This window comes from Bacillus sp. BSL6, from assembly GCF_052928345.1.
In genome coordinates this window covers 403,700-519,042 of sequence record NZ_JAVGCW010000003.1, presented here as the reverse complement: position 1 = coordinate 519,042, position 115,343 = coordinate 403,700, and the positions used below count along the sequence as shown (strand labels likewise).

Here is a 115,343-nt window from a genome sequence, read left to right as displayed (position 1 = left end):
TAGACAGTCTCCTAAAAACAATATCTTTTCTTCTTTTATATACATAACAACTGAATCATGTGCATGATCCCCGCCCACATGTTTTAACACGCAGGTCACTTCACCAAGGTCCAATTCAAGTTGATTCTCGAATGTTAAAGTTGGAGGGATAATTTTAATATTTCTCGCTTTTTCATTAAACTCTTTTTTGATACAATCCGCACAAAACTCAATTTCAATACCTTTTTTTACACGTGCATCCAATGCTTCATCTGTCCATTCATAAGAAACAAGTGTACTCATCTCTTTTTTCGTTTCAGAATGTGCAATGGACAATGCATCTTGTAGTACAGACAATCCAAAAATATGATCCCAATGCCAATGCGTTAATGCTACGAAATCAGGATGTGATACATTTTGTTCCTTTAACATTTCTAAAAACAATTGTGCATGTTCCTCTGAATTTCCTGCATCAATCATTAACGTTTTTTCTTTTCCAGCAACCATTCCCAATATAGGTCTATCTGTTTCAGAAACTGGTGTCATATACCAAAATGAGTTTCCTATTTTTTTAATTTGCTGCATAACAAATCCCTCCATTTAAAAACACTCTCTTCAATTATTATCTTTTAAAATTTTTTTCATCTAACATATTAAATACTTTACACTCATACTTTTAAACCATTCTATTATTTCTTCCGGCAAACAACTACCATTGAATAGCAATCTTCCCCTAACTCATTTCCTTCCCAATCATTATATATATGTAATAATTCAAAACCATTCGCTACTAATAATCTTTCTAACTCCTGCGGGTACGTATAACGAAGATCTATCGTTGTTTTTATTTCCTCTACTAGAGTATCCCCCTCATAAAACCTTCTTGTTGTTATGTAGTGCTGTATTTGCTGAATTGAATCGTATGTCATTTCAGTATATAAATCACATTTTCTTCCCTTTTCATCACTAATAGTTGTCCAATATTCTTCTGTAGAGGGCTGTATTAATTCTTCTTTTGAAGGAAAGCGTGTATCGAATATAAATATACCATTGTCAGCTAATACGTGATGAATAGATGTTAATAACTGATCTTGATCTGTATTCGTAAGGAAATGCTGGAATCCGTGCCCCACCATAAATGCTAACGGAATTGTTTCATTCATGCTTAATTGTAAACAGTTTTGTTGTAACCATTTTACCTTCTTACAATCCGTAGTTTTTGTCTTTGCTTCAGCAAGCATGCCTTCATGTATATCTACACCAATCATTTGATATCCATTTTCTATAAATGGAATTGTAACCCTTCCTGTACCACAGGCAAGATCTAGAATCCATTCATTTTGTATATTTAGTTTTTGTGCCCATGATAGTAAAAACGGAAAATCTGATAAACTTTTATTTTCTATATCATATCGTTTTGGATTTTCATATTCAGATAAACTCCACTTCGTTTGCAAAATTATTCCTCATTTCATATTTACACTTAAATTTAATATATAAATTATAACGAATTGTTAGTTTTTTCTCTATAATCAAACACAATTACTTGGACTAATCTAACTTTCCTTTTCGTAAGCTAAAAATAAGGTGGAAGAATCGGAGTGTGATACTATGGAACGATTATGGATTCCAATAATTGTTACGTTTTTTTCATTTGGTGGATTACTATTAGGCGGTGCTGTTGGCATTGCTACACGCCAACTAATTGAAGAAAAGATGCACCGTTTATACGCATTATGTGGAGGGATTTTGCTTGGGCTTTTATCCCTTGAAATTATTCCTGAAACATTTTTAAGCTATGAAATAATTGGTCCTATACTTGGTATAGCTATCGGCATTTTAGTTATGAGCTTATTAGATAACTATTGTCATCATCCAATGATACATAAAAAAGATCAACAAGCTTGGCAAACTTTCCTTTTCCTCTCTTTCGCTATATTTATTCATAATTTACCAAGTGGCTTTGCTTTAGGTACAGCTTTTATTAATTATGCAGACTCTGCCATTCCCTTTTTAATGGCAATCGTCATTCACCATATTCCAGAAGGATTAGCTTTAATTATCCCCTTTCTCTTTACAAAGCATAAATATATTTCCTTTTTATTAACAACTTTATTACTTTCTCTTATTCTCGGTACTGGTACAGTTTTTGGTATTTTGATGGAAGGAAAAGCTCTTCACCTGCAAGGACTCATTATGGGAAGTGCTATCGGTTCACTTGGCTATGTTACAATTCATGAAATGCTTTGGAAGGCAAAGAAACAGCTATCTTTCTTTTCATTTCTAACGTGGGCAACAGGTGGATTTTTACTAATAACAGTATTTACACTATTCACTAGTCATCATTAAAACTAAAAATATTATCAATTGTATATTTTTCCTTTTTCTCCAAAACATAATAGTATCTACCTAATTATAAGGAGGAAAAATTATGTTTGGGAAAACAGCCGGTGAAGCACTAGTTGACCTATTAATTGACTGGGGCGTAGAACACATTTACGGAATGCCTGGAGATTCTATCAATTCTATAATTGAAGCTTTAAGAAAAAAACAAGATAAAATCAAATTTATTCAAGTACGCCATGAAGAAGCTGGCGCACTAGCAGCAGCTGCCTATGCGAAATTAACAGGAAAACTTGGCGTTTGTATGGCAATTGCAGGACCTGGAGCTATTCATTTATTAAATGGTTTATATGATGCGAAACTCGATAAAGCCCCTGTTCTAGCAATTTCAGGTCAAGTAGAAACCGATTTACTCGGAACGGATTTTTTCCAAGAAGTAAATTTAGAAAGAATGTTTGATGATGTCGCAGTTTATAACCAGCGTATTATGTCAGCAGAGCAACTACCTGCCGTAGTGAATCAAGCAATTCGAATGGCTTATACGAAAAAAGGTGTATCCGTTCTTACAATTCCAGATGATGTCCCGAAATTCGAAGTAAAAAATGGTGCTCGTATTACAAATACTTCTTTTACTTTGCCTGAGTTGTTTCCACAAAAAGAAGATTTAGATGCAGCAAAACTCGCAATAAATGCAGCGACAAAACCTGTTATTTTAGCTGGTAAAGGAGCAAAACATGCGAGAGAATCTTTACTTGCATTTGCAGAACATATTGGTGCTCCAATCGTACTTACATTACCAGCTAAAGGCGTTATTCCGGATGAACACCCTCTTTGTATTGGTGGATTAGGATTAATCGGAACGAAACCTTCTTATGAAGCAATGAAGCATGCAGATACTTTAATTATGGTTGGTACTTCTTATCCTTTCACCGGTTTCTTACCTGAAAAAGCAAAAACAATTCATATCGATACTGATCCTGCCCAAATCGGGAAACGTTATGCGACAGATATTGGTTTAGCTGGTGATGCTGATAAAACATTACGATGGTTAATTGAAAATGTTGAAGAACACACAGACCATTCCTTCTTAGAACATCACCAAGACATGATGAAAAAGTGGGAAGAAAAATTACACGATCAAGAAGAAGACTCTTCCATTCCAATTAAACCACAACGCGTTATGCATGCTCTGCAGCAAGTAGCACATGATAACGCAATTCTATCAGTCGATGTCGGAAATGTAACAGTATGGACCGCAAGGCACTTCCGTATGACAAACCAGCAATTTGTCATTTCTAGCTGGCTCGCAACACTTGGTTGCGGTTTACCTGGTGCTCTTGCTGGAAAAATTGCATTCCCGGATAAACAAGTATTTGCAGTTTGTGGTGATGGCGGATTTGGAATGACGATGAATGACTTCGTAACAGCTGTAAAATATAAATTACCAATCGTTGTCGTCGTATTAAACAATAATAAAATTGCGATGATTAAATTCGAGCAAGAAGTGATGGGTAATATCGAATTCGAAACAGACTTAACGAACCCTGATTTTGCAAAATATGCAGAGGCTTGTGGAGGTATTGGATACCGTGTTGAGAATTTAGATGAACGACTTCCCGCTTTCGAAAATGCAGTAAAACAAAATAAACCGTGTATTATTGACGTAGTTGTAGATGCTAACGAAGCACCAATGCCAGCAAAAATCACATTTGGTCAAGCCGCTGGTTATACGAAGCATATGATAAAAGAATTATTTGAAGAAGGTAAGATTGATTTACCACCACTATAAACAGAAAAAGATAGCTGAAAACAAGTTGCTTTCAGCTATCTTTTTATTTTTGTCTCTCTCTATAAAAAGAAAAGTCATTCGTAGTTAGTTGTACTTGTTTCTCTGCTTGCACTTCTCTACCTTTCCGCTCTGGCCTTCTCGTATTTCCTAACTTAATCGCATCTTGCATACTATTACTAACTAGATTTCCTGCGAGAATTGTCATACTATAAAAAGCAATCGGTATAAGTACAATCCATGTATGTGTAGTTAAATGGCGGAAGTTTTGACCAATTAGGCCAGTCCATTCTTTTGTTACACTATCTGGATCCATTCCACTGAAGGTTATTGTTCCGCCAAAAAATAATTGTAACAAACCAAGATGTAAAAGAAGTAATAACGTACTTACAAATTGTTGTGCTACTAATAAAAGAAATGGTGGTAACATATGAGGCCATATATGGCGCTTCAACCTCTGCCACTTACTACCGCCGAGCACAGTGGCTGCCAACATAAATTCTTCTTTCTTAATACGTTTTACTTCTTGCGCTACATACAACATCACTGTTGGTACAGCGAGACATACAAGAACTATAATTTGAAATGCCACACGCAAATATAACGGCACAACTTCTGCTCCACTATCAAACGTTAATACTTCATTTAACATAAAATAAGAAATCATAACCATCGGTACAATACTAAAAGGATCAAAAAAGGATGAAATAACTGGAAAAGAACGTTTACCATACATACCAAGAAATAAACCAATTCCCCCTCCAACTATAACTCGTAAAATCGCTATAATTATACTTGCACCAACTGTCCATTTTGCACCTTCTATTATTAATTGAACAAGGTCACGACCTTTCACATCACTTCCAAACCAAAATTTACTTGATGGTGCAAATGGAGCTGCCTCTAGTTCCCCTTTTTCGTTATACATCATCGTGAGTTCACGAATATTCCCATCAAAAAACAACGTATATCCAATACTAACAATCATTAGTACACTCAAAAAAGTAATACCTATCCAAAATCTCACATCTCTTTTTACAACTTGCCACATGTTACACACGCTCCTTTATAACATTTTGTAAGAACGTATGTAATAAACGAAATAGTATAAAAAGCGGTACGTATAATATTACTAGACTCACCGTAAATATTTCTAATTTTGAATTTTCTTTCACAAAAACAAACATACCATATGTATTAAATATCCATTCAATAATATATAAATTGGAAAGCATAAATAAAATATTTGTTTTCGCGTAATAAATTGTCGTTAATAAAACATTTCTTGAAATATGATGTGTCAAAATATACCGTAAGCTTAACCCTTTACTCTTGGCAAACAAACTATAATCTTTCTCTAATTCTTCTTTAAACCGTAATAACAACAGTTTAATAAACAATAATGTTGTTGGTATTGTAAGACATATAATTGGTAACAAACGTATCCTTTCTTCCCCTAATCCAGCCAGTTTGATCGGCATAAATCCTGTTTTTTGAAACATAATTACGACAAGAAGTTGCGATAATAAAATAAGTAATATATCTGGTATACTCTCAAGCGTAAGAAAAATCCCGTTCCACATTTTCTGTTTCATATGAGAACGCTGTAATACCCAAACGACAAGTATATACGCTATAAGCAACGAGAATAAAAAAGCTGAAAGAAATACAATCATCGTTTCAATATAATGAATCCATATTTGCGGAAATAATTTTCTTGAGTCCCGAAATCCATATGTAATTTCACCCGGTTGAAGTAACTTTCCTCCAAGAAATACAATCGTGTTCCAAAAACCGATTAAATCAATTTGCAACCCCTTAAATAAACGCGGTAGTGCACCTAGGCAGAGTATACATAAGATTGCAGCTACTAGTTGTAAACAAGTAATCCCACACCACTTAACCATTCGCATCAACATAACAATTTCCCCTTACCATACGATAGAATATTCAGAAATAAAAAACTAAATATATCACATCTCTTTAGCTACTGCATGTACTTGCTTTTGCCCACTTGGTAGAATAGCTTGATATAAACATGTAACAAACAATAATAAACCAAATAAAATAATATACAATGTATCTGCAAGAATCCATTTTGGGAATAACATCGCTATCGCACCGAGAGATAAAAGCTGGAATCCTGTCGTTAATGGACTAAGCAAGCTTTGTACACGCCCCATGAATGACTCTTCTACAATTTCATACATCCAGCCCGATATTGCAACATTAATAAACGGTAAAAAGAAAGTCGCTAAAGCGATACATACATAAAAAGACCATACGTAATTTACAAAGTAACACATACCAAAGAAGACTCCTGAGCCTGCCATACCAAAAACTATAATAGATTTTGGTGCATATTTCTTACCTATACTCGTTGCTACTATGCTTCCAATTAGTAATGAAATACCCCCAACTACACCACCCACCATTGCTAAACTTTCATACGTTGCTGGTGCCAATTTGTATTTTAATATGTAGGTAGTAGATACGCTTAAAATACCATTTAATAAACCAAATACGATAAATCCTAAAAGTAATTTTTTTAAAGTTTCATTTTGGTATATATACTTGATCCCTTCTTTAAACTCTGTTATTAACATCTTCAAATTAACTTCTTTCCATTTTGTTTTACCATTTGGTAAACGAACTTTTTCTGGAATGGAGATTGTTTGAATCAAAATACCACTCATAATAAAAGTGAGCGTATTTACTAAAATGCTCCCGTAAATCCCAAAAGTCCAGTACACCATCGTTGCAATTCCTACACCAAACAAAGCATACAAACTATTTACCATTTGATTCATACCCGCTGCTGCACCGTATTGGTCTGATTCAACTACTCCCTGTATCATCGATTGTTCTGCTGGAGAGAAAAATTGTATACACGCATTTTCCAAAAATAAAAATATAAAGACAAGTATAATCATCCCGTAATAAAGCGAAATTAGGATTCCAATATTACAGAGCGAGCAACATATGTTACTTACTGTACATATACGTTGTCTATCAAATCGATCCACTACTGTTCCTACCAATAGAAAAAAGATTAATGCAGGTAATGCAATCATAATTTGTGTCATCGTTGCGTAAACTGGTTGTTTTCCGTATTGATCTAGCAAATAAAACATTAAAGAAATTCCAGCAATCATAGAACCGAGTCGCTCTAAAATATTTGCTAGAAAAAAGCGTGCATACACTTTGTTGCGAAATAACTGTAGCATTTCTTTCATCCTTCGTATCCTTTCTCTCGACAAAATAGTATTATTTCAGTCATTTCTTGGAAGTTACATTATATTTTTCGACCATTATCCAATCTTTTCCTTCTATATAAAGAACAATAAAAAAAACTCTTGTTATCTATACAAGAGTCTTTTTTATTTAACTTCGCTTCATGTAATGATATATCTCGCTAACTTTTTAATTCTCTATAGTTTGGATACACTTTATTTATTTTACAAATGTATCGGACATCCACTCATAAAACTTTTCCTTCTCTTCAAATTGCGGATAATGCGCGGATTTTTCAAAAGTAATAAATTCTTTTTTCTCTGCTTCAATCGTATCAAAATATGCTTTTGCCGCATGAAATGAAGTATTATAGTCATATTTCCCCATAAGGAAATAAAACGGTAACTTCAGTTTCTTCACCTTAGTAGGTAGTAGAAAAACTTAATCACATGTATTACAAATATAGAAAAAAGCCCTTGTTTTCAAACAAGGACTCTTTTCATAAACTATTTAGCTACTTCTTCTTTCGGCATTACCATTCCTTTATACAATTGAACTGTTATCCAGTAATAGATGAAATAAATGACTAAGAAAATCCCAATTGGCACCCACACTTTTACAAACGGGTCAACTAATATGAAGCTAAATAAGTTTAGCCCTACTAACACGTGGGAAATTCCAATAATTGCTGGGAAGATAAATAAATATGAAATTTCTTTATATATACTTTTCGTTAACATACTACGTCTCACACCAATTTTTCGTAACATTTCATAACGTCGTACGTCACGAGAAGCACCTGTTAATATTTTGAACATTAGTGAACTTGCCATCATTGCTAAAAATGCAATTCCGAGGAAAAATCCCATAAACATCGTTCCACTCATGAAGCTGTTCATAAATTGATAAATTGTCATTTTCGTAAATAAGTCTACTTTTGTACCTGTTGTTTTTTCAATTTGTTCTTTTTGTCTCTTATCTATTTCGATCAACAACGGTTTATACTTTTTCATATCATCTACTTTTGCTAATATTACAGTGTGTTCTGTTCCTTGAATTCCTTTATAATGTGCTTCATCTGCAATTCTTACAGGTTTTCCGTTAAATTGATTATGTGTAATTTGTATTTCTCTTACAATTGCATCTTCCCAATCTCTCGGCATACGAGGGAATTTTGCTAATTCAGGAGCCTCTAAAGCAGAATATACAGGTTCCGTTAAAGGTTCAGTCACACGTTTACGAACAGGCTCTTTTAAAGTTTTTGTATCAAAGTGGTCTGAAACAAGTGGCGGTTTCGCAGTTAAATCGTTACGTAAGTAATAAACCGCTTCTCCATCTACTTTATACTTGTACTTGCTTTCTTCCACAATTTCCATTTCTTTTAATGCAGCTGTATCTTCTTCATTTGGATCATGAATTACGACATCATACACACGTGAGAAGTCTGTCATAATACCTACATTTTTTTGGAACGCCATACCTGCTGTCATCGCACCTGCTCCTAATGCAATTAACATTGCTACAGTACCTAATACTCTCGATAAACTATTTACTCGAAAGCGTAGCTGTGCATATGTAAAACTATTTAAGCCCGTTTCATTTCGCTTTTTATTCCCTTTAATTTTCATCACAAAAAATGGGAGCAATGAACTAAAGATAAAATATGTTCCAAGCGTTGTAACGATTGTCGCTATTATAAAACCAAATTCAGCATATATTTTTACGTTAATCATAAAATAGTACCCTGTACTTACTAGTAATACACCAAGTACAGTCATTATAATAATGCGAGTTTTACTTTTCTTCACTTCATCTAGTGTTTCATCTTCACGTATTAATTCTAATTCTGTTTTACGTAATAAACGGATGCTATTCATTAAACCAGTAATAAAAAATAGTACTAAAAAGAAAATAGCTGTAACTATGATTGCTGGTGTATATACAGATGAATAACTACCCTTTGCTGAAATTTCCATACCATTCATTAAAAAGTTTCCTGCTACACTTGCTAGTAACATCCCTACTAAAATCCCGATAATAATACTAACAATACCCATACCGAATGTTTCAATAAATAATAATTGTGCTACTTTTTTCTTTTTCGCACCAAGCATCATGTACATACCGAGTTCTTTTCTTCTTAATGTGAGTAAGAAAGAATTGGCATATATAATATAAAATACAGTAATGAAAGATAATAGTATTGCACCTACCCAAAATACGAGTCTAATACTACTAATGAGACTATTATCTTTCGTAAATTCACTATTCATCGCCATCGTTTGGAACATGTAGAAAATACTAATGCTAATAACGAGACCGATAAGTAAAACCATATAATCTTTTAACATCTTTTTCATACTATGACGTGATAATTTGAATAACATAGTCTCGCCCCCTACTTAGACTCAGCAGCTGAGCCCATATGAGCGAGCACACCTAAAATGTCTTGATAGAAACTTTCTCGCGTTCCTTGACGCTTTAATTCTTTATATAAAAGACCATCTTGAATAAATAAAATACGTTCACAATAACTGGCACTAAATGCATCGTGTGTCACCATCAAAATACTTACATTGTGATTTTCATGTAAATCTTGCATCGCTTCTAATAAGCTTTTTGCATTTTTACTATCAAGCGCTCCTGTCGGTTCATCTGCTAATACGATTGCTGGATTATGTACTAAAGCTCGTGCTGCCGCTGTTCTTTGCTTTTGCCCACCAGAAACAGCAGTTGGATATTTTGTTAAAATTTCAGTAATCCCTAATTTCTTCGCAACTTCGTCCACCTTTCCAGTAATTTCACTTGAAGGTACGCCTTGCAGAGAAAGTGGTAAAGCGATATTTTCATAAATTGATAAGTTTTCAAGTAAGTTAAAATCTTGAAAGATGAATCCTAATTTTTGAGATCGAAAATCTGACAATGCATTCCCCTTCATAGAAGTAATATTTGTACCAGCTATTGTCACACTTCCACCTGTCGCTTGATCCAATGTACTAATCACATTAAGTAAAGTCGTTTTTCCAGACCCAGAAGGACCCATAATCCCGACGAATTCCCCTTCTTTAATATTTAATGATACGCCCCTTAATGCTTTTGACTGATTCTCATTTCTTTTCCCATACGTTTTTTCTACACTTTCTACAGTAACTACATTTGTTGACATCTCTTTCACTCCATCCCTTTTGTATAAATTTAATTTCTCACACATTTCTTATCTTTTTCTCATGTAAATTCTTAAGAATTTTTTAATTCTTCAAACTAAAAAGGTTATACAGATAACATGAACCTATTTCCTACTTCATATTCTCATCTTTCTACAACTCGTTCCTTCGATTTCGCTTACATTTACCTTACATTTTTGTAAGGGAAAAAAGAAAACACACCATTATGAATTGGTGTGTTTTCTCTTTAAACTCTATTTCCGATTATTTATTTCCTCTTTCATACTTTCCACAAATCCATTTAGTTCAACAACTTCTGATTTTTCTTCCCCATATTTACGTACATTTACAGCTCCGTTCTCCATTTCCTTATCCCCAATAACAAGTACATAAGGAATTTTTTGCATTTGTGCTTCTCTAATTTTATATCCTAATTTTTCATCTCGTACATCTCGTTCGACACGAACACCAGCTTGTGCTAATTTATCCGCAACCTCATCTGCGTATTGTACATGGACTGCATTCGAAACTGGAATGACCTTCACTTGAACTGGCGCTACCCATGCCGGGAATGCGCCTCCAAAGTGCTCAATTAATATCGCTAAGAAACGATCTAAAGATCCTAATACTGCCCTGTGAATGACAACTGGTCTTTTCTTTTCATTCTTCTCATCTATATAATTTAAATCAAACTTCTCTGGCATTTGGAAATCTAGCTGGATTGTCCCACACTGATGACTTCTATTTAAAGCATCTTTAATATGGAAGTCAATTTTCGGCCCGTAAAATGCACCGTCACCTTCATTTAGTCTATATTTATAATTTAATGATTGTAATACGTTTTCTAATGACGCTTCTGCTTGCTCCCATAACTTATCATCACCCATTGAATCTTCTGGACGAGTAGAAAGTTCTACTTCATATTCAAATCCAAAAGTTTTATATACATAATCGATTTGCGCCATTACAGATTTGATTTCATCTTCAATTTGTTCTGGAGTTACAAATAAATGTGCATCATCTTGGCAAAAAGTACGAACTCTTAATAATCCATTTAATGCACCGCTAAATTCATGTCGATGCACTTGACCGAACTCACACATACGGATTGGCAATTCGCGATAAGAGTGTAATTTATTTTTGAACATTAACATATGCCCTGGGCAGTTCATCGGTTTTAATGCAAAACTTTTATTATCCACTTCTGAGAAATACATATTATCTTTATAATGTCCCCAGTGCCCTGATCTTTCCCATACTTCTTGGTTCATCATGAATGGAGTGCGTACTTCTTGATAATTATATTCTTTTTGAATTTCTCTTAAAAAAGCTTCTAATTCATTACGAATAATTTGGCCTTTCGGTAAATAAAACGGCATTCCCGGAGCCTCTTCAGAAAACATAAATAACTCCAGTTCATTGCCTAACTTACGATGGTTTCTTTTGGCTGCTTCTTCAACGAAATGTAAATACTCTTCTAATTCTTTCTGGGAAGAGAATGCAACACCATATATACGCTGAAGCACTTGATTATTACTATCTCCTCGCCAATATGCACCGGAAACGTGAGTTAATTGAAATGCTTTCAAATAACCTGTAGATGGTAAATGTGGCCCTCTACATAAATCTACAAATTCACCTTGCTTATATAGTGTTACACTTTCCTCATCAGGAATTGCTTCTAAAAGTTCTAATTTCAAACGATCATTCATTTCTTGAAATAGTTTTGCTGCTTCTTCTCGAGAAACCTCAACTCGTTCTATTTTTAAATTTTCTTTTATAATATTTTTCATTTCTATTTCGATTTTTTGTAAGTCTTCTACGTTTACACTACTTGGCAGATCCATATCATAATAAAATCCATTTTCAATAACAGGCCCTACACCAAGGTTTACATTACCATAAATTCTTTTTATAGCTTGCGCTAAAATATGTGCCGCAGAGTGCCTTGCAATTTCTACACCTTCATCTGAATCTAAAGTAATGATTTCTACTTCCGCATTTTCCTCAATATTACGGCGCAAATCATATAACCCATCATTTACTTTCCCCGCGACTGCTTTCTTTTTTAAACTATTGCTAATGGATCCCGCAATTTCTTCTAAAGTAATTCCTTTTACAAATTCTTTCACACTACCATCTGAAAATTTAATTTCAATCATTTGTTCTTTCATTTTTCATCTCTCCATTTCATAATAAAAAGCACACTCATCCCTAAAATAGGGACGGGCGTGCTTTTACCCGTGGTTCCACCCAGATTCCCATCATAAAAAACATAATGGCTTCATTTACGGTAACGTCGTTTACACGGCACTAGATACTTCATTTCCCCAGTGCAGCTCTAAGGTGGTAAGTTATTTTTCTGCGTTAGGAAGTTCTCAGCTTTCCTTCCTTCTCTGTATAACCGGGGAAAATAACTCGTGTCCTTTTCTTCGCTTATTATGAAATTGAATGCAAAAAAGCATATTCATCCCTAAAATAGGGACGAATATGCTTATATCCGTGGTTCCACCCAGATTCCCATCACAAAAAACATAATGGCTTCTTTTGCGATAACGTCGCTTACACGGCACTAGATACTTCGTTTCCCTAGTGCAGCTCTAAGGTGGTAAGTTATTTTTCTGCGTTAGGAAGTTCTCAGCTTTCCTTCCTTCTCTGTATAACCGGGGAAAATAACTCGTGTCCTTTTCTTTGCTTTTTTTAAATACATCCATTAATTGTTATTTACTATATCTTATTCATTTTATTTTTGCAAGTGTTTGGAAAAGATTTTTTATTTAATAAAAAAAGAAACCAAAAAATGTTTTTGGTTTCTCCTTCTCAATTTTACCACTCTTGTGGTTCGTAATTTAAGTCTGCAAATAGACGTCGTTTCTCTTTCTTCGTTAAATCTCTCCACTGTCCAACAGGTAAATTATTCAATTCAATATTCATAATTCTCGTACGTTTTAACGTGTATACTTGATAACCTAAAGCTTCACACATACGACGAATTTGGCGATTCAACCCTTGTGTTAAAATAATTTTGAACTCATATTTTGATAACTGTGTGATCTCACAAGGAAGTGTTTTTGTACCTAGAATTTTAACACCCGCTGCCATTTTTTCTAAGAAATCAGGTGTAATTGGCTTATCTACTGAAACGATATATTCTTTCTCATGTTTGTTTTCAGCACGTAAAATTTCATTAACAATATCACCATCATTCGTTAACAAAATTAAACCATCTGAGTCTTTATCAAGACGTCCAATATGGCTAATTCGTAAAGGGTGATTCACTAAATCGATAATATTACCTTTTACTGATTTTTCACTTGTACATGTAATACCTACTGGTTTATTTAAAGCGATATATACGTGATCTCGAGCAATGCGAAGTTGCTCTCCATTTACGCGTACATCATCACCTGGATTCACTTGGTCACCAATTTTTGCAACCTTACCGTTAATAATTACTCTTCTCTCATTAATTAATTTATCTGCTCCACGTCGAGACGCTTTTCCAGCTTCACTAATAAATTTATTGATACGCAAATTAGGCACATCCTTTTCTAAAAAAATTTCAAGCTCACACTGCTTCTACCGTACAATACAAAAGGGTAAGCCTCCTATTATAACTTAAATATATTAACATGAAAGGGCATATAACGTCTTCTATTAATTACTTATTTATAAGAAAATATCTTTATTATACATTCATTTATGCACTTTTTCCGTGCTTAATATACAAGCCATTCTTCCTTACATACAGCTTGTTTTCCTCTTATATCTTCTATATCTTCATGAATATTAGCTAGTTTATACAACTCGGGGAAATTTTCTTCTACATAATGCTGATGCGCTTTTTCATCTTTCCAATAAGTTAACACGATGTAACGGTTTTCATTTTTTAAAGACTTCCCAACTACTCCACCTAGCATGCCTTTTATATTTTCCATTCCTTTATTCCAAATTGTTTCTTGTTTATGTAAAAATTGCTTTTCTTTTTCTTCCTTTACATCACATACAGCCGCCCTTACGAAGGATCCTTCTGTGACAACGTCTTTCAAAGACGCTTCTGCTATATCATACAATGTTTGAAATAATTCGATTTCACATGAAAGAAACGTATCCTCTTAATTACTATTTACATAAATGGTATCGTGAGCACCATTCATAAATGATTGATATGTATTTCTATCTTCCCATAAAGTAAATACACATGCCTCATTTTCATTCCATCCACCAAATTGTCCATAAAAACCATCTAGGTGCTGTATATCACGCCATTTTTCTTGTGCCATTGAAAATAACTCTTTTTTCTCTTCTTCTACTTTACAATAGATTGTTTTTAGTAGCATTTTTAATTTCCCCTTTAGCATATAATTTATCTTCTTCTCACAATAATTAGTTCACATAATATTTTTATAATCACCCTAATACTCTTTATAGATATATAAAACTAATCATATTTAGCACTACATCTATCAAAACATCTATCGAATTTAATTTCAAATAATTCAGAATGCAAAAAAAGATGTAACTCTTAATGAATTACATTTTTAGCTAATCTCCCTTATTCATCTTTTTCTCAAATAAATAATACGTAATTTCTCCCGGATAATATAATACAGTTACCTTCCGCTCCCCTTTTTTAAAGCTAACAGTATGCCCGTTTTCACCTAAGTTCTCCCATCCACTTACCTTTGTAATAGGCATTACACTTATATATTTATAATCCTCTTCCTTATCATCGTTAATATGTATTGCTGACATTGGTACTGGAAAATCTTTAATTTTAGATTCTTTATTCATAAATATGAATGCAATTAAACCAACTAATAACATCGCCATTGAAATATTTGAAACTAGTTTTCTTCTATTCATTTCCACTAAAAATCCTCTTTTCTTACATATTACTTTCATCATTTTACTAACTTTAATTATTTACGTATATAAAATATATATATTATATACTTTCTAACCTATTTTCTCTACTTTAAACAACATTATTGTTATATATTATAATTATAAATTTTTAAATTTTGGAGGCGTTACATATTGCAAAAATTACTTTTTACTAAATGGACAGTTGTTATTTCTATTTTCATCATTTTCGGTACAATTTTCTACGTTACTAATGTTAAAAATAACAAAGAAAAAGCACCTGTAGAAACAACGGATACAAAAACTTTCAAAACGAAATTACAGCCTAAAATTAATGAATTGACTACTAATTATAATGATATCATCGAAAAAGATTGGTTGCCTGCCTGGGAAGAGATTAACACGAACGGTGATTCAGTAGACAGAGATAAACTATTAGTTACAATGAATGCTGTTTCAAAACAATATGAAAACATTATGAATGAAATAGACATTTTGAAAATTAAAGAAGATATATCAGAAGTACAAATACAAGAACAACTTCTTTATTTCACAACTGAATTTAAGGCTGCTTCTAAATTTATGAAAAACGCGGCAGATTTAATTATAGACGGAGCCACTAACTCTACTCCAAACAGTGCAACAATTGAAAATACGAAACATGCTTTAGGGCTTGCAGATCAACATATTGTCATCGCTTTATCTACTTTAACTGAAGTTGAAGAGAAATTAGGACTTTCGAAAAAATAGAATTCTTTACTATTTTAAAATAAAAAATGATTGCATTTCATTAATTGTATATCTATAATGTTTTTATTGATTCTATACACATTCAATGCGTATAGGTTATTAATTTTATAATTCGGATGAACCATTCAGGAGAAGGTCTATTGATCTACCGACGGGGCAAAAAGTTGTTAACCGACTTTGAAACTCTCAGGTCTTGTTTACAAGTAGAACTGCATGGGGACGAATCTCTGGAGAGACTCCCTCCCGCTTTAAATAGCGCGGAGGAAAACGAGCACCGAAGGAGCAAATCCGCTACTATAGCGGATAATCTCTCAGGTAAAAGGACAGAGACAAGCGAAAGAAAATGCCGATTTGTATCGGTTTATTTTTCTATCCCTTGTTTCTCCAGAGACCATTTCATTTACTTGAAGTGGTTTTTATTTTTTCTAAAAAAGGAGAATAAAGATGGAGACAGTAAGTAAAGTATTAGAACAAATCAATCACTATGTGTGGGGATTACCAACGTTGTTGTTACTCGTTGGTACTGGTATTATTCTCACAGTGCGTTTAAAAGGTTTACAGTTTAGTAAACTATTATACGCTCACAAACTAGCTTTTAAAAAATCAGAAGATACATCTTCCTCTGGAGATATTAGCCACTTCCAAGCACTTATGACAGCTATGGCGGCAACGATCGGTATGGGAAATATAGCTGGTGTTGCAACTGCTGTGACGATTGGTGGACCCGGTGCCATCTTTTGGATGTGGATTACTGCTTTGTTCGGTATGGCAACAAAGTATGCCGAAGCAATTCTTGCGGTGAAATACCGTGTTAGTAATGAAAATGGCGAATATTCAGGTGGACCCATGTACTATTTAGAACGTGGTTTAGGTAAGAAATGGCTTGCAGTTTTATTCGCTATATTCGGTACAACTGCTTCTTTCGGTATCGGGAATATGGTGCAATCTAATTCAGTGGCAGAGGCAATGCGAATTAATTTCTCTTTCCCTCCTGCTTTAACTGGTATAGTAATGTCATTTTTAATCGCTATCGTTATTTTAGGCGGTGTAAAAAAAATCGGGAAAGTAACAGGATATGTTGTTCCTATTAAAGCTTTCTTTTATATCATTGCTGGTCTTATTATCATTTTCTATCACTACGATCAAATTCCTGAAGCATTTTCACTTATTTTTTCTGGTGCGTTTAATGGTACTGCAGCTGCTGGTGGTTTTATCGGTGCAACAGTTGCATCAGCTATTCAAATTGGAATGGCGCGCGGCGTATTTGCGAACGAAGCTGGTTTAGGGAGTGCCCCTATTGCCGCGGCGGCTGCAAAAACTGATTCCCCTGCAAAGCAAGCTTTAGTTTCAATGACTGGTACTTTTCTAGATACGTTTATTGTATGTACAATTACAGGGCTAGTATTAATTACTACAGGTGCATGGAAGTCTGGTAAAACTGGGGTTGAAGCTACAACACTTGCGTTTCAATCTGTATTCGGTACTGCTGGTAGTATGATTCTTGGTATCGCAATTATTTTATTCGCCTACTCTACTATTTTAGGCTGGTCGTATTACGGTGAGAAATGCGTGGCTTATTTATTTGGAGAAAGTGCTGTTAAATATTATAAAGCAATCTTTATTGTCATGATTGCTATTGGTGCGAATTTAAAATTAGGCATCGTATGGACATTTGCGGATATTGCAAATGGACTTATGGCGATTCCAAACTTAATTGGTCTTATTGGGTTAAGTGGTATTGTTGTTGCTGAAACGAATCACTTTTTACAAGCAGAGAAATTGAAAGAAAATAATAAAAAACAGGCAAGTTAATCTATGAAAAAAGGAATGACTCATACATGATGAGCATTCCTTTTTTCATCCCCTCTTTTACTTTATTACTATCATTAAAAATATATTTATATCAATGTTTACTCCTTTTTATTCCTCCAAAAGTTTTTCACATAAATGTCATAAATCGTATGGTCTAACTATATAGTTGAAAAGGAATGCGACATTAAAGTGTCGCTGAAAAACTCATCCAAGAAAAGGGAGGAAAAATCTTTTGAAAAACAAAATCATTGTTTTCCTATCTGTTTTGTCATTTATTATTGGTGGTTTCTTCTTTAACACGAATACTTCAAGCGCTGAAACATCATCTACTGATTACGTTCCTAACCAATTAATCGTTAAGTTCAAGCAAAATGCATCTTTAAGTAATGTGCAATCTTTTCATAAATCTGTCGGAGCTAATGTCTTATCTAAAGATGATAAGTTAGGTTTTGAAGTCGTTCAATTTTCAAAAGGTACTGTAAAAGAAAAAATAAAGAGTTATAAAAATAATCCAGATGTGGAATATGCAGAACCGAATTATTACGTTCACGCCTTTTGGACTCCAAACGACCCATATTTTAAAAATCAATATGGATTACAAAAAATTCAAGCTCCACAAGCTTGGGATAGCCAACGAAGTGATCCTGGTGTAAAAGTAGCCATTATTGATACAGGAGTTCAAGGCTCACACCCTGATTTGGCTTCGAAAGTAATTTACGGGCATGATTATGTTGATAACGACAATACATCTGATGATGGGAATGGTCATGGTACACATTGCGCTGGAATTACTGGAGCACTTACGAATAACAGCGTCGGAATTGCTGGTGTTGCCCCACAAACTTCCATTTATGCTGTTCGCGTATTAGATAATCAAGGAAGTGGTACTCTCGATGCTGTAGCGCAAGGTATTCGAGAAGCTGCTGATTCGGGTGCAAAAGTAATTAGTTTAAGTTTAGGAGCTCCAAATGGTGGTACTGCATTACAACAAGCCGTTCAATATGCATGGAATAAAGGCTCTGTTATAATTGCAGCTGCTGGAAATGCTGGAAATACAAAAGCTAATTACCCTGCTTATTACAGCGAAGTGATTGCAGTTGCTTCTACAGATCAATCAGATAAGAAATCTTCATTTTCTACTTATGGTAGCTGGGTTGATGTTGCAGCACCAGGTTCAAATATATATTCCACATATAAAGGAAGCACGTATCAATCATTAAGTGGTACATCTATGGCAACACCTCATGTCGCAGGAGTTGCTGCTCTTTTAGCAAATCAAGGATATAGCAATACACAAATCCGCCAAATTATTGAGTCAACTTCTGATAAAATTACTGGTACAGGTACGTACTGGAAAAACGGTAGAGTCAATGCATATAAAGCTGTACAATATGCGAAGCAATTACAAGAAAATAAAGCTTCTTAAGAAATAAAGTAAAACTTTAATCAGTTGATCTACCATTCATGCGGAATAAAATAGAAGGAGAGACTTCTACAATGAAAGCCTCTCCTTCTTATAAATAATATTACTCTTCCTGCTTTTTAACCATATGTAAATACAATACAAAATCCATCATTGTCGACGAATGACCAAGTTGACGGATCATCGCTGTTATATTTCCTCTATGATATGTACCATGATTTACAACATGTTGTACTAACTCTAAAATTGAAGTTTCTAATTTTCCTACATATGGATTCTCGATAACAAATACAGCATTCACATCTTGTATTGTACTTAAAAAGTCTTTATATTGATTTGCCATGTTTTCAAACATTTTTTCTAATTCATGTAACGATTTGTTTTCCATTTGTTTTCGTAAATCTTCTCGGCCTTGTATTGCTTCATCCATACTTTTACCATGCAATATGTGTAACCACACTTGATCTGTAATATAAATATGGGCAAACGTATCCTTGATTGATGGAAATACACTCTGCATCTGTTCAGTAAAAATCGTCTCATAGTTTGGTAATTCTTTTAGTCGATTGAATAATCGTAGATTAGCCCAAGCATGGTAATCCACTTGTTTTAACATGTACTCTTTCAATCGAAATCGCCTCCTTATTGTATGAAACGAATAGTTTGTTTCTTTATTTCTGATTCTCTATCAGCTTTTGCAATTCCTTTTTCTTCAATTTCTTGTTTATTTATAGTTTTATATTTTACATACGTATGAAATTCCGTTTGAAATGGAAACGGTGTAATCCGAATTGTTTCCTTGTCCACCCATTCAGCTTGTATAGGTTTCTCCTCCTTACTATTAAACATTTCTGTTCCTTCAAAACCATCTTTAAACAAATCAATTTCCTCTTCCTTTTCTACACCCGGTTTATTCATACAGACATATAAAGAAAGTTCATCGCAAAACTTTAATAATCTATAATGTTTATCGAACATCGCAAATTGTTCTTTTGTTAGCGTCGTCAATATTCTTTTTTGTCGTTCCAATTCCCCTGTATAAAATGACATCATCTCTTCATCTTCCTCATTTAATGGAAATGATAAAAAATGCTTACTACAAAGTAATGCTCCGTATGGATTGGAATCTTCAATTTCATTCAAACCAATCGTATAAAAGACAAAACGTAATGAACTTGGACAATCCATAAATGTATATGGAATATTTTTAGCATCATTTAAAATTGGTACTTTATCAAGTTCTATCCATCCTCTATCATGCTCATATATTGCATCGATTGTCTCTTTTAAATATGTGTCATCTTCAAAAAAATCTTCTTTTATATGCTTTGCAATCTCTCCAGCTAAAAAACCATGATCATGTTGACGAATTAATGTACTTTCTTTCTCATCCTTTTCACGAAAAATCATCCGTATACTCCCCCTCATCCTCATATTATAGCGTTTTGTATGCATCATTTCTTAATTAATCCCTAATTATTAGCAGGGATTCAGTTTCCTGCAACGAAATTAACATAACTATATAGCATTCTTTCTAACAATATAAATAGCTTTATCTTTACTATCTATTATACTAAATCATTCATTCCAAAAAATTTTTTTATGAGGTGAAAACATGAACAAAACAGAATTAATTAAAAATGTCGCACAATCAGCTGATATTTCTCAAAAGGATGCTTCTGCAGCTGTACAATCTGTATTTGACACAATTGCTACTGCATTACAGTCTGGCGATAAAGTTCAATTAATCGGCTTTGGAACTTTTGAAGTGCGTGAAAGATCTGCTCGTACAGGACGTAATCCACAAACCGGCGAAGAAATTCAAATCGCTGCTGGTAAAGTTCCTGCATTTAAAGCAGGTAAAGAGTTAAAAGAAGCTGTGAAATAAACAAGAAACCAGCCATTTTATAGGCTGGTTTCTTGTTTTAATTTAGTAATTGCTTTATATTTTCTGCATGATACACCTCGCAAATATAAAATATGCATCTGCAGTTACTTACAATTTGATATTTTCTTGTTGGATACACATGCGCCGAAACAGAGCATCCATCAAATAATTCAATAATATTCCCAGAAGGCTGATATCCTTCATATAATACGTTCCTTCTTACTTCCATCTTTTCTATAAGTTTTTCAACTGGAATGTTTCCACTCTCTAGCTCCCTCTTTATTGTATTTGGTAAAAACGAGGTATCCGCAAAAATGAGATTTTCAGATAATACTTTCCCTTTATAACTAATATTGGATACACGGTAAAGAAATGTTCCGTTTTTATCAAAGAAACTCTTTGCTTCTTTCGGGATATACTGTCTATCCAGCACCTCTTGTTCTAGAACATCAAACTGAACTGTATCATTCAATAACTTTTCTAAAGCATGAATAGATGATGTATCTCCAGAAAATAAAATATTTTTAATTGCTTGTACATTATAAGTGGATTCATTTGTTCTATTTTCCGCTACTAGCATGAGGAACACCTCTTCTATAAAATATTTTATTAAACTTATTTATAATTTAAAAGCGCTACTGCATCCAGCTGTATGATTTCGGTAACTTCTTTACTACATATTGCAATTGAAGCTATATAATCTACACTTGGCCTTAAATCTCTCATCACTGTATTTTCTACTAACTCTTGTCTATCCTGAAAAACTAACAAGTTTGGAGGATCATTTGGAGCTGATATAGTAATATCCACTGGTGGAATCATTAGACCTTCACCTGTCGCTTTGAGCACAGCTTCCTTTCTAGTCCAATATGTTAAAAAACCTTCTATTTTTTGTTCATTAGGTAATTTCATAACTTGTGCTATTTCAATGTCGGTTAATACGCCTTCTGCCATTTTCATAACATCAACATCTGGATTCATTTGTTCAACATCAACGCCTACAGGTGCAGACTTTGTAAATGCAACTACAACCCACTCACTCGAATGTGAAACCGATAACTGCGGCATCCCCTCTGGTAATTGTGGTCTACCATGTTGTAGCTTACATACTGGGCACATTCGATTAATTGGAACTTGAACTGGCGACATAGAAAGCATTTTACCTAGAACTAATCTACTAATTACACAGCCTATTATAAAACGGGCACGATCTGCCGAATGATGATATGAATTTGCTTTTTCTCGTTCAACATCATTTAGTAAATTGTAATGCCATGATTGTAAATCCGAAATCCTTCCCCACCATATTTGACAATCATTCTCATTCAAAATTGGTATAGAATCTACAACTTTACTTTCTATCATGTAAACTCTCTCCTTCTAGATACCCAATGTAGATTAATTCCAAAATACTATTACCAAACTTATTCATTGACAATTTCTTTCTCTTTTTGTAATACAGGTAACGGTTTTTTCTTCTTTTTTGACATTACCTCTTTATCAGAAATACGTAAAGAAAATAGTAATGCTACGAGCAAAAATATTGCTGATCCAATTAATGCCGCTTGATATGGCAATAAATCTGAATGAGTATTATGTTGTACACTGTTATTTCCAAAACCGGCTAATATACTAGCTAAAACAGCAACTCCTATCGCTGAACCTAATCGATTTTGCACATTAAATATAGTAGTTGCTCTCCCCATAGAAGGCGGCGTTATATTGTTAAATGCAGAAAATTGAACCGCTCCAACTGATTGGCCTAAGAAAATACCTATGCCAAACAATAATACCCGTATTTGCCAAGGGTTCGTATCGTGATTTACAAAACTTAATAAAATAAAGATAATCGCCGTACAAATTAACCCTATAGAAATTACCTTACGAGCTCCTAATTTCTTATATGACCATGGCACAATTTGTGAAGAAATCATTAATCCAATCGCCTCTGGAAATGTCGTAAGACCTGATTCCAGTGCGGATACCCCTATTACATTTTGATACATAAGCGGAAAAACAAATAACATTCCTAGTAAACCAGCTGAAGAAAACAATGAAATAAGACTCATTTTTCTAAAGACTGGTTCTTTTAATAAGTGTAAATCTAGCATCGGTTGCTTTACTTTAAGTTCTACAATGATAAACAGTGTAATAAATACAATCCCAGCTATTCCAGTACTTATAACCTCTGTAGAAATCCATCCTCTTGATGGTCCTTGACTGAGCGCATAGATTAGCATCGCAAACCCTGGTGCTGAAAAAACAAAACCGAGGTAATCAAAGCGACCAGCTGATTTTTCAATATGCTCTTTTAAAAATAGAAGACCGAATAGTAACGCCATAATTCCAAATGGTAAATTAATATAAAATGCCCAGCGCCAAGACATTTGATCTACAAAAAAGCCACCAATAATTGGTCCTACTGCCGGTGCAACAGCAATTGGCAACACAATAAACCGAGAAATTTTCGGCCTTTCCTCTGGTGAAAATGTTCGGAATAACATCGCCATCCCAACTGGTGTTAAAAGCCCCCCACCAGCACCTTGAATAATACGAAAAATATTCAATGAAGTAATATCGTTCGCTATCCCACATAACGCAGATGCGGTTGTAAATACGAAAAGAGCAGTTAGAAATACTCTTTTCGTACCGAATCGATCTCCTAACCAACCGGAAATCGGAAGGAAAACAGCTAAGCTAACTAAATACCCAACATTAACCGTCCCCATTGCAGATGGAGGTACTTGTAGTTCTCTACTTATCGTTTGCAGTGCTACATTTACAATCGTTGCGTCCATGGCAGCCATAAACATCGCTGTTATATATACGATGCTTACAACTACTTTTGGATTTATTTTTGCTTTCATTATCGTTTTCCTACTACTATTTTTTCACCAGCTTGATTACTTTTTGGATTCAAATCTGTCCAGGTATTTTCAACATATTGTAAGCAATCGTGCCTGCTAGCTTCTTCATGTACGACATTCCACCCAATAGGTACATCAAGAAAGACAGGCCAGAGAGAATACTGGCCCTCCTCATTTATTAATACTTTATATGTGTAATTATCGTTTTCAAATGGATTCGTCATACTCTACTTACCCCTTTCTTATTCTGCAAATATTTCGCTAATACTTGTCCAATTTCCGTAAGTGGACCTGGCTGACATAGATCTTTATGTCTACAGTCAATATCATGCTGCACAATTTTCCCATCTAAATAATTTAGCCATGTATTTGGAGAAATAGGATCAAACCAGTCTGGTATAACAGTAGATCTAAAGAATAAAATATCTCCATTATAAACTTTCGGTACGTATCTCCCTAATAATCCTACCGAATTTACATATGTTTCTTTCAAGTTCAGTATAGTCTCTTCTTCAAGACTTGCTAATGCACTTCCATCTTTACGAAGGATTTCAACTGCACTTTCCATCGTAAGTGGTTTACCATCCATGTTATCTGGGTCATATCCGCCTAAAGCAAGTAATGCGATTAACGCTTCTTCTTCAGTAGGCGCTTCCGTATTCGGTAGGAAGTGACCAGGATAAGAATCTAGCATAACGAGTAATTCTACTTCTTCCCCTTCATTTTGTAGTTGCGCTGCCATTGCATGCACAACATTTCCTCCGAGCGACCAACCGAGTAAACGATATGGTCCGTGAGGCTGTACTTCACGAACGTGTTTTAAATAATCCGCTGCCATTTCCTCTAAACTTCTTGGAAGTTCTTCATTTTTAGCGATACCACGTGCTTGCACGCCGTAGATTGGATAATCTGTTCCTAAAGATTTCATAAGTCCTGCATAGCACCAACTTAATCCACCTGCTGGGTGTACACAAAATAGTGGCAATTGGTTTCCGCTTGCTCGTAACGGAAGCAACACATCGAGTGCACTTTGTCCATTTCCCACTTCAAGTCTTTCAGCAAGGCCTGCAACAGTAGGTGCTGCAAATAAAGTTCCGATATTTAATTCGATCCCAAGTGCTTCTTTAATACGGCTCATAAGCTGCACTGCAAGGAGTGAATGACCACCTAAATCAAAGAATCCGTCATCAATTCCAATTTGAGGTACACTTAGCACTTCTGTAAACAAGTCACATAACATTTCTTCTTGCGGTGTTCTTGGTCCACGACTAGAAGATGATACGATAAATTCTGGAGCTGGCAATGCCTTTCTATCTAACTTACCGTTCGGAGTTAAAGGCAACTCATTTACTACTACAAAAGCGTATGGAACCATATAATCTGGTAAACTACCACTAGCAAACTGACGCATTTCATTCGTATCAATCGCTTCATTATTTGATGCGACGATATAAGAAACTAATCGTTTATCCCCTGGTTGATCTTCCCGTACAATAACTGCTACTTGCTCAACTGTAGGGTGTTTCATTATGACCGCTTCTATTTCTCCTAATTCAATTCGGAATCCACGAATTTTTATTTGATGATCTGCACGTCCTATATAATCTAGCGTCCCATCTTGACGCCAACGTGCTAAGTCTCCAGTACGATACATTCTTGTACCTGGCTTGCCAAATGGATCTGCAATAAAACGTTCTGCAGTTAAACCTGCCCTTCCTAAATATCCACGAGCAAGCCCTGCACCTGCAACATACATTTCTCCAACTACTCCAGGTGGCACTGGTTGTAAATAATGATCTAATACGTATACTTTAAGATCAGGTATACTGCACCCAATTAAACTATTTGCTCGTAAAGAAACGGTACTCTCATCTAGCTCAATATAACTAACATGTACTGTCGTCTCAGTAATACCGTACATATTAATAAGCTTCGGTGCGTTATGAGGATGTCGACTATACCAATCTTCTAATCGACTTAGCTCAAGTGCTTCACCTCCAAAAACAACATATCGTAAAGATAATTGTTGGCCAATCTCTTCATTTTCACGATCTGCTTGCATCAATTGATAGAACGCTGATGGAGTTTGGTTTAAAACAGTTACCTTTTCTTTAACAAGAAGCTGTAAAAATTCTTTCGGCGAGCGACTTACAGTATGTGGAACTACAACTAAACGCCCTCCGTATAATAAAGGTCCCCAAATTTCCCAAACCGAGAAATCAAAAGCATATGAATGGAACATCGTCCACACATCATTTCCATCAAACTGGAACCAATGATCAGTTGCTCCTAAAAGTCTTACTACATTTTGATGAGGTATCATAACGCCTTTCGGTCTACCTGTTGAACCTGATGTATAAATAACGTAAGCAATATGTGATGGAGTTAATGGCTTCACGCGCTCCATTTCATCAATATTGTCTTCACTATGTTTCTCAATTTCTTCTATTACTTTTACATTATCAACTAAAACTTTTAGTGCCTCATTACATTCAATTTCCACTTCTGAATTCGTTAAAACACATGATGGTTTCGCATCGTGTAGCATAAACGAAATACGGTCTGCTGGGTAATCTGGATCTAACGGAAGGTATCCAGCACCAGCTTTAAGAACAGCTAATAAGCTTACAACCATGTTTAATGATCTTGGCATCGCTAAAGCAACGAGTTGATCAGGACCAATTCCTTTTGCTATTAGGAATCGAGCTATTTTATTTGCTTTTCTATTTAACTCTTCATAAGTTAATTTCTTATTTTCAAAGACGACAGCAATAGCATTTGGATTAATATGAACCTGCTTTTCAAATAATTGTGGCAATGTCATTTCTGGTGCAATTTGAAAACCACCATTCCACTTTTCTAACACTGTATTTTTCTCTGCTAAAGTTAATATTTCTAATCTGCCAATGGATTGATCTGGATTTGTCGCCGCATCATCTAATAACAAAATGAATCGTTCTATTAGTTTTTGAACCGTTTCATGTTTATATAAATCGGTACTAAACTCTAGTAATCCATGTAAACCGTTCGGAGTACCATCAACCCCGTTACTCTCACTAATTTCAAATGTTAAATCAAACTTCGCAGAGCCAACACTTTGAATTTCAAGGCTCGCTTCTATATCCGGGACATCAAAGATTGCTTCTGGCGTATTTTGGAAAGCTAACATAACTTGAAATAGCGGATGACTATTTCGAGTACGCACCGGGTTTAACACTTCAACGAGTCGTTCAAATGGAACATCTTGATTTTCATAAGCTGCAAGATTTGCCTGCTTCACTCTATTTAATAATTCTTTAAAACTTGGATCTCCTGAAGTATTTGTACGTAACACTAATGTATTTACAAATAAACCAACAATATCTGAAAGTACATCATCATTTCTTCCAGCAATCGGACTTCCAATTGGTATATCAGTGCCTGCACCTAATCTTGTAAATAGCGCACTTAGTCCTGCTTGCAATACCATAAACAAACTAACTCCGTTTTTCCGTGCGAGCTCTACTAACCTACTATGCATACCTGCATCTATATGAAAATGAATTGTTTCTCCTCTGTAACTCGTTTCCATTGGACGCTGATAATCTGTAGGTAACTCCAATTGATCTGGTAATCCCTTTAACTCTTTCTTCCAAAAATCTAATTGTGTTGAAATGAGACTTTCTTGTGTAGTTTCATCCCCTAACAATTGCTGTTGCCAAAGTGCATAATCTGCGTATTGAACCGGAAGTGTCTCCAGCTGTACTTTGTTCCCTTGACATCGCGCTTTATACGCCGCTGTAAAATCTCTCGTTAACGGTTGTAACGACCAGCCATCCCCTACAATATGATGCAATAGAATTAGTAATACATGTTCGTTTTCATTCACTGTAAATAGTTGCAAACGAACTGCTGGTTCAACATCGAGGTTAAAGCTATATCTTACCGCCTCCGCAAGTACACTTTCTAATTCATTTTTACATGTATTTGTTATAATCATTTCAAGATTTAAGTTTTCCATATGTAAAATTTCCTGGTAGGAACTACCTAATACGTTAGGGAAAATTGTTCTAAGTGTTTCATGTTTCTCGACTACATCATAAAAGGCACCTTGTAATGCTCCCTCGTTCAACTTTCCAGACAAACGAATGACTAACGGAATATTATAAGTAGGACTTGGACCTTCTAAACAATGTAAGAACCATAATCTACGCTGTGCAAATGAAAGTGGAACTTCATTTGGCCTACTTACTTTCTTAATCGCTGGTCTTGCAGTTTTTGCTCGATCCAATTGTTTCGCTAATTCAGCAACAGTTGGCGATTCAAATAGTTTTCCAATTCCTAATTCGACACTTAACGTTTCACGAATTCTTGCCATTAAACGCGATGCAAGAAGCGAATGTCCACCCATTTCAAAGAAATTATCATCAATGCTAATGCGAGAAACACCAAGTACTTCTGCAAATAAATGACATAATATTTCTTCTTTCGGATTTCTAGCAACCCTCTCATTGTTCATTTCATTAAAATCAGGAGCAGGTAATTTCTTTCTATCAACCTTTCCATTTGGCGTTAATGGTAATTCTTCTAGCAATACAAATGCTGATGGCACCATATAATTCGCTAAACTTTCTGAAACATAAGAACGAATTTCTGAAAGATGAATCGTTTCCTTCTCTCCGGCAACAATATACGCAATGATTCGTTTATCATTTGGACGATCTTCTCGTACCATAACCACTGCTTGCTTAACATTTTCATGTCGTTGTATTACCATTTCAATTTCAGCTAATTCAATTCGGAAACCACGAATTTTAATTTGATGATCTGCGCGGTTCATGTACTCTAAAACACCATCACTGCGCCATTTTACTAGATCACCTGTACGGTACATGCGCTGCCCTGGTTTTCCATAAGGATTTGCAACAAACCGTTCAGCTGTTAACTCTGGTTTTCCTAAATATCCGCTTGCAAGTCCTTCCCCTGCAATATATAATTCACCAATAACTCCAGGTGGAACTGGTTGTAACCCTGCATCCAATACATACACTTCTGTATTGCAAATTGGCTTTCCGATAGGAGGTATCCCCTTTTCACTTTCATCAATGTTCATGAAGGTAGACCAAATCGTTGTTTCAGTTGGTCCATATAAATTAGTTAATGAACAACCTAATTCTTTTAATTTATTTGCTAAATGCGCTGGAAGAGCTTCACCACCAACTAGTATGTTTAGCCCTTGTAGCTTCTCTGGATAATCAGTTACTAACGCCTGCCAAAGCGTCGGTGTAGCCTGCATAATGGTCACTCTTTCTTCCTGTAAAAGTGTCGTTAATGCAGAAGGCTCTTGAATGTCTTCCTTTTGCGCAATTGTTAAACTTGCACCACTAATAAGAGGTAAATAAATTTCTAGAGCAGAAATATCAAACGCAAATGTTGTAACTGCTAATAAATGATCATTTTCATGTAATGACAACATATCGTCCATGGCCAATAAAAAGTTACTTAAAGCTTTCATAGGAACAATTACACCTTTTGGGTTACCCGTTGAGCCTGAAGTATATATTGTATAGGCTGGGTTTAAAAGTGATACATCATTCTTACATTCTATATTCATGCGAGAATATGTATGTAATGCTAGTTTCGTTTCTTCGTCATCTAATACAATTTTTTTCATATCATTTTCTATAACTAACTTAGATGAAACAGATGAATGCGTTATGATACAAACTGGTTTTGCATCATTTACTATATAATTTATTCGCTCAGCTGGGTATTCTGGATCTATTGGTAAATACGCTGCACCAGCCTTTAAAACTGCTAGCATACTAGTTACCATTTCTATTGATCTTGGAAATACTAAAGCTACAAACTGATTTGGTCGTATTCCTTCTTCTACTAAATAATGTGCTAGTTCATTCGCTCGTTCATTTAGCTCTTTATACGTAAAGTTTACACCGTCACAAGTAATCGCTAGTTTATTTGGAGTTTTTTGCACTTGTTTTTCAAATGATATAGGTAGACTGATTAACTCATCGTCTTCCTTCGTTTCATTCCATTCCAATAAAACTTTATGATTTTCTTCAGGAAGAGTAATATTTATTTTTCCAATCGACTCGTCTTTTTGATAAGCATTTATCATTAATTCTAATAATTGCATAAATCTTTCTTTATGCAATGCTAGCTCCACACCATTATATACTTCCGGATTCGCATCAAAATGAATCATTAGCTCATTTTGATCAAAACGTTTATATACATTTATTGATAAATCATCGACAGGTCCTGCTGATAAATTATGTGTAATACCACGATTCCCACCAAAGTTAAGCCCGTAATCAAAAGGCATAACATTCACTAACGGTCCAAATAATCTTTGATTTTCACCTAATAACTTTAAGTCTCTTCTTAATTCCTCATGACGGTATTTATGATGGCGACGTACATCTTGGATTTCTTTAGAAACTTGCTGTAATAATTCTACGAGAGTTATATTTGGAGTTACAGTAAGACGAAGTGGTACTAAATTCATTACCATACTCGGTGTATGAATAGATGCAGAACCTAGACGCCCCATCATCGGTAAACCTAAAACAATATCATTTTCACCTGTTAATTTATGCATATAAATACTTGTTACAGCGACAATGAATTCCGGCCAACTTGTTAACGAAATATTGATATTTTCTAGTAAAGTTTTCGTACTAGAACTAGATAAATAAGCTGTTTCACGTAAAAATCCATTCGATGTTCTCGGTGCTCGTTCTGCCAAACTTACAACTTCTGGTTCATCCGCAAATTTTTCTAACCAAAAAGCACGATCTTCCTGAAATTGTTTAGACTCACGATACTCCATATCTTCTTGCACAACTTTTGCAAGAGAACCAAATGTCTTTTCATTCTTGTTTGTTTCTTCTATAAGTGATGTATACTCATTCGCTACCTTTTGGCTAAGAAGTGAAAATCCATAGCCATCCATCACAATGTGATGGATGCGCTGATACCAAAAGAAACGGTTATTTTCAACTTGAATAAGTGCTTCAATAAATAAAGTATCTTTTTTCAAATCGACTGGCATAGATAAATCATTTTTCATCCATGCTTTAGCAGCCTCTTCAGGATTTTCTTCTTTACGAACGTCAATAAAATGCATATGAAACTGTGATTCTTCAATAACTTGCCATGGGCCAATTTCATCCTCTTCGAAGCGAACATGAAGTGCTTCTGCTTCCATTACAACTTTACGTACAGCTAATTCAAAAATGTCTTGATGAATATTTCCGTTTATTTCTACATATTCCCCAGTATTATAAATTGGATTAAGTGGATCTAATTTTTGCGCAAACCACATACCAGACTGCGCAGATGATAACGAATGACGAACCTTTTGACTATTAGGCATTCTTCACTACCCCTTTATTATGTAGTCTATATTAAAGTACACGTTCTGTTTGCAGAGATAATAAGCGATGCCAATCAACAACCGTTGGGTTCTCTGCTAAATCCGCAAAAGTAATCTCCTTTCCTTCGCGACGCCACTTCTCTACTAAACTCATAATTCTGACCGAATCAAGTCCTCTATTTAATAAATCTTCATCAGTCCCAACACTCTCTACTGGTTCACGAAGTAATTGTGCAACTAGTTCATGTACTTCCTGTATAGTGATTCCTTCACTCTCATCATCTTCTACACTTTGTAAATCGTTTAACAGTAGGTTTGTTGATGTCGTTACTGCACATCTATTAGATGCATACTCCAATGCTTGTTTATGATGCTCTAGTGAAAAATCAGCAACTGCATCTGCTACAAAGAACGGCTCTATACCATCCATAAATGCTTCACAAGCTGTTAAAAGGCAGCCAATATGCGCATAAATACCGCAAATAATGAGTTGATCTCTTCCTTGTTCATTTAAAATTTCTAATAGATTTGTCTTTTTAAATGCACTATATCTCCATTTTGTTAAGAATATATCATCCTCATCAGGAGTAAGTTCATCGACAATTTTCTTTTTATCTGGTCCAGCAGGAATACCGTCCCCCCAAAAATCTTGTAATAACCCTCGTTGTTCTAACGTTTGTCCACCTGGTTGAGCTGTATAAACAACTGGTATACCAAGTTCCTTACATTTTTCTCTTATCACCTTAATATTTGAAATGAGTTCTACTTTCGGTGACTCTTTATCGCTATATGCATCAAGAAAATATTCTTGCATGTCATGGATTAGAAGAACCGCACGTTTCGGATCTGGTTTCCAATCCACTTTATTTTTTGGTAGTTCTGATTCAATTGGCATTTTATATACTGAAATAGATGGGATAGCCATCTAATCACTTCCTTCCGGTTTTTATTATTGTTTTACTGTAATAAGTTTTTCAGCAATGACTTTACGTAATTCTTTTTTGCTTACCTTTCCAACGCCTGTTTGCGGGAATGATTCAATAAATTCAATTCGATCTGGAATCTTATAAGCTGCTATACCACGTTCTCTTAAAAACATTTTTAATTCACTTACTGCCGGAGCTTGTCCGCGAGCTATAACAAATGCACAAGTACGTTCTCCTAAATAATCGTCAGGCATAGATACAATCGCTACATCATGTACTGCATCATGTGCTAATAGATGATTTTCAACTTCTTCCGCGGCAACTTTCTCACCACCACGATTAATTTGATCTTTATCTCTTCCTTCTACAATGATGTAACCTTGTTCATTTACTTTCACAAGATCTCCTGTGCGATAAAATCCATCCTTTGTAAACGATTGTGCATTATGCTCTTCTGCTTTATAATAACCACGAATTGTATATGGCCCTCTTGTTAATAAACTACCTACTTCGCCAGGTTTTACATCGTTGTCATTTTCATCAACAACTCGTACTTCATCGAGTGCAGACATTGGTCTACCTTGTGTATGAATAATAATTTCTTCAGGATCATCTAATCTTGTATAGTTCACTAATCCTTCCGCCATACCGAATACTTGCTGTAATGTACATCCAAGTGTAGGGCGTATACGTTTTGCAACTTCAGCACTAAATTTCGCGCCACCTACTTGAATCACTTCTAGACTCGATAAATCGTTATTACGTGAAGATGCAGCATCAAGCCATATCATTGCTAATGGCGGTACGAGAGCAGTAATCGTAACTTTTTCTTTTTCAATAAGTGCAAATGCCTCATCTGGACTACCTCCAGTTGCCAGCACTACTTTTCCACCCGCATAGAAAGTTCCAAATGTTCCAGGAGAGCTCATCGGGTAATTATGTGCTACTGGAAGAACGGCCATATAGACACTCTTTGCACTTAAATTACAAATTTCAGCGCTAACACGTAAACTATAAATATAATCATCATGCGTTCGAGGAATTAATTTAGAAAGTCCTGTTGTCCCCCCTGATAATTGGAGAAACGCAACATCACTTGGCTGAACTTCTGGTAATGGAACGGGATCTATATATAAATCACTTATGTTCACAAATTCTTCTTCTTCTCCCACTACAATTACATGTTGTAAAGTTGGCACTTTCTCTTTCACTTCTCTTGCTAGTTTTCGATAATCAAAACCGAGAGCTTTATCTGAAATAACGTAAGCACTCGCCTCACCAAACTCACAAAAATAACTAATTTCACTGCTTCGATGTGAAGGTAATGCAAAAACAGGAAGTGCCCCAATTCGAAATAGCGCAAAACATACTTCGAAAAACTCAATAACGTTAGGTAGCTGGATTACAACTCGATCCTCTTGCTTTATTCCTAAATTCAGTAGCCCTGAAGCTAATCGATCTACTTTTTTATCAAACTCACTATACGTAATATGCGTATTACCACTTACAACTGCAATTTGATCGCCATATTTTTCAGCTCGCTCTCTTAACATCCCGCCAAATGTTTCCCCAAGCCAACACCCTTCCTCTCGATAACGATCAGCAAATTCTTTTGGCCATTTTGTATAACCTGTTAGCATTCTTTCTGCCCCCTACTTTTCATTAAGTGAACTATCATTTAATCCTAATGCTTTCAACATTGTTTGGAACTTAGCTGATGTTTCTGCTAATTCATCTTCTGGTTTTGACTCAGCAACAACGCCCGCTCCTGCATATAAACGGAGTGTATTTTCTTGTACTTCAGCACAACGAATTGTAACAATCCATTCACCGTCTCCATTTAAATCACTCCACCCTAGCATTCCTGTAAAGAATTCACGGTCAAATGGCTCAATTTTTTGAATCGCCTCTCTCGCTTCTTCCATCGGTGTGCCGCAAACTGCTGGCGTCGGATGAAGAGCAATTGCTAATTCCAAAGAAGTAGTATTCGGATCCTTTAGTTCACCTTTCACTTCAGTAGATAAATGCCACATCGCTTCACTATGAATAACGGATGGCTTTTCCGGAACATGTAATGTATGACAGTACGGACGAAGCGCTGCAGCAACTGCTTCTACTACTACCGCATGTTCATGTAAATCTTTTGGAGAAGAAAGTAATTCCTCTGCTCTTCTCTTATCTTCAACTGAATCCTCACTACGTGGCCTTGAACCAGCTAACGGATTAGAAATAACTTGCATACCATTACGTGAGACGAGTAATTCAGGGCTCGCTCCAATTAACGTCTTACTATTCTCATTTTCATCTTTCGATACATTCACAGCAAATGTATATCCATGCTTATTATGCGCTGCTAATTCTCGAAGAAGTTTTTGCTTATCAATCTTTTCGGAAGAATTAACATCTAACGATCTGGATAGAACGATTTTCTTTAAATCCCCGCCCTTTATTTTTGCAATTCCTTGCTTCACACCATTCATATACACTTCAGGCGCTGGTACAGGCGTCATTTCGAATGTTAAGTTCTCATTTATTTCAAGCTGATTTGTTGTATCCAATTGTAATCGCTCAGAAGTCCTACTATATTCTGGTACGATAAGTTGGACTTCTTTTCTACGATCAAATGGCAAAGCACCGACAACGATAGGATTCGGATTTCCGGCTTGTTTTGCATTACATAATACTGCTTGTACAAGTTCTGGGAAACTTTCAATTTCATGATGCTTTACTGTAGTAAACTCTCCTTCTGCTAATATCGTTCGAGTTGGTGAAGCGAAAAAGAATGAAGATTCAGTCTTATAATCTTCTAATAATTTTTCTGACAGTTCCTTTACAGCCGTAAATTCCTTCATTGTATAGTAACCCCCTGAATTTTTTATTAAACGCCTAATGTAGCTCCGCCATCAACACATAAATTATGCATTGTAATATGACTAGCTTTATCTGAAGCTAAAAACAATACTGCTTCAGCAATTTCTGAAGGCTGTGCAATTTTTTGTAACGGTATACCGAGTCTATATGTACTTTGAGAACCAGCAATTATATTTTTTTCTCCATTCTCATCAGCCCATAGTAGCCTTTGCATTTCAGTTTCAGTAGAACCTGGAGAAACTACGTTACAGCGAATGTTATACGCTGCAAGTTCTAATCCTAAACATTTCATAAACATCGTCGTAGCAGCTTTTGATGCAGCATATGCAGCCATCTCCATTCTCGGCGTATTTGCTGCATTTGAACCAACTGTAACAATTGCCCCTGACTTTCTTTGCATCATATGTTTACTTACTGCTCGGGACATATAGAAAACTCCTGTAGAATTTACAGAAAACGTTTTATTCCAATCTTCATCACTTAACGAGTGAATCGCTCCCATACGTAAAACCCCTGCAACATTTACTAATATATCTATTGGCGCTATTTCATTTTCAATATCATTTACCATCTGTTCAACTGCGGTACTATCACTCACATCTAAGCAAAACGTTTTCAAATGTATTTCATTTAAGAGTTCGTTTAATCCCTCTTCATTTTGATCAACCGCAATAACTGTAGCTCCTCTTTCTAAAAACATTTTAGCAACAACACTACCTATACCTTGAGCTGCACCTGTTACTAAAACAGTTTTCCCATCAAATTCCCCTAAGTTCATTTCCTCTATCCTTTCATTTAAAAATCAATCTAATTAAACAAATAATGATAATGATTATCATTATCGATGTAAAAATAATACACTTACTAAACTAATTGGTCAAGTGTACTTTTCATTAAAATATTATTCATTGATAATGTTTTTCATTTAACGTTCTTACACCGAAATGATAATCTTTCTCAATAAACTTGTCAACCTATTTTTATTTTTCAGATAAAAACTTTAGTGCTTTTCAATACAATTACATCTAAAAGTATTAACACACACTTACATTAATACTTTAATTCTTACTCCTCTTTGTAAAAATTGAAGATGATAAACTGAAGGTCTCTTCAGTTACAAAGCCTTAACAAAAAGTCGAACATTTATTTTCTCAATATTTGTCTGAAAATATATCTTGCAAACATCAATTCATATTTTCTTTATTATTTAAGATTTAATACATATTTCGAATACGATGTATCGATTTATTATATTCCAATATAATCCAAACGGATATTTCACTCACTTTTATATCAAAAAAAATAAAAAGTAATTTAACCTTGTTAAAATAACTCAAAAAAGCACCCTATTTAACAGGATGCTTTTTCGTAACTATAGTGTTATAGAAGATTTATATACTTATGCTACGCTGCGATACTCTTCTTCTTGTTCTTTTTTCTGTTTAGGTGCTCGAATTAAAATTGCGATAATGAATGACACGACACATAGTACGCCAATCACCATAAAGGTTGGTTTGAATCCACCTAGAAGTGCACCGATAAAGGAACCTGCAAGCGCTCCAAATCCAAATCCTTGATACACAATTCCGTAATTCTTACTATGGTTTTTCATACCGAAGAAATCACCAACAATAGCTGGGAAAATAGTAATATTTCCACCAAAGCAAAACGCTACACTTGCTACACATACGAAGTAGATACCGTAATTCAAATCTACGAAACTTAGCACTAATACCGAACTCGCCATAACCACAAAAGTACCCGTAACGATTTTTAAACGACCAATTTTATCTGATAACGGTCCTAGAATAATACGACCTAATGTGTTAAATATTGCAACCATAGCCACCGCATTAGCTGCTGTCGCTGCACTAAGCCCTACAAGTTGAACACCAATGTCTTTTACCATACCAATTAAGTATAAGCCACTCATACATGATGTAAATAACATGATGAATAATAAGTATACTTGTTTTGTGCCTAACATTTCTTTCACTGTATATTCATGAGTGTTTGTTTCCTGAACTGCACCTTGATCAGCAGCTTGATGGATTAAACAAGCTCCAAGGACAATCATAGCTGTAACAATTAAACCCCAATATATAAACGCTTGCGATACACCAACGGAATCGATTAACTTTGCATTTATATATTTGAAAATTAAGCTACCTGTACCATATGCAGCTACAGATATACCAGAGATTAAACCTTTACGTTCAGGGAACCACTTAATTAAATTAGATAGTGAAGTAATATAAGCTGTACCATCTGCGTAACCTACAACAACTCCTGCTAGTACATAAAGCAATATTAACGAAGAAGCTTGTGAACTAAGTACTAATCCTAGTCCTAATGCTAGTCCAGCTATCATAATAAGTTTACGAAGTCCCCATTTTTCTTGCAATTTACTTGCAAATAAAGTTGAAAATGCTAAGGAAAGACTAGTAATTGAGAAAGTTATCGCAACCGCGTTAAGACTCCAACCGTATTTACTAACTAAAGGCTGATTGAATAAACTCCATGTATATATCGTTCCAAGTCCCATTTGAACTATTACTGTACCAAGGACAACAAGCCATGGATTAACCTTTGATTTTTTCATACCTTTCTGCCTCCTCTTTCTATTTCAATGCTTTTCGCTAAGTCTTGTTTTTTTATGTTCATTTTGGTCATCTCTTTTGATTTAACACCTTCATTGTATAAGATGTTTTCAGTTATGTAAGCACTTACAAGGCAGGGCGTCAAAAATATGGAATCAGTTACAGAAAACGAAGGATGAAATACAAAAAAATGTTTTTTAAATACGTAATAGTTGTTCATATTGTTTTGTATAAGTTAAATTTACATATGTTTTTGAATCCTTTTTTCAATAGTAAAACAATAAAACCGTCTCTTTAATAAACATTAAAGAGACGGTTTTATTAAATTAATTCATAAGCCTGACTTTCTTTATACATTTATAATTGTTTCTTCAAATGTAATAATTGGCTCTACAAATTCCATCATAATGAAAGCATTTTTAATACGTCTTGGTGAACTACCCACCACTTAGTACCTCTTACGAGCTTACCCAAAGTAGGGGCTTCTCGGTTCATCGCTACTTTTGATAGCTAACGAATTTGTCCTAGGACAGCCGAGCTAACTCCCTTGTTCCAAAGGTTATTTTATTACTATTTATGCCAACACTAATAAGCGGATGGCTTCCTTTTTGATATTGATGGCTGCATTATAATCACGGCCAATTGTGAGTCCACACAAACACGCATACGTGTGTTCGCGTAATGGCATTTCTTTTTTATTTCCACAATTACTACACATCTTTGTAGAAGGAAACCATTTATCTATTTTTACAAGCTGTTTTCCTTGTTCTTGTAGCTTATATGCTAAAAATGTCGTGAACATCCTCCAACCGTTGTCCGCTACACTCTTACCAAATCTAAATGCTCGTGACATTCCTTTCATATGTAAGTCTTCGATTGCTACAACGTCAAAACTCGTAGCTAATTCTTTAGACTTATGATGAAAAAAATTTTTACGTTGATTGGCGACCTTTTCATGCAATTTCGCTACACGAATGCGTTGTTTATTCCAGCGCTCTGAACCTTTCACACGTCTTGCTAATACTCGTTGTGCCTTCGCTAATTTCTCTAACATCTGACGATAAAAGCGAGGATAATTTGCTTTCTCATCTTCGCTACTCACGTACAATTCAGCCATTGAGAAGTCTAATCCAACTACACGTTCTACTTCTTTTGGAGTGATTTCTTTTTCATATTCGGTCAAAATAGACACGTAATACTTACCAGTAGGTGTCATCGAAATCGTACACGATTTGATGATATGTTTTGGCGGGATTTCTCTATGTTGCTTCAGTTTCACCATTTTCAATTTTGGTAATTTGATATAACCATGAAATAACATAATATTTCCGTTTACTCGATTCGTTGTATAGGATTTTCTACTCTTTTTACTTTTGAATGTAGGAGAATCACTTTGACCACTAAAAAAATTCTTATAAGCAGTTTGCAAGTTTAATTGCGCGTTGGCTAATGCCAATGAATCAACTTCTTTCAACCATTCATACTCCGATTTGTATTTTGCAGGAGTAGGAAATTTTTGCTTCTTCAGTTCTTCCTTATTCGCTTTGTGTTTTTCATATACTTCCTTTCGTTCAGCCAGCATTTTATTATATACAAAGCGCACACACCCAAACGTTTTGCGTATGAGATGTGCTTGTTCTTCTGTTGGATACAGACGAAACTTGTACGCCTTATTCTGCTTTTGCATATCCATTCACCTCATTTTCTGCTTCATTTCCCATAAGCTATAACGGTGATTACACAACCTGAACACTATAAGATTGTTATCTACTTTCATTGTTATACCAAAATTCCCCTCTTATAAGACTGATTATATCAGAGGCGAAATAAATAGAAAAAAAAGTTTGGCTACGCCAAACCGAAATTCATCTCCCACCTGCCGCTAGACTATCGTCCTTCACACGCCTGAGGAAGGAGACTTCTTTCGGATAATATGTTAAAACTTCTTTTAATTCTGCACACATAGACTACAAATATTTTTTTGATAAATAAAACTAAATATTCACTAATATACTTATACGTGGTTTAATATATATAATAAAAAATATTTCTGTCTTTAATGAGGAGGTACTATGAAAGCAAACGTAGGGGATACTATACTTTTTCAACGAAACAATTTAAAGATTACAGGATCTGTATTAAAACTTTATACTGAATCGGTCTTAGTTGAAATTACAAATGTAAGCGGTGGTACTTTTGAATTTGATCGAACAATTGTAAATCATAAAAACTATAAAGTTTTAAATGCAAATACATAAAACAACACAAAATAGCCCCTGCTAAACAGCAGGGGCTATTTTATATAAAAATATTTCACTAGTTTATATACCCTAAAACATTAACAATCTTACTCGCTTTTAAATTGTTAATATGATAATAAATTTCTAAACCTCTTCTCTCTGCTCGTAACACTTTACCCTTCATTTTTGATAAATGTTGTGAAACAGTAGATTGCGGGATGTTCAGTAACTCGGTTAATTGTGTTACATTACAAGTTTTTCTTGTACTTAATTCATTTACAATTTGCAGTCGGATTGGATGCGCCATAATTTTTAAAATATCTACATCTTCTTCTGAAACTAAAGTTTTTTTCATTTCACTTGTATATGTTGTCATAAGACATTCCCCTTTTATATGAATTCCATTTTTATAAGATCTATTTCCAAAATTTTTAAAACCCTCGATTAAAACTTTCATATAGAAATAAAAGGATTTTAAATTTTTGAAAACAGAACTTACATTCACTTTATTTATTTGGTACATATACATAATACAATGTTAATATGTGCTCTATGTGAAGTTAGCATAAATTTATAATGAAGATTTTTCAAATAATTCACATCTAACTATATACTCCCTCATAACACTATCCAGTGATTTTAACATATTTTAGGCGTTTGTATATACTATCTACAAAATAAATGTTATTTAGGGGGAATTCAAATGCCTACAATGTTACAAGAAGAAGTTGAAGAAGCGCGCGAAACATATGTCAGTCGTATCATTTTGGTCGGTGGATCGGCTTTATTTTTAGTAGGCGGTGTTATCTCGGCAATTTCGGCTTTTAAAGCTTATAATCGTTTGGAAAATACGCCGTCTTCTACAGATAACTCATAGGTGAATTATCTAATTTTGAATAACAAATAAAGAGGCTGTCCCAAAAGATGCTTTTTAGCCAAAATCGTATAAAAAGTGAAAGGCAGAAATGTTTATTTTATAACATTTCTGCCTTTTCGATTTCATGTGATCTTACTTCGAAAGAGACTTATGAGACAGCCCCTTTATTTTATCAAAAGTTCTATACTAAAGAATCGCAAATAATATGAATTACAATTGAACTTACTTCACCACAAACCGTGTCTGACTACAACCATCCTTCTGCTTCGTTACTTCTAATACAGCTGGCATTGCGTTTTTCAGCTCTTGAACGTGTGAGATTACACCAATAAATCGACCTGATTTTTGTAAGTCGATTAAGGCGTCAACCGCTTTTGTTAATGACTCCTCATCTAATGAACCGAATCCTTCGTCGATAAACATCGTTTCGATTGAAATACCGCCTTCATACGCTTGAATAACGTCTGCCATGCCGAGCGCTAAGCAAAGTGAGGCATTGAATTTCTCGCCGCCAGATAATGTTTTTACATCGCGTGTTTGGCCAGTATATGCGTCGTATACATCTAACCCTAATCCACTTTGACGATTTCTCTTTTCAACTCGTTCACTTCGTTTTAAATAAAATTGTCCATTTGATAATTTACGTAATCGTTCGTTTGCAATTTGAACAATTTGTTCTAAATACTCAATTAAGATGTAACGTTCAAATGATATACGGCTTTCGTTATCACCTTTCATTACTTCATATAAGTCAACAAGTTCTTGGAAAGCTTTTTCTTCCTCATGAATTTGCTCATCAATACGTCTAATATTTTCATGTAAATCAGAAATATATGTTACCGCATTTTGCGAACGTTGACGTTTTTCTTTAATGATATCAAGGTTAATTTCTAGTTCTTTAATGTGTTCACCTAACGCCGTAATATCCATATACTCTTTATCTTTTAATTCAGCATGTAACTCTTCAATTTGTTTTGCAAGTACTTCAAGAGATGAATAATAGCTTTGAATTTCTTTTTGTAACATATCCATCTCGGCATCACTTAATTTCGCTTCTTTATACGTAATTTGGTCTGTAAATCCACTCTGTTCAAGCTCTTTCATAAAGCGCGTGAAAGTCTCTTCTTTCTTCGATTTTGCACTTTCAAATTGATTAGAAGCACCTTCCTGTTCTGCTTGAATACGTATATTTTCATTTTGCCAATGTTGATACGCCTCCTGCACTTTCTTCCATTCGTCCTCCATTAATTTGAGCTCATGCATAGCTTGGTCAAACTGGACTTTCCAAGCTTGGACTGTTTGTAAGTTTTCAGGAATGTTTTTCTTATCATGTTCATATGACGTACGAAGCTGCATACAATCCATTTCTATACGGTGCTGTTCTGTTTCTACCTCATGTTTTTGTTTCTGAAGTGCATCTACTTTTTCTTCTATGCTTTTTATTTTCACAGCTGTTTGCTTACGCGTTTCTTCACTTGCTTTTAACGTATTCACTTCAGTTGCTAATTGTTTTCCTTTTTGAACAAGCGCACTATATGTTTCAGCTAATTCTTCTGAGCGATAACCTCGCTTCTTAACCTCTTCTATTACTTGTTCATATTGAAGATGATAGAAATTCCATTTCTCCTCTACTTGCACATGTAATTTTTCAGCAATGTTCTTCTTGTCTCTTAAATCATTTAACTCTTTTTCATTGATGGCATCACTTTGCTCTGAAGCTTTTTTCGGATGGTTCGTGCTGCCACATACTGGACAAGATTCACCATCATGTAGATGAAGAGCTAATATACCAGCTTGTTCACTTAACCAGCGACGTTCCATATTCTCATATGCACGAACTGTCTCTTGCATCTTAATAAATGCAGTTTCTTTTTCTTGCTCGAATTTTTGTTTTTCTTGCCATACGTCATATGCTTGCTTTAAAACTTTTGCATCTTCTCGCATATTCGTTAGTTCTTCTACTTTATCTACATATCGTTCAAGCGCTCGCTCTAATTGCTGTAATTCACCAGACATTAGCTGTTTTTGATTTGTATGCTCTTCTAATTGTCGATCTAAGTTTTGCATACTTTCTTTTAATTTTCCTAGTTGAATTTCTGCATTTTGTAAATTCAACTGTTTCTCAGCTAATGATGCAATAATCGGTTGTAACTCTTCTAATCTTTGAACAAGTTTTTTTGCATTTTCTCTCTCAGGTTCTTTATTCTTTACTGCTTCATATTTCTCCTGAGCAAGTTCAAAATTATTCATTATATTTTCTTTTTTAGCGATAATTTGTTTTAACAAACTTTCAGCTTTCTGCTCATTTTGCATTGCTTCTTCGTACCACTGTTCAAATGGTAATAAGCGCTTCGCTTGTTCCGCACGCTTAAAAGATAGTTCTTTCATTTCAATTACTGAACGTTTTTCTTGTAAAGTATTATATTTCTCATTCTTTTGTTGTAAATCTATAAATTTCTCATTTACAGACTTCGCTGCATGAAAACGTGTTTCAGCATCCTTTAATTGCTTCGTTTGAATATCTTGTTCTACTTGTAATTGCTCCACCTCTGCCTTATACGCAGCTGTCTCTTGTTCTAATGCCTCTACTACTTGATGCGTATTTACATGTTCTTGTTCCACTAATGTCTCTAATAATGCTCCATCACGAATTGGTAATTTAAAAACATTACGGAAATATAACTCTCGCTCTTTCTGTTTTTCTTGTAAGACGTCTTTCCATTGTTTTCGTTTTTGGTCAAGTAACTCACGCATTAACTTATAACGATCTGTTTTAAAAATACGACGCAAAATTTCTTCTTTGTTTTCTGTCTCAGATGTTAATAGTTTTCGGAATTCCCCTTGCGGTAACATAACAATTTGACTAAATTGATGTTTACTTAAACCAATTAAATCTTCTACTTTTTTATTTACATCCGTTACATGGAAACGATCAACAGCCGGAATCTTCTCTTCATCAATTACTTCATATAATTCTACTGCATGTCCCGTAACCGTCTTGTTCCCTTGTTTTTTATGTCCCAGTTGTCGTTTTATTTCATAACGTTTCCCTTTTAACTGAAAGGTTAATTCTACGCTTGTATACACATTATCATCAGCAAATTGACTGCGGAGCATGCTCGTATCACTTCGTTCTTCTCCGCTTGCCTCACCATATAAAACATAACAAATCGCATCAAAAATCGTTGTCTTTCCGGCGCCCGTGTTTCCAGAAATGGCGAAAATACGATGCTCTCCCAAATCGTCAAAATCAATTACTTCTTTCTGTTTATATGGGCCAAATGCCGTCATAATAAGCTGAATCGGTCTCATCCTCGTTCACCTTCCCGTTCTTGCACTGTTTGTAATACTTCTACAAATAGACGTTCTTTCTCTTCTGATAAATCTAAGCCTTTCATTTCTTTATAAAAAGCCTTTAATAATGATAAATCATCCATTTTATGTCTTGAAACAGTTACTTCATTTGACTCAGTGAACTCTCGTCTTTGAATGGCTCTTTCAACATGCATTGCATTTGGATAAACAGAGCGTATTTTTTCCATTGGCTGCAAGACAGGATTTTCATCTAATAATTTTACAAACACGTAATCTTCACTTACTGGATGTTGTAACAATTCATCTATTTTCGCTTCTACTGTTCGCATTTTACGGCGTGGTGTAAGTAACCTTTTTTCAATTGTTACTTCACCTTGCTCGTCCAATTCCACAATATAATATCCTTTTTTATGTTTTTCTTCAGAAATAGAATATGCAAGTGGAGAACCTGAATATCGAATTGTCTCATTACGTACGAAATGCGCTTGATGTAAATGTCCAAGCGCTGTGTAATGAAACTTATCAAAATAATGACTATTCACGTATTCAGCACCACCAATTGAAAGCGGTCGTTCAGCATCACTTGTATTCTCTTCCGCTTCGCCCGCAGAAGTTACAAATGCATGACCAACAAATACATGTCTAGCTTCTTTATCCATCGTTTCAGAAAGCTCATTCATAAAAATACGCATCGCATCATCATGAGAACGTACGTCTTCGTTTTTCAATACATGTCTCACTATGCTTGGATCCGCATAAGGAATGAGATGGAAGTGAACCTCCCCATATTCATCATTTAATATAATTGGCTCATATGGAAATTGAATTTGCCCCACAATAAATAATCCTTGTTTCTTCATTAAACTACTTCCAAAATGAATACGATCTGGACTATCATGGTTTCCTGCGACTGCAATAACTGGTGTTTGTAAATCAATCACTATTTTTTGCAGCACATCATTTAATAAGTCTACTGCTTCCGTAGGTGGAATTGCTCGGTCATATAAATCCCCTGCAATAATTACGGCATCTGGTTTTTCTTCTTCAACAGCTTGTACAAACTGATCTAATACAATCTTTTGATCTTCAGTCATATACACGCCATGAACAAGCTTTCCTAAATGCCAATCGGCTGTATGAAATAACTTCATGGTTTCCTGCTCCTTTTAATTTACTGAATTTAGTGATACAAGTTGATAGTTTATTGTAGTTTTTCCGTTCTCCCATTCTAACTTTTGTATCATTGCACTACCGATTCTTTCTTCATTTGATTTATATAAAGGTAATATTTCTTGAACTGTAAATAAGTGATAACCATCCAATTTTAATTGAAATATGTTTTCTTCTATATGTAATCTTACTTCTTTTTCATTTGAAATAATTTTTGTGTGCATCTCAAATTTCATGATAGATACAACCCCTTTTTCTAATCTCTACACTATTAATAGTATATTGGCTATGCAAGATTGACAAGTAAATACACGGTAAAGTACATACTTTTCTATTGCGATATGTTTTTTTAATTTCACATATAATACGGTATGTGAAATTTTATTCTTTCCAAAAATAAAAATGTCTCATATGACATCTTTATTTTTGGATAAATTCTTTCATTACATAATATAAAACTGTAATGAAAACAATCGCTACAAAAAATGAAAATACTGCAACAATGTACCCATCTTTATTTAATAAAATGCAAAAAGAAATAGATATGATAAAAATCGGAAATACAAGTCGTACTTTATCCTTCACTTCCTCTGTCGTATCTGTATGATGAAAATACTGCGTTATCCCTATCATTAAAGAAGACAAAATAATCACCGACAATAGTAAAGGTACTGGCATTCCGATTTCTCCTTTCTCTATTTCTAATGAAAAGCAATTTTTTTTCATTATAATCACTCTTTTCGAAGTGATTATGTACAATTTACACATATATAATAGCGTGTTTATCATGGTAACTTCAAATAATTACAATTACAGTAATGTTGTAATATTCATTTTCAACCTCCAAAATCCTGCAAATATAACTCGTCAAAATATGCAGTGGATAAATTAACATATACCGCCAACTTTAGACAAAATTTATAAAGGACATTTCAGTACGTATAAAGAATTAAGAATAAGAAGATATGTAAGGGAGGATGAATTATGACTGAACACGTTTTATTTTCTGTTAGCGAAAACGGCGTTGCATCAATTACTTTAAACCGCCCAAAAGCACTTAATTCTTTATCTTATGACATGTTGCAACCAATTGGGCAAAAACTGAAAGAGTGGGAACATGATGAACGAATTGCGCTTATCGTATTAAAAGGAGCTGGCACAAAAGGTTTTTGTGCAGGTGGCGATATTAAAACTCTTTATGAAGCACGTTCAAATGAAGCTGCATTGCAGCATGCGGAACGTTTCTTTGAAGAAGAGTATGAAATTGATACATATATTTATCAATATAAAAAACCGATTATCGCTTGTTTAGATGGAATTGTAATGGGTGGTGGTGTCGGTCTTACAAATGGTGCGAAATACCGAATTGTAACTGAGCGTACGAAATGGGCAATGCCAGAGATGAATATTGGCTTCTTCCCTGACGTCGGTGCTGCTTATTTCTTAAATAAAGCTCCAGGGTATGCCGGCCGCTATGTCGCTTTAACAGCATCTATTTTAAAAGCTTCTGACGTATTATTTATAAACGCTGCTGATTATTTTATTGCATCTGATTCATTACCAAATTTCCTTACTGAACTGGAAAGTATAAATTGGCCTAAAGAAGATGATGTACATACTCATTTAAAAGAAGTCATTCGTACATTTGCAACTGCTCCAACATTAGAAAGCGAGCTTGCTCCTTCATTAGAAGAAATTAATTCACATTTTGCATTCGATACAATTGAAGAAATTATTCATTCATTAGAGAAAGATCAAAGTTCCTTTGCTTTAAAAGCGAAAGAAACGTTATTATCAAAATCTCCTATTTCACTAAAAGTAACATTAAAACAGTTTATTGATGGACAAAATAAGTCCGTTGAAGAATGTTTCGCTACTGACCTTGTACTTGCTAAAAACTTCATGAGACATGAAGATTTCTTTGAAGGAGTACGATCTGTTGTCGTTGATAAAGACCAAAATCCAAATTATAAATATAAGCAGTTAAGTGATGTTTCAGAAGAAGATGTAAACCGGTTCTTTAACTTACTTAATGCGTAAAGTGAGAATTTAATAAGTAGGGTTTATCTCCCTCTTATTATTAGTAGAAGCAATCGCCCTTTCATACGGGATTAAATTGAGGCTATATAGGCGTATAATTACAAGCCTATATAGCCTTTTTCCTATTTAATAAATTTTAATAAAATTTAATTTTATTAAATCGAATTATGTGCTACACTATTTTTAATTAAATATTCTAAAAATAAAAGAAGGAGGAGCGACTATGATTGAAAATTATTTTCTTTTCATCATTATGTCTATTTGTCTTATTATTTTACCTGGTCCTGATACTGCAATGGCTACGAAAAACACATTAGTTGCTGGTAAGGTAGGTGGGGTGAAAACAGTGTTCGGTACATGTGTTGCACTATTGATTCATACTTTAGCAGCAGTAATCGGACTTTCCGCACTTATTGTAAAGTCAGCTCTTTTATTTTCTATTTTCAAGTACGTTGGAGCTCTATATTTAATTTATATTGGTATTAAAGCCCTTTTAGCAGTAAGAAATAAAGAAGGCATCAATACGAACGATATATCTTTGAATAACGCAAACGAGAATACTTCTTGCTTTCGCCAAGGGTTTCTTACAAATTTATTAAACCCTAAAATCGCAGTCTTCTTTTTAACATTTTTACCGCAATTTTTAAATCCAAATCATAATACGTTTATCCAACTTCTTATAATGGGCCTTACTTACCTAGTTTTAACAGTTATTTGGTTCGCTTTTTATATATTTTTAATTGATAAAATTAGTGCTTTTATGAAAAAACCGAAGACACAACGTTATATTCAAGGGTTAACGGGAATTGTCTTAATTGGTTTTGGTATTAAACTAGCTTTTGAAAAAAGCAATTAACAAGAAGAAAACCACCACTATTTCATAGTGGTGATTTTCTTTTAACAACTGATTTGGCTGTCTACTTTATATTAAAACCAGCGCTCAGTTACAACTTTTTTACGTGTATAGAATTGAACACCATCTGTACCATTTGTACCTAAATCACCAAAGAATGAAGCTTTATTTCCTGCGAATGCGAAGAATGCCATTGGTGCTGGAACGTTTACGTTTACACCGATCATGCCCGCATCGATGTTATCACGGAACGTTTGTGCATGTTTACCGCTTGATGTATAAATAACCGCACCATTTGCAAATTTAGATTGATTTGTTAGTTTAATACCTTCTTCTAAATCTTTAACACGTACAATGCTTAATACTGGAGCAAAAATCTCATCTTGCCAAATTTTCATTTCTTGATTTACACCGTCAAAGATTGTCGCACCTACAAAGTAACCTTCTCCAACTTCTTCCTTAATTTTACGGCCATCTACTAATAAAGTAGCTCCATCTGCTACACCACTGTTAATATAGCCTAATACACGCTCTTTATGAGATTCACGAATTAATGGTCCAACATAATTATCTTCGTGGAAACCGTCACCTACTTTTAACTTCTTCGTCTCTGCTACTAGTACGTCGATGAATTCATCCGCAATTTCATCAACTACTGCTACTACTGAACATGCCATGCAGCGCTCTCCGCTACTTGCAAATGCAGATCCAATTACACCTTGTACTGTTTTCTCAAGATTGCAATCTGGCATAACAATCGCATGGTTTTTTGCACCAGCTAACGCTTGTACACGTTTTCCGTGTTTCGTACCTGTTTCATATACGTAACGAGCTACCGGCTCAGATCCAACGAACGAAACAGCTTGAATATCTTTATTTTCTAAAATGCTATTTACAACATCTTTTCCGCCTTGCACTAAATTTAATACGCCTTTCGGGAAGCCAGCTTCATAGAATAACTCTACAAGTCGCTCTGCTAAAAGTGGCGTTCTTTCAGATGTTTTTAATACGAATGTATTACCGCAAGCAATTGCAAGTGGGAACATCCATAATGGAATCATCATCGGGAAGTTAAACGGTGTAATACCAGCGACAACTCCGATTGGGTAGCGCCAAATTGATCCATCAATGCCGCTAGCAATATTCGGAAGTGCTTGTCCCATCATTAAATTTGGTGCTGACGTCGCAAGTTCTACCGCTTCAATACCACGCTGCACTTCACCAGTTGCATCCGTTAATGTTTTACCATTTTCTAGCGTAATGATTTTTGCAAGTTCTTCTTTATTTTCTTGTAAAAGCTGTAAATATTTATACAATTGTCTTGAACGATTCGGAACTGGTACTTTAGACCATGTTTCGTATGCTGCTTTTGCGGCTTCAACAGCTTTTTCAACATCTTCTTTCGGAGATAGCGGAACGTAAGCGATAATTTTTCCAGTCGCCGGATTTGGAACTGCTTCTACTTCTGTACCAGTAGATTCTACCCACTCACCATTAATATGATTTTTTACTCGTTTAATTTCAGTTGTAATCATTATATTCTCTCCTTTTTTTATGATGTTTATAAATCTATTATTTTTGATTAGAAATTAATTGTTCACTAACTTTCTTATATAAAGCAGCCATATCGTTTTCACCATACCCAGCTTCACTTGCTTCTTCATATACATTTAATAGCATTTCGCTTACTGGTAAGTGAAGTTCACTTTCTTTCGCTAAATCTACTGCAAACCCTAAATCTTTCTTTAATAAATTTACAGTAAAACCTGGCTCGTAGTTTTCTGATGCAATAAAACTTTTATAATTGCGCTCATAAATTCTACTTTGGCCGTAACTTACATTTAAAATATCAAACATTTTATCCAAATCCATATTGTTCTTTTTCGCTAATGTTAATGCTTCACTTACACCAGCTGTATAAAAACCTATTAATAGGTTATTAATTAATTTAACAGTTGTACCACTATCAATTTGCTCACTAACATGGAAGATGTTTGCACCTAATACACCCATGATAGATTCCGTTTTTTCATATACCTCTTTTGATCCACCAACCATAAACGTTAATGTACGGTTTTCGGCTCCAATTACCCCACCACTTACAGGGGCTGCTAAAAAGTCTACTTTCTTTTCTTTTGCCGCTTCCTCTAACTGTTTGTTTAACTGTGGAGATACAGTACTTGTATCAATTAAAACTACATTCGAATGACTATTTTCAAATAATCCTTCTTGTCCAAAATACACCGCTTCAACAGCACGAGGTGAAGGTAAACTTGTAAAAATCACATCGCATGTCTCTGCTAATTTTGAGATTGATAAGCCAATAATTCCTCCTTCTTTTTCAAAGGAAGCTTCAGCATCTTTATTTAAATCCACTCCATATACTGTGTAACTTGATTTAACTAAATTTTTAGACATCGGAAGACCCATGTTACCTAAACCGATAAAACCAATCTTTTTCATATCGCTTTCCTCCTATTTACACAATATACTTTCCGCGATTTATAATAGCTTTCGCAATTTTTCTCTTTTTTGTAAATACGTTCGTGTATAAAGGCACTAATAATTGACGAATTTCAGTTAAAATCACGTGTCTATCTTGTTCTTCTGTAATAGCCGCGGAAAGTATAGAAATCGCTGCTTCTTCCACTTTGCGATAACCTTCTTCACAAATAACGTCAGTTATCATTTGTTTCGTACGCTCTTTTTCTGCACCATTTTTACTAATTGCTTTACTCGTACGTAAAAATGCTGATTCCATGACGTACACGTCCGTTAACATATTTGATAATACACGTGAATATTCTTGCTCTTGATCAATTTTTAAACCTGGAGTTTTAGAGAGCGTTTTCAAAGATTGTTTCAACAATTTTTTCGCTAATAAAATGTAACGATGGTTTCTTTCGACATTTTCTACATCAATCTCTATTTCAGTATCTTCAATTTGTTCCATTTGCTTCATTAACATTTTGGCAACTGTTAATCTATTAATTTCGTTCGTCCCTTCAAAAATACGACTAATTCTAGCATCACGGTATAATCGTTCTACTTCATACTCTTGCATATAACCGTAACCACCATGAATTTGTACAGCTTCATCTACGATATGACCAAGTGTTTCAGAAGCATTTACTTTATTCAATGCACATTCAATTGCAAATTGAGACATTTTCTTCATAAGATCTTCATCGCTCTCATGAATTGCTTCATCAATTACACCTGCTGTACGATACGCTGCACTTTCTGCTCCATATGTAGCAATGATCATATTTGCAATTTTCTCTTGAATCATCGTAAAGTCTACTAATTCCGTTTGAAACTGTTTACGTTCTTTTCCGTATTGAACGGACAATCCAATTGCTTGCTTTGCTGTTCCAATATTTCCAAAGGCAAGTTTTAATCTAGCAAAGTTAAGAATATTAAGAGCTACATGATGCCCTTTCCCAACTTCCCCTAAAACATTTTCAGCAGGTATGACAACATCTTCTAAAATAAGGGTAGCCGTTGAAGAACCTTTAATCCCCATTTTCTTTTCTTCTAGCCCAATAGATACCCCTTCACATGTTCTTTCGACAATAAACGCTGTCATTCCTTTATTTGTCTTCGCAAAAACAACGTATACATCTGCCATATGAGCATTTGTAATCCATTGCTTTTCACCATTTAGCTTCCAAGCAGTACCATCTTCATTTAATACTGCACTCGTTTTTGCACTTAAAGCATCAGAACCAGCATTTGGTTCAGTTAAAGCATAAGCCCCAATCCATTCTCCTGATGCAATTTTCGGCAAATATTTTTCTTTTTGTTCTTTCGTTCCATAATATATGTAAGGCAATGTACCTACACCTGCGTGTATATTAAATGAAACGCTAAATGCACCAGCGTATCCCATTTTTTCTGCTACAAGCCCTGAAACTGCCTTTCCTAATTCAAATCCGCCATATTCTTCTGGAACCTCAATACTTAATAATCCAAGTTCTCCAGCTTTCTCAAACAATTGACGAGAAACTTTATAGTTATGTTGTTCAATATTCTCCATTTGTGGAACAATTTCTTGTTTAACGAATTGTTCTGTCGTTTTTGCGATTAAATCTTCATCTCCTGAAAAATCTTCTGGCGTAAAGAAAGCATGATTCACATCTTTATTAAGTGAAAAAAATTCATCCCACGGTAACTTCGTTTTCTCCATCTGAATCCCCCTATCATTTCGGCCTTACTTACTACTACATATGCTCGTCTACGATGAGTGGAATATCTTATTTTTGAAAACAGAAGGCGATGAATTTTCACATCAAGCAGTTCGTCTTGCTAAAGATGTATTCTCATCGCCTTAGTTGTTTTATCTATTGATCCTCTGATAATACTGTTTTTGCAATTCCAGTATCTAGTTCTTCAAAGTCATGATATGAAATTGTTTCATATAACTCACTTCTCGTTTGCATATTAGAAAGTGCATCTTTTTGAGAACCTGTTTCCTTAATTAAAGTAAACACATTCTCATACGCTTTCGCTGCAACACGAAGTGAAGTTACAGGATAAATAACCATTTGGAAGCCCATATTCGCAAATTCTTCTGCACTATAATACGGTGTTTTTCCGAATTCAGTCATATTCGCTAATAAAGGTGCATTTACCTTGCTATTAAATAGACGGAATTCCTCTTCTGATTGTAGCGCTTCTGGGAAAATTGCGTCTGCACCTGCTTTTACATATGCATTCGCTCTTTCAATTGCTTCATCTAATCCTTCTACACCACGAGCATCTGTGCGCGCTACAATATATAAGCTCGGTGCAACTTCTTTAATCGCTTTAATCTTTTGAACTAATTCTTCTGTCGTAACGAGTTTTTTACCATTTAAATGGCCACATTTCTTTGGTAATTGCTGATCTTCAATTTGGACAGCTGCTACCTTCGCTTCCACCATTTCTACAGCAGTTCTCGCTACATTTAATACACCACCAAACCCTGTATCAATGTCAACAAGAACAGGTAAATCTGTAGCTCTTACTAAATCTCTTGCTCTCTCTGCTACTTCAGTAGACGTTACGATTCCTAAATCCGGTAGCCCTTTACTTGCAGTATAAGCAGCTCCCGATAAATAAAGAGCTGAAAAACCTGTATTTTTCGCAACAAGAGCTGCCATTGCATCATGAGCACCTGGAATCTGTAAAATTTCATTTGCTTCTACTAAAGCTCGGAAGCGATTCGCAAGCTCTTCTTGTGTTGACTGTTTATCCACAACCCAAGCCATTCTAGATTCCCCCTATTATTAAATTAAGAATAGATCTACAAATTCATTTACATTCATATTTTCTAGTTTCTCTTCATTTAAACAAGCTTCATGAATTTGTTCTTGTTGCTTACTAGAATAATGGCCTGCCATATTTGCAGTGAATTTTTGAACAACTTTTGGAATCGCTTCATCTCTACGGAAACGGTGACCAAGTGGATATTCACATTCCACATTTTCTGTTACAGTTCCATCTTTGAAATGAACTTGAACAGCGTTGGCGATTGAGCGCTTGTTCGGGTCAAGGTAATCTAAACTGTACTGTTTATTTTCAACAACAACCATCTTATTACGTAATTCATCTACACGTGGATCATTTGCTACTGCATCCTCATAATCATCCGCAACGATATCCCCTTTTAATAAACCAATTGCCGTAATGTATTGTAAGCAATGATCACGATCCGCTGGGTTATTTAATGGACCTTCTTTATCAATAATACGAATTGCTGATTCATGCGTTGTAATTGTAATACGGTCAATTTCATCTAATTTCCCTTTAATTTCTGGATGTAATTTCACAGCACATTCTGCAGCTGTTTGTGCATGGAATTCTGCTGGATATGAAACTTTAAATAATACATTTTCCATTACATAAGAATCTAATGGTCTTGCTAATTTTAATTCTTGTTTATTGAATAATACATCTTGGAATCCCCAGCCCGGTGCAGATAATGCTGTAGGGTAACCCATTTCACCTTTTAGAGCAGTCATTGCAAGATGAACACCGCGGCTCGTTGCATCACCTGCTGCCCATGATTTACGTGATCCCGTATTTGGAGCATGACGATATGTACGAAGACTAGAATTATCAATCCATGCATGTGATAATGCATTAAAGATTTCTTCACGTGTTCCGCCAAGCATTTTTGCAACTACTGCAGTTGTTGCTACTTTTACATATAATACGTGGTCAAGGCCAACGCGATTTAAGCTGTTTTCTAAAGCAAGTACACCTTGAATTTCATGAGCTTTAATCATCATTTCTAATACTTCACGTACTTTTAACGCTTCTTTTCCTTCTGATATACGAACACGGCTAATATAATCTGCAACTGCTAAAATTCCTCCTAAGTTATCAGATGGATGTCCCCACTCTGCTGCAAGCCAAGTATCGTTATAGTCTAACCAACGGATCATACATCCGATATTAAATGCACCTTTGACTGGATCTAGTACATAAGACGTACCTGGTACTCGTGTACCATTTGGCACGATTGTTCCTGGTACAACTGGTCCTAATAATTTCGTACACTCTGGATATTGTAACGCTAAAATTCCGCATCCAAGTGTATCAAGTAATACGTAACGAGCAGTACTGAATGCTTCTGCACTTGTTACCTCTTTATTTAATACATAATCCGTAATCTCTTCTAACAATGCATCTTTTTGTTTAATTTCATTTGTTTTAATCATGCTATTCTTCCCTTTCTGTCGAAAATTCGTTATTATTAATGATGGGTGTCGGTCAAACACCCATCTGGCGGGCGGTGCTAACAACTCCCCAGTTGTTCTTATTTACTAAGCACATGTCGCTCGCCAATATAATTTACACGTGGACGGAACAAACGATTGTTCGCATGTTGCTCAATAACGTGCGCACATAGTCCTACTGTTCTAGAGCTAAAGAAGATTGGTGTGTACAGTTGAATTGGAATACCAAGCATCCAATATACTGGAGCTGCGTAATAATCAAGGTTTGGATAAATTCCTTTTTCCTTCTCCATAATCTTTTCTCCAGCTTCACACATTTCATATAGTGTATAATCACCTTTTACATCACATAACTGCTTTAAAGCTTCCTTCATCATTAAAGCTCTTGGATCCATCTTCTTCATATATACGCGGTGTCCAAAGCCCATAATTTTTTCTTTGTTATATAGTTTCTTCTGTAATAACTCTTCAAACTTTTCAACATTACCAGCTTCTAAAAGCATGTACATAACCGCTTCGTTCGCACCGCCATGTAAGCTACCTTTTAAAGATGCAACCGCACCTGTTAAAGCACCATATAAGTCGGATTGCGTAGATGCAATAACGCGCGCTGTAAATGTAGAGTTTGGCATTTCATGTTCACTATATAAAACAAGGGAACGATCAAAGATCTTCTCCTCAAGTTCAGTTGGTTTTTTACCTGTTAACATATAGAAGAAATTCGCGCTATATGATAATTCCTTAAGTGGCTCAATTGGCTCTTCATTATTTAAAATATGATAGCTATTCGCTACTATGTTTGGTACTTTACTCAATAATTTGTATCCGCGGCTTTTGTTTACTTCTAACGAGCGGTTTTCAATATCATTATCGTAACCAGCTAATGCGGACACACCTGTACGCAATCCATCCATGGGGTGCGTTTCTTTCGGTAATGCCTTCAGTACGTTAAATACACCTTCTGGTACCGCGTATTCTTCTTTTAATTTCTTTTCAAGCGTTGCTTTTTCATCCTCATTCGGTAGATGTTCTTCCAATAAAAGGTGCACAATGTCTAAATACTCTTTTGTTTTTGAGAGTTCGATTAAATCATACCCTTGAATTACAATTTCACCTTTCACTGTGTCAAGAAACGAGATTTTCGTCTCCGCTGCCACTATACCATCTAATCCCGGGGAAAATTTTTCTTCAGCTTTCATCATTATTTCCTCCAATCCTAATAGATCTTCGTGCACATAACTGTAAGCCTTTACAATACTGTGAAACTACATTTCTATTTCAATGTATCAGAGTTTTTAGAAGATTTCAATTTATTTTATAATGATAAGTTTCCTACACTTTTACCGATGTAACAATACAATTTTTTAAAAATAATTTTCATATTTTATAAAGAAAGGACAGACTTCTCCTTGTTTATCTTTAAAACAAAATATAAAGTTAATTCATATAACCCAGTTAAATATATACCTACTTTACAATTTCTTTTACTAAATAAAAAAACGAGCTGTATTCATATACAGCCCGTTTTTTGCATTATATTTATTTCACTATTCTCTAAATATAATTTCCATATAAAATTTATTTATTTTTAATAAAGTTATTATTTTACGTAATTAAATTGAATTTCTTCTATTTCCTCATGATAACCTACAACTAAATCATAATTTTGAAAGTACCAAAGATCATCAACATCTACAAAAAATATAATACCTTCCTTCTCAACTGACACGATTTCCCCATCTGGTTTCTCTGCAACAATCCCTAAAGAATAACCAGGCTGAATGGAGCTATCTCCGCCGTATCTTACATTAAACCGTATAGACTCACCATGTTTTATACGTAATTCTTCTTGAAACCATTGTAAAGCTTTATGATCAATTGAAATCTTCATCTTTGTTCCTCCCGTTTACGCAAATTCTTTTTTACCTAATCGCTGTTTTACAAAAACGACAAAAATAATGAAAGCAATTAATCCTGAAATTGCACTACCAGCAAATAAAATACGGTAACCAAACATTTGTGAAACAACTCCAAGTAAAATTGCACCAAGTCCAATCCCTAAATCAAATGCTGTAAAGAATGAAGCATTAGCAACTCCTCTTTTACTCGGATCAACAATTGTAAGCATCGCCGCTTGTAATGCTGGCTGTGCTGAACCGAATCCAACACCATATAATGTAGCTGCGATAACTACACCTATTAAATTATTCGAAATCGTTAGCACGACTATTGCAATAACAGTAATGCATAGTGCCGGAAGTATGATAAATACTTCTCCATACTTATCTAATAGTTTTCCTGAAATTGGCCTTACGATTGTTAAAGCAATTGCATATACAAGAAAGAATGTCCCCGGATTCACATCAATTGACGATGCAAATAGCGGTAAAAACGTCGTAATCCCTCCATATGCAAATGATAAAAAGAATACAACTATCGTAATGGATAGAACAGATTTTTCAAACAGTTGCATTTTCCCTTTTTCTTTTTGTGGTGTGAATGGCATTTTCGCCATTAACGATAATAGGACTGCCATAAAGGATAAAAGAGTTGCTAACAAGAATAGGCCGTGAAATGAATAATTTTGTACAACCGATAATCCAATCATTGGACCGATTGCCATTGCAATCGTCATAGCCATCCCATACCACCCCATACCTTCACCACGTCGAGAATCTGGAATAATATCAGTTATCGCTGTTCCAACAGCTGTTGTAGAAACAGCCCATGTTATTCCGTGAATAACACGTAAAACAGCTAAAAGGACAATAGTCGTCGCTAAATGATAAGAGTACATCGTTAACCCAAAAAAGATGAGTCCGAAAATAATAAAGGATCTTCTACCATATTGATCCAACATCCCTCCAATAATCGGTCGTATTACAACTGCCGCTATTGTAAACATTCCCATCATGAGTCCAACTTGTGATTCATTGCCACCTATCTCTTTAATAAAGAGTGGGAGCGTTGGAACAAGTAAATAAAATGCTGTAAATAAAAATAACATTGCGAAAGTCATTTGAATAAATGATTTCGTCCATAATCGTTCCATTCATATTCCTCCATAAACACGTAAGTTATTGCAATTAACACCTCCATTTTACAGTTTCTTCGTTCCTTTTCCCTCCGTAAATAGACGTATCTTTTTATAATAAATGGTCCATCATCATTTTAAATTGGTCTTACAACTTTATACGTATGTTTTAGCCTAAAGTCCCATTTATTTGTACCTTTATATGTGTGAAAAGAATATACTACTTTATTATTGCAACTTAGGAGTGAATATTTTTATGTGGGTATCATCAAGAGTAACTGCCGTAGTTCCTTCGACTCCTGGGATACACGTTCCCGCCGTTCATACAGCTAGTTCCGATGTCGGTATTGAACTTCCCGCAACTTGGCAACACTATCAAATTCCCGGTCAAATTACCCCCTCATTTTGGCATCATGGCGCACATCCAAGTAGTACCACCTTTCAAAACCACAGTTATCCTCCGTTACCTCAATCTCAAGTTTTTTATCATTTTCCTTCAATTTATTTTCAAAATTTCTATGGTACTTTTAATATTTAAAATACATTGTCTCATAGCTACTGCATTTAAAAGAAAAAAGCACTTAAGATTGTAATATCTACAAATCTTAAGTGCTTTTTAATAATTTTCATAAAATTTTCTTATTGTCCATTATTAGCAGGGGTCTCTCCTGCATTACCGCCAGTCTCTGGTTGTGTGGTCGCTGGTGGAGTTGTATTTCCTTGACCTCCTCCATTATTTGCTGGAGGTGTCGTATTTCCTTGACCTCCACCGTTATTTGCTGGAGGTGTCGTATTTCCTTGGCCTCCTCCGTTATTTGCTGGAGGTGTCGTATTCCCTTGGCCTCCCCCATTATTTGCTGGAGGTGTCGTATTCCCTTGGCCTCCCCCATTATTTGCTGGAGGTGTCGTATTCCCTTGGCCTCCTCCATTATTTTGTTCATTTTGTTTCTTTTCTTCTTCTTGTTTCTTTTGCTCTTCTAGTTTCTTTTGTTCTTCTTGCTTCTTAAGTTCCTCTTGTTGCTTTTGTTCTTCTTGTTTTTTCAGTTCTTCCTGTTTCTTTAATTCTTCTTGCTTTTTCTCTTCTTCAGTTTTTTGCTGTTGATCTTGTTTTGGTTTTTCCGTTGTGTCCGGTACGCTCGTATTTGGAGAAGAATCACGTTTTTCACCTTTTATACGCAGCTCACTACCTTCTTGAATTACACTACTTGGCATTTTAAATCTTGATTTATCTGTAGCCATCTCGCTCATCATTGCTTTAAAGATCAACTGTGCAATTTTCGTATTTTTACTACTAATATACTCGTCTTTACCATCTTTCATATACCCAGTCCATACTGCCATCGTATATTGCGGCGTATAACCTGCAAACCAACTATCACGAGTTGCACTTTCCGGAATGTTAAATTTCGCTAATTGTTTTGAATCATAGTTTGTTGTACCCGTTTTACCAGCAACATCTAAAGAACTTATATTTGCTGCTGTACCAGTACCTGATGTCACTACTGAACGAAGCATATCAGTAATCATATATGCTGTAGAGTCAGCTATAACTTGTTTTGGTTTTTGCCCGAAACTTTGTGACTTTCCGTCTGGATAAACTACTTTCTTAACAAAATGCGGTTTTGCATACTTTCCACCATTACCAAATGTCGCATAAGCACCCGCTATTTCAGTTGGTGATACTTCGTTTGTACCAATAGCTGTAGATTCTGCTGGCGCTTTATTAAATGTAATACCTAATTTCTCAGAGAATTCCTTTGATTTATTAAGTCCTACTTCTTTTGCAGTTTTAACTGCTGGAACGTTACGTGACATTTTTAACGCCTCACGCATAGTAATTGGACCTAAATGACTTCTGTCTGCATTTCGAAGTTCTTGTCCAGTTGAATATTTAAATGGAGAATCATCAATTTGATGATACGTAGCCCATTTTAAGTATTCAATTGCAGGACCGTAATCAAAGATTGGCTTCATCGTCGAACCAGCTGCACGATCTAATTCAATGGCCATATTATGCCCTTTAAATACGGCTTTATTTTCACCGCGCCCACTACCTATAGCACGAATCTCACCTGTTTTCGTATCCATAAATGTGAAAGCACCTTGGAATTTATCATTTGGATAATTAATAATATTTTCATTTAAAATCTTATCAGCAAAATCCTGTGCTTTCGTGTCTAATGTTGTATAAATTTCTAAACCGTCAGAACCAATATTAGCATCTGGCAATTCTTTTTCAACTTCTTTCACAACCGCATCCATAAATGCAGGATATGGCATTGCTTGTACAGTTGCAGTCTTAAGTCCATCTGTTACTTTAACTTTCGAAGCTTCTTCCATTTCTGCCTTCGTAATATAACCATGTCGATTCATTAATTTTAGTACAACATTTCTTCTTTCTGTTGCTCTTTCAATATTTTCTGTTTTCGTCGGATCATAGTTATTCGGTGCTTTTGGTAAACCTGCAAGCATCGCAACTTCTGGTAAAGTTAAATCTTTTAATTCTTTACCGTAGTAGTTTTGTGCTGCTGTTGCGATACCATATGAACGATTACCTAAATTAATTTTATTTAAATACATTTCTAAAATTTCATGTTTTGAATATTGTTGTTCTAGCTTATACGCTAAATATATTTCCTGAACCTTACGTTTTGATGTTTTTTCCATCGATAAGAAGTAATTTTTAATAACCTGCTGTGTTATCGTACTTCCACCTTGTGAACCGTAATCGCCTTTAAGACTCACCAAAACAGCACGAGCAGTACCTTTAAAGTCTACTCCACTATGCTCGTAAAAACGTGCATCTTCTGTTGCTAAAAATGCATTTTCTACTAATTTAGGAATTTGATCATACGTAACATTCGTCCGTTTTTCTTTCCCGTATTCATATACCAAATCGCCATTTTTATCATAAATTTTTGAGGATAACGGATTAACAAGTTTTGCTTTCTCAAGTTTTGGTGCATCCTTAATCATTACGAAAAAGGTAGCAACTCCCCCCACTAAACCAACAATACCAAGTAATAAACAAGTAATTAAAAACTTGCGAAAGAATGATGTTTTACCTTTTGGTTTTTGTGTTTTAGAAGCTGGTTGTTTTTTCTTTTTAACTTGTCGTCGCTCCTCTCGAGAACGATAATTTTCTGACATGTTACTTTCTCCTGCCTTTCAATTCTCCCGTTGATTTACTTAAAAATATTGAGGTCACTTTCTAAAATGAATTAAATTAAGAAAGTATATTGACCTGGAGCATTCAATATTTTCCTAATTCACAGATTATAAATTTTAGAATACTTCTTATACTAAGTATTTTCACTTCTATTTTTCTAATAATGCTGCCCCTTTAAGCATAGAATATAAAAAGTGAAATTTTAATACCTCGTATAAATAATATACCTTTTTTTCAAATGGTCAATATTTTCTTATTTATAAATCAAAGGTGAAATAAAAATAGCACAACGATATGTACTTCGTGTGAACTTCCTTATAATTACGTATAACGAACATTTAATGTATTGCATATAAGTATAATACCTCTTTAATTATAAAGACTTCAACACCACAACCTCAACATCTATAAGAAATGATTAAAAATGAAAAGTGAGGAGTTGCGTAATAATGGAACTATCTCCCGTGATTTCAAAAACTATAGTTGCTGTTGGCTATAATCCTTTTTCTATGATTTTACGCATTCAATTAAAGCATGGACTGTATGATTTCTTTAACGTTCCTGAAAACATTTACACCGGTTTATTAAACGCACACTCCAAAACGAATTATCACAATACTTATATTAAAAATTCTTACCGCTACACTAAAATTTAAACTTAACTAGAATGAAAAAAGAAAGGAGGTAGTCCCCCTTTCTTTTTTAAATCATTTCACAACTCGGCTATCTTCTGTTCTTTTTATTTATTTCATCATATGCTTGAATTTGTTTTTTTAAACGCCGATCTGCTTTTTTATCATGTACAACTAATATCGCATGAATAACACCTGGAACCCAAAATATTAATGTTAATATGAAATTAATTACTGCTTGAAATGGTTTTCCGCAAAATAATACGGCTACAGGTGGTAGAAGAATTGCCAACAAATACATCATCTCTTGAAAACTCCTTATTTTGTATTTTTCTCTCTCCATACACTATAAAAACCAGTAACTTTTACATTTCCGATATTTTTATTACCCACTAATAACTGTTCTACCATTATATATTCTATTTCAATGCAAAAAAACCTACCACTTCAACTTTTCTACTTATGTAAAATTGAAATTTTACATACCATCTTTCCATGAACAATTTCATATGATTATTTTTTCTAATCTTTTTTCTTTCTCTATTATAGTTAATCCAATTGCCGCTGTAAGATTCCCTCCTACTGAAACCATGCTCCTGTCACTTTTAAACCATTTGGATTCATTCTTATCACCTATTTAGAAATTTTCTAGTGCTTTCGAAATACATAAATGGCATCCTTTAACTCATATTTATTTTCTATATGTAATTTTGTGCATTCTATAATGTGTTAAAAATACAAAAAAGAGTAACCCATAACAGTTACTCTTTCCTATATATCAAAAAATCATTATTTATTTCGTTATTGCTTTTAAATTTCAACTTCTCTTTCCCGCACTTCTCACACCTATACACATAAGCTACACCTAGCTTACCACTTTTGAAATCTTCATTATCCTGCATCTTAATAAAACTATATTTATGTTTACAGTGAGATTCGTCTAAAAAATTTTCAAATCATTTTTTCAACATAGAACTGTTCACCTCTATGCAAGAATCTTCCTCTTGCCTTATTACATACTTTTACTTAAATACTCAATCTCATGTTGTAACTTTTTAAATTGTTCAAAATGCATAGTGATAGATTGACTGTTTCCATACTCAGCACTATGCTTCACCAATAAAACACCCGTGTCATGAAAAAACGCGTCAAGCTCTTTTCTAATGGATACTTTCATTATATGCGCTGTTTTAATAGCCGATAAAATTGCAATTTCATTAAACTTTAATTTTATTTCCTTTGGACAAAATGCTTCTTCCACCAATATAACTTCATTGCTATAAATAAGTGCAACAAGATTACTTGACTTTGCATCTGTTAAATCTACTTTTTTTATAACTTTATTCATTACATTTTGCCTCCTTTGTTTTCATATATGACAATTATACAATTTCCATTTTTAATTACGTAACCTTACATTCAGTTTAACACACTTTTATTATGGGATTAAGCTACACTTCAAACGTTTTATTATTCCGCAATTTTCGTTAGATGAACCATTTGGACTATAAGACCATATAGTAGTGTTAACAAATGATTGTAAAGTGGGTGAGAACTATGCCCTCAGTTGTAGGGAATTTAGTTGTACAAAATAGTAACGGTTCATTTAATTTAGGTGATTTCTATAACGTTTCTCCAAAAGAAAACACGAAGGCTTATAATGGATCTGGTGCTTCCAACGTTGGTTTTGTTGTTAATACTTTTAATGGTGTGAGTGCGACTAATACGTTTGATTCTGACCTTGCGGATCAAAACCAAGTCGGTACAGCTTAACCCTATTTTTTCATCGTTCTGTTTAAGAATTTTTAATTTGTCCATACTATAATCAGGCTGTTAGACAGCTATTGTTGATTTTTGGAGTACCCTATCTTTTTCTCCCTTTCCCTGGGGCTTAGCAGCTAGTATGAAGCTAGCTGCTTTTCCGTTTCATTTTTTCTGTTTCACATCTAACATAGCTTACTTTACGCTATTTCAATAATATCCGTGGTATTAAATACGTAAGTTTTGTAAAACGCGTCAGTACACATTACAATGCGCTTTAGCGGATTTATATGTACAACTGTCATGTAGCTTGTGAGTATGTATCCATCTTCAAAATATGTCACCAATATTTCTTTCTCAGACAATAATGACATTAATAATTTATCAGAAATTCCCTCTTTTGCTTCTTTTGTTAAAAATGGTTTTTGCACTTTAAATTTCTCCCCAATAACCTTTCGCATACTTAATAACTGTTCCGACATTACTGTAAATGGAACCCATTCTCTTTTTGCTCTTTGCATCTTTACATCATTCATTTCTCTATCTCCTCGATTATTTATCCATTCTATTTCAAACATATTGCGCTTCGATTATTCTTTAATAATTGCTCGGCTCATATTTCCCCCGCATGAACAGGTAAGAAATCTCCCACCTCAAAATTCAAGACATACAAGGAAAGTAAGTCGAAGATCACCTTCCCGTAAACACCCGCTAATTACAGTTTCACTTTATTTCTAAATCTTATACTATCTACATTTACAAGAACATTCGTTCTAATTATACACGAACTTACGTTCTTTTGAGAAGAGATTTATTTTTTCTTCATCAAATGATCTTTTCACTTCTTATTAAATGGGAGGTGAAAAGATCAACTAAACAGTTTTAATTTTTTCGAGTTTATTAAACATCTATAAATGAAAGCATATATTATAAAGAACGAACTCACAAAATTTAAGGGATTTATAATGGACCTCCATTCGTTCCTTATGAATTTCTATGAAAAGAGAGCAATTTAAACACTCTCTTTTCGTACATACTACATAAAACTATTCATTAATAATTCACTCTAATTACTAAATGTATTTTGGTTGTACTATTATATGTAACTCCCTCTCTGTTACTGCTTTTTTCGGGTTTCGAAAATACTCTAATTCGTATTTTAATACCTCATATTCAACCATCCCGATCTTAATCCCTTTCGTTTCTTTTAAAATAGCTAATAGGTTATTTATATCTTCATCATACGATTCAAAAATTTTCCCTCCGTCTTCTCTTTGAAAAATTACTTTCACATTTTCTCCCCCTACATCATTTATTTATCTATCCAATAATTCATTCTTCACCTTAAAATTTCATACGAAAAAGAACATCCATCTTAATAGAATGCTCTGCTTTTCACTTCATTTAACGTCAATATATTTCAATCTTATTGTATGTTTCATTCTGCAAATTATGTTTATCCACTTCTATAAAGTGAAACTTTAATCCACTCAAGCTTTGTTCATTCCTGACTAATAATTAGCCTACGCAAATCTTACTGTCTACAAATAATGGGCTAAAATTAATTAATTCGTTTTATATTTAATGAGATGAAACAAAATATTATAATATCAACATTCTATGAAGTGATGATTAACCTACTTCAAAACAATTACATAAATTTCCATTGTAATTCTTAATATTTATATGTAATATTGTATTGTCTTACTATCTATTTATAACTCACACACTAACTAGAAAAGGGAACCTTTAAAGGTTCCCTTTTCTAATTACAGTCATTATTTCTTTTCTAGAAATTCAAATGTATTTTTAAACTCTTTATCATTCACCTTAATATCAGCATCTTTCAATAATTCATTGACTACTTGTTGTTTCCATTTACCTGTCGTGTCTTGTAGTCTTTGCTGTTCTATATCTTTACGAATTGAATCTTTTACTTCATCAAATGGCTTTAATTCTTTTTTATCTGTCACTTTAATAATATGGTAACCGTAAGTTGTTTTTACTGGTTCACTTACTTGTCCTGCATCTAATTTATATGCAGCTTCCTCAAATTCTTTTACCGTTTGCCCTGGAGCAAAACCAGTGATTTCCCCGCCCTGTTCTTTTGAACCAGTATCCTCTGAGTATTGCTTCGCTAAAGCCGCAAAGTCTTCACCATTACTTACTTTCTCTTTCACTTCTTTAGCAGTCTTTTCATCTTTTACTAAAATGTGACTTACCTTCATTTCTGGTTTATAGTTATCTTTTACATCTTTTTCTGTAACAGTCGCTTTAATCGCTTTCTCAAATGCAATTTCTGGCTTCATTTTTTCTTTTAATTCATCTTCATTTTTCAATCCAAGTTGTTCTAAAGTCGCTTTAAAGTTCTCACCCATTTTATCTTTTGCTTCTTCTACTTTCTTTTTTGCTTCCTCATCTGAAACTTTATATTTATCGAGCAACGCCTTACTTAACACCATTTGGTATAAAGTACTTTCCCCATATTTTTGTCTTAATTCTTTACTTAACTCTTTCTCTGTAACATTTCCTACTTTTGATGTTACTACGTTGTCTGAGGAACCACATGCGGATAATGCCAGTACTACGCATGAAATAATTGTTCCTAAAAATAGCTTTTTCTTTTTCAATTCAAAATACCTCACTTTTATTATTATATAAGAATAACTATACAGTGTTGTTGTGTATACAATGTGTTTTCTAGATGTAATTCATTTCATTTGAATAAACTATGTATCAGTAAAGGGACTCTTTACGTATTCATAACACATGTAGTTAAATGCTCTTCTAGTATCCAATTATTTTATCCAATATGTACCGCATTTTTCGCTCTGCCCACACATGTAAAAATTTTGATTCATTAATATTCCCTTAATAATTTATACATTCAGGCTCTGCATAGTAGTGAACTTTATATCATTATCAACTAAAGATTCATATTATACTAATATGCCTTTATAATCTAAACAAAAAACGCAGTATACAATACTGCATCATAGGAGCTGATTTCATGGAGAAAAAACCTATTGTTTTCAAAGTTCCACCAAATTCAAAATTAAAAGTTACATTTTTCGGTCCTTGTAACGAGGTCATTACAAATGTTTCTATAATTAATCAACTTTCCACACCTAAATGTCAAACTATTACACAATATCCAAACTATACGAAATATGAAACTGAAGTACGATCATTATCCAGTTGTTAATCTATTCTATACAAAATCCTTACAATTTGGTTAAATACACAACTTTATAAATAGACTAAAATTACTCATTTCATGATATTCCATTGATAATTTATTGATTTTTTACACGTTTTTATTAGCCGAGCATATATTATCGTATGGAGATTATCCACTCATAAAACCTATCTTTCTTTAGAGCGTACTTTTTATGTATGCTCTTTTTTATTTATCCCTTATTCTGTACATATAAATCTGATCACTTTTATATTTCACGTCGGGTAAATCGGCCTGCCCTTTATAAATAATCTAGTCAAGGTGTCCCCCATAATACTTCTTTATTTATTAGACATTCACTACTCTATTAAATTCGTGTATCCATTCAAGCACCATTTATCTAATATATTTTCCTTCTAAATTCACCAAAGATGTATTAAAATTCTTTATATACTCAAGGAGGTCAAATATGTTCAAGTTGCATCCCATACTACTCATCTTAGGATTTATTTTATTTTTATATAGTGTACTTGCCTTCATGTTATTCCTTTCCATACAATAGTAATACCTGCACAAACCGATGTTAAATATGTAATTTCTATATAGTAATGAAAAAGCCTTTAATTATACGGACATAAATTAAGATGTCTTTTTATACCGTTAGGCAACTAGCAAATGTAACGCCAAAGAACTTTTAAAACCTTGTTACTTACTCTTTTTATTACCTGCAGAAGATCTAATACTTAAAATAAGATAGCCCTTTCGACATCAAAACTGTAAAAAATAATTTTTAAAATTTACCTTTCATCATTACATCTTTAGCATGTGAAATTTTCATGAAACAAACTATATTTAATCGATTCACTTGTATATTTTAAATAAACAATAATAATCCCCCACCATTCGGTACAGGGGATTAACTAGACCTACTGAAAAGTATTTTATTCTCTTCGTTATTTAATTGGAGAAGGGAATCTTGCTGCTTCAAAATGTGAGCCGTCTTCCGAAGTACTTAAAACTCCGTCTATACTACTTTGTGCATAAACCTCAACTTGATCTCCTTCATGCAATTGAATAATCGTCGAAACACTTACTACATTTCCAAAACCTATTGGACCAAAAAAGTCATTATCTATAGCTATTGCTGCATTGCCATTCACACGAATTTCTACCCGTGCTCTATAATTTAAACTTGGATCGTTAGGAAAGAAACCAATCGTTCCAATAAAAGAATATACTCCTTTAGTCTTCGGTATAAAAATAGATGTTTCTGGATTATACTCATTCGCTAAATCAAATTGTTCATTTTGGAACAATACTTTTACAAAAGTATTAGCAGGAACAGGTTGATTCACCGTATTTCTAGCTCTAAATGCTGATGCCCTAACAAGACTATCCTTGTTGTCATTACACTTACTATTGTTCTTACAACAGTTATGCTGTTTCTTTTTATATTCTTTACAATACTTACAGTAGTAATAGCAAGACATACTCGTTCCCCTTTCATGCTTATTACTCCATATTATGTAAAAGAGATTCACAATGTTTGGACGAACTATTGTTTCCCCCCTGTACTTGTCGCCTATTTATATACACGTAAGCGGAAGACATTTCAATAACACAACAACCTAGTAGTATAGTAATCTCTATTCAAATTTGATAAATCCCTTTCCTTTCTATTTTACTTTTTATGCATAAAAAAGAACGAACTTACATTCGTTCTTTCACACATTTTTATGGTCCAAAGCTTATCATCCAACCTAACATAAATCCAAATATAGAAAACAATAGCATAAAAAGATATAAACTACATGCCCACAATGCATATTTCCGACTTTTTCTTTTTGTGATCATTCCTATGACTGAGCATACCAATCCAATACCAACTATTTGCAGAAAACCTTTACCTATAAACGTTTCTTGTATAAGCAATATAATGTTCAAATATAATAACGCCAGAAAGGCAATAATTAATGAAATAGTCCCCATCCACGTTTCCTGTTTATAAATATGATTCTTTCTTTTTTTTAAGAATGCCAATTCCATAACCTCGCTTCACCTACTTTCAATTTTCTAACTTTTTCGTGGCTCATTAATTTTTCAACTTCTGCTTTAGGTCCTGTTACAACTGCCCCATATGTTTTTACCCCATTTTTTTCAAGGAAAGAAATACGCTTTGACAACTCTAATACTTTCGCTCTAGATAGCTTCACTGCTAAATTTTCATGCTTCTGTAATGACTTTAACACATCAATAAATTGTTCCTCATGAGGTGAATCACTCACAAAAGCACCACTTGGTCTTGAAATCATATCTGCTGGAAAGCCAATCGGAGCAACATACATACCCTCGTCATTCGTTTGCTTCTCCTCTAACCCTGTATTAACGGCATACCAGACGATATCAATAGTGGGAAACATATTCGTTACCTCTTGTACACTCAACAATTCTCTAAAAGATATAAATGCTTCTACAACAGATTCTTGCGGAAGACCCTTTAATACTTGCGCTTCTTCACTACTATTATAGGATGAATTATAATTATTAGGATAAGACAATACCTCGTTATCTATATATAGGACTTCCGGAATTTTTTCATCTGTTGTATATTCACGGCTAACTTTCGTTGCTCTACTAAATATATAATCTGTTTTCTCTTCCCCTATTCGAATATCTTTCTTCCCTACCCTTTTATACAAATCAAAATGCAATTGTAAACTAAGCGGTAACAATGTTTGCTCCATGTCCCTATCTTTCAAAAATACATTTGGTTCTGTTACACTTAATGTTTGATTTACTACATTCCGTATCTCCATTGCGTTTGTAGGTGCAAATCCATAGTATGCGAGAGTAGATATATATAATATAGGTTGAATAAGTAATAAAAAAGTAAATACAATTAAAACATTCGTAATACGCGCTCTTTTTTTCCCTATTTTCATCACTTGCTCCTGTTTTCCATTAGAAAGTGCATCCGGCCTTTGATGAAGAGCTTCTTGTAACAATTCTTTATAATCATCTTGTTCAGAATGAGGTTTATCATTTGTCATTTTGACTCTTTTCCTCCTTTAACAATTCTTTTAATCTCTTTCTCCCGCGAAATATGTGACTTTTATACGTGTTTAACTTTAAATCTAATACAGAAGCACCCTCTTCGTACGTTAATTGATGTACGTCACATAATAAAATAGCTTGCGCCTCTACCACTGGTAAAGTATGAATAATCTGAATTAATTTTTCATAACTATTTTTTGCGACTACATACTCTTCTGTAGATTCACCTGCTTGAATTGTTTCTAATTCCTCCGTTCCTACAAAAGCTACTTTTTTCTCTTTCCTAACAAAATCAATAAAGGTATGATATGCCACTTTAAAAAGCCATGATTTCACCTTTTGGTTTTCATAGTCTTCTAGATAAAGAAACGCCCGATAAAAAGTCTCCTGCATCAAGTCCTCCGCTACATGATGGCTACGAGAAAGGGAAAATAAATACCGGTACACATCGTTTATATAAACTTTATATATTTCTTCAATCTCCATCCCCCTCCTCCTTTCATATATAACACGAATAAACAAATTAAAAAGTTGCATTATTTTTCCTTTTTATTCATAAAAAATATTTATACATTTCAATAACTATTTACAATTATAAACAAAACATAAGATGTTATGGCTATAAATATACTTCAAAATGGGGAAAAACGATCCGGATGTTCTCCTGCTCTTGTAAATTGATAGTCATAGGACAATCTTCCTGTACGATATAACCACAGATAGGATTTCGTTGCTACCTCTCGTCCTGGTTCGCGTTAGTAAATGTTCATGTATCTTTTCATATAGTGCCACTATCCATCATTTGTCATGATAAGATAATTCTCATTCTTTCTTCGATCGACGATATTTTCTTACCAAAAAACAACTTGTAGAGTATGTACAAAGATTATCTCATCAGCTATTTACAAATTGTAGATGGAACTATTTGACGCTTACATATACACTCACCTTCCGCTATTTGCGGATACCTCAAAATTCGGCATCTGTGATAAAGGTAGGTGGGAGCTGGGTTACCCGTATATATCCAATTGGTAATGGTTAGGTTAATAATCGGTTTGGGATACCTGCTCCTATTCATAAAATTTTCAGCTTATAGATTGAAGACAGTTCCATATGGAATCGTAAGAAAAGAACTTCCATACGGTGTGATTTGATGCACTGGATAAAAATACTCCATAGATGAATAATACGGCTGGATACCTTGTTGTTGCATTTGCATTTGTTGTTGCATTTGTAACGCTTGTTGAACAGCTTGAACTGTACTTTGTGCTCCGCTAAACGTTATTGATGTACCATATGCTGGTCGCATACCCGCTTGAGAATAAAAATACGAATAAAACATTTTTTTCAGCTCACTTTCATATAAGTTATTACAAATTATGTTATGATTCTTTATTTCAGTGGGTGCTGAAAGTTAGTCTATTAGCTTTGGTTAGGTTTAAAAATTTCTATTCTCTCTTACACTTTCATATTTCATTTACAAAGTTTATCTCCTAATACTAATTTAATTTTCGGAGGGGCATTTCATTTACAAGTTTTCGATAATTATTTTACAAACTAAAAAGGTAAAAAATTCACTATTTCTAATTCCATTCGATTACCTTCAAAACTATACAAATGAATTTTTAAGATTATTAAAGGTAATTTATCTATCTATACATCCTCCACAAAATAAAAGCACCCTAAACGGATGCTTTATTTTTCACTACTATAATTTCTTAGCAATAATTCAATTGTCCACGAATTTCACCATTAGGATGTTGTACTGTATGAACATTAATATAAATGTTTCCAGATATGATTTCATTTACAAGAGTAGCTAATGTTTGACCCGCTAACGGCCCAACCAAATCTTCTTGAGTAATTATTCCCGTAAGCGTTGCACACTCTATTGAAACCGGATTTGTTATAGGTCCAAATAAAAAAGCTACAACAGGACCATTAGTTCCTTTTGCTCCAATATGCAGATGGGCAACTACTACATCCTCTATATCAAATAAATCCAACTTAAATTTTAGGCTAAGCTCGTCCTGGCTTAATTTAAAGAAAGCCTCCCCTCGAGCGTCTGTTTCTACTGGTGGAACTTCATTTCTACCACGTAGCTTTGCAAAAAACATATCTATCACTCCTATGCTTTTATATACTACTAATATATTCATACCCTTTATATAAGGTGATAAAGAAGCAGTTGTTAGACCAATAAAAATTCATTTTATATGATAGATTAATTTATCAATTTTATAAAATTCATTAATTTAACTATAACGTTATTTAAATTTAATTCATATATTGTAGTAGATTACTAGAAGGGAGGTGTAAATATGGAAAGTTGTGTTTTGTTTGTTAATGGACAACCTCTTTTAGTGGTATCAGTTGCTGGAATCGAAATTGCTAGATTAGAACTTTCTCTTCAAGTAGCATTGACTTTAATAGCATTAGGAATTCCAATCTGTGCATAAAAGTTAGGCATTTATAAAAAGAGGGCTTAAGCCCTCTTTTTTATTTTTACCTTTCCTTCACAACAAAAAAAGACGCCATTAAAATCACGGCATCACGTACAATAATTGCGATTTGTTTTATCATTACTTCACTAGCAACCCTAATTCATGTAGAATTTCTGAGAACGAATAGCCATATGCAAAACCTATAATACGAATCCCTGGGGTCCATCTATGTTCTAAATTTTCATTGTATGTTTTCTTATAATACTTTAATTCAGAATCTATATTATATTTGTCGTTAATAATTATTTCCTCACTATGAAATCCATCTATTTCAATCTGAACAGCTACGTACTCTGCTCCCTCAATTAAGGCTTTAATATAACACTTTTCTAATTCCTCTAATGTCATCCCCATTATTAACCTCCTATCATAATGGGCGTTTTGTTCGATAAAAAAGAACATCTGGATCAGTAAATACGAAGATATACAAAAGGTAATCTCATTGAGTATTCAATAGTTTATAAGCTGTTTGCTTGTCCCACAACATATTATATGATTTTTATATAAAAATAGTTCATCCAAAAAAAATAAAAATTACCATTTATTATTTTAAAAGATAGTTACAATCTTATTTTTTAAGCTAGTCTATCAATCGCTCCCTTGTGTTAAAAGAAGCAACTAATTATATTTATGAGTTTAAAAACAGTCACAAATTATCTATATCACGCTCTAATCTTATTTTCTTAACCTCATTAAATTCCTTTACAAATTAAAAAAGCAGCTGTTACGCTACTTTACATTCATTTTATCCCCAAGAGAAATGATAAATATATTCTCCCGTTACATTTTGATTAATCCCAGTAATTCTAGCAAACCTCATTAAGTCTGCCCCTTGAAGAAAATACATCGCAAGCATTACTGGTACTTGCGACCACATAAATTGATAAAAATCCTCGACTCTTTCGTTTGTTGAAACAATTAAATCATTTACAGGCCCTTGATTCCATACAGAAGTACTAACTAAACGAAACGGAAGATCTTTCCCATTAACTACTATTCTTGCCATGCTTTGAGTTATGTCCACATCAATTCCCTCCATCATTACAAAAATCGGACCTGTGTATTTACTCCTATGGTTATAAATATTCTTGACTTTCATAAATGACTAAGGCAAACCTCTATTTTTCACTTCTATTCAAATGAATTTATTACAGTAAAAAACAAATGAAATTTTAGTATTACTCTCCCTCAACTTCCGTATTATTTAGATCATTTATACCCTTGTTCGCTTTTACAATCCGGTATGCAAAATTACATATCTTATTATCTCAATATCACTTTATTAACTACAATTTGATAGAAATTCATTTGTATCACCTGATAAATCAGCGTTTGTAATTTAATTCCTTATTTAAAATTCCACCCTTTTATTTTTAAACACTATATTCGAATAATTATATTGGAATTTCTTGTTGTATACACATCTATCTTTTTCATGTATTATATACGAGAAGAGTAAGGTAAGAGTTACTCTTTGCCATTTTAGGAAAGGTCCTGTTGGAAACAACAGGACCTTTTTTCGTATTAGTAAAAGCAATCTTGATTTACTCATTTAACCCACTCATTACTTCCCCAAATATAGTTTCAACCATTTTTGCTTTAAGCTCTCTGACCTGAAATGCTATACGTTCTCTTCTAAGTAATCGACTACTCGTACTATGCGTGCTTCTCTTTACATACCTAACTTTCCGTACAGCTTGTTTCTCTTTAAAGTATTTCACATAATACAAACAAAAGAGCCGTTCTTGTTCCGTCAACTCTTCATCATCTAGCATCTCGTTCACCTCCTTAAAAATGCAGGATTTCCCTTTCCACTATCGAATTAGTAATGTTCGGAAAGGGGGTGTAACATGGCGGAAATTAAAGTGGGACTTACACAATTTTTAGACTTTACACTGAAAAGTAGTGCAGCTAAAACAAATTTTGTAAAGAATCTTAAATCTCAACCTGAATATCACCCGGTTTTTGATTACTGGAAACAATTACGAGAAACTGTTATTAAATTCCATAAAAACAAACTAGCTTTTGACTGTTTTGAGACATTAGTACAGACTGTTGACCAGAAGAAAAAGCAAAACTACATTGATGTTATAAAGCAGTATAAAAAATTTATTAAAAACAAAGACGTCTCTTGGTTTGATCCAGGTAAATCACATTGGTTATCACATAATTTAATCGTCCGCTCATCACCTGAACTTGGTTTGCTCATTAATGATGAGCCACATCTTATTAAACTGTTTTTCAAAGGAAAAAAAGAGCGAATTGATAAATATAACATCAACTCAACATTAACATTATTAAACGAATCAACATTTTCGAATGAACATAACAATGTGAATTATACGGTCCTTAATATCCAAAAGAACAAAATGTATACGAATAACTCTATTAATAATGATCATGTAATAGCTCTTGAATCAGAAGCTCACCAGCTTTGTTATTTATGGAATAAGATATAAAGGGTTTAGGAATCTCTTTATATGTCTTGTTCATGCGTAATTTAGGAACATTTTTCACAAACTACATTCATTTCGTTTAATTAAAGCTCACCTTCTTGTTTCTCACAAACAATGCAGGGTGGGCATTTTAAAAAATTAATTTCTTTACCCATTTCAACATCCTAGTTACCCCCTTTGAAAAAATAATGTAATACTGTCTTTCTATCACATCTACATTCCCCCTGACTTCTACCGCTAAATACTTCCTAACATGTTCTTACGATTCCTTTCTCGCTCCATATCATGTTTTTCTTTCACTCTATACAGTGCCGCAATTTCCCTTCTTGTTAGCCTTGCTTCTTTTACCTGCATTACTTTATTTAGGTGTAATTGTTGCTGGAACTCCGCTAACGCCACTTAATCTCTTCTCTCACAACACCTCATAAAAATATATGGGGAAAAGAACTTTATAGCAATGGCTATCATGCATACAATTTACCTTACTAATAAATAGTAGCCTTACAATTTCAGAAGTTTGACACAGCTCACGAAAAAGCTTATAAAGAAAAGTGAGGTTCCTAATATTCGTTACTAGGATTTAAGGTGCATATAAGACTAGGACATAAAAAGTAGAATCACACTGGATATCTACTCATATGTACCAGGACTTCAAGAAACTGCGGTGGATCAATTTGCTAACGAATTTTTCGAAAAGAAAGGTTCTCGTTATAAGTTTTCCTTTCACAGCAAATACACCAACTAAATAACCAAAAATATTGATAGTGAAAAAGGAGAAACTAACATGAAAGAAATCAAATCTGAACAGGAATTCAAAGACATCATCGCAAGCGAGGAGCCAGTAGTTGTTAAGTTCTTTACTACATGGTGTCCAGATTGTGTACGTATGGACAACTTTATCGGAGATGTAATGGAAGAGTTCAATAAGTTTGAATGGTATTCTATTAATAAAGATGAGTTCCCAAATATCGCTGAAGAGTATCAAGTAATGGGTATTCCAAGTTTACTTGTATATCAAAATGGCGAGAAACTAGGCCACTTACATAGTGCTAATGCAAAAACTGAAGAGCAAGTTACTGAGTTTTTAGAAGCATACTAAGATGAAAACCCTCTGAAAAATATTTTCTAGAGGGTTTTTATTTTTTCCAAATCAGCTGTCAGAAGTATACATATTTGTACTCCCTTCCCCTTTCCCGGTTATACATAGATCTAAATCGCTTGCATACCCTAACTTTGCACTTTACAACATGTTTTTCCTTCACGAAACTTTGTTATCCGCTTCTTAAAAAGCTATAAAACGTCAACAATGTTTGTATAGACCCACACGACTTTCGTTTGATACTCTATTTATAGAAAGAAATTCCTTGTAGAAAGGTGAGTGATTAAAATGGATACTCTTTCTAATAAAGAAGCTGATAAGGGTGCTATTGTCAGCATTTTGGCCTACATATTTTTATCCTCTATGAAAATCATCATCAGTTATATTACCCTTTCTAGCGCATTACGTGCTGACGGTTTAAATAACTTAACGGATATCGGTGCTTCTTTAGCGATATTAATTGGTCTAAAAATCTCTCGGAAACCTCGTGATCCAGATCATCCATATGGGCATTCGCGTGCAGAACAAATTGCATCACTTGTTGCTTCTTTTATTATGGCAACGGTCGGATTAGAAGTTGTTATTAGTGCCATTCAATCTTTTTTAAATCCAAAACAAGCAGCACCTAATGTACTTGCTGCATGGGTAGCTTTATTTTCTGCTGTCGTTATGTACTGTGTGTATTTGTATACGAAAAAGATTGCAGCACGCACAAAAAGTAAGTCATTAGAAGCCGCTGCAAAGGATAATTTATCAGATGCTCTCGTAAGTATTGGTACAGTAGTAGGCATTGTCGGTTCACAGTTCCAAATGCCTATTTTAGATCCTATCGCTGCTTTAATTGTCGGCCTTATTATTTGTAAAACTGCATGGGAGATTTTCGTAGAAGCTTCGCATATGCTAACGGATGGAATCGATCCAGATAAGATGGAAGAGTACGCTGATGCTATTGAACATATTGGTGGCGTGGAAAATATCGTAGATATTAGAGCGCGTATGTACGGGAATCAAACGTACGTTGATATTACAATTGAAGTAGATGCTCGTATGGATGTTGGTGAAAGTCATTGTATTACTGACAACATTGAGGCTATGCTTCGGAAAAAGTTTGGCATTTATCATGCACACATTCATGTTGAACCAATGGAAAAAGAACCTATTATGACATAGGTTCTTTTTTTATGAACGTTTTATGAAATATAACACATAAAACGAGCCAGCTACCGCCCGCTGCCCATCCTGCTAATATGTCAGATGGATAGTGAACGCCAAGATATATTCGGCTAACTGAAATAGATAATACAACAAAGCTCGCTATAAAAATAATCAACAATTTTTTATGCAATGTAATACGTTCTTCTGTAATTGTGACGTATGCAATAAATCCTAAAAAAGCAGTAGCATTCATCGTATGACCGCTCGGAAAACTATATCCAGTTGCAGTAACAAGTTGTGTTACATCAGGTCTTGCTCGTTCGTACCATAGTTTAAGCATACTGTTTAAATAACGAGATCCATAATAATTAATTGTTAGAAGTAATGCACTAAGCAATTTTTTTCTAACGAGAAAATACATTACAAGAATGATGAGTAACGGAAAATATATTCTTTTGGAACCGATAAAAGACATCCAAGTAAAGTAGGCTGTCAAGTAGTCGTTTCGAAAACTTTGAATAAAATGCGCGACTATATTGTCAAATCTCTCAATACAAGCGGTATGATACGAAAGTGATAATACGACAAAACAAATGAGTAGCGTAAAACTTAACAAGTATAAATGTCGATATCGTTTCACATACATAACCTCACTATGCAAAAAAATGGAGCGGTTGTTTTAGTTTTCCTCTCCATTTCTTTTTTATGCATAGTTTATTAAAAAATATAATTGTTAATTGTTTCTTTCATTGTTGGAATATCTTCATTCGTTACTGTAAAGCGAATCACTTTCTCATCAAGATCAAGTGCTTCTGCAAATAAACCTGCTAATCCGCGAGATTTTCTGTCTACTTCCATAATAATCTCTAGGCGATCGTAAGCACTTGGCAAGATCAACAATTCTAGTTCATCTAATTTCCCATAATACTGTCCGGAAACAGGAACAAACTCAAATTCTTGTGCGAATGGAACTTGCTTACGTAGTCGATACGGTAATTCTTCACACTCAATATGACGCGCTTTAAAGCCTAATTGATTGACACTCTCTAACACACTATTTAATAGTGCATTTGGCAATACTTGAATGTAATCACGATCACTTGGATCTATACTACGTTTAATATCAAGGCCTGTGTGTATCCAAACTGTTTTCATTCCAAGAGTAAGCGGTGTTTCAACTGGCATTTTAAATGAAAATGGAATTTCTCTTTTTTCATTCGGCTCAACAGAAAAAGGTTCTGTTAAACGAACTCGCTCTAAATCATATGTTGTTGTTATTTTTTTATCATCCACTTCTCGAATATACGATGTTGATAACGTTAAGTAAATGCTTTCAATCTGTTGGCTAACGGAACCCCCAGTTATGTGAACCTTCCCGAGTATCTCTTCTCCTACAATATACTCATCTTTTTCAAGAACTGTATCTACTTTTGCATTACCGATACCAACGCTTGCTAAAAACTTTTGAAACATGGATCCTCCATCCTTTCTAAAGCAAAAGCTACATCTTTTTTTAAATCTCGTACATTCTCATAGTACGGCGTTTTTATTTGTAACATACGCATCAGCATTTCACGGTTGTAATTTTCCAAAGTTAATTCGTCATACCATGGTTTTTCATATTTTTCATTAGATTCATAGCCTGCATATAATAAAAATAATGAGAAATGACCAAGCGCATAAAAATCGCTACGAAAGTGAACTTCTCGCATCAAAGCTTGTTCACCTTCATACGTTGTAGCTCGTTCATCACCCTCACCTTTCAATTTCGCCAACCCAAAATCAATAATACTAATTTGGTTTTCTTTCATTAATATGTTTGGAATGCGTAAATCTCGGTGAATAATACCTTTACTATGAAACACTGATACAATTTCTAATATTTCATATAAAATTTTTAAAACTTCACGTTCTGTATATACATGTCCATCTAAGAAAATATAATCTTCAAAATTTTTACCAGGCATATATTCCATCACAAAAAAGCTTTTTTTCTCCCATACGAAATGATCATATAAACTAGGAATTGCATGATGATTTAATGTTTGTAAAATCATTTTCTCTTGTTCAAATGATTTTCTACCAGACTCATATCTTTGTTTACTTTGTCTTAATTGTTTTAAGACTTTATATCTATTTATTTGTAAATCATTAACGACATATGTAACCCCATAACTACCCATTCCAATTACTGATTCAATTTTATAACGTTCTACAACAATTGTATTTTTTCGCAGTGGTCTATCAAATAAAGCTAGTATACGACGCCATTTCATCAGCTACTTGAAAAGAAGCTACGGCTTTTACGTTTTCTTTTATAATGATGATGCCCATAACCAGATGAACGTCGTTTATAATCGCTACTTGAATAAGAGCGACCTCTATGGCGATAATCACTACTAGAATACGAACGATATTTTTTCCTTCCTAATAAAGAATCAATAATTTTTTTGAACATCCCTTCACCTCTTGAGTAAAATTTTCTTTTAATTATACCAAGTATTGCTGGCTACATTTGTGACAAGTTTGTAAAGAGTAAAAAACGACGAGTTAAGCCCGTCGTTACTTTCACTCATCCTCTTCATCAAACACTTCATCAATCATACATTTCTCTAATAAATACTCGAATGTAATATCTGCGAGATCTTCAATTTCTTCTCGTTTTGGGACGTATCCTCTTTCAATTAGTTGCTCATAAAAAAACTCCGCAATCTCTTCCGTATCAATTACGACTTCAATTTCCTTCATGAGCATCACTCCTTTATTTCTGTTTTATGAAAAAATCTCAAAAATATGTATATGAGATTAGAAAAATAGTTTTTCTTTTTTATAGGTCATATCCTTTGGACAAGGTGCATACGATGGTAGTACAAGCTATCAAAAAGGGGGATATAATTATGGAATATCAATACGAGGTAAAGCAAGAAGTAGGACAAACAAAAGAAGAGTTCATGCATGAAGATCAATGGGCAGACTCTCTTATTAAATGGCTTTTTATTTTTTTAATAATTGTAGGCATACCTTATACTGCATATGTTGTTGTTCAATTCATTCTCTCTTTCTAGTTAACTATTTTTTCTCTGTCAATTTAACTAAATAATTATGAACAACATCCATAACAATTTTGTATTCTTCATCTTTAAATGTATCAAATAACAATTGATAATCGTTATAAATATCAAGTAATCCATCAATGATTTCTTGACGATTTGTCTTAACACTCACTTTTTTCGAGTTGTTAATTGACTTTAATTTTCCTAAATCTAATTTATTCATACCTGCTTTATCTTGTTTCATTTTCTTCAAAATTGCATTTGCCGTTTGAGCATTGGCAAGTAACGTTAAATCTGACTCATCCGCTTCTAACCATTCACCATCCGTAATTCGTGACAGTTCATATATTGTATCTTCCCATGCGTCATTTTTATATCTCCATACTTCTGTACGAAAACCAACAATTCGAAACACATCTTTATCGTATCCTGTTACTTGCACGAGATCACCAAATGTGAAATTATAGTTTAATTCAATCCACTCAGTTTCACCTTTTTTCATATCTTGCTCTGTAACGTGCTGCAATGTTTGCTCTACGTAAAATCCATCGTGATTATTGACTTCGTATACGTAAACTCCATCTAAAACCTTCATATTTGTGATTTTACCAACGGTTCCATATAGCGTAATCACGACTATGTCCCCTACGTTATATTTAGGTTGCTTTTTCCTTGCCATCTATATCTCTCCTTTTTTTGACGTCGTGATTTTGATAACAGTATATGCAACCTACATAAAAACGCTTATCACAGAAGCGTATATTCATAAATTTTTTCAATAAAAAATATCACCATATGAAAATTTATTTACAACGTAAAAAAAAGCTAGCAAATAGACTAGCTTCTCGTCAAAAAAAAGTTCTTATAGTTTTATCTATCTTGTATGTATAAATCCCACGCTTCATCAAATATAGACATACTTTCTAGCATTCCACTTAGCTCTAAGTATGAACTAATTTCATCGTAATCTTCAGATTGCTTCGGAAAACTTAAATCATCATACATTGCCTCTGCTAAATTCGATATTTCATTACTAAATAAAGCTGCACGATGCTTCATCATATAGTGGTAAAATGTCTTTTTCAAAAATATTCCCTACCTTTCTAGCTTGGGTACATTATACAAGGCAAAAAAGAAAAAAACCAGCATAAAAGCTGGTTAAAAGTCGAAATAATTTCTTTTTAATAGACGTGGTCTTCCCATTAATTCTTCATATGTTAGTTGTTTTGGTAAGTCTTTCGTATAAATTAGAAACAATTGATCTTCTATTTCTTTCACTGTTTGATCTGATTGATAGTCCATACCACATGAGGAACAAGAAATGCATGGTGTCTCTTGGATTTCAATGGCTTTCGTACCATCTGGCAATTCCCAATATACAGTATTTAAGCTTTCTTTTGCTTCTGTACTGTCACACCACATACAATTCATACTGCATCACCCTCAGTTTTTTTGTCGTTTTCTTCTAATTTAGCCATTTGTGCTTGATATTTTTTATCTTTCAATTGGTCGCGCTTATCACGTTTATCTTTTAATGTTGCATGTGTTTCATTATCCTCATAGTCTTTACGACGGTTCATACGCTGTAAATCGTCTGGAACAAGATTAAATTTCTTATCGCTCATAAGACCCGCGATACCAACATCTGAACGTTTTTCTTCGTAGTTTGGATAGATTTCTTTAAAGTATCCTTCTGCTCTTCCTGGAATGTAGCTTTCTGGCTCTGGATACGTTGTAATAACACCTTCAAAGTTACGAAGTACAACTTTATCTGCACTTTGCGAGATTAAATAGTTTGGCTGAAGCGCAATTTTACCGCCTCCTCCTGGTGCATCAACAACGAATGTTGGTACTGCATAACCAGACGTATGTCCGCGTAAACCTTCAATAATTTCAAGACCTTTAGAAACTGGTGCACGGAAATGGCCAATACCTTCAGATAAGTCACATTGATAAATGTAGTATGGACGTACACGGATTTTTACTAAGTCATGCATTAGTTTTTTCATAATTGGAACGCTGTCGTTAATACCAGCTAAAATTACTGCTTGGTTTCCGACTGGAACACCAGCATTTGCTAACATTTCACATGCTTTTTTCGATTCTTCAGTAATTTCAATAGATGTATTGAAATGTGTATTTAACCATACTGGATGATATTTTTTAATAATGTTACATAAGTTTTCTGTAATACGCTGCGGGAATACTACCGGCGCTCTCGTTCCGATACGAATAATCTCAACATGCGGAATCTCTCGTAAATTTTTTAATACATATTCTAAAATTTTATCGTTAATAAGAAGACCATCACCACCAGAGATTAATACATCTCGTACTTGTGGTGTTTCACGAATGTAAGCAATTGCATCATCTAATTGTTTCTTCGGCACACCCATTCCAATTTGTCCACTAAAACGGCGGCGTGTACAGTAACGACAATACATAGAACATTGATTCGTTACTAAGAATAGTACGCGGTCAGGATAACGATGTGTTAACCCTGGAACTGGAGAATCTTCATCTTCATGAAGCGGATCTTCTAAATCATATTTTGTTTTATATAACTCTTCCGAGATCGGTACAGATTGCATCCGAATCGGACAGCGTGGGTCATCAGGATTCATTAACCAAGCATAGTACGGTGTAATATTTAACGGGATCGTTTTCGTTGAAATTTTAACGCCCTCTTCTTCATCAGGTGTTAAGTTAATCACTTTCTTTAAGTCATCTAACGTTTTGATCGTATTCGTTAATTGCCAAACCCAATCATTCCATTGCTCTTCAGTAACATCTTTCCATAATTCGATATCCTTCCAGTGACGATTTGGTTTGTATACATCATGTAACATTGCTATTCCCCCTTTTTATACGCTCATCCTTTATATAAGCAATAGTTATGCCAACTTTACTTTATTGATAAGTAAATGTGCGGAGAACCCTATTACATAAGCGAAAAAAATTTTTAAAGCACTGTATGAAATTCATACATACTATCATATTCATTACTTTACATATATGTAAACGCTCTTTTATTCGTGCAAACACACAAAAACCGCCAATTATTCGGCGGTTTTGTCGTACTTACTCAGTTTATATTGAAGCGTTTGACGAGGGATGCCTAACATTTTTGCAGCTTGTAGTATATTCCCTTCCGTTTCAATTAACGCTTGATCTATTAATTTTTTTTCCGTTTGATGAAGTGCTTCTCTAAGAGGCAATATGCCCTTCTTCTTTGGAAAACTCTCTTTCCGAAATGTACGCGGTAAACAATTGGCTGTTAATGTATTCCCTTCTGCAATAATGACAGCATGTTCAATCGTATGTTTTAACTCCCGAACATTTCCAGGCCATTGGTAAGCTTGTAGTCTTTCTTTCGCTTCCTTATCCATTTGAAGTACACCTTTTTTATAACTTTTATTATATTCTTTCAAAAAATAAGACGCTAACAATAATACATCCTCCGTTCTTTCACGGAGCGGCGGAATATATAATGAAAAGACATTTAATCGATAGTATAAATCAGTGCGAATTTTATTCTCTTTTAAACATATTTCTGGTGGCTGATTCATTGCGGTAATAACGCGAACATCTACTTTTCTCGTCTTATTATCACCAATACGACGAATAACACCATCTTCTAATACACGTAGCATTTTCGCTTGTAAATCGAGTGGCATTGAATTCAGTTCATCTAAAAACAATGTCCCTCCATCTACAAGTTCAAATAATCCCGCTCGTTCAATTGCCCCAGTATAACTACCCTTCGTCGTTCCAAACAATAAACTTTCTAATAGAGACTCTGGCAAAGCTGCGCAGTTTTGTGCAATAAACGGCTTGTTTTTCCTTTTAGAAGCTTCATGAATCGCTTGTACAAATAACTCTTTCCCTGTTCCTGTTTCCCCATATATTAAAACATTCGCATCAGTTGGAGCAACTTTTTGTGCTAATTCTTTCGTCTGTTTAAACCGAGCGTCATTCGTCACGATTGTCTCAAATGCAACATGCTTTTTGATCGCTTTTTTTCTAGATGACCGCTTTATTTTCGACTGCAAATCGACTATTGTATCCGTAAGTTTTTGAACTGTGGAATAATCCTTTGCAATTTCAACAGCACCAGCAATGTTTCCATCTATAAGAATAGGTAACGTCGTATTTACTGTGCAAATGTCTTCTCCATTTAAATTTTGATAATGCTGCACTTGATGAACGATTGGTTTTTTTGTATCTAACACTTTCATCAACGTACTTGTTTCCCTAGATAAAGAAGGGAACGCTTCTAACAAATGTTTACCTAACACTTTTTCAATTTTTGATCCATCGTGTTTTGCAGCTACAGTATTATAGAAAATTGTAATACCATTTTCATCTACTGCGTGTATAGCCTCATCAATACTGCCCAAAATCGCTTCAATGACTTCTTGTGTCGAAACTGCTAGCAATGTCATCCCCCCTCTTGCCGAAAATTCAGCAAATACTATGCCGAATTTCCGGCATACCTATGTGCGATTATAAGCATGACGTTTCCGTTCTATTTTTATAACGTACTATTTAGACAAATCTTTTACCCATATATTCATATCTTCTAGCTTATCGAAAATGTAGCAATTGTTCGCCAATCTTCCTGTATACGTATAGCCTAACTGATAAAAGGCTGCATTCATTCCGAAAGAAAGCGATCGAGCAATTGTATAAGAACAGAAAATCGATTTCTCTTGAAGTTCTTCTTCTAACTTAATTAATAAACTTTTCATAAACCCATGTTTACGATATGCAGGTAAAGTAGCACAATTCGTTAATTCTGCATTTCCTTCTTTTATATTCATTTCTGCAGACGCTGTACTAATTATTTTCCCCTCGAATTCATACACATAGTAAATTGTATCGTCTTCTTTCATCGTTTGTTTTACATAACTCGCTTCGTTTAAAGGAGTCGGATACACTTCAAATACTTCTCCAAAGACAGCCGCTAATTCTTCTGCGTCCTCTTCTGTCGCTTTTCTTAATAGGAATTTTTCCGGAACTATTTTTTCCTTTACTTCTTTTGCTTTTACACCGCTTAAAATGGTATCTTCCTCAGCCCAATGAATACTATTTCGTCTTTCATCATTATTAAATTTCACGAAAAAGTATGCATCGTGACCTTGAAAATAATGTGGTAATGTTGCTTCTAATAAAAAACCGAAAGAGAGCCATGTGGAAACATGCTCTCCCTTTCCTTTAACAATACATTTAGTGAAAGAATGTTTCTCTGCTAATTCATCAATTGTTTGGATAATCCTCTCAACATTTCCTGTGTAGTGGTCTACTCGAATACGTTTATTAAAATAGTCCAAAACACCTTCTACTGTATAGCCATTCGTCTGTTCTCTAAAAGATTCATAGTATTTCATTTTTTCACCTCACACCAATCTAGTAATGTGCATGCAATAATTTTTGCGGCAGCTATCATTTTATCAACTTCTATATATTCGTTTGGATAATGCGCTACTTTCGTTTCTCCTGGGCCAAATACTATCGTTGGTACACCTGCGATTTGTGTAAATAAGCCTCCATCAGTCCCCCACGGAGATGCTTCAATAATCGGTTTGTTCCCTTCGATTTCAACAAAGTTATGCTCGAGCGTTGTCATTAACTCATGATTTTCTTCCAGTTCACCTGGAACCCATCTTGCTCCAAACCATTCTACTTCTACAGGATTTTCAACAAACCAATTGTCCACATCCTTTAATTCCGTAATCCAATTCTCAAACTCTTCTTTTGCTGCCTCTATAGTCTCATTCGGCGCAATACCGCATCTTCCTTCTAAAATTAACGAATCGGGAACAGAACTTGGCCAGCTCCCGCCTTCAATTTTTCCAATATTAATTGGAATTGGAATCGGGATTCCTTTAAATAATGGGTCTGTAATTCGGTCATTTCTCTTCTCTTCCAGCTTTCTCAAATGATCTACAACAAACATACTTTTTTCAATTGCACTTACTCCTTCATAACGCGTTCCACCGTGTGCAGCTTTCCCTTTCACATGTAGACGAAACCACATGGATCCTTGTTGTTTCGGGAAAAACTTCATATTTGTCGGCTCTGGAATAATGACACCATCTGCTTTATATCCTCGTAATATCGTAGCTAATGTTCCTGCTCCGCCGCTTTCTTCTTCTATTACACTTTGAAAATAAATATCTCCTTTTAATTCAATACGAGATTCAATAATTGCTTCCATCGCAAGCATTAGCGCGACATTGCCGCCTTTCATATCCGTTGTTCCACGGCCGTATATACGATTTCCTATTCTCTCACCACTATAAGGATGATGGTCCCACTGGTCCACATCTCCTTCTGGTACAACATCAATATGTCCATTTAATATCATAGATTTCCCGTCGCCGTTTCCTTTAAGGGTTGCCACAATGTTCGGGCTATCCGAAAAACTTGTACGTGGTGATACAAAATAAGGATGATCTTTCATTTTAGAAAATGAAGGTTCCCAAATATCAAGATCTAAACCTAACTCGCGCAATTTTTCAATCACAATTGCCTGTGCACCACTTTCATCACCAGATACGCTCTTTTCTTGAATTAATCGTTTTAAAAATTTTACGCTCTCTTCTTCTTGACTCTCAATATAATCACAAATTTGTTTTTTTAATTGCTCCATATATTACATCTCCCCTCATTCAATTACTAGTAAGTTAGAGCCAATTTTAAAATTTGCTTCTGTATGTTGCTTTATATCTTCCACTGTGTAAGGGCTCATCAATTCTTGCAAAATAAGTCCACTCTCCGTTACTTCCATTACTGCCATATCCGTAATAATTAAATCTACACATTTTTTTGAAGTTAATGGTAATGTACACTCCGAAACAATTTTTGCATTTCCGTATTTATCGACATGATTCATCACAACAACGACCCGCTTCGCTTTTTGAGCTAAATCCATTGCTCCTCCAATACCTGGAACACGTTTCCCTGGAACAATCCAGTTTGCTAAATCACCATTCTCGCTTACTTGTAATGAACCAAGAATCGTTATATCTAGTAAACCTTTTCGAATCATCCCAAACGCTGTGCAACTATCAAAATAACTTGCTCCTGTAATAAGAGAAGTTGGCAAACCTGCTGCGTTACATAAATTTTCGTCTTCATTTCCTTTGCTTGGTGTAGGGCCCATACCTACAATTCCGTTTTCCGCATGAAACATAACGTTTATATCATCAGGCAAATGGTTTGGTACAAGCGATGGTATACCAATACCTAAATTTACAATCATGCCATTTTGTATTTCTTTCGCTGCACGTCTAGCAATTTTATCTCTCACTTCTACGCCCATACCCATTTCCAATTCACTCCTTCCGACGGTACGATATAATTTACAAATACTCCTGGGACAACAATTTCTTCTGGATCTAAACTTCCAAGTGGAACAATTTCTTCTGCTTCTACAATCGTTATATCCCCGGCCATAGCAACGTGAGGGTTCATGTTACGAGCGCTCTTATCAAACACAAGGTTACCAAATGGATCCGCTTTTTTCGCATATACAATCGCAACCTCAGCAGTTAATGCTGTTTCAACTAAATATGTCTTACCATTCATTTCAACAGTACGTTTTCCTTCTTCTACAATTGTATCAACACCTACATCAACTAATACGCCACCAAGTCCTACACCACCAGCGCGAATACGCTCTGCTAATGTTCCTTGAGGAGAAAACTCAATTTGTAATCTTCCTTCGTTTAGCTGTCTTCCTGCATTTGGGTTTGAACCGATATGAGAAGTAATTAATGATTTTACTCTTTCATTCGTAACGAGACGACCGATTCCTACATCAGGAAATCCTGTATCATTTCCTATTAAATTTAAATTTGTAACTCCTTTTTCTAAAATCGCCTGTATTAAAGAAGGAGGGGATCCAATCCCTCCAAATCCTCCAAACATTAATGTCATATCATCGTGAAACAAAGAAATTACTTCCTCTATCTCTTTTAATTTATCGAATGTATTTGTAATAGTTGTCATGCGATACTATGCCCTCCTTTTTGCATCATTTCTTCTACACTTTTTGCAAAAATTGAAAGTAATTCATCTAACTCGGAATATGTAGTTGTCATTGGCGGTGCCACAAGCAGTGCGCTATCTTCTTTTCCTGCTTGCCCTGAAACAGCTTGATATAAAAGAAGACCATTTTTAGCTGCAACTGAAATAAGTTCCGACGCCTTTGTAAACGGTTGCAATTCTACTCCAATCAGCAATCCTTTTCCACGCACATCAGCAATGATTGTCGATTGTTGCTGAACTTTCTGTAATCCCTTTATTAAATACTCTCCCTTTTCTGCTGTTTTTTCAGGTAGATTATGTTTCTCCATATATTCAATAACAGCTAAAGCTGTTGCTGCAGATAATGGATTTGCACTTAACGTATGCCCACTCATAACAGAACGTGTTCCCCGTAAAATCGGCTCCATTACACGGTCACTTACAACCGTCGCTGCCATCGGTGTGTATCCAGCTCCTAACCCTTTACCAAGGGTCATAATATCCGGTTCTACCCCCCAATGCTCCATCGCAAACCATGCGCCAGTACGACCAAGCCCAGTCATTACTTCATCAGCAATAAATAAAATATCGTAATGACTACAAATGTCTTTAATAACTTTATAATATTCTTTCGGCGGAACGACTGCACCTCCAGCTGCTCCAATAATCGGTTCAGCAATAAAAGCCGCAATATGTTCTGCTCCAATCCTTTCAATTGATCTTTCTAGTTCAGTCGCACAAGCAAGCTGACAAGTTGGATATACCTTTTGTACCGGACATCTAAAACAATATGGAGCTGGAATAGTTGGATAATCTTCTAAAATTGACACGAAACGTTGTCTACGCAGTGGATGCCCAGACATTGATAAGGCTCCCATCGTAATACCGTGATAACTCATCCATCGTGACAATATTTTATGCTTCCCTTGAATACCCCGCTCTTGAAAATGCTGAATTGCAATTTTCATAGCTGTTTCATTTGCTTCCGTACCACTATTTACAAAAAAGCTCCAGTTCAAATCTCCTACACTTAAATCGCTTAATTTCTTAGCTAATTTTTCAGCTGGTTCACTCGTAAACTGTGATCTATAAACGAAAGCAATCTCCTCAGCTTGCTTTTTGATAACGTCCGCAATCTCCTTTACGCCATGCCCAATACCTGCCGTAATTGCTCCTGACGAGCCATCAAAATATTTATTTCCGTTTTGATCATACAAATAGACACCTTTTCCATGTGAAATCATTGGATACGGCTGACCAACAAGTGGTTTAATTAAGTAATCGCGCATAGCGCTCCCCCATTTCTCCAATTTGTATATATATATGAAGAAAATTGACGTTTCTTTCATAAAAAAGAACCCTCTGCGAAAGCAGTGAATTTATCAAAAAACTATTATAAAATATACAAATGAGTGCTAAATACCAATTTTAAAAACAGAAAATTCAGAACTTAACTCAAAGACCAACCCTTATCTATACGCTCAAATAACCCTCCCTTATACAAAATTAACGCTTCACTAAATGTTTTTCTAACATAATGTCAGCTTCCCTCAAATGCCGACATTGTGTAAACTTCGACGAAACTCCCTTTAAACTCCTTCCTGTTCTCCTACTTTATATTGCATATTTTTAAACAAATCTCGACAATTAATCCTACTAAATGTATAGCAATTATTTTAAAGAAATCAATATTTCACATACAACTCCATCCGTTTTATACAATAAAAAAAGAACCGATTAACCACATTAATCAGTTCGGCACGACGCTCTTTTATCAGTTAATACCGTCACTTGCTAACATAAATAGAAACAATAGTATTACAAAATCACAATTCATCCTACAGTATAAAGCACAAAACCGTCCATAACTCCATTCACAATTCCTTGCGGGATATCCCCATCCCAAGATTTCATTCCTTTCCTCAAATTCAAACTACCTTTCCTTTATAATTTATGTAGGACAATTATCACTTTGTATGTGTATTTGCCTATAATTAAAAAAATCCCTAGTTTTCTAAGGATTTGGGACATGGTTTCGAAATATCACGTGTTATACTCTTACATTATTCATTTCAAAATACACACTTTATCAGCCAATATGAATGATATATTGTTGTATCCTCAAGAAAATTATTACTCTCGTTCACCTAAACTTAACTTATCCTAAAAAAATACTTACTATTAATTTTCAACCTTTCTCCTTTAAAAAACAAATTTTTTCGCATAACCTCTTTCTTGCTAAGCATATAGTTTTAATGATGACAAAGGAGGAATGTTCATGTCTCAATCTGAAATCGAAAAATATGGACAAGAAGCTGCACGTTACGAACAGCTCGCTCGATACTATCAATTTCATAATCCGAAAAAATATGTAGAACTATATATGAAATATTATGATGCGCTTACGAAACTTGTACAGGCATATGAAAAAAGAGATTCACAAGAAGCTACTTTACCATCACATATAAGGTTTTTTCACTCTGCTTCAAGTACACCTGCCGTTGACATTTTAGTAAATGGACAAAAGGTTATTAAAAATATTTCATTTAAACAATTTAGTCCCTATTTAACATTAGTACAAGGTAAGTACCGAATAGATATTGTTCCTGTCGAAAGTGAAACTCCCATCTTTTCAGCTTTAGTACCGATAATGGGAAATCACTCTTATACTTTTGCTGCAATAAATAGTGATCATCATCTACAATTACAACCTATTCTCGATAATACTCATTTACCATCAGGTCAAGCAAAAATACGCTTTGCACACTTTTCTCCCGATACCCCTGTTGTAAATGTAAGTTTAAAAGCTGGCGATCATTTATTTGAAAATGTACTCTTTAAACAAATAACAGATTTTTTAGAAGTTAGCCCTGGTACAGCGGATATAGAAGTTTCACTCGCAGATCATCAAAGTGTCTTACTAACTATACCGGATTTCAAAGTCGAACCGAACATTATTTATACAATTTCAATTTTAGGTTATTCAACGAAAGATCCTAAATTAGAAGCCGTTATACTTACGAATTAAAATAGTCTACACCATTCATTTGGTGTAGACTGTTTATTTTTGAAATGCAATTTGAAATTCTGTCCAATCGTTATCTGAACGACACATGATGGACCCATTATGTTTTTCTACAATTTGTTTACATACAAATAACCCAATACCAGTTCCTAACTTTTTAGTAGTTACAAATGGTTCAAAAATCGTTTCTACATTTTCAGCTGGAATCATTGGCCCGTTATTTTTTATTACAATCCGAATCGATTGATCTTCTTCAAATACATCAATGATAATTTTTCGTTCTTCTTTCATTGATTCAAGAGCGTCAATTGAGTTCATTAATATATTTAAAAATACTTGTCTCACTTCACTCCGATAACCAGTAAGCGGAATTGGATATGGCAAATTCTTTTCAATAGAAACATTTGCATTGACCAAACTTGGATATAAGAACTGTATAATGTCTTGAAACAAATCATTTAGCCAAAACCGTTCAGATTCAGTCCACATTTCTTTTTTCGATACGAGTAAAAATTGCGAAATGCGAAAATTTAATTGGTCTAATTCATGAGAAATAATATCTAAATACGATAAACTAGGATGGTCTGCCTTTAATAATTTGACAAACCCCATAATGGAAGTAAGCGGATTACGAAATTCATGTACAAAACTAGCTGACATTTGCCCTAAAATCGTCAGCCTTTCCTTATGTGTTTCGTTAATATATTGCTGTTTTTCCTCTAAATTTCTTGATATAATTTCCGAGTATTTTAAAACAGTGTAATAAATTAATTTGTCAAAACAAGTATGTATTTGGGCCATAATTGGTTTCAATTCACGTGCACTAACATCTAATTCACACATCGCTTCGAAAAGCTCATTTCTTCCTACATTTGCATTATAAACAAAATCACCTATATTCGCATCTGCTCCTGCACGTTCAATAGCAATTTTCTCGCATAATGGCTGAAGATAATTTATATCTTTTTCTTCCATAGTAAGTTCAATAATAAACTCTAATAAATCCTCTCCATTTTGAACTGCTTCTAGTCTAAATGGATCTTTATCGGAAATTATCATTTTGTTTTTCCAGTTCTCAACGAATTGGTGCCTGTTGTTTTTCAAGTGCGAACAAAATACTTCTTTAATATCCTTATCGATTGGAAAAACCTCCATTCCTCCATTTCCATGCGACGAACACCCTTTATATTTTGAATATTAACACAAAAAACATGATTCGTTAATAGATTATTGTCACATTTTGTTAATATGTGTTGATAAAATTTTTATAACATTATTAATTGTTTAGATTGTTACATTCCATTTTCCTTCCTTTCATTCAAATTTTTTATATTTGATGCGACTTTTTTTGCATCCTGCTTCATTCTTTCGTACAATAGAAAAGGAAAGGTGTGAAAAATATGGTAAATAAAAATGTGGAAGATTATCTCCAAGAAGGCATTTACGGCCAAAAGCAAAACAAACCAGAAGAACGTAATATGTATTTAACTACATTACGTGAGCGTGTAGAAATCGCTTTAACTATCGGTCAAGTAATGCAAAGTAATGTATATTCTGAAGTAGCTAGTAGCATGCGCTCTTCTCAATCATTACAAATATTCCTAAATGGTGGCATTGCTTACCCACATTTATCAAAATACATTAAATTAGCGAACGAAAAAAATGTTCCTTTTACAATTGTTCAAAATAAAGGTACAGAAACACCAATCGGTTTAGTATTATCTCATAGCACTGCTGTCGACAAAGAACAAATTTATGTAGAAGATGCTATTTTCAAACAAGAAATGAAGTAAAAGGTACACTTGATTAAATGAAATCATTCTAAGAAACGCCAAATAAACAAAAAAAACGAGTATGGAATCGTAAACATTTCCTACTCGTTTTTTTGCGATGTTTAAGTTCTAGTTCCTTTATTTTTTAATACACACTAATTTCATTTCTGTCATTTCTTCGATTGCATATTTAATTCCTTCACGCCCCGTACCACTTTCTTTCACACCCCCGTAAGGCATATGGTCTACTCTGAACGTTGGAATATCATTTATCATGACACCACCAACTTCAAGCTCATCAATTGCACGCATAGCTTTAAACAAATTATTTGTAAATACACCTGCCTGTAGACCGTAACGTGAATGATTTACTTGCTCTATAGCCTCATCAAATTCTTTAAATGTATTTACTGTCATAAGTGGACCGAATACTTCTTGGCACTGTACAGATACATGCTCTGGAACATTCGTTAATACAGTTGGTTCAAAAATCCTTTCATCACGTTTGTTACCACCATACAAAACGTTCGCTCCTTCTTTAACTGCTTCTTGCACCCAGTTATCGATACGCTCGACATCTTTTTTCGAAATTAAAGCCGATACATCCGTTTCCTCCATCAGCGGATCACCAACAACAACTGTTTCCATCGCTTTCTGTAACTTAGATAAAAATTCATCTATTCTCTCTTCATGTACAAAAACGCGTTGTACGGAAATACAAACTTGTCCATTATTAACAAATGCTCCCCATTTTACACGTTCAATTAATTCATCTGTTAATTCTACATCTTCATCAATAATAACTGCAGCATTTGATCCTAGCTCTAACGTAACTCGCTTTAACCCAGCCTTTGCCTTAATTCCAATTCCAACTTTCGGACTTCCTGTAAAAGTAATGGAAGCAACATCATCATTTGTAACTATTGCTTCGCCTACAGTTGAACCAGGACCAGAAATAATATTTAAAGCCCCTTTTGGCAATCCTGCTTCTTCAAATAGTTCAACTAATGCATAAGATGATAGAGGCGTTTGATCAGCTGGTTTTAATACAACTGTATTTCCAGCAGCAATTGCAGGGCCCACTTTATGTGCCACTAAATTTAATGGAAAATTAAATGGTGTAATCGCCCCTATAACCCCAATCGGTTTTCGTATTGTGTATGCAATGCGCCCATCTGCACCAGGTGCTGCATCAAGTGGCAGTGTCTCACCGTATATACGCTTCGCTTCTTCAGCTGCAAATTTGTATGTCTGAACGGTACGATCTACTTCTCCCCTTGCAGCACGTATTGGTTTTGCAGCCTCTTTTGCAATAATCTCTGCAAATTCTTCTCTTCTTTCATCCATTTTTTGTGCGACTTTCTCTAAAATAGTCGCACGATCATATGCAGATAACGCATTCATTTCTGTCATTGCACTTTTTGCAGCAATAACAGCCTCTTTTACATCTTCTTCCGTTCCTTGCGCGATTTCCGCTAATGTTTCTTCAGAATATGGTGCATATAATGGTTTATACGTATTTACAGACTTCCAATCTCCATTTATATATAAATGCTTTTTCATAATTCTTCTCCTTTCAAATATATGTATACAACAATACTTCACCTAGTGAAAGGTCTGACTTATGTCATTGTAACATAGCCCTTATTCTGCCAAAAACATTATGCTCAAAAAAACTCTGCCATCTAGCAGAGTCTACGAACTAATTTGTTCTTGTAATGAAATTTGTTGTTCATCTTCTAAAATAACAATTGATTCTACAGTTTTTGTAACTTCTAGTCTCTTTATATAGTGTCCATCTAATTCTTTTACGCAAAACTTATAATTTTCGATTTCAATGAAATCCTCTTCAGCAATTTCTATATTCTTCGTTAAAATCCATCCACCTATTGTGTCAACACCATTATCATCAATCGTTAAACCTAATAACGTATTTACTTCACTAACAAGTACTTTTCCCTCTAGTATTGTTTTTGTTTCACTAACTTGTTGAATTTCTGGCTGTTCATCTGTATCAAACTCATCTTGAATATCTCCAACTATTTCTTCTAAAATGTCTTCAACAGTAACAAGTCCAGACGTACCACCATATTCATCTATCAATATAGCAATATGTGTTCTTTCTTTTTGCATTTTTAAAAATAAGTCGTGTATTGGGATGGAGTCGATAACTAAAATAATCGGCCTAATATATTGCTCTACTTTCTTATTACTAACCGCATTATGCTGCACAAAATCTGTGAAAATATCTTTAAAATTCACAAAGCCTATTACGTGATCTTTGTCGCCATCAACAACTGGATATCTCGTATATTTTTCCCGAGACATTTTTTGCAACGCTTCTTCAGCAGGCATTTCTTTACTTATAATATGCATCTCAGTTCGGGGTACCATTATCTCTTTTGCTATACGATCATCAAATTCAAAGATTTTATTTACATATTTATATTCAGACTGATTAATCTCTCCATTTTTGTAACTTTCTGAAACTAATAACCGTAATTCTTCTTCTGAATGAACTTCATCGTGCCCTTTCGGTGGTTTCAGCCCTAGCAACTTCGTAATTATTCGGGCTGATCCATTTAATAGCCAAATAAATGGAAACGCCATACGATAAAAGAAAGTTAACGGTTTAGCAACAAATAAACTCACCTGTTCAGCTTTTTGAATCGCAAATGTTTTTGGAGCCAATTCCCCTATTACAACATGTAAAAATGTAATAAACAAAAACACTAAAATTACAGCAAAAATATCTGCTAGTTGAGTAGAAATGTTCAAATTCACAAAAAATGTGTCAAACATTTGCTTTAACGCAGGTTTACCGAACCACCCAATTCCCAGTGCTGTAACTGTTATTCCTAGCTGACAAGCAGATAAATATTCGTCTAAGTTTGTAATGACTGTTTTGACAGATGTTGCGCGATTATTTCCTTCTGCAATTAAATAGTCAATTCTTGAACTTCGCACTTTAACAATTGCAAATTCTGCTGCAACGAAAAATGCCGTTAAGGCAATTAAAACAATCACTATACTTATACTATATATGTCCAAATACTTTTCCTTACTTACATTGTAAGCAAGGAAGCCACCTCCTACTTAATTTTATTCAAGTGAAGTAAGCATTCTAATACTCTAACAAAATTCTACATTAGCAACCACCTTTTTATATATTATATGCATACATAAAAAAGATATTTATCATTATGATAATCTAATTCATTTCCCTCAGTCAAATGATTCTAAATTTTAAGATAAAAACTTTTATATTCACGATATATTCTTCCTAGCTTCATTTCGTGAAAAAACACTTTCTTTGCCGATTCCACACTTCTTTTGTCACACTGGAAGGGAACTTACTTCATAGATCGAAATCATTCAACAGGATATATATAGGAGGGATTATTTTGGAATATAAAACACCATTTATCGCAAAAAAATTAGGTGTTAGCCCAAAGGCTGTTGTCCGGATTGCACAACAATTAAATCTTACTATAGAAAAAAATAAATATGGTCACTTTATTTTTACACAAGATGATTTAGACCAAATGTTAGAATACCATCTTTCACAAATAGAGAAGTCCCAAAACACTCACCCTACTCAAAAAACATCATCAAATGATGTTGAAGAATTGAAAACTCAAGTAAATACAATTGTTCAAAACATATCATCACATGATTTTGAGCAATTAACCGCTCAATTAAACACAATTACGAGAAGACTAGATCGAATGGAAGAACAAATGCAAGATAAGGCAAATGATGTTGTTACGTACCAACTTTTACAACATCGCCGTGAAATGGAGGAAATGTTAGAGCGAATTCAAAAACTAGAAGCTACCCTCAAGAAAGAAGAACCAATCTATATTACTCCCGATACAAAGCCAATATATGAACGTGAAAAGAAACCGAAGCGCCGTAAAATGATTTTTAGTATATTTGGATTATAATTTTTAGACCCTTATTAAAATAATAAGGGTCTTTTTCATGAAGAATGATTTCATTTTAAAATCGCATTCTCTTTATTATACATATTCATTTCGTTTTATTTGGTTAACATAATATTCTTACTGTATTCTGCGATTAATGCCTGTGCATGGGCATTTCCTTGAATTACATCTCGAAATTCTTTTAAAGAATACAAATGCGTAGCCCCTTTTCGGGCATGAATTCGTACTGGTACACCTTGTAAAGTATCATGAAATTGAAATGGCTTATCTATCGGTTCAATTGGGAAACCGAGTGTTAATAAATACATATACATTCTTTTTGTAACTGCCGCAATATACCATTCTGCTTTCGTTTCTAATGCATGCACAAATAAAATAGCTGTTAGTCTTTTGAAGTGTCCTCTCCCACGGGACGTTTTCGCGATACTTAACTTGCCGATTTCATATACATTTTGTAAATCTTTCACTAAATCATTTTTAGAAAACGGATAGAAAAACTCAGAATTCGATTGCTCTGGTACCGTATACTTCATACATTCTACTGTACCGATATGATGTTCATCTTCTATTAATAAAAATCGTGATGGATTTAAATTACGTTCTACAAACATTAAGTTTCTTTCTTCACAAAAATCTCCCCACAGTTGCTCGAACCAAAAATGTTCTTCCTTTGTTTGGACACGCTGGAACATATTTACCCGCCTTTCCCATCGCCACTCTGTTTTGATAACGCTTTCACTATCTATCATATAAGAACAAATCTTCGTATGCAACTAAAAATATTTATGACTTATTATATTCTGCAAAACGAATTAAATTCCATCTTAATCGCCTTTTATCCCTCATGTACCGTTCGTCTCACAATATATTTCTATTACTTGCAAATTCATATCGTATGAAGCTGTCTCCCATACTGCATATAATTCTTCTTAATCTAAAAAAATCCTTTATAAAAAAGGATTTCTTTTACTTCTTCATGTTTTTTAACCACTTCTCAAAAATTTGTACCATTCCATGTTTCCCCGCTAATTTCTCTTCTCCTTGTTTCGTTTTATATGGATATAATTGCAAAAAAACACCGCATCCAGACTCAATTTTTTTACTATGCATATGACTTCCTGGGTATACACAAATGACTTCATAAATGGCCCTTCGATGATAGATTCGCTTTCCACCCTGTTCTTCTACAAATTTTATAGACCAGTACTTATACATTTGCTCAGTTGCTTTCGTATTCCCAACATGTTGAAAAATATTGTACATTGGGCTATACTTCACTTCAATAATAATAGAAGATTGATAGACGTATTTCTCTTCCTCCTTTACATAACAGTCTAAGCGAATATCCGGCTTCTTCGTGTCTTCTCCATTATAAAAATTACTCCCTTTACTTAATGCAATAAGAGGATGTGTTTCAATTAAATCATTAAATACGACATGGACTTTCATATCATCTCGATGTAAAACTACTGTCGTTCCATCTTGTAATCCATCTACATAAAAATGTTCTTGTATTTGTTCACGAATGGAATTTCTAGCTTCAAAACCAATTTGCTCTAACATGGAAATAACGATAAAAAAAGCGTAATATTCATACACTAAAAAAGTTGGTTTATAAACAAATAATAAAGATGGAGATTGATCTGTATATTGTGGAAGTAAATCTAAATGCTGTAGTAATTGTTGATGTGGTATCGGTAAATTATATGAATTCATCTTACCCGTTTCAGAAACTTCTCTCCAAAATGGAGAATGCATTAAAGTTTGAAAGTATTGTACACTATCATGTACAAAATGCGCTAAAATTTTATATTCTTGTATCTTCATAGAACTTTTTCGTAAATCCGCCTCTTTTAGTAAATGTATATTTTTATATTTTTGTTTCTCTCTATCGGTCACTGATCCATTACGCTCAATTGTTTGTATAATCGTTTTTACAGCTTGAAATTCTTCTGATTTCTTCTTTTTTTCTCTTTCTAATATTTCAATTGTTTGACGCAAAAAATTTTCCGCTTCAAGTAAATAGAGATAAAATTGCATCGCTTTAAATTTAAGAAATGCATTTTCCATACTATTTTTTTGTTCGATAAACTTACGATTATAATATTTTGCATACGGTTTTCTTTCCGCCACTACCGCTCCTTTCCTCGTTGCTTTCCGCTCCTTTTCTTCCCATTTATATTCATGTATAAATTTTGAACTTGATTCTATTTTCTTAAAAATTCGCTTTATCTTTTTCATTTTTTGCGGCAACTTTCTAAGTAACACTAAATAAGAAGAATCTTCAATATCGCTAAGTGCAGAGAAAGTCTTTTTATAATAACCTCTATCTAAAATCAACTCATTTAAAATCGACTTCACATAGTTTTGAATCATTTCAAATTGATCATCAAAAAAATTTTTGGGGACGACTTGAAAAGCGCCATAATACGTTCGCTCTTCTATATTCACTTCAAAATGATATAAACCACAACGCCATGGATAAAAGAATTCCGTTTTTCCATGTTCATATATTAATACCTTTTGTTTTTGGTCATTTATTTCATATTTTGTCTCTTTTATATTCTTCTGTCCCTCATAGACTTTATTCCATATAAAAGTAATATTCATTGGATTTTCATAATGGTATTGCAATCTAATTGGTTTTAATTCTTGCACTTTATAAATACATTGAGCTAATGCTGTTGCAGAGGTACAAAGACGATTTAATAAAATATATTCTCCTTTTGACTCCGTTCCAATAATTAACTTTAATACAAAAGGAAGCGTTTCTTTCGTATCAACGATTTCTGTTTCGTATCGCCCATCATTTTGCATAACCATACAACTCCAGTTCTCTACGCTTTTCTCTTATATATGCTAAAGAGTGTTCAAATGTAGATACTCTGTTTGCAAGTGGAGATTGCAAAAGAGGTACTAATGTTGCCCCCCTTTTTACTTCCTCTGAAAGTAAAGACCCAACCATCATTTCAGTCCCTCTTATTTTCGTCAATACACGTTGCTTTATTTGTAAATCAAATCCTTCCTCTCTACTAATCATATAAGAATGATTATTTTGGAACGGTATATTTTGCAAATAAGTAGCAATTGCATTTGCACATCGAAAAGAAATTCCCTTTGACGTATCGTGTGATGACAATACACCATGTAACTTATCTAATAGCTCTAACTCTTCTTCAGAAAACACCTCAATCATCGTTTTATTCCTGACCCAATTTATGCGAAATTCTCCTGCAGTTACTTTCAGAGGTGGTTGTAATACAACTTTCTCTTGCTCCATACACATCTCACAAAACGGAATCTTTCGTAAAGTTATTACATTCGTCCGATCTAATAATCGATCTGAGAGCTCCTTCGTTGTTTCATCAAAATTCACAGTACCAACAAATATAATATTTTCTCCAATTTCAATTGTTGGCGGAATTGAATTTTCTTTTTCTTGCAAACCTTCATATAAATTTAAAATACGATTTTGTTTTTCAAGTTGAAGAACAGATAGAAATGGAGTAAACCAATGCTCAATATGTGACATATTCATTTCATCAAAAACGATTATATACAGCTGATTTTGATTTTCTTTTGCCTTCATTAACGCCCTAACTAATTTTGTTTCACTTTCAATAAAAGTACCATTTGGATGAAGGTAACCAAGTAAATCATGTGGTTCTTGATATGATGGTGAAATCGGGATCCAAACCAATTCTTCCCCGTATTGTAATCCAAGTGCTTCTGCATAAGCTTGCACAAAACGGGATTTTCCAGCACCTGGTATCCCCCCCAGAATCGTCAACATATTTGTTTTTGTACTTATATGAAAGTTATAAATATCTGTTTCATCCAGATATAGCCCTTTATTACGTACAAAACTTTTCACATACTGTAAAAAGACGGATTCACGCTCATCCCATTCCCATTCATCCTTTTGCACTTTTATTTCCTCTACCTCTACAAGCTTACCTTCTTCAGTTATTCGTTTTTTTAATTGCTCATACACATGATTGCTTACAAAATATAATTGATCTTCTACCGCTATTTCTACATACTTCATCCAATCATTAAGTTCTATATACTTACATTCCCGCTGCTGTTCAAAATATGCGATTGAACTAATTGACGATGACTTTAAAGATATATTTCCATATAACCTTCCCTCATGCCACAATAACTCAGGAGGCTCAAAGTCTTTCGGATATTTTGGCATTAGAAATGACAAATAACCATTATTAAGTTTTCTTTCTAAAGACTCTCCCTTTTTATAATCGGAAACTTTAGGTACTGGAATCATTTTATAACCGTTTGCTATTTCTCGCGCTTCTTCTGTACAAATTAACTCCACGTATATATGTCCTCTTTCATAATAGAGACGAAACATAATCAATTGCTTTTCTAGTTTTCTTTTCTTTAATTCCGAAAAGACTTTTTCATTCTTTTTATTGCTACATAAACCTTCAAATACATATGGTTCATTTTTCAATTGCTCTTGCAACGTGAATGGTATTGGCGATAGGCATTGTACAAAGAAATTCTCTCCACTCTTCTCACTCTCTGCTTTTGTAAACTTCCCAATAAACCTCATATAGTACATTCGTTTTATAAAACTTGGCTGAAGAGCTTTATGTAATTTCACCTTCGTCACCTTCTTTTTTTCATACTATTCTTAGTGTATGAAAGAAACGCAAAACTAGAAACAAAAAACCTGACGTTATCCGCCAGGTTCAAAATGAAATCGTATATTAATGAGATGGAAATGCGTTTTTCTCTTGTAAGATGGCATTATGAGCAATTTTCATTTTAGCAAGTACATATCGTAAACGATCTTCAGCGTTTTCATCTTTATGTTGCTGTAATTCCGCCAAATTCTCTACCGCACTCGCTAAATTTTCAATCACTCCTCGCAGTTCAGGATGATGATTAAAAAAAGATTCTTGCACTAACACTTTCCTTACTTCACTCGCTAAATCAACAATTCTCGTCAACTGTTCTTTTCCTTCCATTTTCATCCCTCCTGAATATCTTATGTATTAAATATTCTATAAACAAAGAAAAAAGCCCTTTAAATGAAAAGGACTTTTACATTTTTATATTTCCAGTCAATAACATATAAAGAGATGTAACAGCTGCTACAACAATTGCCCACATTACATATCTCTCTATACGAGTAAAACAACGATTTCCTTTTTCTTTTCTTGCGTACACATAAACAATGATCCCAATTCCGTATACGATTGAAACGAGCAATAAATTCTTCAAACCAGCTGCATAAATAAGCCATACAGAGTAAAGTGAAGCAATTAAAGCTAGCGAACCATTTTTCACTTTTGCATCTTTTAGTTCATTTGTAATCACTAATTTGAATTGGAATAACGCTGATAATAAATATGGTACTAAAATTGATGTTGACGCTATGAAATACATAATTTGATATGTTGACTCTGAAAACAGAACGATTATAAATATAACTTGGGCAACGCCATTTGAGATCCATAATGCCATATGCGGCGTTTGTTTTTTATTTGTTTTCGTAAAGACTTTCGGAAACACACCATCTTTTCCTGCTACATGGGAAATTTCAGAAACAAGTAAAAACCAACCTATTAATGTACCTACAAGTGAAGCAACTAACCCGATGTTAATCGCTACTGCGCCCCACGTCCCAACAACATGTTCTAATACATGTCCCATTGACGGCGTTTCTAAAACAGAAAGCTCTCCTCTTGTCATCGCTCCCATTGACAAGACAGAAATTAAAATATAAATAGACATTACTAAAATAAGTCCTAATACTGTCGCTTTACCGACGTCTCGACTATTTTTCGCTCTTCCAGATAATACTACCGCTCCTTCAACCCCGATGAAAACCCAAAGAGTTACAAGCATTGTATTCTTCACTTGACCAAGTATAGAGGAAACTGAAATAGTTCCTTCTCCCCAAAAATCATGTGTAAATGTATCCCAGCGAAACGCTGTTACCATTACAACAATAAATAATACGATTGGAACCAATTTCCCTATTGTTGCAATCACATTCATAATAGATGCTTCACGAATGCCAAATAAAATTAGAAAATGAAGTGTCCATAATAAAAGTGATGCTCCTACGATAGACGCAACACTATTTCCACCTTTAAAAATGGGGAAGAAATAACCTAATGTACTAAACAGTAACATGATTGTTGCAACGTTTCCTAAAATTCCTGCTAACCAGTATCCCCAAGCACTGTTAAATCCGATATATTCACCGAAACCAGCACGTGCATAACTATAAATCCCGCCCTCAAGCTCTGGTTTCTTTCTTGCTAACGTTTGATATACGAGCGCGAGTGGAATCATTCCCATCGCTGTAATACACCAGCCAATTATGATAGAGCCGCTATTTGCTCCTACTGCTAAATCATGCGGTAAACTAAAAACACCGCCACCAACCATTGTTCCGACTACTAATGCAATTAATGGAAAAAATCCTAACTTCTTTTCTATTTGTACCACCCCATCTGTCATTCTAGGTGTTATGTTCGTTCAACTATTAAAGTCACCTTTTTCTCTAATAGACGCTTCTCTTATATTTTTTCAGGAAAACATTACTTATTCTAAAAGAAAATGAAGAAAAATGGAATACTTTTTTGAAAAAATGTATAAGTATGCACAAAAAAACCGTTCATTTTATAATGAACGGTCATTTCATACATATGAATTTGTATATTTTTTGTAAATTTAACGAAGTAAATTCTCTTTTTGTAAAAATTGTTTTGCGACTTCTTCACCACTTTTACCATTCACATTTACTTCATAATTCATTTTTCGCATTTCTTCATCTGTAATTTTTCCAGATAATTTATTTAATACTTTTTCAAGTTCAGGATATTTTTGTAATGTCTCTTTTCTTAATAACGGTGCACCTTGATATGGTGGGAATAACCCTTTATCATCTTTTAACACTTTAAGTCCGTACTGTTCCAATTCACTATCTGTTGAATATGCATCGATTACATTAACATCCCCTGATTGAATTGCACTGTAACGTAATTTCGGTTCCATCGTTTTCACATTTGAAAATTTATAGTTATATATTTTTTGCATTCCTTTATAACCGTCTTCACGATCAGCAAATTCTAATGTGAACCCTACCTTAGCATCCTGTGCAATATTTCCTAAATCAGAAATTGTACTTATATTCTTTTGATCTGCTATTTTTTTCGGCATAGCTAGTGCATATGTATTGTTATACTCCATTGGTTTCAACATAACCATACTATATTTCTTTTCCATTCCAACGCGAGCCTGCTCATATACTTCATCCCGATTTGTACTTTTTGGCTCTTCTTTCACGAATGTAGATAAAGCTGTTCCCGAAAACTCAGGGTATATATCTACTTCCCCTGATTTCAATGCTTCGAATACAAATGATGTTTTTCCAAGACCTGGTTTTAATTGTACATGTAAATCGGTATCTTGTTCAATAAGCTGCTTATACATTTGAATTAAAATTTCAGGTTCTGATCCAAGTTTACCCGCAATAACAATATCTTTCTTTTCTGTATTCCAAAGAAATGGAGAAGCAACCATTATACAAACAATACATATCGTCAATATAACACGCTTAGACGAACGTTTTGGACTCTCAAGTACCCGAAGTACTATATCAAAGAATAAAGCAAGTAACGCGGCTGGTACGGCCCCTAAAATGATAAGCGCATGATCATTCCGATCGATACCAAGCAATATGAGTTTACCAAGCCCACCAGCACCTATAAGAGCTGCTAATGTAGCCGTTCCAACAATTAATACCATTGCCGTACGAATACCGGCCATAATAATTGGTAATGCAAGAGGAAGCTCTACCTTCCACAGTCTTCTCCAACTATTCATCCCCATAGCTTTCGCTGCTTCGATTAAAGATTCATCTAACTCCCGTATTCCTGTATATGTATTGCGTAAAATAGGTAATAGTGCATACACAACTAATGCGATAATCGCTGGAAGTTTTCCGATTCCTACTAACGGAATTAATAGTCCGAGCAATGCAAGTGATGGCACTGTCTGCATTACTGCAGAAGTTCCTATTATAAATTCAGCCATTCGCTCTTTTCTCGTTAATAAAATGCCAAGCGGTACCGCAATAATTACTGCAAAAAATAATGAAATAAGCGATATTTGTAAATGCTCACTTAATGCAGTTAGTAATTCTATTTTTCGTTCTTGAAACGTCTGTATAAAATTAGTCACTGTTTAGCCTCTTTCCTTCATTTGTTCAACGATATAATTGACAATATGACGACTTGTTAAAGCTCCAACATATCGACCATTTTCTTCAACTGGAACGACTTCATCAGCTCGCAGGCGAACTAATGCTTCTTGTAAAGAAGAATGTAATGATAGTGCCTCCCCTTCTATCCGCATACTTTCATCAAGTGGCAATACATCTTCAATACTTTTCCCCTCATACCAAGGTCTTCCACGATTCCCAATGAATTCTTCTACAAATTCATTTTTCGGGTTATGTATAATTCCTTCTGGCGTATCTAATTGAACAACTTTTCCTTCTTTCATAACACAAATGCGATCTCCAAGTGATAATGCTTCTTGCATATCATGTGTTACGAATACAATTGTTTTTTGAATCTTCTTTTGCAATTGTACGATATCCTTCTGAAGTTGCTCTCTACTTAACGGATCTAACGCACTAAATGGTTCATCCATAAGAACGATTTTCGGATTTGCGGCTAATGCCCGTACGACACCAATACGCTGCTTTTGCCCACCTGATAATTCATCAGGCATGCGATCGCGATATACATCTGGATCTAGCCCGACCATCTGGAGCAACTCATCGACACGAGCTTTTATTTTTTCTTTGCTCCACTTTCTCATTTCAGGAACAACTGCAACATTTTCAGCAATTGTCATATGAGGGAACAAAGCGATTTGCTGCAACACGTACCCTATATCCCAGCGTAATTCATTAATATTGTATTCTTGAATATCTTTTCCATCGATTAAAATTGAGCCTTCTGTCGTTTCAATTAAACGATTCATCATCTTCATTGTCGTTGTTTTCCCGCAACCACTCGGACCAATGAGAACAAAAAATTCTCCTTTTTTAATTTCTAAATGCAATGAATCCACTGCTTTTGTGCCATCTTCATATGATTTTGACACTTGATTAAACTGAATCACAAATACAACTCCTTTATCGTTGTTTCCTTTATTTTGATGGAATATGGAATTCATTTCAAATGATACGCATTATTCAACAAAAAAGAGCTCACATTTGAGCTCTAACGGTCTAACAATATTGTTTTCATTATAGCGGCATATTCACGCACATACATTTTTCTCTTAGAGCGCATTGGCGTTTCAGCAGCTAGTGCCTCCATCCTCATGCCTAAACGCTTTGCAATTATTTTCGTTCTATATAAATGATACGTATTGCTTACAACTACCGCATGTTTCACATCATATAAATCTATACTAAACTTTAAATTCTCATACGTATTTGTAGATTGATCTTCTATTAAAATACGACTCTCATCTATACCATGTACCATTAAATAGTTCCTCATACTATGAGCTTCCGGTATATCTTCATCTTCTCCTTGACCGCCTGAAACAATTACTTTCGCTTCAGGATGAGAAACTAAATATTCCAATGCTACATCCAAACGGTTTTGAAGAGATAAAGACGGTCTATCTCCAAATAACTTTGCACCTAATATAAGAACGTACGGAGAGTGATGGCTCAACTTTTCACGAGCAACTTTCTTCATTCGAAAGGTCATATAAAGGATGTATAGTGGTGGTAATAATAAGATTATAAGTAATATCCATTTGTTCATATATACTTCTGCCTTCCTTTCTTTTTAATTATATAGAAAAAGATAGGAAGGCAGAAGTATTTTTTATCCCGCTTTAATGGGCAGTAAGACCCCCACCTCAAAATTCAGCGAAAGCAAAAAAGTTAAGTGGGGATCGGGCTGCCCATTAAAGCCCGATTGGTGAGGGCTGATAATCAGTGGGATGGAAAAAAAACCTACTGATTATTAGTTTCACTTTATATGATTGATTTATTAGAAACGTTCGTTCTTACTTTACGCTGTGAAAGTACATAATAGATAGCGATTCCTAATGAAAAGATCAATATGCAGCTTAATACGTAAAAAGGAAGCATTACCCCAGCTTTAGATACACCAGCTGTAAACAGCATTAATAATACAATTCTTATTCCTGTACCAATTAATCGAAATAAGCTGTCAACACGTCCCATTACTTCGTTTGGGATTTCCTCCATCATCAATACATTTCTCGCCACTCTTGTCCCCGCATTTCCAATCGCATGAAAAATCGCTAGTCCATATAACAACATTACGGAAGGTTCAATAATCATTGCGGTAATTGAAATTACATAAATGCACATCGTCATAACGATTGAAACTTCTGTTTTGACATATTTCATTAAGAGTGGAATACAGATTCCTGCAACAACAGCTCCAACACCGTACATCATTCCCTCTATCGCGTATACAGAGGCATTAGCTTTAAGTATATCCGAAATATAAACTGGTATTAAATAATTTGCCATCATGACACCTATAAACGGCATATAAGTAGCAAGTAAGAACCAAAAGAGCTTAGGACGGTTTTTCATAAAGTGAATTCCTTCGAACAATTGCTTCTTAAATGTTATTTTCTTTTTAATCTCTTTTTTCTTGACATACGGTATACATAAAAATAGCAATAATGCTCCTGCAAAAGTTAACATATCTACTAACAATATCCACTTCAAAGACACAACTTCAATTAGGAAGCTCGCGGCTGCTCCTGAAATAACTTGTGTTAACTGTCCTTGTATTTCCATCGTTCCACTTAAACTTTTATAATGTTCTGCTTGAAAAATTTCTTGGTTGAACGCAAAAATTGTAGGATAAAATAATAGATAGTAAAAAGAGCCTGCTATATAAATAAGAATATAATGAATAGAATGATAGGATTGCCCAGCAAATCCCCATATAACCATTATTCCGATTACGGCTATCCCAATACCTTCATTGCATAATAATAAAGATTTTCTTGAAAAACGATCAATACTTTGCCCGATAAACGGAGTTAACAAAAACATAATCAGTGTTGAGATGATGGAAACATAACCAAACGTTGTCTCTCCTCCACTCTCTTTAATTAACAACCATGGAATCGTTATCATTACAATACCGGAACCAATAGCTGATAGACTATTGGCCCCTAGAATGAAATACAAGCGTGAATCTTTATAAAGAGATGACATATCACTCAACCCCTAGTTGCTTTTTCACCTCTTTATATACGCTCATATATGCTTTCAATTCTTTAACTAAATCATGAATTAATGGTTTTGCATCTTCACCCAGTTCACCGTCTTGTACATGAAGTCCATCAAGCACAACTTGTTTTGGGATGGCATTGGCGTATACCCCTCTAGCAACAGTACGCATACTGTTTAATGCGTTAATTCCACCTTTACCGCCTCCTGCAACTGCAAGTAATGCGACAGGTTTATGAACAAATTCACTACTACTTAAGTAATCTAGCGAATTTTTCAACGCCCCACTCATTGCATTATGATATTCAGGTGTACATAGCACTACGCCGTCTGCATTTTTCACTAACGCCTTTAATTTTTTTACCGCTTCTAATTCACGTTGTGATTCTTCCCCATTATATAAAGGTAGTTCTTCTACTGCTAAATCGAATAACTCCCCTTCAAATTGGTCAGCAATATATTTTGCCACCACGCGAGTTCTACCAAATTTTCTTGGTGTACCGTTAATAACAACTAGTTTCATGATTATTTCTCCCCTTTGTTTTCAATTTCTACTTATATATTATCAGAAATTTCTATACAAAACACAATATAAAGAGTTAACTTGTTTCATAAAATAGTATGATAAACAAAAAAGAACTCATACTTTCGTATGAGTTTCGTACAATTACTTTGTTTCATCTCTCATGCTCAATGTACCTAAACTTTCATTTGCTTTAAAATGGTTATATGCTTTTTCCGCTAATCTTTTCCGTTCTTCTGGTAATTCTATATATTTCATTACGTTTTCAATTATTTTTTCATACGGAGTAAATACAATACCCGGCCAATCTATTTCGTCCTCTGGGTTGCTATTTTCCGAAATAATAAATTTCTTATTTGCCACTGCATAAGAAACTCGAGGAGTTTCAAGAATACCAGATAAGTAAAAGTGGATATTTAATATAATTTTAGACCTAGCAATTAACTCATTTCTAACAATTCCCCATGCATTATTTTTAAAAACAATATTTAAATTCGGGGCAACGACTTTTAATTGATCCAATATAGCTTGCCGTCTTGGGTTAAGAGCACCTATAAACAGTATATCAATGTCTTCAATTAATTCTTCATCAAATGCATCTTTTTTTATTTCTAAAGTTGGTGCATAGTTCATGCCTACATGTTTTATTTCTTTTCCTACTCCTCTTTGTTTTAACCATTCTATATTTTGTTTACTATAATCCCAAATTTCCTCATCTTTTAATAACATTAAATAAAGAGGATGCGCATAAGGGCTTCCTTCATATAGCTGTTCTAAATTATAAATAATTGCATTTTTCGGAAGGAGATGTGGGCTATGTGCATATGTATGCGCTCCAAAAACAATTGTATTCCCCACATTTTCGAGTATTGTTTCTGATATGATTGCTGTATTTCCCTCTTGCTCCAATCGCCATTTCAAAGCTCGCGCAACATCTATAAAACTACCATACGTCTTTGGGCATATAAACAAACAATAATCATATTCTTTATTCAAATAAGCTTCCATTAGCCTTAAATTATTCTTATATAAATCTACATCCGGATATTTCAGTAAAAGATCCTTTGCATGTTTTTTTGCTACTTTATATAGTCCAGCATAATAAGCAGCAATGCACCTTCTTAATTCAATTCTTTGCTGATGTTCATCTGATACGTCCATGTTTAACAGAAGATTTGCGATACAATACGCCTTTAAATGATCACGATCATAATAATAATCTAGTAGTGGCAACAATTCTTCATACGTATTTCCATGCACAGATTCTCCTAGTTCTAGCGCCCATCGTATTAATTCCATTATTACTCCACTACTCCTTTAACCGAAATTGTGTTTAATAAAATTTCGCATTACTTTCTACCATATTTGCTATATGCAACGGTAACTCATCTTTTTTCGATTCCAAAAATTTTTGTGACACTGCACCTAAATGTTTTTTATGTGGTATATAAAAAGCACTTATAGAAATCTCATAGTCAAATAAGTAATCATATACATGATAATCTACAAATAGAAGATCATTTTTTGGAAAAGGAACTTCCTTCCCTTGCAGAGCATACATCAAAGCAATGTTATTTTGAGATTTTAATCGATACATTCTTGCAAGTTGATATAACGGCTCAGCCCTAGTTGGTCTATATTCCCACGCTTTTTGAAAATAAAGAACAGCTAATGCTGTAAATTGCTCTTCTTGTTTCTTAGCATTTTCTTTTTCATCCGCTTCTGTTACTTCAAGTTGTTTATTTGCTGAACGAGTTGCTAATTGTTCATAACAAAATCCTATTCGCAATAACGAATAGAATACCTCTTCAGCCCATCCCCCTGCTTCCACTCGTTTTTTATACCATTTAATCGAATCTTCAAATTGACTTAAATGAAAATACGTTTGGGCTAAATAAAATAAATATCTTATATGCAAATCTGGCGTAGTTTCTGGATCACTCAGCCCTTGTAACAACAGCCTCTCATCTCTTTCAAATTTATCCGCTTTACTCCCACCATCACCAGGGTCATTAACGACAAGCGTCTCCAGCCTAGCTACTCTCGTATTGTAATTCTCTCCAACTTTGGAACGATCTATATCCCAATACTCATGAGTAACACCGACTGATTTCCATGGTAAAGACGCTTTTAAAAGCCGTGTAAGCCAATACTTAATATGAATATCATATTGTAATGTAAGATAATGATCTTCCGTTAAGTTCGTTTTATCGAAATTCGGATCAACCTCTAAAATCATATCCGCATCTAATATTAATAAATAATCTGCTTCTGGGTATGTTTTTTGCGCTAACGAAACAGCTAGGCTTCTGTTATAACCAAAGTTTTTAAACGGCTCATGATGAACCGTCCCAGGTATCTCATTTTCCTTACACCAATTTTCAATAATTTCAGGCGTATTATCCGTCGATCCAGTATCACAAATAGAAACAAAATCTACAATTGATTTCGTAGCATTTAAACATCTTTCCATAATTCTAGACTCGTTTTTAACAATCATACAAAGACATAACTTTTTTTCTTTCTTTACAGACTTCACTTGCTCATTTCCCATTTAACCACCTCATATTTTATTAACACGCTCTTTTCATATGTAACATCATTTCTTAGCTACACTGATGACATAACCATCCTTTTACTATTTATGAAAACTTCATTTTATTTATTCTTATTTTTATGTTGGGACATATTTCATGCAGCGCTTTATACTTAATACAATCAATACAAAAAACATAATGCGGGAATCCGTACATTTCAAAGTCTAAGAGGAGGTTATATTTTGTTGGATTACATTTGGCTAGATGACAAATCGCCAATTTTAGAACAACTACCATGCACCTTTAAATCTGCAGCTATATTACTACACCCTTTTGTCCAAATGCCTTTAGGATGGGAAAAGTCTGTGAGAAAAAGACCATATGAGCACATCTATCCTAGCGCTGAAGAAATCATTCATAATGGGAAATCCGTTTCTTGGAAGGAAATGATGTCTTATAGTGGATTACATTCATACGCAGAATTAGCAATGGCCATGTTGACTTCCATTGGTGCTTTTACAGAAGAATATAAAAGAGAGGATTTAGCTGAAAAACTACATTCAAACTTAAAAGAAGATCTTTATTATCCAACAGAAGATTATACGTCTATATTTTTATTACATAAATTACTTAAACTCCTCGGTTCTAAAGGTGCAAAAAATTTATATTTCTCTGAACCAATTCTTGATATAAACGGATTATTAGAGGTAGATAATACTACTCCATTAGATATTTGGGACATTAGCAATAATGAGTTAATTATTACTGGCGAAGACAATGAGTATGCGTTTATGAGTATATTTGATTCCTTTACAACCTTATTATTAGCTAAAGAAGAAAATATAGAATATATTGTTCAATCAATGAACGTTGAAGCTGTCATTTGTGACAAAAAAACGATGATTGATTGGTATTTTTAAATTAGTAATTTCTTAAACTATAAAAAGAAACTTGCGCTTATGCACAAGTTTCTTTTCAAAAACATCCTTATTTTTTCACAACTTCATGTCCACCGAACTGATTACGTAATGCTGAAACTACTTTTCCATGGAATGTATCATCTTATTGAGAACGATAGCGCATAAATAATGACATAGCGATAACTGGTGCTGCAGCTTGCAGTTCAAGTGCAGTTTCAACAGTCCATTTTCCTTCTCCTGAAGAGTTCATTACACCTTTAATGCCATCTAGTTTCGGATCTTCTGCAAATGCTTTTTCAGTTAAGTCCATTAACCAACCACGGATAACGGATCCGTTCGGTAAAGTTACATAATATCCGTTTCGAAACAAACTCTTTTTCTAGTTTTTGAGTAACTTGTTCTTTAGCTTAATAGGTATGTGGTTTGTTGTACAAACTCAACATTTTTAGTAAGATTTCGTAAGGTGTTAGGGGACAAAAAGTTTTAAATTTCGTGAGCAAATTGTAGTAATAGATTAGATCAAAAAACGCCATCCTTTCCTATGATTCTATAGAAAGAATAGCGTATTTTTTCATTTTAGGTAGAATTTTATTTTGTTAACTTGATGATACTGCGCTTCTATCCCACATCGTCTCTAATTTGAAAACATTTATTCCATTTAATAATTCTTTAATGAAAATAACCTAACTGACATATTCAAACAACTCTATTGACACTTAACACTACACTTCATTAAGGTACATTATTCTAAATTTATTGATGTAGTTGAGATGGACTCACTTTTTGAATTTGAACAAGTATATCAAACGCTTTACCTAATGATATATCAACTGTTTTTGGTATATCAGGCCCTTCGGTAGTTACTCCAGCGAAAATTGGATGTTGTTCGTTCAACCAAGTTTTTGTCACGCCGTTTGCCTTACGTAAATCAATAAAAAATTGATCTTTTTTAACTTGTCCAAAGATGTAGTTATAGCTGTTTGGATCATCCGATTTTAATATTCCATATGGGCCAAATTCACCATCGCTATTCTTGACATTGTATTGTCCTTCATAAACTGACGTTCCAATAGATACGTACCGTTTTCCATAATACTCTGCTAAATACTGCCCAGCTACTTTAGGGTATACAAAAGGAAGCATATTTGTTTTCGAAACGTGGCCATTATGCCCCCATACAATAGTTTTTCCTAAATGTTCTTCAGTCCACTTCGCATTTTCATACATTGCAATATCATGTTTCAAAAATAAATCAGATGGTTTATCAGGAGGTGACGTTAACATTGTAGTAAACTGTTCAATAATACGGGCATTTTGTTTTATCCATGCGAACTCTTTAGATTTCCCATTTAAATAACTTTTATTTCTTTCTAATAAAGTACTAATTTGTTTAGCATCTGAAATATACTTTTCTTTTTCTTCTTTCGTAAGGCTTTCAAAAGTATTCATATCCTTTGTTACAGGAATAAGACCTTTTATCTTCTCTTCTATCCTCGGCACAAGTTTTGAATTGGTTCTTTTAACATATTCTATTATATTATTATAAACATTCTCGTTTACTGATTGAATGTCCATCCCGATGATACGCACTTTAGATTTATGTTTTGGATTAGCATTATATTGCCGAATCCAATCAAGTAAATCTAACATTTCTTTCGTCTTAAATACAGGTGATAAATGCTGGCTTGGATTTCCCTCACCAGTAAGAACATATCGATCAAGTTCTAAAGCTCTGTCCCACCCCTCTTCTAAAACTAGGTTGGTAAAGCCCTTTTCAGATACTAAATAATTCACAATACGGTTTTTCATCGTAAAAACTTCATGAGCCCCATGCGTGGCTTCACCTAAACCTACAATTGAAGCAGAACCTACCATATTCTTAAATGGTTTTAAATCATTAAAAGGTGCATTTGGATTAGTTGTTTTTAAAGGCTTCGCGTGCATTTCTAACCATTCCGCTATTTGATTTTTATTGTAAGGAGCTGTAACAGAAACTCCTGTTTTAGAGTCTGCATAAGTACTTCCTACAAAATTAGTCAGTATTATAGCAGAAACACCAAGTGCAGTAATCATTTTCTTTTTCATAAAACCCTCCTGAAATATTTACTTAAAACGATAGCGTTCTTTTATACTTAATTACGAGTATTAAATTTTTTAGAGCAAGTTGTTTTTTGCACCAAAATGATATATTTTAAACTATAAACCTATGACAAAACTTATCCATTTCGCCTTTTTGCCTACTTCCTAAATTCAGCAAGTAAAATATTTTTAAATGGATCAGGACTATCAGCTTTAAGACTATTCAAATTGACGGCCAATGTATGCTTGCCTCCAAGTGTGCCACCAGCAAAAGTGGTAAACCCTAGAACCTTACCCTGGTGTCCCCATATTGAGACACCATTTGGAAGCTTAGTTTCATAGATTCCAAGACCATATCCGGTTCCTTCTCTATCTGTAGAAACTGTAGTAAGCATTTGTTTTAGTTGCTGTTCCTTCAGTAATTTGCCACCTAGTAAGTAAGAGAAGAATTTGTTTAAGTCGTCAGCAGTAGAAATCATATCTCCATCCGAGCTACCTGGGTTAATATAAGTAACGTCTTTTAGCTCACTTGCTCCGTCTAGTTGCAAATAGCCACGGGCATGCTTTGTGCCTGGAATCACGCTTGAATTGCCAGGTAGGAATGTATTTGACAAATCAAGCGGTTCAATAATCCGATTTTCAACCTCTTCCGCATAGCTGTTTCCTGTTACTTTTTCAATAAGGATTCCTAGTATTACGTATCCTGTATTTGAATAAGACCAACCCTTCCCTGGAGCAAAGTCTGGGGGAAGAGAAATCCCCATCTTTACAAATTCTTCAGCCGTATACGATTTTTTTATATCCGTAATATCAAAGTCTTTTGAATTTATATAGTCAGCAATACCACTTGTATGATTCAATATTTGCCGAATCGTAATCTGGTTACCATCATATCCGTTTCCTTGAATGACACCAGGCAACCATTTTTCAATGGAGTCATCTAGATTCAAACGGTTCTCTCCAGATAATTGAAGTAGCACTGTTGCAATGAACGTTTTCGTCACACTGCCA

106 protein-coding genes, 6 pseudogenes, 1 riboswitch and 2 other annotated features (2 of these 115 running past the window's edge) are annotated in these 115,343 nt (G+C 34.3%); of the genes and pseudogenes, 24 read left to right on the top strand and 88 right to left on the bottom strand.

Translation table 11 applies throughout. The features are described from left to right. Together RCJ96_RS13610 and RCJ96_RS13605 are read right to left on the bottom strand one after the other, a co-directional pair. Window positions 1-564 carry the 5' portion of an MBL fold metallo-hydrolase gene (locus tag RCJ96_RS13610; protein ID WP_270795102.1) on the bottom strand. Its footprint begins 303 nt before the window's first position, so only the first 564 of its 867 coding nucleotides appear in the window; it begins with the start codon at window positions 562-564; the stop codon falls past the left edge of the window. A 104-nt stretch (window positions 565-668) separates the two neighbouring features. Beyond that, window positions 669-1,436: a class I SAM-dependent methyltransferase gene (locus tag RCJ96_RS13605; protein ID WP_416503808.1), complete on the bottom strand. Its 768-nt coding sequence runs from the start codon at window positions 1,434-1,436 to the stop codon at window positions 669-671. A gap of 154 nt (window positions 1,437-1,590) precedes the next feature. Here RCJ96_RS13605 and RCJ96_RS13600 point away from each other — a divergent pair, with 154 nt between their 5' ends. Continuing rightward, window positions 1,591-2,328: a ZIP family metal transporter gene (locus tag RCJ96_RS13600; RefSeq protein ID WP_416503807.1), complete on the top strand. Its 738-nt coding sequence runs from the start codon at window positions 1,591-1,593 to the stop codon at window positions 2,326-2,328. Between the two features lie 82 nt (window positions 2,329-2,410). Next, window positions 2,411-4,111: a pyruvate oxidase gene (locus RCJ96_RS13595; RefSeq protein ID WP_446699800.1), complete on the top strand. Its 1,701-nt coding sequence runs from the start codon at window positions 2,411-2,413 to the stop codon at window positions 4,109-4,111. A 43-nt stretch (window positions 4,112-4,154) separates the two neighbouring features. Here the strand turns inward: RCJ96_RS13595 and RCJ96_RS13590 are convergent, their stop codons facing one another. The 10 genes and pseudogenes from RCJ96_RS13590 to RCJ96_RS13545 all read right to left on the bottom strand — a co-directional run bounded on the left by RCJ96_RS13590 (window position 4,155) and on the right by RCJ96_RS13545 (window position 15,414). Then, entirely contained in the window at window positions 4,155-5,159 is a 1,005-nt protein-coding gene (locus tag RCJ96_RS13590; protein ID WP_270795107.1) for an ABC transporter permease, read from the bottom strand. A gap of 1 nt (window position 5,160) precedes the next feature. Beyond that, window positions 5,161-6,027, bottom strand: coding sequence for an ABC transporter permease subunit (locus RCJ96_RS13585; RefSeq protein WP_270795110.1), 867 nt, complete (start codon window positions 6,025-6,027; stop codon window positions 5,161-5,163). A gap of 54 nt (window positions 6,028-6,081) precedes the next feature. After that, window positions 6,082-7,353, bottom strand: a complete 1,272-nt coding sequence (locus tag RCJ96_RS13580) for an MFS transporter (protein ID WP_270795177.1) — start codon at window positions 7,351-7,353, stop codon at window positions 6,082-6,084. Between the two features lie 208 nt (window positions 7,354-7,561). Continuing rightward, window positions 7,562-7,774, bottom strand: a pseudogene (locus tag RCJ96_RS13575) (alpha/beta hydrolase); the annotation flags it as partial. A 74-nt stretch (window positions 7,775-7,848) separates the two neighbouring features. Then, entirely contained in the window at window positions 7,849-9,729 is a 1,881-nt protein-coding gene (locus tag RCJ96_RS13570) for an FtsX-like permease family protein (RefSeq protein WP_416503806.1), read from the bottom strand. 11 nt (window positions 9,730-9,740) lie between these two features. Beyond that, a complete protein-coding gene (locus tag RCJ96_RS13565; protein WP_074610251.1) occupies window positions 9,741-10,508 on the bottom strand; it encodes an ABC transporter ATP-binding protein in 768 nt (255 codons plus the stop codon). 252 nt (window positions 10,509-10,760) lie between these two features. Continuing rightward, window positions 10,761-12,680: a threonine--tRNA ligase gene (thrS, locus tag RCJ96_RS13560; RefSeq protein WP_416503805.1), complete on the bottom strand. Its 1,920-nt coding sequence runs from the start codon at window positions 12,678-12,680 to the stop codon at window positions 10,761-10,763. Window positions 12,681-12,724: 44 nt separating this feature from the next. Next, window positions 12,725-12,948 (bottom strand) — a binding site (T-box leader). A 35-nt stretch (window positions 12,949-12,983) separates the two neighbouring features. After that, window positions 12,984-13,207: a binding site (T-box leader), on the bottom strand. A 125-nt stretch (window positions 13,208-13,332) separates the two neighbouring features. Beyond that, window positions 13,333-14,040 (bottom strand): 23S rRNA pseudouridine(2604) synthase RluF, encoded by a 708-nt coding sequence (gene rluF / locus RCJ96_RS13555; protein WP_001222168.1) that lies wholly within the window; start codon window positions 14,038-14,040, stop codon window positions 13,333-13,335. Window positions 14,041-14,225: 185 nt separating this feature from the next. After that, window positions 14,226-14,846 (bottom strand): annotated as a pseudogene (locus tag RCJ96_RS13550) (DUF4937 domain-containing protein). Window positions 14,847-15,051: 205 nt separating this feature from the next. Further along, window positions 15,052-15,414 carry a hypothetical protein gene (locus RCJ96_RS13545; RefSeq protein ID WP_416503803.1) on the bottom strand — a complete coding sequence of 121 codons (363 nt, stop codon included), beginning with the start codon at window positions 15,412-15,414 and terminating at the stop codon, window positions 15,052-15,054. Between the two features lie 132 nt (window positions 15,415-15,546). On the opposite strand from RCJ96_RS13545, the gene RCJ96_RS13540 reads away from it, so the two are divergent. From RCJ96_RS13540 to RCJ96_RS13530, 3 genes are all read left to right on the top strand, one after another. Continuing rightward, window positions 15,547-16,122, top strand: coding sequence for a hypothetical protein (locus RCJ96_RS13540; protein ID WP_074540004.1), 576 nt, complete (start codon window positions 15,547-15,549; stop codon window positions 16,120-16,122). 217 nt (window positions 16,123-16,339) lie between these two features. Then, a riboswitch (glycine riboswitch) is annotated at window positions 16,340-16,459 on the top strand. A gap of 107 nt (window positions 16,460-16,566) precedes the next feature. Then, on the top strand, window positions 16,567-17,934 hold the full coding sequence (locus RCJ96_RS13535) for an alanine/glycine:cation symporter family protein (protein WP_074610245.1): 1,368 nt from the start codon (window positions 16,567-16,569) through the stop codon (window positions 17,932-17,934). 232 nt (window positions 17,935-18,166) lie between these two features. Next, complete coding sequence (locus RCJ96_RS13530) at window positions 18,167-19,360, top strand: S8 family peptidase (RefSeq protein WP_270795116.1); 1,194 nt, start codon at window positions 18,167-18,169, stop codon at window positions 19,358-19,360. Between the two features lie 100 nt (window positions 19,361-19,460). Here RCJ96_RS13530 and RCJ96_RS13525 read toward each other — a convergent pair whose 3' ends face one another. Continuing rightward, a complete protein-coding gene (locus RCJ96_RS13525; protein ID WP_270795118.1) occupies window positions 19,461-19,985 on the bottom strand; it encodes a DinB family protein in 525 nt (174 codons plus the stop codon). A gap of 14 nt (window positions 19,986-19,999) precedes the next feature. Then, on the bottom strand, window positions 20,000-20,767 hold the full coding sequence (locus tag RCJ96_RS13520) for a DUF3891 family protein (protein ID WP_000577275.1): 768 nt from the start codon (window positions 20,765-20,767) through the stop codon (window positions 20,000-20,002). Window positions 20,768-20,972: 205 nt separating this feature from the next. Between RCJ96_RS13520 and RCJ96_RS13515 the strand changes: the two genes are divergently transcribed. Continuing rightward, a complete protein-coding gene (locus RCJ96_RS13515) occupies window positions 20,973-21,245 on the top strand; it encodes an HU family DNA-binding protein (protein ID WP_001043907.1) in 273 nt (90 codons plus the stop codon). Between the two features lie 37 nt (window positions 21,246-21,282). On the opposite strand, the gene RCJ96_RS13510 is transcribed toward RCJ96_RS13515, so the two are convergent. From RCJ96_RS13510 to RCJ96_RS13460, 11 genes are all read right to left on the bottom strand, one after another. Then, entirely contained in the window at window positions 21,283-21,825 is a 543-nt protein-coding gene (locus RCJ96_RS13510; RefSeq protein WP_000959145.1) for a hypothetical protein, read from the bottom strand. 35 nt (window positions 21,826-21,860) lie between these two features. Further along, the gene (gene sfp, locus RCJ96_RS13505) at window positions 21,861-22,610 is read right to left on the bottom strand and encodes a 4'-phosphopantetheinyl transferase Sfp (protein ID WP_270795119.1); all 750 of its coding nucleotides are present in this window, start codon (window positions 22,608-22,610) and stop codon (window positions 21,861-21,863) included. 59 nt (window positions 22,611-22,669) lie between these two features. Further along, a complete protein-coding gene (locus RCJ96_RS13500) occupies window positions 22,670-24,112 on the bottom strand; it encodes an MDR family MFS transporter (protein WP_270795120.1) in 1,443 nt (480 codons plus the stop codon). After that, the gene (locus RCJ96_RS13495) at window positions 24,112-24,336 is read right to left on the bottom strand and encodes an MbtH family protein (RefSeq protein WP_000184064.1); all 225 of its coding nucleotides are present in this window, start codon (window positions 24,334-24,336) and stop codon (window positions 24,112-24,114) included. The genes RCJ96_RS13500 and RCJ96_RS13495 overlap by 1 nt, the downstream gene beginning before the upstream one ends. Next, window positions 24,333-31,490 carry an amino acid adenylation domain-containing protein gene (locus RCJ96_RS13490; protein WP_074610235.1) on the bottom strand — a complete coding sequence of 2,386 codons (7,158 nt, stop codon included), beginning with the start codon at window positions 31,488-31,490 and terminating at the stop codon, window positions 24,333-24,335. Before RCJ96_RS13490 ends, RCJ96_RS13495 begins: the two co-directional genes overlap by 4 nt. Before the next feature lie 31 nt (window positions 31,491-31,521). After that, window positions 31,522-32,415, bottom strand: coding sequence for an isochorismatase family protein (locus tag RCJ96_RS13485; RefSeq protein WP_416503802.1), 894 nt, complete (start codon window positions 32,413-32,415; stop codon window positions 31,522-31,524). A gap of 24 nt (window positions 32,416-32,439) precedes the next feature. Next, window positions 32,440-34,056, bottom strand: coding sequence for a (2,3-dihydroxybenzoyl)adenylate synthase (locus tag RCJ96_RS13480; protein ID WP_446699799.1), 1,617 nt, complete (start codon window positions 34,054-34,056; stop codon window positions 32,440-32,442). Window positions 34,057-34,068: 12 nt separating this feature from the next. Then, window positions 34,069-35,268: an isochorismate synthase DhbC gene (gene dhbC, locus RCJ96_RS13475; protein WP_000657801.1), complete on the bottom strand. Its 1,200-nt coding sequence runs from the start codon at window positions 35,266-35,268 to the stop codon at window positions 34,069-34,071. A 26-nt stretch (window positions 35,269-35,294) separates the two neighbouring features. After that, window positions 35,295-36,065 (bottom strand): 2,3-dihydro-2,3-dihydroxybenzoate dehydrogenase, encoded by a 771-nt coding sequence (gene dhbA / locus RCJ96_RS13470; RefSeq protein WP_001048422.1) that lies wholly within the window; start codon window positions 36,063-36,065, stop codon window positions 35,295-35,297. Window positions 36,066-36,686: 621 nt separating this feature from the next. Next, complete coding sequence (locus RCJ96_RS13465) at window positions 36,687-37,889, bottom strand: L-lactate MFS transporter (protein ID WP_242303661.1); 1,203 nt, start codon at window positions 37,887-37,889, stop codon at window positions 36,687-36,689. Between the two features lie 572 nt (window positions 37,890-38,461). Beyond that, window positions 38,462-39,574, bottom strand: coding sequence for an RNA-guided endonuclease TnpB family protein (locus RCJ96_RS13460; RefSeq protein ID WP_416503800.1), 1,113 nt, complete (start codon window positions 39,572-39,574; stop codon window positions 38,462-38,464). 385 nt (window positions 39,575-39,959) lie between these two features. Here RCJ96_RS13460 and RCJ96_RS13455 point away from each other — a divergent pair, with 385 nt between their 5' ends. Further along, complete coding sequence (locus RCJ96_RS13455; protein WP_000646792.1) at window positions 39,960-40,145, top strand: YkvS family protein; 186 nt, start codon at window positions 39,960-39,962, stop codon at window positions 40,143-40,145. Between the two features lie 58 nt (window positions 40,146-40,203). Here the strand turns inward: RCJ96_RS13455 and RCJ96_RS13450 are convergent, their stop codons facing one another. Further along, window positions 40,204-40,503 (bottom strand): ArsR/SmtB family transcription factor, encoded by a 300-nt coding sequence (locus RCJ96_RS13450; RefSeq protein WP_000214794.1) that lies wholly within the window; start codon window positions 40,501-40,503, stop codon window positions 40,204-40,206. 327 nt (window positions 40,504-40,830) lie between these two features. Between RCJ96_RS13450 and RCJ96_RS13445 the strand changes: the two genes are divergently transcribed. Then, window positions 40,831-41,004 carry a hypothetical protein gene (locus RCJ96_RS13445; RefSeq protein ID WP_001142747.1) on the top strand — a complete coding sequence of 58 codons (174 nt, stop codon included), beginning with the start codon at window positions 40,831-40,833 and terminating at the stop codon, window positions 41,002-41,004. 222 nt (window positions 41,005-41,226) lie between these two features. On the opposite strand, the gene RCJ96_RS13440 is transcribed toward RCJ96_RS13445, so the two are convergent. The 4 genes from RCJ96_RS13440 to RCJ96_RS13425 form a co-directional block, all read right to left on the bottom strand. After that, window positions 41,227-44,316, bottom strand: coding sequence for an AAA family ATPase (locus RCJ96_RS13440; RefSeq protein ID WP_270795125.1), 3,090 nt, complete (start codon window positions 44,314-44,316; stop codon window positions 41,227-41,229). Then, complete coding sequence (locus RCJ96_RS13435) at window positions 44,313-45,470, bottom strand: exonuclease SbcCD subunit D (protein WP_270795126.1); 1,158 nt, start codon at window positions 45,468-45,470, stop codon at window positions 44,313-44,315. Before RCJ96_RS13435 ends, RCJ96_RS13440 begins: the two co-directional genes overlap by 4 nt. A gap of 15 nt (window positions 45,471-45,485) precedes the next feature. Beyond that, window positions 45,486-45,725: a DUF2584 domain-containing protein gene (locus RCJ96_RS13430; RefSeq protein WP_000667348.1), complete on the bottom strand. Its 240-nt coding sequence runs from the start codon at window positions 45,723-45,725 to the stop codon at window positions 45,486-45,488. A 184-nt stretch (window positions 45,726-45,909) separates the two neighbouring features. Further along, window positions 45,910-46,167 (bottom strand): hypothetical protein, encoded by a 258-nt coding sequence (locus RCJ96_RS13425; RefSeq protein WP_001145041.1) that lies wholly within the window; start codon window positions 46,165-46,167, stop codon window positions 45,910-45,912. A gap of 306 nt (window positions 46,168-46,473) precedes the next feature. Between RCJ96_RS13425 and RCJ96_RS13420 the strand changes: the two genes are divergently transcribed. Further along, entirely contained in the window at window positions 46,474-47,529 is a 1,056-nt protein-coding gene (locus tag RCJ96_RS13420) for an enoyl-CoA hydratase/isomerase family protein (protein ID WP_270795128.1), read from the top strand. 223 nt (window positions 47,530-47,752) lie between these two features. Next, window positions 47,753-48,385, top strand: a complete 633-nt coding sequence (locus tag RCJ96_RS13415; RefSeq protein WP_048556983.1) for a LysE family translocator — start codon at window positions 47,753-47,755, stop codon at window positions 48,383-48,385. Window positions 48,386-48,456: 71 nt separating this feature from the next. Here RCJ96_RS13415 and RCJ96_RS13410 read toward each other — a convergent pair whose 3' ends face one another. From RCJ96_RS13410 to RCJ96_RS13375, 8 genes are all read right to left on the bottom strand, one after another. Then, a complete protein-coding gene (locus RCJ96_RS13410; protein ID WP_000633352.1) occupies window positions 48,457-49,917 on the bottom strand; it encodes a CoA-acylating methylmalonate-semialdehyde dehydrogenase in 1,461 nt (486 codons plus the stop codon). Window positions 49,918-49,954: 37 nt separating this feature from the next. Then, entirely contained in the window at window positions 49,955-50,845 is an 891-nt protein-coding gene (locus tag RCJ96_RS13405; RefSeq protein WP_000719422.1) for an NAD(P)-dependent oxidoreductase, read from the bottom strand. A gap of 16 nt (window positions 50,846-50,861) precedes the next feature. Then, entirely contained in the window at window positions 50,862-52,571 is a 1,710-nt protein-coding gene (locus tag RCJ96_RS13400) for an acyl-CoA dehydrogenase family protein (protein ID WP_074610420.1), read from the bottom strand. Window positions 52,572-52,725: 154 nt separating this feature from the next. Continuing rightward, window positions 52,726-53,634 carry a methylisocitrate lyase gene (gene prpB, locus RCJ96_RS13395; RefSeq protein WP_000312630.1) on the bottom strand — a complete coding sequence of 303 codons (909 nt, stop codon included), beginning with the start codon at window positions 53,632-53,634 and terminating at the stop codon, window positions 52,726-52,728. Between the two features lie 18 nt (window positions 53,635-53,652). After that, on the bottom strand, window positions 53,653-55,089 hold the full coding sequence (prpD, locus tag RCJ96_RS13390; RefSeq protein ID WP_070805956.1) for a 2-methylcitrate dehydratase: 1,437 nt from the start codon (window positions 55,087-55,089) through the stop codon (window positions 53,653-53,655). A 98-nt stretch (window positions 55,090-55,187) separates the two neighbouring features. Continuing rightward, window positions 55,188-56,309, bottom strand: a complete 1,122-nt coding sequence (mmgD, locus tag RCJ96_RS13385; protein ID WP_001987369.1) for a citrate synthase — start codon at window positions 56,307-56,309, stop codon at window positions 55,188-55,190. Window positions 56,310-56,707: 398 nt separating this feature from the next. Next, window positions 56,708-56,998 carry a HesB/YadR/YfhF family protein gene (locus RCJ96_RS13380; RefSeq protein ID WP_074610417.1) on the bottom strand — a complete coding sequence of 97 codons (291 nt, stop codon included), beginning with the start codon at window positions 56,996-56,998 and terminating at the stop codon, window positions 56,708-56,710. A 15-nt stretch (window positions 56,999-57,013) separates the two neighbouring features. Next, complete coding sequence (locus tag RCJ96_RS13375; RefSeq protein WP_074610415.1) at window positions 57,014-58,159, bottom strand: MFS transporter; 1,146 nt, start codon at window positions 58,157-58,159, stop codon at window positions 57,014-57,016. A 238-nt stretch (window positions 58,160-58,397) separates the two neighbouring features. Between RCJ96_RS13375 and RCJ96_RS13370 the strand changes: the two genes are divergently transcribed. Continuing rightward, entirely contained in the window at window positions 58,398-58,679 is a 282-nt protein-coding gene (locus RCJ96_RS13370) for a hypothetical protein (protein WP_061130890.1), read from the top strand. A 101-nt stretch (window positions 58,680-58,780) separates the two neighbouring features. Here RCJ96_RS13370 and RCJ96_RS13365 read toward each other — a convergent pair whose 3' ends face one another. Beyond that, window positions 58,781-61,291 carry a PBP1A family penicillin-binding protein gene (locus RCJ96_RS13365; RefSeq protein ID WP_270795135.1) on the bottom strand — a complete coding sequence of 837 codons (2,511 nt, stop codon included), beginning with the start codon at window positions 61,289-61,291 and terminating at the stop codon, window positions 58,781-58,783. 468 nt (window positions 61,292-61,759) lie between these two features. Between RCJ96_RS13365 and RCJ96_RS13360 the strand changes: the two genes are divergently transcribed. Continuing rightward, window positions 61,760-61,966, top strand: a complete 207-nt coding sequence (locus tag RCJ96_RS13360) for a KTSC domain-containing protein (RefSeq protein WP_000423629.1) — start codon at window positions 61,760-61,762, stop codon at window positions 61,964-61,966. Window positions 61,967-62,033: 67 nt separating this feature from the next. Here RCJ96_RS13360 and RCJ96_RS13355 read toward each other — a convergent pair whose 3' ends face one another. The 3 genes and pseudogenes from RCJ96_RS13355 to RCJ96_RS13345 form a co-directional block, all read right to left on the bottom strand. After that, window positions 62,034-62,246, bottom strand: coding sequence for a YqaE/Pmp3 family membrane protein (locus RCJ96_RS13355; RefSeq protein WP_000990231.1), 213 nt, complete (start codon window positions 62,244-62,246; stop codon window positions 62,034-62,036). A 457-nt stretch (window positions 62,247-62,703) separates the two neighbouring features. Further along, window positions 62,704-62,913: pseudogene (locus RCJ96_RS13350) on the bottom strand (hypothetical protein). A gap of 41 nt (window positions 62,914-62,954) precedes the next feature. Continuing rightward, window positions 62,955-63,290 (bottom strand): hypothetical protein, encoded by a 336-nt coding sequence (locus RCJ96_RS13345; RefSeq protein WP_001045105.1) that lies wholly within the window; start codon window positions 63,288-63,290, stop codon window positions 62,955-62,957. Window positions 63,291-63,499: 209 nt separating this feature from the next. Between RCJ96_RS13345 and gerPF the strand changes: the two genes are divergently transcribed. After that, the gene (gene gerPF / locus RCJ96_RS13340; protein ID WP_001141565.1) at window positions 63,500-63,715 is read left to right on the top strand and encodes a spore germination protein GerPF; all 216 of its coding nucleotides are present in this window, start codon (window positions 63,500-63,502) and stop codon (window positions 63,713-63,715) included. A gap of 188 nt (window positions 63,716-63,903) precedes the next feature. Here gerPF and RCJ96_RS13335 read toward each other — a convergent pair whose 3' ends face one another. From RCJ96_RS13335 to RCJ96_RS13325, 3 genes are all read right to left on the bottom strand, one after another. Next, window positions 63,904-64,239: a YolD-like family protein gene (locus tag RCJ96_RS13335; protein WP_001000620.1), complete on the bottom strand. Its 336-nt coding sequence runs from the start codon at window positions 64,237-64,239 to the stop codon at window positions 63,904-63,906. A 537-nt stretch (window positions 64,240-64,776) separates the two neighbouring features. Next, window positions 64,777-64,995: a hypothetical protein gene (locus tag RCJ96_RS13330; RefSeq protein WP_000864286.1), complete on the bottom strand. Its 219-nt coding sequence runs from the start codon at window positions 64,993-64,995 to the stop codon at window positions 64,777-64,779. Between the two features lie 486 nt (window positions 64,996-65,481). Then, on the bottom strand, window positions 65,482-66,333 hold the full coding sequence (locus tag RCJ96_RS13325; protein WP_074610401.1) for a peptidylprolyl isomerase PrsA: 852 nt from the start codon (window positions 66,331-66,333) through the stop codon (window positions 65,482-65,484). A 380-nt stretch (window positions 66,334-66,713) separates the two neighbouring features. Here RCJ96_RS13325 and RCJ96_RS13320 point away from each other — a divergent pair, with 380 nt between their 5' ends. Continuing rightward, on the top strand, window positions 66,714-66,908 hold the full coding sequence (locus tag RCJ96_RS13320) for a hypothetical protein (RefSeq protein WP_000412568.1): 195 nt from the start codon (window positions 66,714-66,716) through the stop codon (window positions 66,906-66,908). Between the two features lie 926 nt (window positions 66,909-67,834). Here RCJ96_RS13320 and RCJ96_RS13315 read toward each other — a convergent pair. The 6 genes from RCJ96_RS13315 to RCJ96_RS13290 form a co-directional block, all read right to left on the bottom strand. Further along, window positions 67,835-68,371, bottom strand: coding sequence for a C1q-like domain-containing protein (locus RCJ96_RS13315; RefSeq protein WP_025991667.1), 537 nt, complete (start codon window positions 68,369-68,371; stop codon window positions 67,835-67,837). Window positions 68,372-68,615: 244 nt separating this feature from the next. Beyond that, entirely contained in the window at window positions 68,616-68,927 is a 312-nt protein-coding gene (locus tag RCJ96_RS13310; protein WP_000417668.1) for a hypothetical protein, read from the bottom strand. Continuing rightward, complete coding sequence (locus tag RCJ96_RS13305; protein WP_074610399.1) at window positions 68,909-69,931, bottom strand: anti-sigma factor; 1,023 nt, start codon at window positions 69,929-69,931, stop codon at window positions 68,909-68,911. Before RCJ96_RS13305 ends, RCJ96_RS13310 begins: the two co-directional genes overlap by 19 nt. Beyond that, window positions 69,921-70,421, bottom strand: a complete 501-nt coding sequence (locus RCJ96_RS13300) for a sigma-70 family RNA polymerase sigma factor (RefSeq protein WP_000401919.1) — start codon at window positions 70,419-70,421, stop codon at window positions 69,921-69,923. The genes RCJ96_RS13305 and RCJ96_RS13300 overlap by 11 nt, the downstream gene beginning before the upstream one ends. 604 nt (window positions 70,422-71,025) lie before the next feature. Beyond that, complete coding sequence (locus RCJ96_RS13295; RefSeq protein ID WP_000500111.1) at window positions 71,026-71,277, bottom strand: DUF3947 family protein; 252 nt, start codon at window positions 71,275-71,277, stop codon at window positions 71,026-71,028. A 376-nt stretch (window positions 71,278-71,653) separates the two neighbouring features. After that, window positions 71,654-72,052: a CHRD domain-containing protein gene (locus RCJ96_RS13290; protein ID WP_000464534.1), complete on the bottom strand. Its 399-nt coding sequence runs from the start codon at window positions 72,050-72,052 to the stop codon at window positions 71,654-71,656. A gap of 204 nt (window positions 72,053-72,256) precedes the next feature. Here RCJ96_RS13290 and RCJ96_RS13285 point away from each other — a divergent pair, with 204 nt between their 5' ends. Continuing rightward, a complete protein-coding gene (locus tag RCJ96_RS13285; RefSeq protein WP_000443219.1) occupies window positions 72,257-72,394 on the top strand; it encodes a DUF3956 family protein in 138 nt (45 codons plus the stop codon). A 123-nt stretch (window positions 72,395-72,517) separates the two neighbouring features. On the opposite strand, the gene RCJ96_RS13280 is transcribed toward RCJ96_RS13285, so the two are convergent. From RCJ96_RS13280 to RCJ96_RS13270, 3 genes are all read right to left on the bottom strand, one after another. Beyond that, window positions 72,518-72,793, bottom strand: a complete 276-nt coding sequence (locus RCJ96_RS13280; RefSeq protein ID WP_080493769.1) for a hypothetical protein — start codon at window positions 72,791-72,793, stop codon at window positions 72,518-72,520. Between the two features lie 391 nt (window positions 72,794-73,184). Beyond that, complete coding sequence (locus RCJ96_RS13275) at window positions 73,185-73,538, bottom strand: hypothetical protein (protein ID WP_033670822.1); 354 nt, start codon at window positions 73,536-73,538, stop codon at window positions 73,185-73,187. A gap of 445 nt (window positions 73,539-73,983) precedes the next feature. Then, the gene (locus tag RCJ96_RS13270) at window positions 73,984-74,214 is read right to left on the bottom strand and encodes a terminase small subunit (protein ID WP_074610396.1); all 231 of its coding nucleotides are present in this window, start codon (window positions 74,212-74,214) and stop codon (window positions 73,984-73,986) included. 75 nt (window positions 74,215-74,289) lie between these two features. On the opposite strand from RCJ96_RS13270, the gene RCJ96_RS13265 reads away from it, so the two are divergent. Next, complete coding sequence (locus RCJ96_RS13265) at window positions 74,290-74,898, top strand: hypothetical protein (protein WP_000807973.1); 609 nt, start codon at window positions 74,290-74,292, stop codon at window positions 74,896-74,898. 234 nt (window positions 74,899-75,132) lie between these two features. Here the strand turns inward: RCJ96_RS13265 and RCJ96_RS13260 are convergent, their stop codons facing one another. Next, window positions 75,133-75,294: a hypothetical protein gene (locus tag RCJ96_RS13260; RefSeq protein ID WP_001972344.1), complete on the bottom strand. Its 162-nt coding sequence runs from the start codon at window positions 75,292-75,294 to the stop codon at window positions 75,133-75,135. Between the two features lie 109 nt (window positions 75,295-75,403). Between RCJ96_RS13260 and RCJ96_RS13255 the strand changes: the two are divergent. The 3 genes and pseudogenes from RCJ96_RS13255 to RCJ96_RS13245 form a co-directional block, all read left to right on the top strand. Further along, a pseudogene (locus RCJ96_RS13255) lies at window positions 75,404-75,640 on the top strand (hypothetical protein); the annotation flags it as partial. A 12-nt stretch (window positions 75,641-75,652) separates the two neighbouring features. After that, window positions 75,653-75,994 carry a thioredoxin family protein gene (locus RCJ96_RS13250; RefSeq protein WP_255256062.1) on the top strand — a complete coding sequence of 114 codons (342 nt, stop codon included), beginning with the start codon at window positions 75,653-75,655 and terminating at the stop codon, window positions 75,992-75,994. Between the two features lie 288 nt (window positions 75,995-76,282). Next, the gene (locus RCJ96_RS13245; protein WP_000380396.1) at window positions 76,283-77,164 is read left to right on the top strand and encodes a cation diffusion facilitator family transporter; all 882 of its coding nucleotides are present in this window, start codon (window positions 76,283-76,285) and stop codon (window positions 77,162-77,164) included. On the opposite strand, the gene RCJ96_RS13240 is transcribed toward RCJ96_RS13245, so the two are convergent. The 5 genes from RCJ96_RS13240 to RCJ96_RS13220 form a co-directional block, all read right to left on the bottom strand. Beyond that, window positions 77,154-77,789 (bottom strand): phosphatase PAP2 family protein, encoded by a 636-nt coding sequence (locus RCJ96_RS13240; protein WP_139302906.1) that lies wholly within the window; start codon window positions 77,787-77,789, stop codon window positions 77,154-77,156. The genes RCJ96_RS13245 and RCJ96_RS13240 overlap by 11 nt on opposite strands. A 77-nt stretch (window positions 77,790-77,866) precedes the next feature. Next, window positions 77,867-78,622: a sporulation protein gene (locus RCJ96_RS13235; protein ID WP_000486596.1), complete on the bottom strand. Its 756-nt coding sequence runs from the start codon at window positions 78,620-78,622 to the stop codon at window positions 77,867-77,869. Next, a complete protein-coding gene (locus RCJ96_RS13230; protein ID WP_044790680.1) occupies window positions 78,604-79,425 on the bottom strand; it encodes a serine/threonine protein kinase in 822 nt (273 codons plus the stop codon). Before RCJ96_RS13230 ends, RCJ96_RS13235 begins: the two co-directional genes overlap by 19 nt. Beyond that, a complete protein-coding gene (locus RCJ96_RS13225; RefSeq protein WP_029438161.1) occupies window positions 79,425-79,607 on the bottom strand; it encodes a hypothetical protein in 183 nt (60 codons plus the stop codon). The genes RCJ96_RS13230 and RCJ96_RS13225 overlap by 1 nt, the downstream gene beginning before the upstream one ends. 110 nt (window positions 79,608-79,717) lie before the next feature. After that, on the bottom strand, window positions 79,718-79,897 hold the full coding sequence (locus RCJ96_RS13220; RefSeq protein WP_000658451.1) for a YozD family protein: 180 nt from the start codon (window positions 79,895-79,897) through the stop codon (window positions 79,718-79,720). 149 nt (window positions 79,898-80,046) lie between these two features. On the opposite strand from RCJ96_RS13220, the gene RCJ96_RS13215 reads away from it, so the two are divergent. Next, window positions 80,047-80,214: a DUF3930 family protein gene (locus tag RCJ96_RS13215; protein ID WP_000456537.1), complete on the top strand. Its 168-nt coding sequence runs from the start codon at window positions 80,047-80,049 to the stop codon at window positions 80,212-80,214. A gap of 4 nt (window positions 80,215-80,218) precedes the next feature. Here the strand turns inward: RCJ96_RS13215 and RCJ96_RS13210 are convergent, their stop codons facing one another. The 10 genes from RCJ96_RS13210 to RCJ96_RS13165 all read right to left on the bottom strand — a co-directional run bounded on the left by RCJ96_RS13210 (window position 80,219) and on the right by RCJ96_RS13165 (window position 89,525). Continuing rightward, window positions 80,219-80,881, bottom strand: coding sequence for a hypothetical protein (locus tag RCJ96_RS13210; protein WP_000101501.1), 663 nt, complete (start codon window positions 80,879-80,881; stop codon window positions 80,219-80,221). A gap of 191 nt (window positions 80,882-81,072) precedes the next feature. Then, complete coding sequence (locus RCJ96_RS13205) at window positions 81,073-81,288, bottom strand: YozE family protein (protein ID WP_000750724.1); 216 nt, start codon at window positions 81,286-81,288, stop codon at window positions 81,073-81,075. Between the two features lie 72 nt (window positions 81,289-81,360). Next, the gene (locus tag RCJ96_RS13200) at window positions 81,361-81,633 is read right to left on the bottom strand and encodes a YokU family protein (protein WP_000995764.1); all 273 of its coding nucleotides are present in this window, start codon (window positions 81,631-81,633) and stop codon (window positions 81,361-81,363) included. After that, the gene (gene kamA / locus RCJ96_RS13195; RefSeq protein WP_000902136.1) at window positions 81,630-83,051 is read right to left on the bottom strand and encodes a lysine 2,3-aminomutase; all 1,422 of its coding nucleotides are present in this window, start codon (window positions 83,049-83,051) and stop codon (window positions 81,630-81,632) included. Before kamA ends, RCJ96_RS13200 begins: the two co-directional genes overlap by 4 nt. 210 nt (window positions 83,052-83,261) lie before the next feature. After that, window positions 83,262-84,647, bottom strand: a complete 1,386-nt coding sequence (rocR, locus tag RCJ96_RS13190; protein WP_074610394.1) for an arginine utilization transcriptional regulator RocR — start codon at window positions 84,645-84,647, stop codon at window positions 83,262-83,264. A 99-nt stretch (window positions 84,648-84,746) separates the two neighbouring features. Continuing rightward, a complete protein-coding gene (gene ablB, locus RCJ96_RS13185) occupies window positions 84,747-85,592 on the bottom strand; it encodes a putative beta-lysine N-acetyltransferase (protein WP_000878620.1) in 846 nt (281 codons plus the stop codon). Continuing rightward, the gene (locus RCJ96_RS13180; protein ID WP_074610392.1) at window positions 85,589-86,857 is read right to left on the bottom strand and encodes a peptidase; all 1,269 of its coding nucleotides are present in this window, start codon (window positions 86,855-86,857) and stop codon (window positions 85,589-85,591) included. Before RCJ96_RS13180 ends, ablB begins: the two co-directional genes overlap by 4 nt. 15 nt (window positions 86,858-86,872) lie before the next feature. Further along, on the bottom strand, window positions 86,873-87,535 hold the full coding sequence (locus RCJ96_RS13175; protein WP_074610390.1) for a CoA transferase subunit B: 663 nt from the start codon (window positions 87,533-87,535) through the stop codon (window positions 86,873-86,875). After that, window positions 87,520-88,218: an acetate CoA-transferase subunit alpha gene (atoD, locus tag RCJ96_RS13170; RefSeq protein ID WP_000208097.1), complete on the bottom strand. Its 699-nt coding sequence runs from the start codon at window positions 88,216-88,218 to the stop codon at window positions 87,520-87,522. Before atoD ends, RCJ96_RS13175 begins: the two co-directional genes overlap by 16 nt. Beyond that, on the bottom strand, window positions 88,215-89,525 hold the full coding sequence (locus RCJ96_RS13165) for an aspartate aminotransferase family protein (RefSeq protein WP_074610387.1): 1,311 nt from the start codon (window positions 89,523-89,525) through the stop codon (window positions 88,215-88,217). The genes atoD and RCJ96_RS13165 overlap by 4 nt, the downstream gene beginning before the upstream one ends. Before the next feature lie 989 nt (window positions 89,526-90,514). Between RCJ96_RS13165 and RCJ96_RS13160 the strand changes: the two genes are divergently transcribed. Then, the gene (locus tag RCJ96_RS13160; protein WP_074610385.1) at window positions 90,515-91,264 is read left to right on the top strand and encodes a DUF4397 domain-containing protein; all 750 of its coding nucleotides are present in this window, start codon (window positions 90,515-90,517) and stop codon (window positions 91,262-91,264) included. Window positions 91,265-91,297: 33 nt separating this feature from the next. On the opposite strand, the gene RCJ96_RS13155 is transcribed toward RCJ96_RS13160, so the two are convergent. Beyond that, window positions 91,298-92,416, bottom strand: coding sequence for a BA2291 family sporulation histidine kinase (locus RCJ96_RS13155; RefSeq protein ID WP_000451748.1), 1,119 nt, complete (start codon window positions 92,414-92,416; stop codon window positions 91,298-91,300). 245 nt (window positions 92,417-92,661) lie between these two features. Between RCJ96_RS13155 and RCJ96_RS13150 the strand changes: the two genes are divergently transcribed. Then, the gene (locus RCJ96_RS13150) at window positions 92,662-93,054 is read left to right on the top strand and encodes a YueI family protein (protein WP_000247572.1); all 393 of its coding nucleotides are present in this window, start codon (window positions 92,662-92,664) and stop codon (window positions 93,052-93,054) included. A 117-nt stretch (window positions 93,055-93,171) separates the two neighbouring features. On the opposite strand, the gene RCJ96_RS13145 is transcribed toward RCJ96_RS13150, so the two are convergent. Together RCJ96_RS13145 and RCJ96_RS13140 are read right to left on the bottom strand one after the other, a co-directional pair. Further along, the gene (locus RCJ96_RS13145; protein WP_074610384.1) at window positions 93,172-94,596 is read right to left on the bottom strand and encodes an aldehyde dehydrogenase family protein; all 1,425 of its coding nucleotides are present in this window, start codon (window positions 94,594-94,596) and stop codon (window positions 93,172-93,174) included. Between the two features lie 132 nt (window positions 94,597-94,728). Further along, on the bottom strand, window positions 94,729-96,084 hold the full coding sequence (locus RCJ96_RS13140; RefSeq protein WP_048556973.1) for a hemolysin family protein: 1,356 nt from the start codon (window positions 96,082-96,084) through the stop codon (window positions 94,729-94,731). Window positions 96,085-96,437: 353 nt separating this feature from the next. Between RCJ96_RS13140 and racA the strand changes: the two genes are divergently transcribed. After that, window positions 96,438-96,980, top strand: a complete 543-nt coding sequence (gene racA, locus RCJ96_RS13135; RefSeq protein WP_000456007.1) for a chromosome-anchoring protein RacA — start codon at window positions 96,438-96,440, stop codon at window positions 96,978-96,980. Window positions 96,981-97,075: 95 nt separating this feature from the next. Here racA and RCJ96_RS13130 read toward each other — a convergent pair whose 3' ends face one another. From RCJ96_RS13130 to RCJ96_RS13075, 12 genes are all read right to left on the bottom strand, one after another. Next, a complete protein-coding gene (locus RCJ96_RS13130; protein ID WP_270795150.1) occupies window positions 97,076-97,672 on the bottom strand; it encodes a hypothetical protein in 597 nt (198 codons plus the stop codon). 274 nt (window positions 97,673-97,946) lie between these two features. Continuing rightward, the gene (locus tag RCJ96_RS13125; RefSeq protein ID WP_416503797.1) at window positions 97,947-99,797 is read right to left on the bottom strand and encodes a hypothetical protein; all 1,851 of its coding nucleotides are present in this window, start codon (window positions 99,795-99,797) and stop codon (window positions 97,947-97,949) included. Next, entirely contained in the window at window positions 99,787-101,607 is a 1,821-nt protein-coding gene (locus RCJ96_RS13120) for an AAA family ATPase (RefSeq protein ID WP_139302905.1), read from the bottom strand. Before RCJ96_RS13120 ends, RCJ96_RS13125 begins: the two co-directional genes overlap by 11 nt. 106 nt (window positions 101,608-101,713) lie before the next feature. Then, window positions 101,714-101,974 carry a LemA domain protein gene (locus tag RCJ96_RS13115; protein ID WP_074610378.1) on the bottom strand — a complete coding sequence of 87 codons (261 nt, stop codon included), beginning with the start codon at window positions 101,972-101,974 and terminating at the stop codon, window positions 101,714-101,716. A gap of 76 nt (window positions 101,975-102,050) precedes the next feature. Then, window positions 102,051-103,478 (bottom strand): arginine-ornithine antiporter, encoded by a 1,428-nt coding sequence (arcD, locus tag RCJ96_RS13110; protein ID WP_000129464.1) that lies wholly within the window; start codon window positions 103,476-103,478, stop codon window positions 102,051-102,053. Between the two features lie 213 nt (window positions 103,479-103,691). After that, window positions 103,692-105,203 carry an ABC transporter permease/substrate-binding protein gene (locus RCJ96_RS13105; RefSeq protein ID WP_074607770.1) on the bottom strand — a complete coding sequence of 504 codons (1,512 nt, stop codon included), beginning with the start codon at window positions 105,201-105,203 and terminating at the stop codon, window positions 103,692-103,694. A gap of 3 nt (window positions 105,204-105,206) precedes the next feature. Then, a complete protein-coding gene (locus tag RCJ96_RS13100) occupies window positions 105,207-106,154 on the bottom strand; it encodes an ABC transporter ATP-binding protein (RefSeq protein WP_074607771.1) in 948 nt (315 codons plus the stop codon). Between the two features lie 101 nt (window positions 106,155-106,255). Continuing rightward, complete coding sequence (locus RCJ96_RS13095) at window positions 106,256-106,813, bottom strand: YdcF family protein (protein ID WP_001045793.1); 558 nt, start codon at window positions 106,811-106,813, stop codon at window positions 106,256-106,258. A gap of 215 nt (window positions 106,814-107,028) precedes the next feature. Next, window positions 107,029-108,258, bottom strand: coding sequence for an MFS transporter (locus tag RCJ96_RS13090; RefSeq protein WP_270795155.1), 1,230 nt, complete (start codon window positions 108,256-108,258; stop codon window positions 107,029-107,031). A 1-nt stretch (window position 108,259) separates the two neighbouring features. Continuing rightward, on the bottom strand, window positions 108,260-108,796 hold the full coding sequence (locus tag RCJ96_RS13085) for an NADPH-dependent FMN reductase (RefSeq protein WP_074607773.1): 537 nt from the start codon (window positions 108,794-108,796) through the stop codon (window positions 108,260-108,262). 144 nt (window positions 108,797-108,940) lie between these two features. Further along, entirely contained in the window at window positions 108,941-110,095 is a 1,155-nt protein-coding gene (locus RCJ96_RS13080) for a glycosyltransferase family 1 protein (RefSeq protein WP_270795157.1), read from the bottom strand. A gap of 34 nt (window positions 110,096-110,129) precedes the next feature. Further along, window positions 110,130-111,350: a tetratricopeptide repeat-containing glycosyltransferase gene (locus RCJ96_RS13075; protein WP_074607776.1), complete on the bottom strand. Its 1,221-nt coding sequence runs from the start codon at window positions 111,348-111,350 to the stop codon at window positions 110,130-110,132. Between the two features lie 139 nt (window positions 111,351-111,489). Here RCJ96_RS13075 and RCJ96_RS13070 point away from each other — a divergent pair. After that, window positions 111,490-112,253: pseudogene (locus RCJ96_RS13070) on the top strand (DUF2711 family protein). 67 nt (window positions 112,254-112,320) lie between these two features. Here the strand turns inward: RCJ96_RS13070 and RCJ96_RS13065 are convergent. The 3 genes and pseudogenes from RCJ96_RS13065 to RCJ96_RS13055 all read right to left on the bottom strand — a co-directional run. Continuing rightward, window positions 112,321-112,590: pseudogene (locus RCJ96_RS13065) on the bottom strand (hypothetical protein); the annotation flags it as partial. A gap of 416 nt (window positions 112,591-113,006) precedes the next feature. Next, window positions 113,007-114,338 (bottom strand): erythromycin esterase family protein, encoded by a 1,332-nt coding sequence (locus RCJ96_RS13060; RefSeq protein ID WP_416503796.1) that lies wholly within the window; start codon window positions 114,336-114,338, stop codon window positions 113,007-113,009. 152 nt (window positions 114,339-114,490) lie between these two features. Then, window positions 114,491-115,343, bottom strand: the 3' portion of a protein-coding gene (locus tag RCJ96_RS13055; protein ID WP_416503795.1) for a serine hydrolase domain-containing protein. It continues 305 nt past the right edge of the window; only the last 853 of its 1,158 coding nucleotides appear in the window; the start codon falls outside the window, past its right edge; the stop codon is at window positions 114,491-114,493.

What these genes read in the sequence shown, in the direction of transcription:
- RCJ96_RS13600 (WP_416503807.1), top strand. Translation starts at nt 1,591, where the DNA reads ATGGAACGATTATGGATTCCAATAATTGTTACGTTTTTTTCATTTGGT.
- RCJ96_RS13595 (WP_446699800.1), top strand. Translation starts at nt 2,411, where the DNA reads ATGTTTGGGAAAACAGCCGGTGAAGCACTAGTTGACCTATTAATTGAC.
- RCJ96_RS13590 (WP_270795107.1), bottom strand. Translation starts at nt 5,159, where the DNA reads ATGTGGCAAGTTGTAAAAAGAGATGTGAGATTTTGGATAGGTATTACT.
- RCJ96_RS13585 (WP_270795110.1), bottom strand. Translation starts at nt 6,027, where the DNA reads ATGTTGATGCGAATGGTTAAGTGGTGTGGGATTACTTGTTTACAACTA.
- RCJ96_RS13570 (WP_416503806.1), bottom strand. Translation starts at nt 9,729, where the DNA reads ATGTTATTCAAATTATCACGTCATAGTATGAAAAAGATGTTAAAAGAT.
- RCJ96_RS13565 (WP_074610251.1), bottom strand. Translation starts at nt 10,508, where the DNA reads ATGTCAACAAATGTAGTTACTGTAGAAAGTGTAGAAAAAACGTATGGG.
- thrS (WP_416503805.1), bottom strand. Translation starts at nt 12,680, where the DNA reads ATGAAAGAACAAATGATTGAAATTAAATTTTCAGATGGTAGTGTGAAA.
- RCJ96_RS13545 (WP_416503803.1), bottom strand. Translation starts at nt 15,414, where the DNA reads ATGATGAAAGTAATATGTAAGAAAAGAGGATTTTTAGTGGAAATGAAT.
- RCJ96_RS13535 (WP_074610245.1), top strand. Translation starts at nt 16,567, where the DNA reads ATGGAGACAGTAAGTAAAGTATTAGAACAAATCAATCACTATGTGTGG.
- RCJ96_RS13520 (WP_000577275.1), bottom strand. Translation starts at nt 20,767, where the DNA reads ATGATTTTTCGTGAAAAGGATGAGAAAGAAAGTACATTAATTCGTCAA.
- RCJ96_RS13515 (WP_001043907.1), top strand. Translation starts at nt 20,973, where the DNA reads ATGAACAAAACAGAATTAATTAAAAATGTCGCACAATCAGCTGATATT.
- RCJ96_RS13510 (WP_000959145.1), bottom strand. Translation starts at nt 21,825, where the DNA reads ATGCTAGTAGCGGAAAATAGAACAAATGAATCCACTTATAATGTACAA.
- sfp (WP_270795119.1), bottom strand. Translation starts at nt 22,610, where the DNA reads ATGATAGAAAGTAAAGTTGTAGATTCTATACCAATTTTGAATGAGAAT.
- RCJ96_RS13500 (WP_270795120.1), bottom strand. Translation starts at nt 24,112, where the DNA reads ATGAAAGCAAAAATAAATCCAAAAGTAGTTGTAAGCATCGTATATATA.
- RCJ96_RS13495 (WP_000184064.1), bottom strand. Translation starts at nt 24,336, where the DNA reads ATGACGAATCCATTTGAAAACGATAATTACACATATAAAGTATTAATA.
- RCJ96_RS13490 (WP_074610235.1), bottom strand. Translation starts at nt 31,490, where the DNA reads ATGCCTAATAGTCAAAAGGTTCGTCATTCGTTATCATCTGCGCAGTCT.
- RCJ96_RS13485 (WP_416503802.1), bottom strand. Translation starts at nt 32,415, where the DNA reads ATGGCTATCCCATCTATTTCAGTATATAAAATGCCAATTGAATCAGAA.
- RCJ96_RS13480 (WP_446699799.1), bottom strand. Translation starts at nt 34,056, where the DNA reads ATGCTAACAGGTTATACAAAATGGCCAAAAGAATTTGCTGATCGTTAT.
- dhbC (WP_000657801.1), bottom strand. Translation starts at nt 35,268, where the DNA reads ATGAAGGAATTTACGGCTGTAAAGGAACTGTCAGAAAAATTATTAGAA.
- dhbA (WP_001048422.1), bottom strand. Translation starts at nt 36,065, where the DNA reads ATGAACTTAGGGGAATTTGATGGGAAAACTGTTTTAGTAACAGGTGCA.
- RCJ96_RS13465 (WP_242303661.1), bottom strand. Translation starts at nt 37,889, where the DNA reads ATGAAAAAATCAAAGGTTAATCCATGGCTTGTTGTCCTTGGTACAGTA.
- RCJ96_RS13460 (WP_416503800.1), bottom strand. Translation starts at nt 39,574, where the DNA reads ATGCAAAAGCAGAATAAGGCGTACAAGTTTCGTCTGTATCCAACAGAA.
- RCJ96_RS13455 (WP_000646792.1), top strand. Translation starts at nt 39,960, where the DNA reads ATGAAAGCAAACGTAGGGGATACTATACTTTTTCAACGAAACAATTTA.
- RCJ96_RS13450 (WP_000214794.1), bottom strand. Translation starts at nt 40,503, where the DNA reads ATGACAACATATACAAGTGAAATGAAAAAAACTTTAGTTTCAGAAGAA.
- RCJ96_RS13445 (WP_001142747.1), top strand. Translation starts at nt 40,831, where the DNA reads ATGCCTACAATGTTACAAGAAGAAGTTGAAGAAGCGCGCGAAACATAT.
- RCJ96_RS13440 (WP_270795125.1), bottom strand. Translation starts at nt 44,316, where the DNA reads ATGAGACCGATTCAGCTTATTATGACGGCATTTGGCCCATATAAACAG.
- RCJ96_RS13435 (WP_270795126.1), bottom strand. Translation starts at nt 45,470, where the DNA reads ATGAAGTTATTTCATACAGCCGATTGGCATTTAGGAAAGCTTGTTCAT.
- RCJ96_RS13430 (WP_000667348.1), bottom strand. Translation starts at nt 45,725, where the DNA reads ATGAAATTTGAGATGCACACAAAAATTATTTCAAATGAAAAAGAAGTA.
- RCJ96_RS13425 (WP_001145041.1), bottom strand. Translation starts at nt 46,167, where the DNA reads ATGCCAGTACCTTTACTATTGTCGGTGATTATTTTGTCTTCTTTAATG.
- RCJ96_RS13420 (WP_270795128.1), top strand. Translation starts at nt 46,474, where the DNA reads ATGACTGAACACGTTTTATTTTCTGTTAGCGAAAACGGCGTTGCATCA.
- RCJ96_RS13415 (WP_048556983.1), top strand. Translation starts at nt 47,753, where the DNA reads ATGATTGAAAATTATTTTCTTTTCATCATTATGTCTATTTGTCTTATT.
- RCJ96_RS13410 (WP_000633352.1), bottom strand. Translation starts at nt 49,917, where the DNA reads ATGATTACAACTGAAATTAAACGAGTAAAAAATCATATTAATGGTGAG.
- RCJ96_RS13405 (WP_000719422.1), bottom strand. Translation starts at nt 50,845, where the DNA reads ATGAAAAAGATTGGTTTTATCGGTTTAGGTAACATGGGTCTTCCGATG.
- RCJ96_RS13400 (WP_074610420.1), bottom strand. Translation starts at nt 52,571, where the DNA reads ATGGAGAAAACGAAGTTACCGTGGGATGAATTTTTTTCACTTAATAAA.
- prpB (WP_000312630.1), bottom strand. Translation starts at nt 53,634, where the DNA reads ATGGCTTGGGTTGTGGATAAACAGTCAACACAAGAAGAGCTTGCGAAT.
- prpD (WP_070805956.1), bottom strand. Translation starts at nt 55,089, where the DNA reads ATGATTAAAACAAATGAAATTAAACAAAAAGATGCATTGTTAGAAGAG.
- mmgD (WP_001987369.1), bottom strand. Translation starts at nt 56,309, where the DNA reads ATGATGAAAGCTGAAGAAAAATTTTCCCCGGGATTAGATGGTATAGTG.
- RCJ96_RS13380 (WP_074610417.1), bottom strand. Translation starts at nt 56,998, where the DNA reads ATGAAGATTTCAATTGATCATAAAGCTTTACAATGGTTTCAAGAAGAA.
- RCJ96_RS13375 (WP_074610415.1), bottom strand. Translation starts at nt 58,159, where the DNA reads ATGGAACGATTATGGACGAAATCATTTATTCAAATGACTTTCGCAATG.
- RCJ96_RS13370 (WP_061130890.1), top strand. Translation starts at nt 58,398, where the DNA reads ATGTGGGTATCATCAAGAGTAACTGCCGTAGTTCCTTCGACTCCTGGG.
- RCJ96_RS13365 (WP_270795135.1), bottom strand. Translation starts at nt 61,291, where the DNA reads ATGTCAGAAAATTATCGTTCTCGAGAGGAGCGACGACAAGTTAAAAAG.
- RCJ96_RS13360 (WP_000423629.1), top strand. Translation starts at nt 61,760, where the DNA reads ATGGAACTATCTCCCGTGATTTCAAAAACTATAGTTGCTGTTGGCTAT.
- RCJ96_RS13355 (WP_000990231.1), bottom strand. Translation starts at nt 62,246, where the DNA reads ATGATGTATTTGTTGGCAATTCTTCTACCACCTGTAGCCGTATTATTT.
- RCJ96_RS13345 (WP_001045105.1), bottom strand. Translation starts at nt 63,290, where the DNA reads ATGAATAAAGTTATAAAAAAAGTAGATTTAACAGATGCAAAGTCAAGT.
- gerPF (WP_001141565.1), top strand. Translation starts at nt 63,500, where the DNA reads ATGCCCTCAGTTGTAGGGAATTTAGTTGTACAAAATAGTAACGGTTCA.
- RCJ96_RS13335 (WP_001000620.1), bottom strand. Translation starts at nt 64,239, where the DNA reads ATGAATGATGTAAAGATGCAAAGAGCAAAAAGAGAATGGGTTCCATTT.
- RCJ96_RS13320 (WP_000412568.1), top strand. Translation starts at nt 66,714, where the DNA reads ATGGAGAAAAAACCTATTGTTTTCAAAGTTCCACCAAATTCAAAATTA.
- RCJ96_RS13315 (WP_025991667.1), bottom strand. Translation starts at nt 68,371, where the DNA reads ATGTCTTGCTATTACTACTGTAAGTATTGTAAAGAATATAAAAAGAAA.
- RCJ96_RS13310 (WP_000417668.1), bottom strand. Translation starts at nt 68,927, where the DNA reads ATGGAATTGGCATTCTTAAAAAAAAGAAAGAATCATATTTATAAACAG.
- RCJ96_RS13305 (WP_074610399.1), bottom strand. Translation starts at nt 69,931, where the DNA reads ATGACAAATGATAAACCTCATTCTGAACAAGATGATTATAAAGAATTG.
- RCJ96_RS13300 (WP_000401919.1), bottom strand. Translation starts at nt 70,421, where the DNA reads ATGGAGATTGAAGAAATATATAAAGTTTATATAAACGATGTGTACCGG.
- RCJ96_RS13295 (WP_000500111.1), bottom strand. Translation starts at nt 71,277, where the DNA reads ATGTTTTATTCGTATTTTTATTCTCAAGCGGGTATGCGACCAGCATAT.
- RCJ96_RS13290 (WP_000464534.1), bottom strand. Translation starts at nt 72,052, where the DNA reads ATGTTTTTTGCAAAGCTACGTGGTAGAAATGAAGTTCCACCAGTAGAA.
- RCJ96_RS13285 (WP_000443219.1), top strand. Translation starts at nt 72,257, where the DNA reads ATGGAAAGTTGTGTTTTGTTTGTTAATGGACAACCTCTTTTAGTGGTA.
- RCJ96_RS13280 (WP_080493769.1), bottom strand. Translation starts at nt 72,793, where the DNA reads ATGGGGATGACATTAGAGGAATTAGAAAAGTGTTATATTAAAGCCTTA.
- RCJ96_RS13275 (WP_033670822.1), bottom strand. Translation starts at nt 73,538, where the DNA reads ATGAAAGTCAAGAATATTTATAACCATAGGAGTAAATACACAGGTCCG.
- RCJ96_RS13270 (WP_074610396.1), bottom strand. Translation starts at nt 74,214, where the DNA reads ATGCTAGATGATGAAGAGTTGACGGAACAAGAACGGCTCTTTTGTTTG.
- RCJ96_RS13265 (WP_000807973.1), top strand. Translation starts at nt 74,290, where the DNA reads ATGGCGGAAATTAAAGTGGGACTTACACAATTTTTAGACTTTACACTG.
- RCJ96_RS13245 (WP_000380396.1), top strand. Translation starts at nt 76,283, where the DNA reads ATGGATACTCTTTCTAATAAAGAAGCTGATAAGGGTGCTATTGTCAGC.
- RCJ96_RS13235 (WP_000486596.1), bottom strand. Translation starts at nt 78,622, where the DNA reads ATGTTTCAAAAGTTTTTAGCAAGCGTTGGTATCGGTAATGCAAAAGTA.
- RCJ96_RS13230 (WP_044790680.1), bottom strand. Translation starts at nt 79,425, where the DNA reads ATGAAATGGCGTCGTATACTAGCTTTATTTGATAGACCACTGCGAAAA.
- RCJ96_RS13225 (WP_029438161.1), bottom strand. Translation starts at nt 79,607, where the DNA reads ATGTTCAAAAAAATTATTGATTCTTTATTAGGAAGGAAAAAATATCGT.
- RCJ96_RS13220 (WP_000658451.1), bottom strand. Translation starts at nt 79,897, where the DNA reads ATGAAGGAAATTGAAGTCGTAATTGATACGGAAGAGATTGCGGAGTTT.
- RCJ96_RS13215 (WP_000456537.1), top strand. Translation starts at nt 80,047, where the DNA reads ATGGAATATCAATACGAGGTAAAGCAAGAAGTAGGACAAACAAAAGAA.
- RCJ96_RS13210 (WP_000101501.1), bottom strand. Translation starts at nt 80,881, where the DNA reads ATGGCAAGGAAAAAGCAACCTAAATATAACGTAGGGGACATAGTCGTG.
- RCJ96_RS13200 (WP_000995764.1), bottom strand. Translation starts at nt 81,633, where the DNA reads ATGAATTGTATGTGGTGTGACAGTACAGAAGCAAAAGAAAGCTTAAAT.
- kamA (WP_000902136.1), bottom strand. Translation starts at nt 83,051, where the DNA reads ATGTTACATGATGTATACAAACCAAATCGTCACTGGAAGGATATCGAA.
- rocR (WP_074610394.1), bottom strand. Translation starts at nt 84,647, where the DNA reads ATGACATTGCTAGCAGTTTCGACACAAGAAGTCATTGAAGCGATTTTG.
- ablB (WP_000878620.1), bottom strand. Translation starts at nt 85,592, where the DNA reads ATGAAATACTATGAATCTTTTAGAGAACAGACGAATGGCTATACAGTA.
- RCJ96_RS13180 (WP_074610392.1), bottom strand. Translation starts at nt 86,857, where the DNA reads ATGGAGCAATTAAAAAAACAAATTTGTGATTATATTGAGAGTCAAGAA.
- RCJ96_RS13175 (WP_074610390.1), bottom strand. Translation starts at nt 87,535, where the DNA reads ATGGGTATGGGCGTAGAAGTGAGAGATAAAATTGCTAGACGTGCAGCG.
- atoD (WP_000208097.1), bottom strand. Translation starts at nt 88,218, where the DNA reads ATGACAACTATTACAAATACATTCGATAAATTAAAAGAGATAGAGGAA.
- RCJ96_RS13165 (WP_074610387.1), bottom strand. Translation starts at nt 89,525, where the DNA reads ATGCGCGATTACTTAATTAAACCACTTGTTGGTCAGCCGTATCCAATG.
- RCJ96_RS13160 (WP_074610385.1), top strand. Translation starts at nt 90,515, where the DNA reads ATGTCTCAATCTGAAATCGAAAAATATGGACAAGAAGCTGCACGTTAC.
- RCJ96_RS13155 (WP_000451748.1), bottom strand. Translation starts at nt 92,416, where the DNA reads ATGGAGGTTTTTCCAATCGATAAGGATATTAAAGAAGTATTTTGTTCG.
- RCJ96_RS13150 (WP_000247572.1), top strand. Translation starts at nt 92,662, where the DNA reads ATGGTAAATAAAAATGTGGAAGATTATCTCCAAGAAGGCATTTACGGC.
- RCJ96_RS13145 (WP_074610384.1), bottom strand. Translation starts at nt 94,596, where the DNA reads ATGAAAAAGCATTTATATATAAATGGAGATTGGAAGTCTGTAAATACG.
- RCJ96_RS13130 (WP_270795150.1), bottom strand. Translation starts at nt 97,672, where the DNA reads ATGTTCCAGCGTGTCCAAACAAAGGAAGAACATTTTTGGTTCGAGCAA.
- RCJ96_RS13125 (WP_416503797.1), bottom strand. Translation starts at nt 99,797, where the DNA reads ATGCAAAATGATGGGCGATACGAAACAGAAATCGTTGATACGAAAGAA.
- RCJ96_RS13115 (WP_074610378.1), bottom strand. Translation starts at nt 101,974, where the DNA reads ATGGAAGGAAAAGAACAGTTGACGAGAATTGTTGATTTAGCGAGTGAA.
- arcD (WP_000129464.1), bottom strand. Translation starts at nt 103,478, where the DNA reads ATGACAGATGGGGTGGTACAAATAGAAAAGAAGTTAGGATTTTTTCCA.
- RCJ96_RS13095 (WP_001045793.1), bottom strand. Translation starts at nt 106,813, where the DNA reads ATGAACAAATGGATATTACTTATAATCTTATTATTACCACCACTATAC.
- RCJ96_RS13090 (WP_270795155.1), bottom strand. Translation starts at nt 108,258, where the DNA reads ATGTCATCTCTTTATAAAGATTCACGCTTGTATTTCATTCTAGGGGCC.
- RCJ96_RS13085 (WP_074607773.1), bottom strand. Translation starts at nt 108,796, where the DNA reads ATGAAACTAGTTGTTATTAACGGTACACCAAGAAAATTTGGTAGAACT.
- RCJ96_RS13080 (WP_270795157.1), bottom strand. Translation starts at nt 110,095, where the DNA reads ATGGAATTAATACGATGGGCGCTAGAACTAGGAGAATCTGTGCATGGA.
- RCJ96_RS13075 (WP_074607776.1), bottom strand. Translation starts at nt 111,350, where the DNA reads ATGGGAAATGAGCAAGTGAAGTCTGTAAAGAAAGAAAAAAAGTTATGT.
- RCJ96_RS13060 (WP_416503796.1), bottom strand. Translation starts at nt 114,338, where the DNA reads ATGAAAAAGAAAATGATTACTGCACTTGGTGTTTCTGCTATAATACTG.